At 67.4% G+C, this 107,602-nt stretch carries 123 protein-coding genes, 2 tRNA genes, 1 other RNA gene and 1 pseudogene; 75 read left to right on the top strand and 52 right to left on the bottom strand.

The features are described 5' to 3' along the window. Positions 1-46 precede the first annotated feature (46 nt). Positions 47-1,111, top strand: a complete 1,065-nt coding sequence (locus HWV07_RS04870; protein WP_178333218.1) for a glycosyltransferase family 4 protein — start codon at positions 47-49, stop codon at positions 1,109-1,111. A gap of 39 nt (positions 1,112-1,150) precedes the next feature. Then, the gene (locus HWV07_RS04865; protein WP_178333217.1) at positions 1,151-2,248 is read left to right on the top strand and encodes a glycosyltransferase; all 1,098 of its coding nucleotides are present in this window, start codon (positions 1,151-1,153) and stop codon (positions 2,246-2,248) included. Between the two features lie 12 nt (positions 2,249-2,260). Here the strand turns inward: HWV07_RS04865 and HWV07_RS04860 are convergent, their stop codons facing one another. Both HWV07_RS04860 and HWV07_RS04855 read right to left on the bottom strand, forming a co-directional pair. Beyond that, complete coding sequence (locus tag HWV07_RS04860; protein WP_178333216.1) at positions 2,261-2,689, bottom strand: FAD synthase family protein; 429 nt, start codon at positions 2,687-2,689, stop codon at positions 2,261-2,263. Continuing rightward, complete coding sequence (locus tag HWV07_RS04855) at positions 2,686-3,189, bottom strand: Mov34/MPN/PAD-1 family protein (RefSeq protein WP_178333215.1); 504 nt, start codon at positions 3,187-3,189, stop codon at positions 2,686-2,688. Before HWV07_RS04855 ends, HWV07_RS04860 begins: the two co-directional genes overlap by 4 nt. A 124-nt stretch (positions 3,190-3,313) precedes the next feature. On the opposite strand from HWV07_RS04855, the gene han reads away from it, so the two are divergent. Further along, the gene (gene han, locus HWV07_RS04850) at positions 3,314-5,230 is read left to right on the top strand and encodes a Hef-associated nuclease (protein WP_178333214.1); all 1,917 of its coding nucleotides are present in this window, start codon (positions 3,314-3,316) and stop codon (positions 5,228-5,230) included. Between the two features lies 1 nt (position 5,231). Here han and HWV07_RS04845 read toward each other — a convergent pair whose 3' ends face one another. The 3 genes from HWV07_RS04845 to HWV07_RS04835 are packed head-to-tail and all read right to left on the bottom strand — an operon-like array spanning position 5,232 to position 8,971. Next, positions 5,232-6,887 carry a phospholipase D-like domain-containing protein gene (locus HWV07_RS04845; protein ID WP_178333213.1) on the bottom strand — a complete coding sequence of 552 codons (1,656 nt, stop codon included), beginning with the start codon at positions 6,885-6,887 and terminating at the stop codon, positions 5,232-5,234. A gap of 34 nt (positions 6,888-6,921) precedes the next feature. Then, complete coding sequence (locus HWV07_RS04840; protein ID WP_178333212.1) at positions 6,922-8,238, bottom strand: HEAT repeat domain-containing protein; 1,317 nt, start codon at positions 8,236-8,238, stop codon at positions 6,922-6,924. A 49-nt stretch (positions 8,239-8,287) separates the two neighbouring features. Beyond that, positions 8,288-8,971, bottom strand: coding sequence for a protein sorting system archaetidylserine synthase (locus HWV07_RS04835; RefSeq protein WP_178333211.1), 684 nt, complete (start codon positions 8,969-8,971; stop codon positions 8,288-8,290). A gap of 93 nt (positions 8,972-9,064) precedes the next feature. Here HWV07_RS04835 and HWV07_RS04830 point away from each other — a divergent pair, with 93 nt between their 5' ends. Then, positions 9,065-9,496: a plastocyanin/azurin family copper-binding protein gene (locus tag HWV07_RS04830; protein ID WP_178333210.1), complete on the top strand. Its 432-nt coding sequence runs from the start codon at positions 9,065-9,067 to the stop codon at positions 9,494-9,496. 97 nt (positions 9,497-9,593) lie between these two features. Here the strand turns inward: HWV07_RS04830 and HWV07_RS04825 are convergent, their stop codons facing one another. From HWV07_RS04825 to HWV07_RS04810, 4 genes are read right to left on the bottom strand one after another with little or no spacing between them, the layout of a single operon-like run. Next, on the bottom strand, positions 9,594-10,241 hold the full coding sequence (locus HWV07_RS04825; RefSeq protein WP_178333209.1) for a 30S ribosomal protein S3ae: 648 nt from the start codon (positions 10,239-10,241) through the stop codon (positions 9,594-9,596). Further along, positions 10,238-10,495, bottom strand: coding sequence for a KEOPS complex subunit Pcc1 (locus HWV07_RS04820; RefSeq protein WP_178333208.1), 258 nt, complete (start codon positions 10,493-10,495; stop codon positions 10,238-10,240). The genes HWV07_RS04825 and HWV07_RS04820 overlap by 4 nt, the downstream gene beginning before the upstream one ends. Beyond that, the gene (locus HWV07_RS04815; protein ID WP_178333207.1) at positions 10,492-11,580 is read right to left on the bottom strand and encodes a hypothetical protein; all 1,089 of its coding nucleotides are present in this window, start codon (positions 11,578-11,580) and stop codon (positions 10,492-10,494) included. The genes HWV07_RS04820 and HWV07_RS04815 overlap by 4 nt, the downstream gene beginning before the upstream one ends. 6 nt (positions 11,581-11,586) lie before the next feature. Next, positions 11,587-12,051, bottom strand: coding sequence for a 30S ribosomal protein S15 (locus HWV07_RS04810; RefSeq protein WP_178333206.1), 465 nt, complete (start codon positions 12,049-12,051; stop codon positions 11,587-11,589). 311 nt (positions 12,052-12,362) lie between these two features. Between HWV07_RS04810 and HWV07_RS04805 the strand changes: the two genes are divergently transcribed. From HWV07_RS04805 to ffs, 4 genes are all read left to right on the top strand, one after another. Beyond that, positions 12,363-12,635, top strand: coding sequence for a ribonuclease P protein component 4 (locus HWV07_RS04805; RefSeq protein ID WP_178333205.1), 273 nt, complete (start codon positions 12,363-12,365; stop codon positions 12,633-12,635). Positions 12,636-12,688: 53 nt separating this feature from the next. Beyond that, a complete protein-coding gene (locus HWV07_RS04800; RefSeq protein ID WP_178333204.1) occupies positions 12,689-12,937 on the top strand; it encodes a YhbY family RNA-binding protein in 249 nt (82 codons plus the stop codon). After that, positions 12,934-13,839, top strand: coding sequence for a mechanosensitive ion channel family protein (locus HWV07_RS04795; RefSeq protein ID WP_178333203.1), 906 nt, complete (start codon positions 12,934-12,936; stop codon positions 13,837-13,839). The genes HWV07_RS04800 and HWV07_RS04795 overlap by 4 nt, the downstream gene beginning before the upstream one ends. 67 nt (positions 13,840-13,906) lie before the next feature. Then, an RNA gene (ffs, locus tag HWV07_RS04790) (signal recognition particle sRNA) lies at positions 13,907-14,221 on the top strand. A gap of 74 nt (positions 14,222-14,295) precedes the next feature. On the opposite strand, the gene HWV07_RS04785 is transcribed toward ffs, so the two are convergent. Beyond that, positions 14,296-14,739 carry a DUF7548 family protein gene (locus tag HWV07_RS04785; protein WP_178333202.1) on the bottom strand — a complete coding sequence of 148 codons (444 nt, stop codon included), beginning with the start codon at positions 14,737-14,739 and terminating at the stop codon, positions 14,296-14,298. 86 nt (positions 14,740-14,825) lie between these two features. On the opposite strand from HWV07_RS04785, the gene HWV07_RS19715 reads away from it, so the two are divergent. Continuing rightward, positions 14,826-15,194, top strand: a complete 369-nt coding sequence (locus HWV07_RS19715; RefSeq protein WP_178333201.1) for a DUF5798 family protein — start codon at positions 14,826-14,828, stop codon at positions 15,192-15,194. Positions 15,195-15,224: 30 nt separating this feature from the next. Here HWV07_RS19715 and HWV07_RS04775 read toward each other — a convergent pair whose 3' ends face one another. Together HWV07_RS04775 and HWV07_RS04770 are read right to left on the bottom strand one after the other, a co-directional pair. Next, positions 15,225-15,632, bottom strand: coding sequence for a CoA-binding protein (locus HWV07_RS04775; protein WP_178333200.1), 408 nt, complete (start codon positions 15,630-15,632; stop codon positions 15,225-15,227). A gap of 49 nt (positions 15,633-15,681) precedes the next feature. Next, positions 15,682-16,515 (bottom strand): geranylgeranylglycerol-phosphate geranylgeranyltransferase, encoded by an 834-nt coding sequence (locus HWV07_RS04770; protein ID WP_178333199.1) that lies wholly within the window; start codon positions 16,513-16,515, stop codon positions 15,682-15,684. Between the two features lie 92 nt (positions 16,516-16,607). On the opposite strand from HWV07_RS04770, the gene HWV07_RS04765 reads away from it, so the two are divergent. The 5 genes from HWV07_RS04765 (at position 16,608) to HWV07_RS04745 (ending at position 22,696) form a co-directional block, all read left to right on the top strand. After that, positions 16,608-16,682 (top strand) — tRNA-Arg (locus HWV07_RS04765). 798 nt (positions 16,683-17,480) lie between these two features. Beyond that, a complete protein-coding gene (locus HWV07_RS04760; RefSeq protein WP_178333198.1) occupies positions 17,481-18,227 on the top strand; it encodes a twin-arginine translocation signal domain-containing protein in 747 nt (248 codons plus the stop codon). A 542-nt stretch (positions 18,228-18,769) separates the two neighbouring features. Continuing rightward, the gene (locus HWV07_RS04755) at positions 18,770-19,201 is read left to right on the top strand and encodes a hypothetical protein (protein ID WP_178333197.1); all 432 of its coding nucleotides are present in this window, start codon (positions 18,770-18,772) and stop codon (positions 19,199-19,201) included. 475 nt (positions 19,202-19,676) lie between these two features. Further along, entirely contained in the window at positions 19,677-22,496 is a 2,820-nt protein-coding gene (locus tag HWV07_RS04750) for a DUF4350 domain-containing protein (RefSeq protein WP_178333196.1), read from the top strand. Positions 22,497-22,558: 62 nt separating this feature from the next. Continuing rightward, positions 22,559-22,696 (top strand): hypothetical protein, encoded by a 138-nt coding sequence (locus tag HWV07_RS04745; protein ID WP_178333195.1) that lies wholly within the window; start codon positions 22,559-22,561, stop codon positions 22,694-22,696. A 23-nt stretch (positions 22,697-22,719) separates the two neighbouring features. Here HWV07_RS04745 and HWV07_RS04740 read toward each other — a convergent pair whose 3' ends face one another. Further along, positions 22,720-23,712, bottom strand: coding sequence for a PGF-CTERM sorting domain-containing protein (locus HWV07_RS04740; RefSeq protein WP_178333194.1), 993 nt, complete (start codon positions 23,710-23,712; stop codon positions 22,720-22,722). 329 nt (positions 23,713-24,041) lie between these two features. Between HWV07_RS04740 and mbhE the strand changes: the two genes are divergently transcribed. The 15 genes from mbhE (at position 24,042) to HWV07_RS04665 (ending at position 36,339) form a co-directional block, all read left to right on the top strand. Then, entirely contained in the window at positions 24,042-26,390 is a 2,349-nt protein-coding gene (gene mbhE, locus HWV07_RS04735) for a hydrogen gas-evolving membrane-bound hydrogenase subunit E (protein ID WP_178333193.1), read from the top strand. Next, complete coding sequence (locus tag HWV07_RS04730) at positions 26,387-26,851, top strand: MnhB domain-containing protein (protein WP_178333192.1); 465 nt, start codon at positions 26,387-26,389, stop codon at positions 26,849-26,851. The genes mbhE and HWV07_RS04730 overlap by 4 nt, the downstream gene beginning before the upstream one ends. Continuing rightward, positions 26,848-27,198 (top strand): sodium:proton antiporter, encoded by a 351-nt coding sequence (locus HWV07_RS04725; protein WP_178333191.1) that lies wholly within the window; start codon positions 26,848-26,850, stop codon positions 27,196-27,198. The genes HWV07_RS04730 and HWV07_RS04725 overlap by 4 nt, the downstream gene beginning before the upstream one ends. Continuing rightward, on the top strand, positions 27,198-28,787 hold the full coding sequence (locus HWV07_RS04720; protein WP_178333190.1) for a complex I subunit 5 family protein: 1,590 nt from the start codon (positions 27,198-27,200) through the stop codon (positions 28,785-28,787). The genes HWV07_RS04725 and HWV07_RS04720 overlap by 1 nt, the downstream gene beginning before the upstream one ends. Continuing rightward, positions 28,784-29,356 (top strand): Na+/H+ antiporter subunit E, encoded by a 573-nt coding sequence (locus tag HWV07_RS04715; protein WP_178333189.1) that lies wholly within the window; start codon positions 28,784-28,786, stop codon positions 29,354-29,356. Before HWV07_RS04720 ends, HWV07_RS04715 begins: the two co-directional genes overlap by 4 nt. Beyond that, on the top strand, positions 29,346-29,639 hold the full coding sequence (locus tag HWV07_RS04710; RefSeq protein ID WP_178333188.1) for an MrpF/PhaF family protein: 294 nt from the start codon (positions 29,346-29,348) through the stop codon (positions 29,637-29,639). The genes HWV07_RS04715 and HWV07_RS04710 overlap by 11 nt, the downstream gene beginning before the upstream one ends. Next, positions 29,639-30,076, top strand: a complete 438-nt coding sequence (mnhG, locus tag HWV07_RS04705; protein ID WP_178333187.1) for a monovalent cation/H(+) antiporter subunit G — start codon at positions 29,639-29,641, stop codon at positions 30,074-30,076. Before HWV07_RS04710 ends, mnhG begins: the two co-directional genes overlap by 1 nt. Positions 30,077-30,140: 64 nt before the next feature. Beyond that, positions 30,141-30,410, top strand: a complete 270-nt coding sequence (locus tag HWV07_RS04700; protein ID WP_178333186.1) for a hypothetical protein — start codon at positions 30,141-30,143, stop codon at positions 30,408-30,410. 100 nt (positions 30,411-30,510) lie between these two features. Further along, the gene (locus HWV07_RS04695) at positions 30,511-31,416 is read left to right on the top strand and encodes an RAD55 family ATPase (protein ID WP_178333185.1); all 906 of its coding nucleotides are present in this window, start codon (positions 30,511-30,513) and stop codon (positions 31,414-31,416) included. Positions 31,417-31,632: 216 nt separating this feature from the next. After that, the gene (locus HWV07_RS04690; protein ID WP_211694226.1) at positions 31,633-32,382 is read left to right on the top strand and encodes a hypothetical protein; all 750 of its coding nucleotides are present in this window, start codon (positions 31,633-31,635) and stop codon (positions 32,380-32,382) included. 135 nt (positions 32,383-32,517) lie between these two features. Further along, entirely contained in the window at positions 32,518-33,633 is a 1,116-nt protein-coding gene (locus tag HWV07_RS04685) for a glutamate-cysteine ligase family protein (protein ID WP_178333184.1), read from the top strand. A 91-nt stretch (positions 33,634-33,724) separates the two neighbouring features. After that, a complete protein-coding gene (locus HWV07_RS04680) occupies positions 33,725-34,075 on the top strand; it encodes a hypothetical protein (protein WP_178333183.1) in 351 nt (116 codons plus the stop codon). A 65-nt stretch (positions 34,076-34,140) separates the two neighbouring features. Further along, the gene (locus tag HWV07_RS04675; protein WP_178333182.1) at positions 34,141-35,151 is read left to right on the top strand and encodes an AI-2E family transporter; all 1,011 of its coding nucleotides are present in this window, start codon (positions 34,141-34,143) and stop codon (positions 35,149-35,151) included. Between the two features lie 85 nt (positions 35,152-35,236). Further along, positions 35,237-35,767: an Ntn hydrolase family protein gene (locus HWV07_RS04670; RefSeq protein WP_178333181.1), complete on the top strand. Its 531-nt coding sequence runs from the start codon at positions 35,237-35,239 to the stop codon at positions 35,765-35,767. 230 nt (positions 35,768-35,997) lie between these two features. Then, positions 35,998-36,339, top strand: coding sequence for a HalOD1 output domain-containing protein (locus HWV07_RS04665; RefSeq protein WP_178333180.1), 342 nt, complete (start codon positions 35,998-36,000; stop codon positions 36,337-36,339). Between the two features lie 447 nt (positions 36,340-36,786). On the opposite strand, the gene HWV07_RS04660 is transcribed toward HWV07_RS04665, so the two are convergent. From HWV07_RS04660 to HWV07_RS04640, 5 genes are all read right to left on the bottom strand, one after another. Next, positions 36,787-36,933: a hypothetical protein gene (locus HWV07_RS04660; protein WP_178333179.1), complete on the bottom strand. Its 147-nt coding sequence runs from the start codon at positions 36,931-36,933 to the stop codon at positions 36,787-36,789. Further along, positions 36,934-37,239, bottom strand: coding sequence for a hypothetical protein (locus tag HWV07_RS04655; protein WP_178333178.1), 306 nt, complete (start codon positions 37,237-37,239; stop codon positions 36,934-36,936). Positions 37,240-37,599: 360 nt separating this feature from the next. Next, a complete protein-coding gene (locus tag HWV07_RS04650) occupies positions 37,600-37,908 on the bottom strand; it encodes a DUF5789 family protein (protein ID WP_178333177.1) in 309 nt (102 codons plus the stop codon). Between the two features lie 58 nt (positions 37,909-37,966). Further along, complete coding sequence (locus tag HWV07_RS04645) at positions 37,967-39,544, bottom strand: acetolactate synthase large subunit (protein ID WP_178333176.1); 1,578 nt, start codon at positions 39,542-39,544, stop codon at positions 37,967-37,969. Beyond that, positions 39,541-40,902 carry an NAD-dependent succinate-semialdehyde dehydrogenase gene (locus HWV07_RS04640; RefSeq protein WP_178333175.1) on the bottom strand — a complete coding sequence of 454 codons (1,362 nt, stop codon included), beginning with the start codon at positions 40,900-40,902 and terminating at the stop codon, positions 39,541-39,543. The genes HWV07_RS04645 and HWV07_RS04640 overlap by 4 nt, the downstream gene beginning before the upstream one ends. Before the next feature lie 285 nt (positions 40,903-41,187). Between HWV07_RS04640 and HWV07_RS04635 the strand changes: the two genes are divergently transcribed. After that, complete coding sequence (locus tag HWV07_RS04635) at positions 41,188-42,171, top strand: CBS domain-containing protein (RefSeq protein WP_178333174.1); 984 nt, start codon at positions 41,188-41,190, stop codon at positions 42,169-42,171. A 22-nt stretch (positions 42,172-42,193) separates the two neighbouring features. On the opposite strand, the gene HWV07_RS04630 is transcribed toward HWV07_RS04635, so the two are convergent. The 4 genes from HWV07_RS04630 to HWV07_RS04615 form a co-directional block, all read right to left on the bottom strand. Next, the gene (locus HWV07_RS04630) at positions 42,194-42,553 is read right to left on the bottom strand and encodes a hypothetical protein (RefSeq protein ID WP_178333173.1); all 360 of its coding nucleotides are present in this window, start codon (positions 42,551-42,553) and stop codon (positions 42,194-42,196) included. A gap of 296 nt (positions 42,554-42,849) precedes the next feature. Then, positions 42,850-43,542, bottom strand: a complete 693-nt coding sequence (psmB, locus tag HWV07_RS04625) for an archaeal proteasome endopeptidase complex subunit beta (protein WP_178335990.1) — start codon at positions 43,540-43,542, stop codon at positions 42,850-42,852. Further along, positions 43,535-44,275 carry an archaeal proteasome endopeptidase complex subunit alpha gene (gene psmA, locus HWV07_RS04620; RefSeq protein WP_178333172.1) on the bottom strand — a complete coding sequence of 247 codons (741 nt, stop codon included), beginning with the start codon at positions 44,273-44,275 and terminating at the stop codon, positions 43,535-43,537. Before psmA ends, psmB begins: the two co-directional genes overlap by 8 nt. 137 nt (positions 44,276-44,412) lie before the next feature. Then, the gene (locus tag HWV07_RS04615) at positions 44,413-45,336 is read right to left on the bottom strand and encodes a M48 family metallopeptidase (RefSeq protein ID WP_178333171.1); all 924 of its coding nucleotides are present in this window, start codon (positions 45,334-45,336) and stop codon (positions 44,413-44,415) included. 188 nt (positions 45,337-45,524) lie between these two features. On the opposite strand from HWV07_RS04615, the gene HWV07_RS04610 reads away from it, so the two are divergent. After that, positions 45,525-50,258: a S8 family serine peptidase gene (locus HWV07_RS04610; protein ID WP_178333170.1), complete on the top strand. Its 4,734-nt coding sequence runs from the start codon at positions 45,525-45,527 to the stop codon at positions 50,256-50,258. 72 nt (positions 50,259-50,330) lie between these two features. Next, entirely contained in the window at positions 50,331-50,684 is a 354-nt protein-coding gene (locus HWV07_RS04605) for a thioredoxin family protein (RefSeq protein ID WP_178333169.1), read from the top strand. A gap of 18 nt (positions 50,685-50,702) precedes the next feature. Here HWV07_RS04605 and HWV07_RS04600 read toward each other — a convergent pair whose 3' ends face one another. Both HWV07_RS04600 and HWV07_RS04595 read right to left on the bottom strand, forming a co-directional pair. Next, positions 50,703-51,896: a helix-turn-helix transcriptional regulator gene (locus tag HWV07_RS04600; protein ID WP_425487817.1), complete on the bottom strand. Its 1,194-nt coding sequence runs from the start codon at positions 51,894-51,896 to the stop codon at positions 50,703-50,705. An 82-nt stretch (positions 51,897-51,978) separates the two neighbouring features. Then, the gene (locus HWV07_RS04595; protein ID WP_178333167.1) at positions 51,979-55,056 is read right to left on the bottom strand and encodes an FAD-binding and (Fe-S)-binding domain-containing protein; all 3,078 of its coding nucleotides are present in this window, start codon (positions 55,054-55,056) and stop codon (positions 51,979-51,981) included. 85 nt (positions 55,057-55,141) lie between these two features. Here HWV07_RS04595 and HWV07_RS04590 point away from each other — a divergent pair, with 85 nt between their 5' ends. After that, a complete protein-coding gene (locus tag HWV07_RS04590) occupies positions 55,142-55,561 on the top strand; it encodes a DUF5518 domain-containing protein (protein WP_178333166.1) in 420 nt (139 codons plus the stop codon). A 112-nt stretch (positions 55,562-55,673) separates the two neighbouring features. Here HWV07_RS04590 and HWV07_RS04585 read toward each other — a convergent pair whose 3' ends face one another. Both HWV07_RS04585 and thyA read right to left on the bottom strand, forming a co-directional pair. Beyond that, the gene (locus HWV07_RS04585) at positions 55,674-56,177 is read right to left on the bottom strand and encodes a dihydrofolate reductase (RefSeq protein WP_178333165.1); all 504 of its coding nucleotides are present in this window, start codon (positions 56,175-56,177) and stop codon (positions 55,674-55,676) included. Next, on the bottom strand, positions 56,174-57,202 hold the full coding sequence (thyA, locus tag HWV07_RS04580; protein ID WP_178333164.1) for a thymidylate synthase: 1,029 nt from the start codon (positions 57,200-57,202) through the stop codon (positions 56,174-56,176). The genes HWV07_RS04585 and thyA overlap by 4 nt, the downstream gene beginning before the upstream one ends. Before the next feature lie 259 nt (positions 57,203-57,461). On the opposite strand from thyA, the gene HWV07_RS04575 reads away from it, so the two are divergent. Beyond that, positions 57,462-57,761, top strand: coding sequence for a hypothetical protein (locus tag HWV07_RS04575; RefSeq protein ID WP_178333163.1), 300 nt, complete (start codon positions 57,462-57,464; stop codon positions 57,759-57,761). A gap of 45 nt (positions 57,762-57,806) precedes the next feature. Here the strand turns inward: HWV07_RS04575 and HWV07_RS04570 are convergent, their stop codons facing one another. Next, positions 57,807-58,493, bottom strand: coding sequence for a Bax inhibitor-1 family protein (locus tag HWV07_RS04570; protein WP_178333162.1), 687 nt, complete (start codon positions 58,491-58,493; stop codon positions 57,807-57,809). A 78-nt stretch (positions 58,494-58,571) separates the two neighbouring features. Between HWV07_RS04570 and HWV07_RS04565 the strand changes: the two genes are divergently transcribed. Next, complete coding sequence (locus tag HWV07_RS04565) at positions 58,572-58,928, top strand: cupin domain-containing protein (RefSeq protein ID WP_178333161.1); 357 nt, start codon at positions 58,572-58,574, stop codon at positions 58,926-58,928. Positions 58,929-58,974: 46 nt separating this feature from the next. Here the strand turns inward: HWV07_RS04565 and HWV07_RS04560 are convergent, their stop codons facing one another. Next, complete coding sequence (locus HWV07_RS04560; RefSeq protein WP_178333160.1) at positions 58,975-59,745, bottom strand: creatininase family protein; 771 nt, start codon at positions 59,743-59,745, stop codon at positions 58,975-58,977. Between the two features lie 70 nt (positions 59,746-59,815). On the opposite strand from HWV07_RS04560, the gene HWV07_RS04555 reads away from it, so the two are divergent. Further along, positions 59,816-59,992 (top strand): DUF7550 family protein, encoded by a 177-nt coding sequence (locus tag HWV07_RS04555; protein WP_178333159.1) that lies wholly within the window; start codon positions 59,816-59,818, stop codon positions 59,990-59,992. Between the two features lie 78 nt (positions 59,993-60,070). Here HWV07_RS04555 and HWV07_RS04550 read toward each other — a convergent pair whose 3' ends face one another. Next, positions 60,071-60,655, bottom strand: coding sequence for a diacylglycerol/polyprenol kinase family protein (locus HWV07_RS04550; RefSeq protein ID WP_178333158.1), 585 nt, complete (start codon positions 60,653-60,655; stop codon positions 60,071-60,073). A gap of 119 nt (positions 60,656-60,774) precedes the next feature. On the opposite strand from HWV07_RS04550, the gene HWV07_RS04545 reads away from it, so the two are divergent. The 3 genes from HWV07_RS04545 (at position 60,775) to HWV07_RS04535 (ending at position 64,813) form a co-directional block, all read left to right on the top strand. After that, on the top strand, positions 60,775-62,058 hold the full coding sequence (locus tag HWV07_RS04545; RefSeq protein WP_178333157.1) for a hypothetical protein: 1,284 nt from the start codon (positions 60,775-60,777) through the stop codon (positions 62,056-62,058). Positions 62,059-62,135: 77 nt separating this feature from the next. Beyond that, positions 62,136-63,923, top strand: coding sequence for an ABC transporter substrate-binding protein (locus HWV07_RS04540; protein ID WP_178333156.1), 1,788 nt, complete (start codon positions 62,136-62,138; stop codon positions 63,921-63,923). Further along, positions 63,923-64,813, top strand: coding sequence for a phosphatase PAP2 family protein (locus HWV07_RS04535; protein ID WP_246279832.1), 891 nt, complete (start codon positions 63,923-63,925; stop codon positions 64,811-64,813). Before HWV07_RS04540 ends, HWV07_RS04535 begins: the two co-directional genes overlap by 1 nt. Here HWV07_RS04535 and purL read toward each other — a convergent pair. Then, complete coding sequence (gene purL, locus HWV07_RS04530; RefSeq protein ID WP_178333155.1) at positions 64,791-66,983, bottom strand: phosphoribosylformylglycinamidine synthase subunit PurL; 2,193 nt, start codon at positions 66,981-66,983, stop codon at positions 64,791-64,793. The two genes, HWV07_RS04535 and purL, sit on opposite strands and share 23 nt — an antisense overlap. A 97-nt stretch (positions 66,984-67,080) precedes the next feature. Here purL and HWV07_RS04525 point away from each other — a divergent pair, with 97 nt between their 5' ends. Genes HWV07_RS04525 through HWV07_RS04515 form a run of 3 tightly spaced genes read left to right on the top strand, consistent with a single transcriptional unit; the run spans position 67,081 to position 69,678 of the window. Then, complete coding sequence (locus HWV07_RS04525) at positions 67,081-67,881, top strand: hypothetical protein (RefSeq protein ID WP_178333154.1); 801 nt, start codon at positions 67,081-67,083, stop codon at positions 67,879-67,881. Between the two features lie 49 nt (positions 67,882-67,930). After that, positions 67,931-68,608, top strand: coding sequence for a PHP domain-containing protein (locus tag HWV07_RS04520; RefSeq protein ID WP_178333153.1), 678 nt, complete (start codon positions 67,931-67,933; stop codon positions 68,606-68,608). Between the two features lie 2 nt (positions 68,609-68,610). Next, positions 68,611-69,678 (top strand): asparagine synthase C-terminal domain-containing protein, encoded by a 1,068-nt coding sequence (locus HWV07_RS04515; protein WP_178335988.1) that lies wholly within the window; start codon positions 68,611-68,613, stop codon positions 69,676-69,678. Positions 69,679-69,697: 19 nt separating this feature from the next. Here the strand turns inward: HWV07_RS04515 and HWV07_RS04510 are convergent, their stop codons facing one another. Both HWV07_RS04510 and HWV07_RS04505 read right to left on the bottom strand, forming a co-directional pair. Then, entirely contained in the window at positions 69,698-70,090 is a 393-nt protein-coding gene (locus HWV07_RS04510) for a universal stress protein (RefSeq protein ID WP_178333152.1), read from the bottom strand. A 26-nt stretch (positions 70,091-70,116) separates the two neighbouring features. Further along, positions 70,117-70,608, bottom strand: coding sequence for an NUDIX hydrolase (locus tag HWV07_RS04505; RefSeq protein WP_178333151.1), 492 nt, complete (start codon positions 70,606-70,608; stop codon positions 70,117-70,119). Between the two features lie 100 nt (positions 70,609-70,708). Here HWV07_RS04505 and HWV07_RS04500 point away from each other — a divergent pair, with 100 nt between their 5' ends. Together HWV07_RS04500 and HWV07_RS04495 are read left to right on the top strand one after the other, a co-directional pair. After that, positions 70,709-71,221 (top strand): PH domain-containing protein, encoded by a 513-nt coding sequence (locus tag HWV07_RS04500; protein ID WP_178333150.1) that lies wholly within the window; start codon positions 70,709-70,711, stop codon positions 71,219-71,221. Then, complete coding sequence (locus HWV07_RS04495) at positions 71,218-71,757, top strand: PH domain-containing protein (RefSeq protein ID WP_178333149.1); 540 nt, start codon at positions 71,218-71,220, stop codon at positions 71,755-71,757. The genes HWV07_RS04500 and HWV07_RS04495 overlap by 4 nt, the downstream gene beginning before the upstream one ends. On the opposite strand, the gene HWV07_RS04490 is transcribed toward HWV07_RS04495, so the two are convergent. Then, positions 71,745-72,272: a redoxin domain-containing protein gene (locus tag HWV07_RS04490; RefSeq protein ID WP_178333148.1), complete on the bottom strand. Its 528-nt coding sequence runs from the start codon at positions 72,270-72,272 to the stop codon at positions 71,745-71,747. The two genes, HWV07_RS04495 and HWV07_RS04490, sit on opposite strands and share 13 nt — an antisense overlap. A 130-nt stretch (positions 72,273-72,402) precedes the next feature. Between HWV07_RS04490 and HWV07_RS04485 the strand changes: the two genes are divergently transcribed. Beyond that, positions 72,403-72,900, top strand: coding sequence for a VTT domain-containing protein (locus HWV07_RS04485; RefSeq protein WP_178333147.1), 498 nt, complete (start codon positions 72,403-72,405; stop codon positions 72,898-72,900). A gap of 196 nt (positions 72,901-73,096) precedes the next feature. On the opposite strand, the pseudogene HWV07_RS04480 reads toward HWV07_RS04485, so the two are convergent. The 3 genes and pseudogenes from HWV07_RS04480 to HWV07_RS04470 all read right to left on the bottom strand — a co-directional run bounded on the left by HWV07_RS04480 (position 73,097) and on the right by HWV07_RS04470 (position 76,513). Beyond that, a pseudogene (locus HWV07_RS04480) lies at positions 73,097-74,795 on the bottom strand (acyl-CoA carboxylase subunit beta). A gap of 68 nt (positions 74,796-74,863) precedes the next feature. Beyond that, the gene (locus HWV07_RS04475) at positions 74,864-75,718 is read right to left on the bottom strand and encodes a class 1 fructose-bisphosphatase (protein ID WP_178333146.1); all 855 of its coding nucleotides are present in this window, start codon (positions 75,716-75,718) and stop codon (positions 74,864-74,866) included. Then, positions 75,719-76,513, bottom strand: a complete 795-nt coding sequence (locus HWV07_RS04470; protein WP_178333145.1) for a class I fructose-bisphosphate aldolase — start codon at positions 76,511-76,513, stop codon at positions 75,719-75,721. 520 nt (positions 76,514-77,033) lie between these two features. On the opposite strand from HWV07_RS04470, the gene HWV07_RS04465 reads away from it, so the two are divergent. Together HWV07_RS04465 and HWV07_RS04460 are read left to right on the top strand one after the other, a co-directional pair. Further along, positions 77,034-78,560 carry a DUF4397 domain-containing protein gene (locus HWV07_RS04465; RefSeq protein ID WP_178333144.1) on the top strand — a complete coding sequence of 509 codons (1,527 nt, stop codon included), beginning with the start codon at positions 77,034-77,036 and terminating at the stop codon, positions 78,558-78,560. An 81-nt stretch (positions 78,561-78,641) separates the two neighbouring features. Next, complete coding sequence (locus HWV07_RS04460; protein ID WP_178333143.1) at positions 78,642-79,505, top strand: 3-hydroxyacyl-CoA dehydrogenase family protein; 864 nt, start codon at positions 78,642-78,644, stop codon at positions 79,503-79,505. A 59-nt stretch (positions 79,506-79,564) separates the two neighbouring features. On the opposite strand, the gene HWV07_RS04455 is transcribed toward HWV07_RS04460, so the two are convergent. Further along, complete coding sequence (locus tag HWV07_RS04455) at positions 79,565-79,858, bottom strand: hypothetical protein (protein WP_178333142.1); 294 nt, start codon at positions 79,856-79,858, stop codon at positions 79,565-79,567. 106 nt (positions 79,859-79,964) lie between these two features. Between HWV07_RS04455 and HWV07_RS04450 the strand changes: the two genes are divergently transcribed. The 3 genes from HWV07_RS04450 to HWV07_RS04440 are packed head-to-tail and all read left to right on the top strand — an operon-like array spanning position 79,965 to position 82,550. Then, positions 79,965-80,393 carry an ATP-binding cassette domain-containing protein gene (locus HWV07_RS04450; RefSeq protein ID WP_178333141.1) on the top strand — a complete coding sequence of 143 codons (429 nt, stop codon included), beginning with the start codon at positions 79,965-79,967 and terminating at the stop codon, positions 80,391-80,393. A gap of 60 nt (positions 80,394-80,453) precedes the next feature. Further along, complete coding sequence (locus HWV07_RS04445) at positions 80,454-81,389, top strand: alpha/beta hydrolase (protein WP_178333140.1); 936 nt, start codon at positions 80,454-80,456, stop codon at positions 81,387-81,389. Positions 81,390-81,407: 18 nt separating this feature from the next. Then, the gene (locus tag HWV07_RS04440; RefSeq protein ID WP_178333139.1) at positions 81,408-82,550 is read left to right on the top strand and encodes an acyl-CoA dehydrogenase; all 1,143 of its coding nucleotides are present in this window, start codon (positions 81,408-81,410) and stop codon (positions 82,548-82,550) included. A gap of 24 nt (positions 82,551-82,574) precedes the next feature. Here HWV07_RS04440 and HWV07_RS04435 read toward each other — a convergent pair whose 3' ends face one another. Further along, positions 82,575-82,847, bottom strand: coding sequence for a PadR family transcriptional regulator (locus tag HWV07_RS04435; protein ID WP_178333138.1), 273 nt, complete (start codon positions 82,845-82,847; stop codon positions 82,575-82,577). 101 nt (positions 82,848-82,948) lie between these two features. Between HWV07_RS04435 and HWV07_RS04430 the strand changes: the two genes are divergently transcribed. The 4 genes from HWV07_RS04430 to HWV07_RS04415 all read left to right on the top strand — a co-directional run bounded on the left by HWV07_RS04430 (position 82,949) and on the right by HWV07_RS04415 (position 86,017). Then, positions 82,949-83,218: a DUF7111 family protein gene (locus HWV07_RS04430; RefSeq protein WP_178333137.1), complete on the top strand. Its 270-nt coding sequence runs from the start codon at positions 82,949-82,951 to the stop codon at positions 83,216-83,218. A gap of 109 nt (positions 83,219-83,327) precedes the next feature. Further along, positions 83,328-84,509, top strand: coding sequence for a thiolase domain-containing protein (locus HWV07_RS04425; protein WP_178333136.1), 1,182 nt, complete (start codon positions 83,328-83,330; stop codon positions 84,507-84,509). An 8-nt stretch (positions 84,510-84,517) separates the two neighbouring features. Then, positions 84,518-84,889: a Zn-ribbon domain-containing OB-fold protein gene (locus tag HWV07_RS04420; RefSeq protein WP_178335987.1), complete on the top strand. Its 372-nt coding sequence runs from the start codon at positions 84,518-84,520 to the stop codon at positions 84,887-84,889. 81 nt (positions 84,890-84,970) lie between these two features. After that, positions 84,971-86,017 carry a response regulator gene (locus HWV07_RS04415; protein ID WP_178333135.1) on the top strand — a complete coding sequence of 349 codons (1,047 nt, stop codon included), beginning with the start codon at positions 84,971-84,973 and terminating at the stop codon, positions 86,015-86,017. 62 nt (positions 86,018-86,079) lie between these two features. Here HWV07_RS04415 and HWV07_RS04410 read toward each other — a convergent pair whose 3' ends face one another. From HWV07_RS04410 to HWV07_RS04400, 3 genes are read right to left on the bottom strand one after another with little or no spacing between them, the layout of a single operon-like run. Beyond that, positions 86,080-87,024, bottom strand: coding sequence for an alpha/beta fold hydrolase (locus HWV07_RS04410; protein WP_178333134.1), 945 nt, complete (start codon positions 87,022-87,024; stop codon positions 86,080-86,082). 52 nt (positions 87,025-87,076) lie between these two features. Next, a complete protein-coding gene (meaB, locus tag HWV07_RS04405; RefSeq protein ID WP_178333133.1) occupies positions 87,077-88,120 on the bottom strand; it encodes a methylmalonyl Co-A mutase-associated GTPase MeaB in 1,044 nt (347 codons plus the stop codon). Continuing rightward, positions 88,121-88,537, bottom strand: a complete 417-nt coding sequence (locus HWV07_RS04400; protein WP_178333132.1) for a cobalamin B12-binding domain-containing protein — start codon at positions 88,535-88,537, stop codon at positions 88,121-88,123. It lies immediately after the preceding gene. A gap of 191 nt (positions 88,538-88,728) precedes the next feature. Here HWV07_RS04400 and HWV07_RS04395 point away from each other — a divergent pair. After that, positions 88,729-88,800 (top strand) — tRNA-Ala (locus HWV07_RS04395). A gap of 277 nt (positions 88,801-89,077) precedes the next feature. Further along, positions 89,078-89,407: a hypothetical protein gene (locus tag HWV07_RS04390; RefSeq protein ID WP_178333131.1), complete on the top strand. Its 330-nt coding sequence runs from the start codon at positions 89,078-89,080 to the stop codon at positions 89,405-89,407. Between the two features lie 64 nt (positions 89,408-89,471). Here HWV07_RS04390 and HWV07_RS04385 read toward each other — a convergent pair whose 3' ends face one another. Continuing rightward, a complete protein-coding gene (locus HWV07_RS04385) occupies positions 89,472-90,470 on the bottom strand; it encodes a tyrosine-type recombinase/integrase (RefSeq protein WP_178333130.1) in 999 nt (332 codons plus the stop codon). Between the two features lie 766 nt (positions 90,471-91,236). Between HWV07_RS04385 and HWV07_RS04380 the strand changes: the two genes are divergently transcribed. The 13 genes from HWV07_RS04380 to HWV07_RS04320 all read left to right on the top strand — a co-directional run bounded on the left by HWV07_RS04380 (position 91,237) and on the right by HWV07_RS04320 (position 98,820). Next, the gene (locus HWV07_RS04380) at positions 91,237-92,751 is read left to right on the top strand and encodes a hypothetical protein (RefSeq protein WP_178333129.1); all 1,515 of its coding nucleotides are present in this window, start codon (positions 91,237-91,239) and stop codon (positions 92,749-92,751) included. A 153-nt stretch (positions 92,752-92,904) separates the two neighbouring features. Next, complete coding sequence (locus HWV07_RS04375) at positions 92,905-94,392, top strand: hypothetical protein (RefSeq protein WP_178333128.1); 1,488 nt, start codon at positions 92,905-92,907, stop codon at positions 94,390-94,392. 25 nt (positions 94,393-94,417) lie between these two features. Continuing rightward, positions 94,418-94,630 carry a hypothetical protein gene (locus HWV07_RS04370; RefSeq protein WP_178333127.1) on the top strand — a complete coding sequence of 71 codons (213 nt, stop codon included), beginning with the start codon at positions 94,418-94,420 and terminating at the stop codon, positions 94,628-94,630. 142 nt (positions 94,631-94,772) lie between these two features. Then, positions 94,773-95,054: a DUF8136 domain-containing protein gene (locus tag HWV07_RS04365; RefSeq protein ID WP_246279831.1), complete on the top strand. Its 282-nt coding sequence runs from the start codon at positions 94,773-94,775 to the stop codon at positions 95,052-95,054. Further along, positions 95,051-95,317 carry a hypothetical protein gene (locus HWV07_RS04360; RefSeq protein ID WP_178333126.1) on the top strand — a complete coding sequence of 89 codons (267 nt, stop codon included), beginning with the start codon at positions 95,051-95,053 and terminating at the stop codon, positions 95,315-95,317. The genes HWV07_RS04365 and HWV07_RS04360 overlap by 4 nt, the downstream gene beginning before the upstream one ends. After that, positions 95,314-95,625 (top strand): hypothetical protein, encoded by a 312-nt coding sequence (locus HWV07_RS04355; protein ID WP_178333125.1) that lies wholly within the window; start codon positions 95,314-95,316, stop codon positions 95,623-95,625. The genes HWV07_RS04360 and HWV07_RS04355 overlap by 4 nt, the downstream gene beginning before the upstream one ends. After that, entirely contained in the window at positions 95,622-95,867 is a 246-nt protein-coding gene (locus HWV07_RS04350; protein ID WP_178333124.1) for a hypothetical protein, read from the top strand. The genes HWV07_RS04355 and HWV07_RS04350 overlap by 4 nt, the downstream gene beginning before the upstream one ends. Then, positions 95,864-96,112, top strand: coding sequence for a hypothetical protein (locus HWV07_RS04345; RefSeq protein WP_178333123.1), 249 nt, complete (start codon positions 95,864-95,866; stop codon positions 96,110-96,112). Before HWV07_RS04350 ends, HWV07_RS04345 begins: the two co-directional genes overlap by 4 nt. After that, entirely contained in the window at positions 96,109-96,315 is a 207-nt protein-coding gene (locus tag HWV07_RS04340) for a hypothetical protein (protein WP_178333122.1), read from the top strand. The genes HWV07_RS04345 and HWV07_RS04340 overlap by 4 nt, the downstream gene beginning before the upstream one ends. A gap of 190 nt (positions 96,316-96,505) precedes the next feature. Next, on the top strand, positions 96,506-96,928 hold the full coding sequence (locus HWV07_RS04335; protein ID WP_178333121.1) for a hypothetical protein: 423 nt from the start codon (positions 96,506-96,508) through the stop codon (positions 96,926-96,928). Next, positions 96,925-97,416 carry a hypothetical protein gene (locus HWV07_RS04330; RefSeq protein ID WP_178333120.1) on the top strand — a complete coding sequence of 164 codons (492 nt, stop codon included), beginning with the start codon at positions 96,925-96,927 and terminating at the stop codon, positions 97,414-97,416. Before HWV07_RS04335 ends, HWV07_RS04330 begins: the two co-directional genes overlap by 4 nt. Then, a complete protein-coding gene (locus tag HWV07_RS04325; RefSeq protein ID WP_178333119.1) occupies positions 97,413-97,772 on the top strand; it encodes a hypothetical protein in 360 nt (119 codons plus the stop codon). Before HWV07_RS04330 ends, HWV07_RS04325 begins: the two co-directional genes overlap by 4 nt. Before the next feature lie 487 nt (positions 97,773-98,259). After that, the gene (locus HWV07_RS04320; protein ID WP_178333118.1) at positions 98,260-98,820 is read left to right on the top strand and encodes a hypothetical protein; all 561 of its coding nucleotides are present in this window, start codon (positions 98,260-98,262) and stop codon (positions 98,818-98,820) included. A gap of 58 nt (positions 98,821-98,878) precedes the next feature. Here the strand turns inward: HWV07_RS04320 and HWV07_RS04315 are convergent, their stop codons facing one another. Continuing rightward, positions 98,879-99,130, bottom strand: a complete 252-nt coding sequence (locus HWV07_RS04315; protein ID WP_178333117.1) for a hypothetical protein — start codon at positions 99,128-99,130, stop codon at positions 98,879-98,881. Positions 99,131-99,341: 211 nt separating this feature from the next. Here HWV07_RS04315 and HWV07_RS04310 point away from each other — a divergent pair, with 211 nt between their 5' ends. Then, complete coding sequence (locus tag HWV07_RS04310) at positions 99,342-99,743, top strand: hypothetical protein (protein WP_178333116.1); 402 nt, start codon at positions 99,342-99,344, stop codon at positions 99,741-99,743. Here the strand turns inward: HWV07_RS04310 and HWV07_RS04305 are convergent. Together HWV07_RS04305 and HWV07_RS04300 are read right to left on the bottom strand one after the other, a co-directional pair. Continuing rightward, positions 99,717-100,274, bottom strand: a complete 558-nt coding sequence (locus HWV07_RS04305) for a hypothetical protein (protein WP_178333115.1) — start codon at positions 100,272-100,274, stop codon at positions 99,717-99,719. The genes HWV07_RS04310 and HWV07_RS04305 overlap by 27 nt on opposite strands. A gap of 134 nt (positions 100,275-100,408) precedes the next feature. Next, positions 100,409-100,687, bottom strand: coding sequence for a hypothetical protein (locus HWV07_RS04300; protein ID WP_178333114.1), 279 nt, complete (start codon positions 100,685-100,687; stop codon positions 100,409-100,411). A 115-nt stretch (positions 100,688-100,802) separates the two neighbouring features. Here HWV07_RS04300 and HWV07_RS04295 point away from each other — a divergent pair, with 115 nt between their 5' ends. Continuing rightward, the gene (locus tag HWV07_RS04295; RefSeq protein WP_178333113.1) at positions 100,803-101,315 is read left to right on the top strand and encodes a winged helix-turn-helix domain-containing protein; all 513 of its coding nucleotides are present in this window, start codon (positions 100,803-100,805) and stop codon (positions 101,313-101,315) included. After that, positions 101,308-101,628, top strand: a complete 321-nt coding sequence (locus tag HWV07_RS04290) for a hypothetical protein (protein ID WP_178333112.1) — start codon at positions 101,308-101,310, stop codon at positions 101,626-101,628. The genes HWV07_RS04295 and HWV07_RS04290 overlap by 8 nt, the downstream gene beginning before the upstream one ends. A gap of 72 nt (positions 101,629-101,700) precedes the next feature. Here the strand turns inward: HWV07_RS04290 and HWV07_RS04285 are convergent, their stop codons facing one another. Genes HWV07_RS04285 through HWV07_RS04260 form a run of 6 tightly spaced genes read right to left on the bottom strand, consistent with a single transcriptional unit; the run spans position 101,701 to position 103,081 of the window. Then, positions 101,701-101,856, bottom strand: a complete 156-nt coding sequence (locus tag HWV07_RS04285; protein WP_178333111.1) for a hypothetical protein — start codon at positions 101,854-101,856, stop codon at positions 101,701-101,703. After that, complete coding sequence (locus HWV07_RS04280; RefSeq protein WP_178333110.1) at positions 101,853-102,074, bottom strand: hypothetical protein; 222 nt, start codon at positions 102,072-102,074, stop codon at positions 101,853-101,855. Before HWV07_RS04280 ends, HWV07_RS04285 begins: the two co-directional genes overlap by 4 nt. Beyond that, the gene (locus tag HWV07_RS04275) at positions 102,055-102,261 is read right to left on the bottom strand and encodes a DUF5805 domain-containing protein (protein ID WP_178333109.1); all 207 of its coding nucleotides are present in this window, start codon (positions 102,259-102,261) and stop codon (positions 102,055-102,057) included. The genes HWV07_RS04280 and HWV07_RS04275 overlap by 20 nt, the downstream gene beginning before the upstream one ends. Beyond that, complete coding sequence (locus HWV07_RS04270) at positions 102,258-102,605, bottom strand: hypothetical protein (RefSeq protein WP_178333108.1); 348 nt, start codon at positions 102,603-102,605, stop codon at positions 102,258-102,260. The genes HWV07_RS04275 and HWV07_RS04270 overlap by 4 nt, the downstream gene beginning before the upstream one ends. Further along, positions 102,602-102,742, bottom strand: coding sequence for a hypothetical protein (locus HWV07_RS04265; protein ID WP_178333107.1), 141 nt, complete (start codon positions 102,740-102,742; stop codon positions 102,602-102,604). The genes HWV07_RS04270 and HWV07_RS04265 overlap by 4 nt, the downstream gene beginning before the upstream one ends. After that, a complete protein-coding gene (locus HWV07_RS04260; RefSeq protein ID WP_178333106.1) occupies positions 102,743-103,081 on the bottom strand; it encodes a hypothetical protein in 339 nt (112 codons plus the stop codon). Positions 103,082-103,402: 321 nt separating this feature from the next. Here HWV07_RS04260 and HWV07_RS04255 point away from each other — a divergent pair, with 321 nt between their 5' ends. Both HWV07_RS04255 and HWV07_RS04250 read left to right on the top strand, forming a co-directional pair. Beyond that, complete coding sequence (locus HWV07_RS04255) at positions 103,403-103,645, top strand: hypothetical protein (RefSeq protein ID WP_246279830.1); 243 nt, start codon at positions 103,403-103,405, stop codon at positions 103,643-103,645. Position 103,646: 1 nt separating this feature from the next. After that, positions 103,647-103,793: a hypothetical protein gene (locus tag HWV07_RS04250; protein ID WP_178333105.1), complete on the top strand. Its 147-nt coding sequence runs from the start codon at positions 103,647-103,649 to the stop codon at positions 103,791-103,793. 3 nt (positions 103,794-103,796) lie between these two features. Here HWV07_RS04250 and HWV07_RS04245 read toward each other — a convergent pair whose 3' ends face one another. Then, positions 103,797-104,468 carry a DUF8102 family protein gene (locus HWV07_RS04245; protein ID WP_178333104.1) on the bottom strand — a complete coding sequence of 224 codons (672 nt, stop codon included), beginning with the start codon at positions 104,466-104,468 and terminating at the stop codon, positions 103,797-103,799. A gap of 665 nt (positions 104,469-105,133) precedes the next feature. Here HWV07_RS04245 and HWV07_RS04240 point away from each other — a divergent pair. Further along, the gene (locus HWV07_RS04240; RefSeq protein WP_178333103.1) at positions 105,134-106,141 is read left to right on the top strand and encodes a tyrosine-type recombinase/integrase; all 1,008 of its coding nucleotides are present in this window, start codon (positions 105,134-105,136) and stop codon (positions 106,139-106,141) included. The last annotated feature ends 1,461 nt before the right edge of the window (positions 106,142-107,602 follow it).

Raw genomic sequence — 107,602 nt, 5'->3', positions numbered from 1 at the left:
GCGGGACGGCCACCTATTTGTGCCGCACGCACCCAGCGTGAGTCGAGTGCGCGTCCTGAACTACCTCGAACTCGAAGGGCAGCTGCAGCGCAGTGGCATCGGCACCTCGGCCCGCCACCAGCGGATGGCCCTCGCGGACACGGAGGTCGAACTACTCACGTCGCCGTGGAACGGCGGGTCGCTGGCGAAGGCGGCCGCCAAGCGCGCGGTCGGCGACCCGCTGTTCGCGGACTGCGACGTCGCCCACTGCAACCTCGCGGGACCGGGGAGCCTCGCGGTCGCCCGCCACGCCCGACGGCACGACGTGCCGCTCGTGTTGCACGCCCACGTGACGCGGGAGGACTTCGCCGAGAGCTTCCGCGGGTCGACGACGGTCGCGCCGGCGCTCGGGCGCTACCTCCGGTGGTTCTACTCGCAGGCCGACCTCGTGCTCTGCCCCAGCGAGTACACGAAGGGGCTGCTGGAGTCCTACCCGGTCGAGGCGCCGATCCGGCCGGTGACGAACGGCGTCGACCTGGCGTCGCTGGAGGGGTTCGAGTCGTTCCGCGACGAGTACCGGGGACGGTACGACCTCGACGGGCTGGTCGTCTTCGCGGTCGGCAACGTCTTCGAGCGGAAGGGGTTGACCGACTTCTGCCGGCTCGCCGAACTGACCGACCACGACTTCGCGTGGTTCGGCCCCTACGACACCGGGCCGCACGCCTCGCCGACGGTCCGGCGGTGGGTGCGGGACCCGCCGGCGAACGTGACCTTCACCGGCTGGATCGAGGACGTCCGCGGCGCGTACGGCGCCGGCGACGTCTACTGCTTCCCGACGAAGAACGAGAACCAGGGCATCGCTGTGCTCGAGGCGATGGCCTGCGGGAAGGCGGTGCTGCTGCGGGACATCCCCGTCTTCGAGGAGTTCTTCACCGACGGCGAGGACTGCCTGAAGTGCGAGACCGTCGCGGAGTTCCACGAGGCCCTGGAGCGACTCGCCGACGACCCCGACCTCCGAGAGCGACTCGGCGAGAACGCCCGGGAGACCGCTCGCGAGCACGGCCTGGACCGCGTTGCCGACGAACTCAGGGACGCCTACGCGACGGCTCGTCGGCTTCATTCTGGCGAGTAAGTCACAACCCATTAGACCCCTGTGGTCGAATCCCCGGTCATGGAGACCGTCGCGGTATTCACGGATACGTACCTCCCGACGGTCAACGGCGTGACCTACACGGTCAGCACCTGGCGCGACGCCTGGACGGACCGCGGCGGTCGGATGCCGGTCGTCTACCCGGAGGACGGCGAGTACGCGCCGACCGCCGAGGAGCACCCCGTACCGAGCGTCCCATTCCCGTTCTACCAGGGGTTCCGCTTCGGCTGGCCGCGGGTCCCCGAGGCGGTCGCCGACGCGGACCTCGACGTCGTCCACACGCACACCCCCTTCACGCTCGGGCTGGCCGGTCGGCGGCTCGCCGCCGACCACGACGTGCCGCTGGTCGCCTCCTACCACACCCCCGCCCGCGAGTACGCCACCTACATCAGCGACGCCTTCGCCGGCGTCCTCCGCCGCGCGGCGGACAGCTACGAGCGGTGGTTCTTCGGTGCGGTCGACGCCGTCGTCGTGCCGACGGAGACCGCCGCGGAGCAGGTCTGCAGCGGCGGGACGGACGTCCACGTCGTCTCCAACGGCGTCGACACCGAGCACTTCGGGCCGGCCGACGACGAGGCCGTCGCCGCGTTCCGCCGCCACCACGACCTCCCGGACGGACCGCTGGTCGGCTACACCGGTCGTCACGGCTACGAGAAGCGGCTCGAGGACCTGCTGACCGCGACGGTCGGTCTCGACGCGGGTGTCGTCCTCGCCGGCGACGGGCCCGCAAGCCCGGAACTCCGGCGGCGGGCGGCGGCCCGCGACGACGTCGTCTTCCTCGGGTTCCTCGACCGGGCGGAACTGCCGACCTTCTACAGCGCGCTCGACGCGTTCGCCTTCCCCAGCCCGGTCGAGACCCAGGGGCTCGTCGCCCTGGAGGCCGTCGCCTGCGGGACGCCGGTCGTCGCCGTCGACAGCGGCGCCCTCTCGGAGACGGTGGACGACGGCGAGACGGGCTACCACTACCGGCCGGGCGACCTCGAGGACTTCCGGGCGGCGCTCCGCCGGGCGCTCGCCGAGTCGGACGCTCTGTCGGTGCAGTGTCTCGAGCGGCGCGAGGCGCTCGGCGTCGATCACTCTATCGAGCAACTACAGGGTGTCTACGAATCGGTGTCGTGACTGCCCGGAACGTCAGCAGCGGCGCTCGCAGACCCGGTCGATGATGCGGCCGGTCGAGAGGATTTCGTCGTCGTACCGCGGCTCGCGGGCGGAGGCGCGGGCGACCTCGCAGTCGATGCCCTCGTCGGCCAGCATCGCCGCGAGGGTGTCCTCGTCGTGGTGCTGGTCGTGGCCGAGCACGATGACGTCCGGGTCGATGTCGCGGATGGGGACGAAGAAGTCCTCGGTGTCCCCGAGGCGGGCCTCGTCGACCGGGTCGAGCGCCGCGATCATGTCGCGGCGCTGCCGGTCGCCGACCACGGGCTTCTCCTTGTGCGTGACGTTCTCGCTGCGGGAGACGATGACGTGGAGTTCGTCGCCCATCGACCGGGCCTCCGAGAGGTAGTGGAGGTGGCCGGGATGCAGGAGGTCGAAGGTACCCTGTGCGACGACGCGTCTCATCGCAGCTCCCGGTCGATGTCCCGCTGGGTGAAGTCGAAGAACTGGTCGTCCGGCAGGTCGACGTTCAGGACCTCAAGGTTCGTCTCCTTGCCTTCCGTGTCGAAGGCGCGCCAGTCGTCCTGGCCGTACGGCGCGCCGACGATGATGTGGACCTTCCCCCGCGAGAACGTCGCGAGGTCGGCGTCGCTGGGGCGGAGCACCCCGTTGGGGTGGGAGTGGACCGAGCCGACCCCCTTGAGGTCGTTCGGCATGTAGGAGGGGTTGAACTCCGCGCTGACGGGATTGGTCTTCGTCCCTGGCGCCAGCAGTACGTCGGTGATGACCGTCCCGTCGCGGTCCAGCCCCAGCTTGCGGGCGTCCTCGCCGCGGAGCTGGCCCATGTACTCGTTGGGGTGGGCGTCCTCGGAGGCCCTGAGGGCGAACTCCAGGGCGTCGTCCGCGATCCCGAGGATCTCGCTCGAGCGGAAGAGGTTCGGCGTCAGCGACCCCAGCAGTCCCATGCCGGGACGTCGGGTCGCCCGATAACTAAGGCTTCCGGCCTCCCGCTCCGGACTCGGAGCCGCGTCGCCACCGGGCCGAACGGCTAACAACACTCTTAAACCCGGCCGAACCGACCTTTCCACAATGACTTCGTCCGCTGCCGGCGACGCCGGCAACCGACCCCCCGAGGGGGTCGTCCACGATCTCGCGGCAGGCTGCACCGTCGAGGACGTCGAGGAGGGTGCGTCGTACCTGGCCACCGTCAACGGGGCCGTCGAGTACGGCGTCTTCGTCGACCTCTCCGAGCACGTCTCGGGGCTCGTCCACGAGTCGAACCTGCAGAACGACTACGACGTCGGCGACGACCTCGTCGTCAGGCTCGTCGAGGTCCGGGAGAACGGCGACCTCGGCTTCGAGGAGATTGACGTCGCCCCCGACGAGGTCGACGTCGAGGACGTCGTCCCCGGCGACGACGTCGGCGTCGAGGACCTGACCGACCGCGTCGGCGACGCCGTCCACCTGGAGGGCGACGTCGTCCAGATCAAGCAGACCGCCGGCCCGACCATCTTCTCCATCCGCGACGGTACCGGCGTCGTCCCCTGTGCGGCCTTCGAGGAGGCCGGCGTCCGCGCCTATCCCGACGTCGAACTCGACGACACCGTCCGCGTGACGGGCCGCGTCGAGACGCGGGAGGGTGCCCTCCAGATCGAGGTCGAGGGGCTCTCGAAGCTCCGCGGTGAGGCCCAGGAAGAGGTCCGCGAGCGCGTCGACGCCGCCCTCGAGGAGCGCGCCGAACCGGCCGACGTCGAGCCGCTCATCGACTGGCCGGCCTTCGAGAAGCTCCGCGACGACCTCGCGGACGTCGCCCGCCGGCTCCGGCTGTCCGTCCTCGAGTCCCGACCGATCCGCCTCCGCCACCACGCCGACGGCGACGGCATGTGCGCGTCCCTCCCGGTCCAGGTCGCCCTCGAGAACTTCGTCGCCGAGGTCCACGAGGACCCCGACGCCCCGCGGCACCTGTTCAAGCGGCTCCCGTCGAAGGCGCCCTTCTACGAGATGGAGGACGTCACCCGCGACCTCAACTTCGCGCTGGAGGACGAGGAGCGCCACGGCCAGCGGCTCCCGCTGCTGTTCATGGTCGACAACGGCTCGACCGAGGAGGACACCCCGGCCTACCGCGCGATGGCCCAGTACGACATCCCCATCCTCGTCGTCGACCACCACCACCCCGACCCCGACGACGTCGGCCCGCTCGTCGAGGAGCACGTCAACCCCTACCTCCACGACGAGGACTACCGCATCACCACCGGGATGATGTGCGTCGAACTGGCCCGGATGATCGACCCCTCGATCACCGACCAGCTCGAACACGTCCCCGCGGTCGCCGGGCTGTCGGACCGCTCGAAGGCCGACGCGATGGACGACTACCTCGAACTGGCCGAGCAGGCCGGGTACACCGAGGACGACCTCGAGGACATCGGCGAGGCGCTGGACTACGCCGCCCACTGGCTGCGCTACCAGTCCGGCCGCAACCTCATCAACGACGTCCTGAACCTGGAGTGCGACGACGACGAGCGCCACGAGGAGCTCGTCGAGTTCCTCTCCTCGCGGGCGCGCCGCGACGTCGAGGAGCAGATCGACGACGCCGAACCGCACGTCGAACACGAGTCCCTCGACAACGGCGCGCACCTCTACCGCCTCGACGTCGAGAACCACGCCCGCCGGTTCACCTACCCCGCGCCCGGGAAGACGACCGGCGAGCTCCACGACCGGAAGGTCACGGAGACGGGCGACCCAGTCATCACCATCGGCTACGGGCCGGACTTCGCGGTCCTGCGCTCCGACGGCGTCCGCCTGGACATCCCGAACATGGTCACGGAACTGCAGGACGAGGTCGAGGGCGCCGGGGTCTCCGGCGGCGGCCACCTCGTCGTCGGCTCCATCAAGTTCGTCTCGGGCATGCGCGAGACCGTCATCGACGCGCTCGTCGAGAAGATGGAGGACGCCGAGCTCGACGAGGACCTCCGGAGCACGCTCGTCCGCGACGGCGGCGACGAGTAGCTCACCACTGCCAGTCGGTCACCACCCCGTCGCGGCCCACGAACGTCACCTTCCTTGCGACCAGCAGTATCCCGCAGACGGCGACGGCCACGCCGCCGAGCAGCCCCGCCGGGAGCGATTCCTCCTCCGCGTCTCCCGTCGCCCAATCGGACTCGAAGACGCCGGCGTAGTAGTCGGCCGCCGACCCGCCGTCCAGCCTGACCAGCACCTCCCGGTTCTCCTCGCCCGCCGAGTTCGCCCAGTTGAGGCTGCCGAGGACCACGGCGTCGTCGACGACCACGCCCTTGGTGTGGACCTTCTCGTAACCGACGGACGTCTCGGCAGCGTCGTCGACTCTCGCTTCGAGGTCCCAGCCCTCGGCTCCCGCCCGGCGGTTCAGCCACTCGGCGAGGGCGGCGTTGTCCGCCTCGACGTACCAGCCGTCGGAGAGGTGGATCCGGACCGTGACGCCGCGGTCGGCGGCCCGGAGGACGGCGCGCAGTAGCCGGCCGTCGCGGCTGCCGATCTCGACCTGCTGGACGAGTATACGGTCGTCGGCGCCGTCGAGGTCGGCGACCAGGGCGTCCTCGGCGTTGTCCGGCGCGACCAGCACCGTCGCGGCGTCGTACGAGACGTTCCGCGCGGCGTGCCGGGACTCGAAGTTCCCGAGCGCCGGGTCGGCGTCGGCGAAGTCCCGGCCCGCTCGATAGCTGGTCCAGGGCGTCGCCGCACGCCACTCCCGGTCGGCGGCGTGGAGGTCGGCGAGTGCATCCGCGGCCGCGGCGTCGCGGAGGGCGACGCCCCACCCCCGGCTCGACATCCCGCCGGTGCCGGCGGGCTTGAAGTTCTCCGTCAGGACGAGCGCGCGGTCGTCCACGACGGCGTACTTGGGGTGGTGGTGGCGGTACCGGGTGTGGGGGCCGTCGAGGAGCCGAACCTCGACGCCCCCGTCGGCGAGGCGGTCGAGCAGCCTGGCCTGGCGTTCGGTGACGCCGCCGACCGGCGAGCCGTCGAGCAGGACGCGGACGTCGGCGCCGTTCCGGCGGGCCGCCAGCAGTGCGTCGGTCACGTCCTCCGAGGTGAGCGTGTAGCCCGCCAGCAGCAGTCGGTGGTCGGCGCGCGCCAGCGTCTGGGCGGTCCTGCCGTCTGCGTCGGGGAGGACGAACGCCGTCGCCTCGCCGCTGCCGGTGTGGACCGGTTCGAGGTCCGTCGCACCCACCGGCCGCCACTCCCCGGCGTCGAACTCGCGGACGCGCGACTCGGGGGCGTTCCGGTAGCGCGCGACGTGGACTGCCTCGCCGTTCCGTCGGAGCTCCAGTTCGTCGCCGCCGTCGGCGAGCAGGAGACGTCCGTCGAGACCGGCGACGCGGCGGTCGGTGTGGCGTCTCGCCTCCTCCGGTGCCGTCGAGAAGGCGACCGTCCCCTCGACCGTCCGGTTCGGGAGGTGCGCGACGGTGTTGCCGTCGGTGATCGTCCAGCCAGTCGCGTTCGTCGGCTCGCGGAACCGGACGGCGACGAACTCGCCGGGGTCGCCGTCGGCGACCGGGTTCGGGTACGCCTCGACGAGCGTCGCGTTCGGCACGGTCTCGGTGGCGGTGGGGGCCTGTGCGGTCGCGGCGGCGCAGCCGCTACAGGCCAGCAGGAGTGCGAGTACGAGGACGGCGCGGCGGAGCGTCACGCGCCGGGTTGGTCCCGGCTTCGTACAAGAAGGTTCAGGCGCCGGTGGCGTCGCGGGCCTTCTCGGCCTCGGCCTGGACCGTGTAGGCGCGGTCGTCGTCGTGCTCGGCGGCGGCCTCGAGGGCGTCCTCGGTGCCGATCTGGACGAGCGCCCACGCGCAGGCGGCGCGGAGCTGGTCGTCATCGGCGTTCTCGAGGCGGTCCCGGAGCGGGTCGATGGCGCGGGTGTCGCCGAGGAGGCCGAGCGACCGGGCGGCCTGGTAGCGGACCGTCGGCTCGTCGTCCTCGAGGGCGTCGGCGACCTCCTGGGTCGCCTCGGTGCTGCCGATCTCGCCGAGTGCGCGGATGGTCACCTTCTGCAGCGGCGGGTTGTCGCTGTTGACGAAGTCAAGGAGCGTGTCGACGGCGCGCTCGTCGCCGATCTTCCCGAGGACGCGGATCTCCTGGCGGCCGCGCTTCTTCGCTCGCTCGTGGACGACGTCGAAGGCCTCCGCGGCGCCGAGCCGCTCGAGCGCCTCGAGGGTGACCTCCTCCATGAAGTCGGACTCGAACTTCTCCAGCGCCATCACGATGCGCTCGGGGTCGTTCTCGTGCTCGGCGATGCGGACGACGTTCCGCTCCGGCGGGAAGTCCCTGTGGTTCGCCGGGTTCAGCCGGTCGTAGAAGCCCTGCTTCCGGAGCTGCTGGACGACCGTCAGGTCGCTCCACTCCTCGGCTGCTTCGAGTGCGGCCTCGAGTTCCTCGGCAGCTTCGAGGAGGGTCGCGATGGTGTCGGCGTCCTCGTCGGCGTCGAGTCCTGCTTCGGCGATCGTCGCGCCGGCTTCCTCGAGCGCGGCTGCGTGGGCGTCGAGGTCATCGCTCTCGGGGCCGAAGGTCCGACCCAGTTCGTCGCTCGCCGTCGCGAGGAAGTCCTCTGTCGCGGCGCGGACGTCGGGCTCGCCGTTCTCGGTCCAGCGGGTGTCCCGGACCGTCGCCGCGGAGTCGTCCACGGACTCCTGGACGTCGTCGGCGTAGGGGCCGCGCTGCTCCTCGACGTCGCTCCGGAGGTCGTCGACCCGCGACTGGATGGCTTCCGCGGGGTCCTCCTCGTCCTCGTCTTCGGGTTCGGGGAGGTCAGCGTCCTCGAGGTCGGCCTCGACGGCGTCCAGTTCGCTCTCGACCGCGTCGAGGTCGGCCTCGGTCTCCGCTTCCTCGAGGTCGGCTTCGGCCTCGTCGAGGCGGGCCTCGAGCGACTCGGCGGTCACCTTCGTCTCCATCTCCCCCTCCTCGGGTGCGGGCTCTGCGGCGTCCTCGGACGCATCCTCGGCGGCGTCCTCGGGGGTTTCGGCGTTCTCGTCGTCCCCGTTGCTCATGTACGGGTATCCGGAAGAACGGGGCAAAGGCGTTTCCCTTCGGGGTCGGTCAGGTGTCGCGCCAGTAGATGAACGGTGCGAGCACGAGGTAGGCGACGGCGAACAGCAGCAGCGCCCGGGGGAACACGCGCCTGAGCGCGGCCGGGAGCGCGACGGCGAGGGCCTGCAGCCCGCCGAGGACGATGGCGTCGCGGGCGTACAGCTCCGGGTAGGTGATCGAGGCGACCATCAGGTAGGTCAGCAGCGCCGTCGCGGCGAGGAGTACGGTCGGCTCCGCGACGCCGGCGAGGTACGCGACCGCGAGGATGGTGCCGGCGAGCGTCGTCTGGACGCCGTCGGTCTCCGGCGCCTCACGGTCGTACAGCATGTAGAAGCCGAGGCGGACGACGGCCATCGCGACGAACCCCGCCGGGATGACCGCGGCTGCGATGCCCAGCGAGGAGTCCAGCGGGATCGCTCCGCCGTCCGTGGCGACGGCGTGGACGAACACAGCGGGGGCGACGCCGAAGGAGGCGACGTCGGCCAGCGAGTCGAGGTGCTCCCCGACCGGGGTGCCGCCGCGGGCGCGGGCGACGACGCCGTCGAGACCGTCGGCGATGGCGGCCAGGAGGATGAGTCGCGCCCCCAGGGCGGGGTCGGCCGGGGCGACGGCCGCCGCGACGAAGCCCAGCGCCGCGTTGGCGACCGTCACCGCGTCCGCCAGGCCCAGTTCCCCGAGGAAGCGCGGCTGCATGGCTGTATGGTGGCGGTCGGGGAGTGCGGCCTTAGTACGTTCGCTTCGGGGTCAAACCGGGGCGCCTATGGCGATCCGGCCGGAACGGCCGGTATGGACCGACGGGCGTTCCTGGCGACCGCCGGCGGCGCGTTCGCGGGAGCCACTGCCGGATGCGTCGACGTCGGCCTCGGCGACGGCGGCCTGGCCGACGACGACTACGACGTCGGCATGTCAGCGAACGCCTTCGTCCCCGAACGCATCGAGGTCTCGGTCGGCGACGAGGTGGTCTGGGGGAACAACGGTACCCGCGGCCACACCGTCACCGCCTACGAGTCCGGCCTCCCCGACGGCGCCACGTTCTTCGCGAGCGGCGACTTCGAGAGCACGGACGCCGCCCGGGAGGCCTGGTCCGGCGGTCGAGAGGGGAACATCGCACCCGGCGAGACGTTCACCCACACCTTCGAGACGCCGGGCGAACACCGCTACTTCTGCATCCCCCACGAGCGCAAGGGGATGGCCGGCGTCGTCGTCGTCACCGAGTGACCCCTCGAGGTAGACGGCTGCTGGTGCTACAACTGCTGCCGCTGCGACTGCCGGCGCTTCCGCTCTGCGGCGTGAAGAAACGAGAAAGTCGGTCGGTTCAGTCGGCCTCTTCGACTTCGACGTCCTCTTCGTCGACGTCGACGCTGGCCTCCTCCTCGGCGGCGACCTCTTCGGGGTGGGCCTCCAGGCGCGTCTTCTGGATCTCGACGCGGCGGAGCGGGTAGATGGTCTTCGCCTCGTTGTAGATGGCCGAGGAGAGCCGTCCCTCGACGATGCTGTCGACGAGTCCTTCGAAGGTACGGTCGTCGGCGGCATCCTCGACGATGTCGACCATCGTCTTGCGGATCGCGTGCTCCTGGCTGTGGTCGGCGCTCTTCGTCGTGTAGGCGACGGGCTGGACCTGCACGCGGAAGTCGTCCGTCGTCAGGATGGTGACGAAGGCGTCGACCTTCGAGGTGCCGCGGCGCGTGAGGCTGCGCAGGTAGTCGCGGGTGAGTTCATGCTGGATGAACTCGGTGTAGGCGGCGTCGCTGCCGACGTCGTTGACCTGGAAGGTCAGCTTCGTGTTGTTCTCGCTGGGGTCGTCGTTCAGTTCGCCGAGCGTGGTCTCGATCGTCCGGTCGTAGACCTGCTCGGGCTCGTCTGCGGGGGTCTCACCGAGTTCGGCCCGGTCGAACATCTCGGGGGCCATGATGGTGTACCACCGCTTCTCCTGTTTCTGTCGGGATACGGATCGTTCGCTCATGATTGGGTTGTGGTGTCGATCAGGTGCTGTGCTACCGCGAGGTTCGTCACGTAGTCGTCCGCCGTCGTCCGCAGGCTGCCGGTCGTCTCGCGCTCGATGGTCGTCACGACCGCGCGCCCGCTGGCACGTTCGTCGCCGTCGTCGTCGGCCGTCGACTCGACGCGCGTCGTCATCTCGTCGGTGTTGTCCGGCTCGAGGGCGGCCGCCACCAGCTCGGGGCGGTCGTGCTCGGTGCGGATGGTCGCTCGCTTCATAGCGCCCTCCGGAACGCGTCGACGTACTCGTCGTCGGTGCCGTCGAACGTGGCCGCGCCGCGGCCGTCGCGGGCGGTCGCCCGGCCGTCCAGCGCCGTCGCCGCGTCGCGGAGCGCGTCCTCGACGGACGACGCCCCGAGGGCCGCCGCCTCGCCGTCCGAGACGGCGAGGGCGATCGGCTCCGGCGAGCGGTACTCGAACAGCAGGCGTGCGACGGTGCCGAGCGACGCGTCGGCGCCGACGCGCGCCGCGAGGACGCCGTCGTACCGACTCGTCTCGGTCTCCCGGATCGCGGTGTGCGCACGCTGGCCGTGCGCGCGCCACGTCTCCAGGGCCGCCGACTCGACCCCGTGGCCGAGCGCGAGCGCGATGCCCGTGCCGGGGCGGTCCCGGGCGACGGCGTCGAGGACGTCGGCGTAGCCGCCGAGCGTCTCGAAGCGGTCGCACTCGTGGGGGTGCAGCGCGCGCTCGACCGCCTCGGCGGCCCGCGGCGGCCCGTCTTCCACCGCCGACAGCGCCACGTAGGAGGCGAGCGTGCGGCCGTCGGCGTCGTCGCCGAGGTCCGCGAGCAGCGACTCGACCGCCTGGCCGTCGCCGGAGAAGCCCGCGTGGACGAGCGTCGAACCGGCGAGGCCGTCGACGCGGTCCTCCGTCGGAATCGCCACGCCGGGCCGCCGGTCGAGACCGGCCGCCTCCAGCAGCGACCCCGAGGGTTCCGCGCCGGCCGCCACCGCGCCTGCGAGTGCGAGCACGGGGTCGACGGCGTCGGGCGCGAGGTCGCGCGCCACGTCGGCGGCGGCGACAGCCAGCGGCGTCGACTCGAGCGTCACGTCTTCTGCTTGTCCGCTGGCACCGAACGAGTGGCCGACGGCGACCGTGCAGTCCGCGTCCGTAGCCGGCTCCCTGGGGACGGTCGCGAGGCTCGCCTGGTAGGGCGTCTCGACGGCGTCGAGCGCCCGGGCGAGCAGGCCCGTGGCTGCGAGCGCGTCGCCGTCGGCGGTCGCGACGAGCCGAACGAACTCGGCGTCGCGGAGCGCCGCGGCGGCGCGGTCGGGGGCGTCCTCGGGGGTTCCGGCGGCGGACATCGTGACTTACTCCAGCAGTTCCTTCGCTTCGTCGTACTCGTAGGTGAACGACTCGTCGAGTTCGTCGCCGCGGTAGTAGTCGACGAGTCGGCGAATCTTCGACTCCGTGTTCTGGAGCGCCCGCTTGTTCTGGGCGTCGCCCGGGTTCTCCTCCATGTGGGCGCGGAGGCGGACGGCCCGCTCCATCAGGTTCCGGAGGTCCTCGGGGAGGTCGAGGCCGGCGTCGTTGTCCTCGAGGATCTCGGTGACCTTCTTGCCGGTCGCCAGCTTCACGTCCGGCACCGGCGTGCCCTGGACGCCCTCGTCGCGGAGCTTCAGGCCGATCTGGCTGGGGTCGTGTCCCTCCTCGGCCAGCTCGACGACGCGCTCCTCGATTGCGTCCTCGTCTACGTCGCTCCACTCCGGCGGTTCGTCTGCCGCGGGGCGGTCCGAACCGGACGACCCTCGGCGGCGTGAGTGCATTCGTGCCATTGTCCTGTATTGGAACTGCACGGACCGCTCGTAGCTAGTGGCGCGGTTGCGCGACAGTGGCCAGGGTGGCCGTTGCCGTGGCGTTGCGCCAGCACTACCGCAATCCCGAGCCGACCAAGTGGCCGGCGAGTCAGATTTGCGGTCGTGCGGTTCCCGTCTGTGTCTGGACGACTCGGACACTAAACCGTTTCTACTCGGCGATCGCCGGCTCGACCGTGTCTGACTGCGTTCCGCTGACCGGTTCCCACGCCTTCTCCCATCCCGCCCCCGATTACAGAACGCCTATACACGCCCCGGGAAAATTCGACCCCGTGAGCGTCGCCGAGGAGCGAATCGAGCGCCTGCACGAGCTCGCGCGGGAGGCGGCCCGCGAGGGCGAGCAGCACCTCGCGAGGCGCTACGTCCGCCGGGCCCGACGGGTCGCCGAGCGGAACCGCCTACCGCTGCCCCGGCGCTTCAAGCGGTTCACCTGCGACGACTGCGACGCCTACCTCATCCCGGGACGGAACGCCCGGGTCCGGACGCGCGACGGCCACGTCGTCGTCACCTGCGATTGCGGCACACAGGCGCGGTACCCGTACTGACGCTGGCGTCCGCTTCTGCCACTCTTATACGTCCGGGATTCGAACGCGGCTCTATGACTGACGACGACCTCAAGGCGCGCGCCCACGACCTCGACGTGACGGTGTGGGTTGGCAAGTCGGGCCTCGACCCGGTGGTCGACGAGCTCGGCGACCAGCTGACCGACCGGGACCTCGTGAAGGTGAAGTTCCTGCGGGCGGCCCGCGGCGGCACGACGACCGACGAGCTGGCCGAGGAGCTGGCAGACCGCGTCTCTGCCGACCTCGTGGACACGCGCGGCCACACGGCAGTGTTCCATCGATGATTCCGGCGCAGAGCAACTTCATCGGCGAGTTCCTCGATCGGACGTTCGGGGTGCCAGCGGCGTACGGCGACCCGGTGGGCTACGCCGTCCTCGGTATCGTCGCCTTCGTCGTCGTCTACCTGATCGGTCGGGCGGTCGTGATGCCGCTGGCAGACCGGGCGATGGACCGGCGTGGTCTCGACCGACACGCCAAGATGCCGCTGCGGAAGGTACTGTTCTTCGTGGTCCTCTTCGTCGCGTTCGGCGCGGCCTTCGCGGCCTCGGGCCGCGGGAACGTCCTCACGTCGCTGGCGACCATCGCCGCGGCCGCGACGCTCGCCATCGGGTTCGCGATGCAGGACGTCCTGAAGAACTTCGTCGCCGGCGTCTTCATCTTCGTCGAGCGGCCGTTCCGCATCGGCGACTGGATCGAGTGGGACACGGGCGACTTCTCCGGCGTCGTCGAGGACATCAGCCTCCGGGTGACGCGCGTGCGCACGTTCGACAACGAACTGCTGACGGTGCCGAACTCCCACTTGACCGACAACGTCGTCAAGAACCCCGTCGACGCCGACAAGCTCCGCCTGAAGTTCGACTTCGGCATCGGCTACGACGACGACATCCAGCAGGCGACCGACATAATCCTCGAGGAGGCCGAGCGCCACGACGGCATCATGGACGACCCCGAGCCGTCGGTCCGGCTGACGGAACTCGGCGACTCCGACGTCGCGCTGCAGTCCCGCATCTGGATCGCCAACCCGTCGCGCTCGGACTTCGTGAAGGTCCGCGGCGAGTACGTCCGGCGCGTCAAGGAGCGCTTCGACGAGGCTGGCATCGACATCCCGTACCCGCACCGGCAGCTCACCGGCGGCATCGAGTTCGCCGACGGCCCCGTCGCCGAAGAGCAGGTCGCCGAGGACTGAGCGAGAACCCCCCAACGGCGGATCTCCTCGGTGACGAAAGGTTCTTACGTGCCTGCCGTCTACGGTGAGATGGACTCAGGTCGGGCGGTTAGGCCCCGCTCGATACCCCCACTATGGTCTTCAGGGGGGACCGAATCCGGGGTGCGTCTGGCCCAACCAGTACGGGCCCCGCAAGCCAACGTCGAAGCCTCGTCCTGCGAGGGCAGCGGTCCGCCGGCCGGCGTCTGCAGGGACGTTCGGTCGCGGTTAACCGTGGGTAATCCGTCAGGCACGGAAGTGAGCAGCGGACCCGCGGACAGCTGTCGCCCGCAGGGTCGCGGGGTGGAGGAGGCACGCGGGACTCCCCGTACTGGGCGGGCCAGGCAAACCCCGGCGTCCACCCAATCATCTCGATTTTCACCCGACGAGCGGACAGCTCGTCGATTCCACGCGACTCGAATCCCTATAGAAGAACGTTCAGAAGAGCCGCAGCGCCTTCGCGTACCAGGCGGCGGCCGCGGCGGGGAGCACCGAGACCACGGCCAGCGCCCAGCGATGGTACTCGAGCACCGTCGCGGACGTCAGCGGGCCGAGGATCGGTCGGTCGGTCGTCAACTGTAGCGGGACGTCGGCTGGGACGGTGACGGCCCAGACCACGGCCACTAGGGCGGTGACGACGCCGAGCCCGACCGCGGCGCCTGCTGCGGTGTCCGGGTCGGTACGCCCCTTGCGTCCCGCGGCGAAGACGATGACCGCCACGAGCGCCATCAGCGCGCTGGCCCACGGGGTCAGTGCGCCGGCGCCGTAGTAGGAGCCGACCAGCCGTGTCTCCTCGACGACGAAGTACGGGACGGCCACCAGGACGACGAGCAGCAGCGAGGCGACGATGCCGAGCGACGGGGCGGCGCGACGGCTGTCCATACCGGTGCTGCGGCGCCCCGCGTCTTAACCCGACTGGATTCCGGTCGACCGCAAGGCACTCGGCAGCCGCCGTCCAAGGCGGCGGCATGGGACTCGGAGGCGCGACCAAGAAACTTCAGAAGGTCGCCGACATGGGCGACGAGCTGTACAGCAAGATCAACGAGCTGCGCGACCAGGTACTCGAGATGCGCGCGACGGTCCAGCACACTCACGAGCGGGTCCAGACCCTCGAGAACAAGGTCGACCAGCAGGGTGCCGTCATCGAAGCGCTCGCCGAGCAGGAGGGTATCGACGTCGATACGATTCACACCCAGGTCGCCATCGAGGAGGCCGAATCGGCGGTCACCGAGGCCGAAGGCGACGGCGGCGCCAGCGAGGTGGGTGGCCCCGACGAGACCACCGAGACCGACGGACAAGCTGACGATACGATAGGGGACGCAGAAGACAGGGCGTAATTCGGGTTACTGCAGCCTTCGTCGGCCGGCTCACATCAGTCGCTGGTACTCGACCTTGAGACAGCGGTCCTCGACGTACTGCCGACCCGATTCCTCGACGCGCTCGCTGGCCTCGCGGTCGCGGATGCCGAGCTGCGTCCAGACCACGTCCACGTCGTCGCGCTCCAGGACCTCGTCGACGATACCCGCGACCTCGTCGCTCGGCCGGAAGACGTCCACCATCTCGATCTCCTCGTCGACCTCGGCCAGCGAGTCGTAGGGTTCCTCGCCGAAGATCTCGTCGGCGTAGGGGTTGACCGGGATGATCTCGTAGCCGCGCTTGCGCATGTACTTCGGGATCTGGTGGGCCTCCTTCGCCGGCGTCGCCGAACAGCCGACGACGGCGATGGGATCGGCCTCGAGTACCTCGCGGAGCTCGTCGTCGCTCTCGACTGGCATACCCGAACGTGGGTGGCCGCGGGGGAAAACGTCTGGGCCAGCGTGCGGTTCACAGCACGACCGCCGCCCGCCCGACGACGAACGCGATCGCGGCGGCGAACATCGACGCCTTGAGCCACGACTGCCCCGTCGTCGGGCTCTCGAAGGATCGGTAGGTCGCGACCAGCATCACGACGAGCGCGGGTGCGAGCGCGACGAGGTACGGGAGGCCGAAGGTCCCGAGCAGGTACGGCGCGGGACTGGCGAGAACTGCGGCGACGACGAACGCCGCGGCGACGAGGAGCGACTGGCGCTCGCCGATGGCGATAGGGAGGGTCCGCAGCCCCTCCTCGCGGTCGCCGGCGACGTCCTCGACGTCCTTGACGATCTCGCGGGCCATCGTCGCGGCGGCGGCGAGGCCGAACAGGGTCAGCACCGGACCCAGCTGTCCGTCGACGGCCGCGCCGCCGAAGAGGAACGTGCTCCCGGTCAGGTACGCGACCAGTGCGTTGCCGACGCCCGGCAGGCCCTTGAACACCTCCGTGTAGGCGACGAGTGCGACGAGATTGACCACAGCGATGGCGATGGCAAGCCACGGCAACAGCAGCGTCAGCGCAACGGCGACGGCGAACAGGGTGATACTGTAGACGAGTGCGCCTCGGGGCGAGACGGCGCCGCGGGGGATCGGCCGGTCGGGCTGGTTGATGGCGTCGATCTCTCGGTCGAAGTAGTCGTTGATCGCGTTGCCGCCGCCGGTCGCCAGCACCGTCGCCAGGACGGCGAAGGCGGTCGGCAGCGGCGCCCCGAGTCCGCCGGCGACGAACGCCCCGATGAACGTCAGTCCGCCCGCCGCCACCGCGTTGCCCGGCCGCAGCAGCTCGAGTAGCCCGCGCACCTGCTCCATACCTGCCGGCTTCCGCGCCGCGCGCTTGAACCCTCCGGAACCGTCGGCGAATGGACAATGTTAAAACCGCGAATCGAGTTAGGTACGCCCGAGGGCGCTTAGCTCAGTCTGGACAGAGTACTTGGCTTCGGACCAAGCTGTCGCGGGTTCAAATCCTGCAGCGCCCATCACGCCGCATAACGATTAGGAGTCAACAGACGGCGTAGGAGTGTGTATAAACCCTGCCTCATTGGCATGTGCGAGTTCATTATGCTGCATCATGCGGGTCGCCTCCGTCACGTGATTCGTCAGTGCTAACGATTCACTGAAATAGCATAAATGTGTTCTTCAGGTCTTCTCTGGGGCAGGTAATTGGTGTCCCCCGGTAGCGACTCATCCACCTGATTAAGGAATCCGAGACCGAACTCGTCGCTGAGGGAACGACCACACCCGCCCTTGTAAGCTAGAGTAGTCCCTGCACACGCAGAGTAGGTTTTTACCATCACCTACCAATACTTACCAAATGGAAATTACACAGCTTCGAATGATTATAGATGACCTCGAAGATGAGGTGCCGGTGGAGGACGTCCCCATCGACTCTATCGCGGCTGACTTTCGGCGAACGTCTCGATGGCGGGGTGGGTTCGACTGCTCCCGAGCCCCCGACTCCTCAGAGGAGTTTCCTCCTAATGATAGAATGACGGGAACAAAATGTCTATAGTAATATGCCACTTTAACTATTCTCTATAAATCGAAAATAGGAAATAGCCTTAATATGTAGGTTCACTAACTCTTCAACAATATAAGTTCATCATTCTTGTTAGTTCGGTGACTAACTCAATTAGATAATCGGGTTAGATAATTCATTCCGGTAGAAACTACCCCCATTGTTTATACAAACTACTCACTTTCGCATTCACGTCCTCGGAAGAGGGCATTAGAGCGCCTCTCCGGCGTGATGAGAGAAATGTGGGGATGGTCAGACTATGGAACGTAGAGATGTACTCAAGACGGCAGGTGGAATCGGAGCTGGCACCGCCGTTGGCGGTCTCGGCGTCATCGCGCTAACCGGTAACGCCACGGCAGCCAACGCAAACCTTGATGGAATCAGTCCAAGTGCGGTCACTACTGACGACGGTGAAATCACGTACGTGTCCTACGGTGGGCGCCTCCGCTTCGAATGGGATGGTCTCGATTCGGACGCGACGTACGGCGAATACCAAGTCTACACCCGACACCAGCGAGGCGATAACTCGTGGACGAGCTGGGCCGACCAAGGTAGCCGATATGGGCAGCTTGGCGACGGCAGCGGCGGTGAGTACGAGGAAGGTGAAACTGGCGGCTGGGGTGGCGATAATGATTCGAACTCTGGTTCCGGAACGGACGGGTTCTTCCAGTTCAAGTTCGGCAGCCCCTACAGCCAGAAGGACTACGCCATCGCCTACGATGACTCAAGTGACCTCGATACGGACGGTGACGGTACTAATGATGCACACCCGGTATCGAGTCCATATAGTACCGACCCGTTCACCGCAGACGAGGACGGCGGTACGAACCGGACGAAGGTCGATGTCCGGAAGGTCTGTCGTGTCTACGATGGCGAACCCGGCAGCGGCACTCAGCTCATCGAGGCCGAAGACACCGCGCGGTTCGAGGTCACCGTGAACAACCGGGAGGCGACCGCCACTACCGGCGGTGAAGTCAACGGCAACGTTGAAGCTGATCAGTCATAGGGAAAAGCGCACTACTGTCCATTAGCATCGCAACCGGGCGGATACCTCCGCCCGTGAATTCTCGTATATTTCTCGGTTAGATCAAGAACCAAGAAACTTTGAGCCGTCCTCTTTCATTTATCCTCTATATCACTGATTTGCTTTCGTCGAGAAGACGACGAGAGAGAGTATCTCGAGGAGGTGGAGTACAGCGAGGAACATCTGGAAGACGATCTTCACGAAGTTCTATCGCTTACCCGACGCTCTCTTCTACAAATACTTAAGGGTTCAGGTTCAAATTTCCTGGGCCTCAATCCTTCTTGTCCGCTCCTGCAGCGCCCATCTTGTTACAACTCTCTCAGCGACACCAGACGTAACAGCGACGCTTAAGTCAGCCGCTATCACCATCTCCCGTTCTCCGATTTCCCACAACGAGTGACTGGTCGATACATCGTCTGTATCGACCGGATGTGGCCTGGACCCAGGGACTGCCCTGGTCTCTGACGCTCACAGATTCCGAAAAGGCGGAATGCTTATCTTCGGACACGAAGCATTCCACCTACGTGAAACGACGGTCGGTGTTGAAGGGGGTTGGTGCGGTCAGTGTCCTCGGGACAGGGATTGGTGCCTGGTTCGTCCGGTCCCACGTGAACAGCCGAGAGGGACGGGTGTTCTGGCGGCAGATAGCAGTTGATACGACTGAGGTGCAGGGATCGTTAATCGTCATGACCGAATCCATCGAGAACGATGGCGAGGACACTCGGACGGTCCACCCTGACTACGAAGGTGCGTTCGGACCCGAAGCAGAGGCTCCAAAATCGCTCCACGAAGACCTCCAGCAGGAATACGGAGCCGATGAACCGTACTATCTCGTTCGCTACGAGAGTCATGACTGTAACGATATCCCGGGCGATGAAGGTGGCGGCACTATCGAGGTGTCACGGTCCGAATTCAATCGCCTCAAAATCCGTTCCTGCGTGAGACGGGGTCCGTGACGTCGACCACAGCTACTCGGCGAGGAATCTTCTACCCCCCGGTCTCTGTTCAATCGGTATCCCGGACAGATCGAGCAGAGCCGTCAGGACGCCAGCACTCTCGGCAACCCAGGCCGATACGGATCGTATCTTCTAAACCGACGATCGGTCCTCCTGAGGTGGTATCGAATCCTGCCAACTGCCCTTCTGATTCAGTGGCGATCAGGCTACCCTCACACATGTCGTCGATCCGTCGTGGCCTGCAAGACCCATCTCGATCTCTCTCTCTCTACGTATTTGTACCGATGAAGGTATCTGGAAATTAGGATTTTTCATTCTGGGACTTCCGTGGCACCCTGTGATGCGTCGACGTCGATTCATGAGTACAGTGGCGGGTGTAGCGGCTGCCGGAACCGTTGGAACAGCGAGCACAGAGTCACTTCCAGCGGGACTGGCGACGAGGGTCGCGGCTACCCAGGAGGGACAGATCGGGCAGATGTTGTTCTCGTCGACGAGCGGGTTACTGGCGGCGGATGGCGAACCGCTGACGGATAGCTCGCTCGTCGCCGTCTACGCCGAACCGACCGCGACGGTCAGGGACCGTGACGATGACGGCGACGCGGTGAACTACCCCGACGACGTTGACGTACCGCTCGTCGGCGTGGAGGAACGCGGGGACGGCGCCGTCGTCGGCGTCGGAGCGATGCTGGTCAACGATGGCGATCTCGTCCCGGAGCTCGAGGGCGAGGACCCCCTCGGTGACCTCGGCAACGAGGAATTCCTCCTGAACCTGTACGACGAGTACACGGCTGGCGGAACCGTCCTGTGGGATGAGGGCCACGGGCAGTTCTACACGCTCGACAGCTTCCGGAACTTCGAGGCGTACGCCGAGGACAACGGCTACACAGTCGAGTCGACATCTGACCTGACGACGGAGCTGTCTGCGGCAGATGCGGTCGTGATCACCGCTCCGGGCGATGCGTTCACGACCGACGAACTCGACGCGCTCGACAGCTTCGTCGCCGACGGCGGGCTCGTGGTCCTGCACGACCAGTCGGACTTCAGCAATTACGACGAGACGGCGAACCTGAACGCGGTCGCTGACGGTCTGGGACTCGGATTCCGGTTCAATGACGGCGAAGTCGGGGACACGGAGAACAACGTCGGTATCGATTATCTCCCGCTGACGTCGAACTTCAACGACGACTTCCCGCTGTTCGAGGACCGGCCGGGAATCACGATCGATCTGCGGCGCGGCCGGGAGTACGACGTTGCGATCGACAGCGTGGCCGACGGGGACACGTTCGACGTGGTGTTCGACGCTGCGGATGTCGGGCTGGAGACGGACTACACGGCGACCGTTCGGGTCCTCGGAGTCGACACACCGGAGAGTGCGAGCGTCGCCGCCTCGGCGGAGCGTCCCGAAGAGTGGGAGGGCCTGGCCTACGATATCGGCGAGCCGGACGCGGTGGACGAGTTGGTGTTCGACTCGACCGCCAGCCTACTCAGCGCTGAGATGGACCCGCTGACGGATGACTCGCTCGTCGCCGTCTACGCCGAACCGACCGCGACCAACACCGATACGGACGATGGCGATGACGCGGTCACCTACCCTGACGACACCGATATCCCGCTGGTGGCGATCGACGGGACAGTCGCCGGGATCGGCGCGCCGTTCGTCGACGCCGATTTCGACACGACCGCGGACAACGAGGAGTTCCTGCTGAACCTCTACGATCACCTCGTCGACGGCGACACGGTCCTGTGGGACGAGGGCCACGGGCAGTATTACACGCTCGACGAGTTCAGTACCTTCGAGACGTACGCTGAGGACAACGGCTACACGCTCGAGCCTACGACCAACCTGGCTGGCGATCTCTCGTCGGCGGACGCGGTGGTCATCACCTCGCCAACCGACACGTTCACGACTGACGAACTTGACGCGCTCGACGGCTTCGTCGCCGACGGCGGCGCCGTCATCCTGCACGACCAGGCGGACTTCAGCAATTACGACGAGACGGCGAACCTGAACGCGGTCGCCGACGGCCTCGACCTCGGGTTCCGGTTCAACGACGATCAAGTCGAGGACGAGGAGAACAACGCCGGCAGCGACTTCGTTCCCACGACGGCGAACTTCGCCGGTCCGGATTCGCTGTTCGAGATGCGCGATGGAATCGACGACGACCCGGACGCTCGCACGACGGACTATCTCGTCGAGTGGGCCGACCGCGGAACGGAGTTCGCCCGTAACCGCCTCGAGGGTGAGCGTGTCACGGTGTACTTCGACGAGAACGAGCCGCTCCGTGATCCGACGCGGCTTCTCGCCTACGCCGAGTACGACGTCGACGGCGACGGGCAGCGCGAGACACTGTACAATCGTGAGTTAATCGAATCGGGGTACGGTCGCGTCTACGGCTCGACGTTGGCCAGACACGACGAGTTCTGGGCTGTGGAGTGGGCGGCCCGGCAGGACGGGACGGGGATCTGGACAGAGAGCGATATCAGTGCGGCCTCGCCGTACCGTGAGGGGGCGCTGGATGAGGTGTTCTTCCCGGACGCGGCCGTCCTCGACCATGCCCAGGGTCGCCCACGCCCCCAGACGGTCGCTGTGTACTCCGAGCCCGAGGCGGCCCGTGACGGGCGGTCGTCACGGAAGCAGCTCCCGTTGTTCGGTGTGGACTCGGAGGCGGGCGTCGCCGTCGGCGGGTCGCTACTCATCGACGAGTCCTACGAACGGCTCGAAGGATTCGAGGCCGACACGTCCGGGTTCGCTAACTTCCCCTTCCTGAGCGATGTGATCGAGGACCTAGCTGACGATGACCGTGAGGACATCGTCTTCATCGACGGCGGCCACGGACAGGCCGGCGTCGAGTACGCACTCTCCAACGAGGACGCCGCGTACTACCAGCGGCACCTCGAAGGGCGCGGCACGACCTTCGAGCAGATCAACGACGTCACGCTCGATCGGCTCTCCGGGGCCCGAGCCCTGATCGTTACGACGCCGGTTAGCGAGTTCACCGCCGAAGAGGCGGCGGCCGTCCGTTCGTTCCGTGACGACGGCGGGGCCGTCGTCCTCCTCGGGTCCGGGTCGGCCCCGTCGGCGGCGACGGGATATCTCAACGAGCTGGCCGCGACTCTCGAGACGGGTCTGCGCGTTGGCGACAGCCGCGTGACCGACGCCGTGAACAACGTCGCCGACGACCCAGCCATCCCTACGACTACCGATATCGATGTGTCCCCGGATGCGTCCCGAAATCGCGGCCGCAACAACGGGAACGGACAGGGCCCCAGTAGCCGGGGCCAGTCGGACGACTGATGCATTGAACTGTGCCCCGAGCGGAATCCGTGAATGATCGATGGACGAATAACGATTCGCGGGTGTCCTCCAGGGGGATCGGCAGTCCGACCGGGATGCTGGTCCTGCTCGGCCTGAGCTTCGGTATCGTCGGGATCTGGCTAGCTCTCGACGAGGAACAACCCGAGTACGACGCCGAATCCCAGTCCGGCGAACGATGACCAGAAAATCCGGGCTGTAGCGGTTACGCGCCTCGCTCTCGGTAGAGCGCAGCGAGCGACGCGATCAGCGCGACGAGCACTGCACCGGCACCGGGCGCCGTCTGGTCCATCGGTCCCGACGATCCGTCGTCGTCTGTCGCCCGGTCGTCGGATGTCTCGGTCCCGTTCGTCTCGGTCGGCGATGTGTCGGTCGCGTTCGTCTGGTTCTGTTCGTCACCGCCGGTCTCGGACTGTTGGCCGATGCCGTCCAGCTGCAGCACGACGGTCACCTGCCCGTGGGACTGCCCCGTCTCCATCGTCCACTCGCCGCCGGCCTCCTCGTAGGAGACGGCGTCCTCGATGGCGTCGACGTCGCTGTCCCAGGCCTCGTGGGCCTGCTGGATGTAGCCGACGACCTCGACCCGGTCGGCGTGCTCGCCGTCGACGATGGCCTCGCCGTACTCGATGGTCTTGTTGTCCGGCGGGCCGTGGTACTCGATGCAGTGGGCGTCCATGTAGCCGTCGCCCTGCGGGAGGTCGTCGCTGGTGCCGAACTGGTCGGAGTCCAGCGGCCGGTCGTAGTGGTCGGTCATGGGGAACTCGACGACCATCGGGTCCGCGTAGGAGTGCCACGGCAGCGACGGCGTCGGGATGGTGACGGACGTGTCGGGGACGCTTTCGCCGACCACGACCTCGCCCGCTTCGTTGCGCAGCGTCACGCAGATCTTCCCGGAGGCGTTCCCGATCATCGGGTCGCGGTAGCGGTCCCGGGGGTTGTCGTAGCTGATCCAGCTGCCGTCTTCGGCCTTTGCCTCGAAGTACTCGTCGCCCTCTTCGGGGGCCTCCTCGACGTACCGCTGTTCGGAGACGGCCGAGGAGTTGACCGAACTGCCGTGCTCCGAATCGTTGTGGCCCTCGTGGGCACTCGCGATGCTCGACCCTGATCCCCCACCGCCGAAGGCGATCGCCGCTCCAGCCACGAGAAGGCAGAGCCCGACGATGAGGAGGGCGTGTCGGAAGTATACTGAACGTGTCATCGTATTTCACGACGATGTCCGCCCGAGCGCGACGCCGACGAGTCGCGGACGGTCGTCGACCGGTCCACCCGGGCCGGACCTCGTCCCGTTCTCGGCGAGCGGGGAGAACCCGATAAGTATTCACAGGCTATGGCAGTTATCGGGCTTCTAGCGAGGGGCTACCGGCCGATTCCGTCGGACGGGCCACAACACGGCCGGTCCTCGAAGTCACCGACCACTCGTCGACTCGTCGCCACTCCATTAGAGTTTTGTCGGCGTGCGACGCAGATTCAGGTCACTTCGATGGTCGCTGGAGCCGATAGCCACGCGCCGACCGCCGCAGGGGACCGATGACCGGAGCGCCGGACCTCCCGGTCGTCCTCCTCGCGGTGCTGCTCCCGTTCGCTGCCACGCTGTTCGTCCCGCTCTGCTACCGGGCTCTCGGCGAGCGTACCGGCTACGTCGGCGCCGCGGTCGCCCTCGCCTGTTTCGGCCTCCTCGCCACCCAGCACGGCACGAGCGGCACCGTCGGCGTCCCCTGGGTGCCGCAACTCGACGCCGCCTTCCGGTTCCACGTCGACGCCTGGGGCCTCCTGTTCGCGCTGCTGGCAAGCGGCATCGGCGTCCTCGTCTTCGTCTACTCCGCGGGCTACATGCACGGGGAGTCCTCCCTTCCGCGGTACTACGCCGCGCTGCTCGCGTTCATGGGGTCGATCCTCGGCATCGCGCTCGCCGGCGACCTCGTCGTCCTGTTCCTGTTCTGGGAGCTGACGAGCGTCTGCTCGTTCGTGCTCATCGGCCACCACGACGCCGACCCCGAGTCGAAGTACGCCGCCCGGATGGCGATGTTCGTCACCGTGGGCGGCGGGCTGTTCCTGCTGCTCGGCGTCCTCGCGATGCGGTACGCCTCGGCGACGGCCCTCGGCACGGCCACGTTCGACCTCGTCGCGATGCTGGAGAACCCCGAGGCGATGCAGACTGCCCTCCGGGAGACCGGCCTCTTCGTTCCGGTGTTGCTGTTCGTCGCGGTCGGCGCCGGCGCGAAGTCGGCGCAGGTGCCGCTGCACTTCTGGCTGCCGAACGCGATGGCCGCGCCGACGCCCGTCTCGGCGTTCCTCCACTCCGCGACGATGGTGAAGGTCGGCGTCTACCTCGTCGGCCGGTTCCGCCCGATCCTGGCGAGTCCCGAGTGGCTCGTCCTCTTCGCGTCGGTCGGTATCCTGACGATGACCGTCACGGCCGTCCTGGCGGTCGCGGCGACCGACGTCAAGGAGCTGCTCGCGTACTCGACGGCCAGCCACCTCGGGCTGATGGTCGCGGGCTTCGGCTTCACCTCCTACTACGGCGCCGGCGCCGGCGTCTTCCACCTGCTGAACCACGCGACGTTCAAGGCGGCGCTGTTCCTCGTCGCCGGCATCGTCGCCCACCAAGCCGGCACCCGCCGCATCGCCGACCTCGGCGGGCTCCGCGGCGATCTCCCGATCACCGCGCTCGTCACCGCCGTCGCGGCACTCGGGATGGCGGGCGTCCCACCGTTCAACGGCTTCTACTCCAAGGAGATGCTCTTCGAGGCCGCCTACGAGGCCGGCCACGAACTGGGCGGGCTCGGCTGGCTCTTCCCCGCCGCGGCGACCCTCGCTAGCGTGTTCACGTTCCTCTATTCAATCCGCTTCTTGTCGATGTTCTTCGGCGAGAAGCCGGCCGCCCTCGGCGAGGTGGATCGGCCGCCGCTGACGTTGCTCGCGCCGCCGGCCGTCCTCGCGGTCGTCGCGGGCGCCGTCGGCGTCGCGCCGTCCCTCGCCGAGGAGGTCATCGTCGGCTCCGCGGTGACGGCGACGGGCGGCAACCCCGAGAACGTCCACTTCGGGCTGCCGACGCACGTCTCGCCGGCGCTGGGGATGACCGCGGTCGCGCTCGGCGGCGGCGCCCTCCTCTATCCGTTCTACGACCGACTGCACGACGGCATCCGGTCCGGCCTGGCGCGGGCTCCGGCGGTCCGGGCGAACTGGTGGTACGACCTCTCGCTCGACGGCCTCGACCGCGCCAGCGTCGCGCTCGTCCCGCGCGTCCAGAACGGACTGCTCCGGACCTACGTCGCCTGGCTCGTCGGTACGGCGGCCGCCCTTGCCCTCGGCGGCTACCTCGCGGCCGGCGTCGACGTCCCGCCGGTCGACCTCCTGGGAACCTCTGGGGTCATCCTGCTGGTACTGCTCGTCGGCGTCGTCGCCGCGGGCTTCATGACGACCGACCCCTCGCAGGTCCTCGGCGTCCTCCTGCTGTCCGTGGTCGGGTTCATGATCGCTATCGTCTACATCCTCGCGAGCGCGCCCGACCTCGCGCTGACCCAGCTGGTCGTCGAGACGCTCACGCTCGTCATCTTCCTGCTCGTCATCGAGGAGCTGCCGGCGTTCTACGGTGAGATAGAGGGCTGGACGGCCGCCAGGGACGCCATCCTCTCGCTGGCAGTCGGTGCTGCGGTCTTCGTGACGGTCCTCGTCACGTCGAACGGCCCGGAGTCGGAACTTGCGCGGTTCTTCACCGAGAACGCCGTCGAAGAGGGCGGCGGCACGAACGTCGTCAACGTCATCCTCACCGACTTCCGGGGCTTCGACACGCTCGGCGAGAGCGTCGTCATCGTCATCGCCGCCGTCGCGGTGCTGACCGTCGTCCTGATGCGAACCCGGGGTGAGTCGCCGTGAGCACGGTCATCATGCGCACGACGACCCGCGTCGTCGTCCCGTTCATCGTCATGGTCTCCATCTCGCTGTTCGTCCAGGGGCACAACCTCCCCGGGGGCGGCTTCATCGGCGGCGTCCTCACGACCGTCGGGTTCGTCCTCATCTACATCACCTTCGGCCTCGACGACCTGGAGCGCGTCCTCCTCGGCGAGGTGGCCACGACGGGCGGGAACCCCTTCGAGGACCGCATCGTCGACGCCTACCGCCGCCTGTTCGTCTTCGGGCTGGCGCTGGCCGTCACCAGCGGCCTGGCGGCGATAGCCCTCGGCTACCCGTTCCTGACCCAGGACTACGTCATCCTCCACGATGTCCCGATCTACCACGAACTGGAGTTCGCCAGCGCGCTCGCCTTCGACCTCGGCATCTACTGCGTGGTCGTCGGCGGTCTCCTCACGGTGCTCTCGGTGGTGGGATCGGAATGACGGTCGTCCTCGCGGCGCTGCTCGGCTCGCTGTTCGCCTTCGGGACGTTCCTGCTGCTCCGTCGGGACCTCGTCGCCGTCATCTGGGGGACCGCCATCGTCAGCCAGGGGGCGAACCTCTACCTCCTGACGATGGGCGGGTTCGTCGAGGCCAGCTTCGACGCCGTCCCCGTCCTCGCGACCCACGGCGGCGAGGCGCCCCAGACGACCGACCCGGTCGTCCAGGCGCTCGTCCTCACGGCGATCGTCATCAGCTTCGGTATGACCGCCTTCGCGCTCGTGATGACCTACCGGGTGTACGAGGAGCACAACACCCTGGACGTCTTCGAACTCGGGGGTGACCGCTGATGGTCGCAGACCACCTCGTCATCGCGCCGCTACTCGTCCCGCTCGTCACGGCGACCGTCGCGCTGCTGACGCGTCGCTGGCCCGCGGTCCGCACCGGAACCGCGCTCTTCGGCGGCGTCGTCTACGCCGCCACGGTCGCCGCCGTCGTCTGGAGCGTCGTCCTCGCACCCGACGCGCCCGGCGCCGTCGCCTACCAGCTCGGCGGCCACGCCGCACCGTTCGGCATCACGCTCGTCGTCGACGCTCTCTCCGCGTTCATGCTCGTCCTGACCGCGGCCATCGCCGTTCCCGCGCTCGTCTTCTCCCAGCGGTACCTCAGGCGGGAGGACCAGGACGTCTTCTACTACCCCCTCTATCACTTCCTGCTGCTCGGGATCACCGGCTCGTTCCTCACCGGCGACCTGTTCAACCTCTTCGTCTGGTTCGAGGTCATGCTGATGGCCAGCTACGTCCTCATCTCCTTCTACGGCGGGCCGAAGCACACCCGCGCGACGCTGTGGTTCCTCGTGCTCAACATCGTCGGCAGCGCCGTCATGCTGGTGGCCATCGGCGGGCTGTACGCGACGACGGGGACGCTGAACATGGCCGACATGGCCCAGCAGCTCGCGGACCCGGCGGCTTCCGGCGTCCCGGTCGCGCCGGTCGTCGGCCTCTCGGGACTGCTCTTCGCGGTCTTCGCCCTCAAGGCCGGACTCGTCCCCTTCCACTTCTGGGTGCCGAGCGCCTACACCGCGGCGCCGATGCCCGCGACCGCACTGCTGGCCGGCGGCTCCAAGAAGGTCGGCGTCTACGCCATCGTCCGGCTGTACTTCACGGTCTTCTCGGAGGCGACCGTCCCGGTGAGCCTCCCGGGCGCAAGCGGGGACTCGCCGCTGGCGTTCCTCGGGCCCGTCCTCCTGGTGATGGCCATCGCCAGCATCGCCGTCGGCGGCGCCGGGGCGATACAGGCCGGCTCCCTCGAGGGGGTGTTCGCCTACTCCAGCATCGGCCAGGTCGGATTCATCGGGGTCGCCGTCGCGGTCGCCGCCGTGGCGCCCGACGCCGCCGCCCGGAACCTCGCGCTGCTGGCGGCCCTCGTGTTCGCCTTGCACCACACGCTGACCAAGGGGATGCTGTTCCTGGTGGCCGGCACCGTCCGCAGCGCGACGGGCACCAGCCGGCTGGCCGACCTCGGCGGGCTGGCGGGGCGGTATCCAGTCGTCTCGGGGACGTTCTTCGTCGGCGCGCTGTCGCTGGTCGGCATTCCGCCGCTCTCGGGCTTCGTCGGCAAGTTCCTGGTCTTCGACACGGCGCTGCGCGGCGAGGCGCTCGCCGGCGGCGTCGCGCTCCTGGTCGGCTCCGTGCTGACGATCGCGTACGCGACGCGAGCGTGGACGGTCGCCTTCTGGGGCGACCGGTCGACGGCCGTCCACCACGGCGGTCGCGACAGCGTCCAGGTCGCGATCCTCGTCGTGCTGGCGCTGGCCGTCGTCGGCGTCGGCGTCGGCTTCGAGGGCGTCTACCGGTTCGCCGACGCGGCGGCGACGGCCGCGACCGACACCGACGCCTACGTCGAGGTCGTCCTGCCGGACGGAGGTGGTTCGTCGTGAAGACCCGGACCTGGCCCGTCTTCGGGCTCGTGCTCGTGGCGCTGTGGCTGTTCGTCCGCGGCCCCGACCCGACCCTCGACGCCGTCGTGGGCGAACTGCTGTTCGGCGTCCTGATCGGCTTCCCCGTCGCGTTCCTCTTCCGGCGGTTCTACGCCGACACCTACCACCTGGACCGGGGAATCCGCGCGGTCCCGTACGCGGTCCTCTACGTGCTCGTGTTCCTCCAGGAGGTTGTGGTCGCCAACCTCGACGTCGCCTACCGCGCCGTGGCGCCCGGCCCGCCGATCGAGCCGGAGGTCATCTACGTCCCGCTGCGGGTGGAGACCGACCTCGGGGTCACCACCATCGCCAACAGCATCACCATCACGCCGGGGACGGTGACGCTCGACTACGACGAGGAGTTCAACGGGCTGTACGTCCACGTCATCGACGGCCGGAACGTCGAGGAGGTCGTCGAGCCCATCCGGACCTGGGAGGACTACGCCCTCGTCATCTTCGACGAGGAGCTCGACCCGGGCGACCGGCCGCAGCGGGTCACCATCACGGGAGGTGATCGCGGTGGCCGCTGAGGCGACGCCGGCGTTCTTCGAGGTGGCCGTCGAGGCGGCGCTGCTGCTCGTCGCCGGGCTCTGCGTGCTCTGTACGTACCGCGTCGTCGCCGGCCCGACCATCCCCGACAGGGTGGTCGCCGTCGACGCCATAGCGACGAACGTCGTCGCCATCGCCGTGCTGTTCGCGCTGTTGACCGGCCGCGGACTGTTCGTCAACGTCGGGCTCGTGCTAGCGATCATCGGGTTCATCGCGACCGTCACGGTCGCGAAGTTCGTCATCGAGGGGGACATCATCGAATAATGGTCGAAGCTATCGGAACCGTCGAGGCGGCCGTGATGACCGCACTGATAGCCGTCGGCGTGCTGTTCCTGGCCATCGGGACGATCGGGCTGCTCCGGTTCCCGAACGTCTACAACCGGATGCACGCGACGAGCAAGCCGACGACCCTGGGAACGGCCGCCATCTTCACGGCCGCGTTCGTCCGGTTCGGCCCCGGCGGCGACGGGCTGCCGTCGCTGCTCGGCATCGCCTTCCTCTTCCTGACGGTGCCGACCGGCGCCCACATGATCGCCCGCTCGGCCGAGCGGATGGGCGTGCCCTTCGAAGAGGGGGTGACCTGGCCGGCACCGCCCGAGGTGGAGGCGGAAGTCGACGACGCGGCGACAGAGGGTGAGACGTCGACCGACGGGGACGGTACACGACCGGCCGACGAGTCCGATGAATCGTCCGGGGACTGAGCCCCTTGCCCGCTTGTTGTCGGCTAGCTGAACTTTCACCGCCTCTTTCCCCCTGTGCGACGTAGTGGCGAGCATGCCCGACGTCAACGAGGTCGAGACCGAGGACGATTACGTCCACGTACGGTTCAACGACCCCGACCAGTACGACGAGATCCGGACGCCGGACTGGGCCGAAGAGCCGGCCCAGTCGGTCTCCGAGGGCGCCGAGGTCCGGACGGGCCAACAGGAGGGCAGCGACGACTGGGAGGTCCAGAGCGTGCTGATCGACAAGCACGTCGGCGAGGACAAGGCCGAGGAGCAGGCGAAGGAGATCGTCGACAAGATCCAGTCGTGACGGGGACGGCAGGCGTCGTCGACCGATGAACGACCACCCGCCGCCGGCCCGTTCCACTCCGCCGGCGTGTTCGTTCTGTGGATACGACGTTCCGGCTGGCGTGACCCCCGTCGAGTCCGACGGGCGGCTGTTCTGTTCGGCGTCCTGTGCGGCCGGCGCCGAGCGCGGGGAGGCTCCCTTCGCCGGCGCGGTGGACTACAAGCGGACCGCCCTCGGTGTCGACGCGCTGTCGGCGGGGCTGCCGAGCGGCATCCCCGGTAACGCCGCGGTGCTGCTCGCCGGCGAGGAGGGGACCCGCCTCCAGGGGTTGCTGCAGGAGTGCGTCTGGCGGACGCTCCAGCGCGGCCAGCCTGCGGTCGTCGTCTCGATGGACCGGCCGCCGTCCTCACTGGTCGACAGTTTCCTCACACACGACTGGAACGTCCTGCCGTACCTCGACGACGGGAGCCTCGTCGTCGTGGACCTCTTCACGAAGCGACTGCACGACGAGTCGGCGGTGACCCGCCGGGCGAACCGCTGGAACCGCCACCTCCAGGGGGTCCTCCAGGATGCGGTCGCGGTCGTCGACGAACCCAGCGACGTCCTCGAGATCGCCAACGAGGTCGACGGCGCGGTGGCCGACGCGGGCCTGACCGAGTCGGGGCTCGTCGCCGTCGACTACCTCACCGAACTGGCCGCCTTCGCCCAGGAGGCGCGCGCGACGAACCTCCTGCGGGAGCTCCGCGCGCTGGTCTGCAAGAGCCGGTACGTCCCGATGGTCGCGGGCGCCAGCGTCGGCCGCTTCGACGATCTCTATCCGACGGACTTCCCGCACGACCACGAGTACCTCTTCGACGGCATCGTCGACCTGGAACTGGACGAGGACGACGACGGTACCCGACGGAAGCGCCTCTCGGTCCGCAAGATGGACGACGCGCCCGTCGACCCGCTGTGGTTCGAGTACGAGTTCCGGCCGGACGCCGGCTTCGTGGCCTCCGGGTCGGCGATTCCCATCGATTACCAGTGATGTCGTGAGGAGGGATGCTGTTGCGGGCTCGCAACAGAAGTCATCTAGCTATCCGTCCGCCGACGTAGGGGATCGCCAGATCGGTCTATACTGACCAGTAGCTCGCTCTTTCCTTCTCGAACGCGGCCGCGTCGGACGGTGCTTCAGGACCTGACCGACCGGGAAAACTTATGCCACGGTAGCCAATCGTGGCGGGTAAGGAGTTCTTACCGCCCGATGGACAGTCTTACCGAGCACGGAATCGACGTGGCCGACCCCCGGATGAACGACGCCTACATCCGCGTCTGTTCCGGCGGGAACGGGGCCGCCGACGTCTTCCTCGTCGGCGTCGTCCACGACCACCCGGCCAGCGAGTACCGCGCCCAGCGGATCGTCGAGGCGGTCGCGCCGGAGACGCTGGCGCTCGAACTGCCGCCGCTGGCGCTGCCGCTGTTCGAGGAGTACGCGACGGAGGCGACGACCCCGCCGAGCTACGGCGGCGAGATGAGCGCGGCCATCCAGGTCGACGCCGCCGACCGGACGGTGGGCATCGACGGACCGACGCTCGGCTTCACCGGGCGACTGGCGCGGACGCTCCTCCAGGAGCGCGCCGGGCTCCCGACGATCTGCTCGTCCGCGCGTGCGCTGGCGTCCGTCACGAAACACGCCGCGGTCTGCCGGGCGGCGGCGGCGCTCTCCCGGACGCTGTCCGTGCAGATCGAGGTCGACGCCTCGGAGGCCGCCTACGGGACCGAGTGGGGCGACGCCCCCGAATCGCAGGCCGAGAACGAGCGGCGGCAGGTCCGGAAAGCCCAGTTCATCCTCCAGGCCTTCGGGTCCTCGAGGGTCGGCAACCTCAGGGACGCCACCCGCGAGGAGCACATGGCTGCCCGATTGTCGCGGCTCCGGCGGGACGGCGACGTGGTCGCCGTGGTCGGCATCGACCACCTCGACCCGCTCGTCGAGCTCCTCGACCAGGACGACTGAATCGAGAGACGGCGCCCAGACGTTCCTTGCCGGAGACGCCGTTCTTTTATCCCGGGCAGGCACCTGCAAGTCTTCAGTTTAGATGGACAGGCCGGCTACCCTTAGTACGGGTTGCGACCGTGCATCCCGGCTAACATGAACGCAGACATCACAACGGGCGTAGAGATGGAGTTGTGGGTCGTGGACGAGCACGGTCAGCTCTGCGACGGCGAGGGGCTCGCCGACGCCCACGACCGAATCAAACCGGAGTTCATCGACCCGTTGCTGGAAGTGCAGACCGAACCCCACGACAGCGTGGCCGGTCTGCGTCGCGACCTGCAGGAGGTTCTCACGGCGGCCATCGACGCCGCCGAGGCCGACGACAAGCAGCTCGTCCCGCTGGGAACGCCGCTGACCGACGCCGACGCGCCGGTCAACTGCGACCGCGGGCGGCTCTACGAGCGGATCTACGGCGACGGCGTCGCGAGCGCCAAGAACTGCGCCGGGACGCACGTCCACTTCGAGAAGACCGACGTGGTCCGACAGCTCAACCTGCTGACGGCGCTCGACCCCGCGCTCGCGCTCGTCAGCTCCTCTCCCTACTACCGCGGCGAGAAGCGATACAGTTCCTCGCGCGCGGACGGCTACCGGACCGAGTGCGGGCCGGCGTTCCGCCAGTTCTGCGACCTCTGGAGCTACGTCGACAGCGTCGACGAGTGGCAGTCCCGCGTCGAGGGCGCCTACGACGACTTCGTGGCCATCGCGGCCGATCGGGGCGTCGATCCCGACCTGGTCGAAGAGGAGTTCGACGCCGAGAACACCGTGTTGAACCCGGTGCGGCTCCGCCGCTGTCAGCCGACCGTCGAGTGGCGCGCGCCCGACGCCGCGCTGCCGAGCCAGATCCTCCGGCTGGCCGGCGACGTCCGGGAGTTGGTCGCCCAGGTCGACTCGACGCCAGTCGAGATCGGCGGCCGGGGCGTGTCGACTGACCGCATCGACGTCCCCGAGTTCTCGGACCTCTGGGAGCTCAGCCGGACCGCCATCGAGGACGGGCTCGACTCAGGGCGCGTCCGGAGCTACCTCCGGTCGTTCGGGCTGGACCCCGACGCCTACCGGCCGATCACCCGGAAGATCTACGGCCCGCAGTCGCTCTCGGAGCCGACTGCGTGCGAGCTCAGACTCGAGTACGCGCGCCGGCTCCGCGAGGACGTCGAGTCGCTGACGCCGGTCGCACGGACCGCGACCGTCGACCGGGAGCCGCAGTCGATCTGACGCCCGTCCGGCCCGATTTTCTCGCCGTCCGTCGTCGAGCGTGCACTTGCGGGCTCGCCGTTTATCCGCCGGGAAGCCGAACCTGTGGGTGATGGAAGACCGATCTCCCTTCGACGTGTCGCCAGATGGCGGTGCGGAGTCGTCGCTCGACCGACTGGACACGGGGCTCGAACTCGTGATGGCCGCGGAGGTCCTCGGCGAGGCCCTCGAGGCGATCGACATCGAGGCGCTCCGCGCGGGCGCCTCGCTCGAAGAGGCCGTCGACGCCGAGCGACTCGGCGCCGCGATCGGCCGACCGGCCGGGCACCTGCTCGCCCGCCGGATGGTCGGCGACGCCGCCGGCGACGGGCTCGCGGGGACCGTCGCGCGCGAAGCCGCGGGACGAGCCGGCGCCCGGGCCGTCACCGTCGCGGTGGAACGCTTCGAGTACACCTCCTCGTGATCGCCTCCGTCTCCGACGGACGTTCGCGTCCCCGACCGAACTGCAGTCACCGCGGGTAACCCGGCATGGACACCGACGAAGGACTGCTGATCGCACTCGTCGCAGTCCTCTTCGCCCTGTCTGTCGCGCTGGTCCTCCCCTACCTGCAGTTCCTGCTCGCGGCCGTCGTCCTCGCCTTCGTGCTCCGGCCGCTGCAGGTCGAACTCGAGCCGCATCTCGGGCGGTCGGCGTCGGCCGGGCTCCTGCTCGTGCTCAGCCTCGTCGCTCTCATCCTGCCGTTCTTCCTCGTCACGGTGTTCGTCGCCAGCGACGTCATGGCGTTCGTGAGCGGCCTCGAGGAGCAGGACCTGAACTTCGGGATGATCGAACGGCCCATCCAGAACTACACCGGCGTCGAGGTCGACGTGGGTTCGGCGGTGCGGTCGTCGCTCTCCGGATTCGGCAGCTTCGACAGCGCCCTCTCGGTGTTCGGGACGCTGACGCACGTCCTCATCGGGCTCGGGTTGCTCCTGTTCCTGCTGTTCTTCTTCGTCCGCGACGCCGACCGCTTCGTCGAGTGGTTGCAGGCGATGTCGCCGCTGCCAGCGACGGTTACCGACGAGCTCATCGACCGGACGGTCAGCATCACCAACGCCGTCCTCGCCGGCCACGTCCTCGTCGCCATCGTCCAGGGCGTCCTGGCCGGCGTCGGGCTCGCGGTGTTCGGCGTCCCGAACTTCGTCTTCTGGACGCTGGTGATGATCATCCTCGGGCTGATCCCGATCATCGGCTCCTTCGCCATCTGGGCGCCGGCCTGCGTCTACCTCTTCGTGATGGGCGAGACCGTCTCCGCCGTCGCGCTGTTCGTCTACGGGTCGACAGTCGTCGCCATCTCCGACGACTACCTCCGACCGGTCATCGTCGACCGCTACGCGCACGTCAGCCCGAGCGTCATCATCATCGGCGTCCTCGGGGGGCTCTCGGTGCTCGGCTTCATGGGCCTGTTCGTCGGGCCGATAATCGTCGCCGCGCTCAAGGAGTCCATCGAGGTCTACGACGCCCACTACGGCTACCCGACGCGGGAACTGGAGCGCTGACCCCGGGGTCGGGGGCCGGCCACCGCCCCTCGCTCGTCGTCCACCTGGACACAACCGCTTTTGCCGTAATCGACGAAGGGGGACTATGAGCACGATAGTCGGCGTCGAGTCCGACGGCGCCGTCGCCCTGGCTGCCGACCGCGGGAACGTGACGGACGGAACGAAGACCGGATCGGTCGACCGACTGTTCGAGTTCGGCACCGCGGCCGCCGTCGCGGTCGGCGACCAGGGGAGCGTCGACTCCTTCGGACGCCGACTGGAGGCGGAGCTCGACCGCGAACGCCTCGAACGCGACGTCGACGTCGGTCGACTGGTACGGATGGCCGCCGACATCGCCTCGGAGGAGAACGTCGAGGCGATCGTCGCCGCCCGCGACGACGACGACGGAGCGGCCGCCCTCCGCTCCGTCGATTCACACGGCGCCGTCCTCGACGACACCGTCGCGGCGTTCGGGTCTGGGACGCAGGTCGCGCTCGGAATCCTCGAGTCGGAGACGTTCGACGACGAGCCAAGCGGGCTGGAGGACCACGTCCGCGAGGTCCTGGCGACGGTGGCGGAACGGGACGCCGATACTGGGGACGATATCGCCTCCTGGTCGCTCTCGGCCGATTCCTGAACCCCATCTCCGGCGGTAGAACTGTCCTACTCACGGCGTCGTCCTATTGCTGTTGCCCGAGTGTCCACGTGAGAATCCAACTTTCGCTGGGCTATAGTGTCGGGTGGAACAAAAGCGGAAGCCGCTCGATTAAGTCCGTAACCGGAATACGACGGCCGACTCCCGCCCGGGTCACGGATGTCACCTCAACACAAGATTAATGGTCACCTACCGGCAGGTTCCGGGTAGCGATGCACGGCAACCGACAGAACACCGCCCCCGCCGCCCCTCAGAACCAGCCGCAGCCCCCGCAGCCGTACTTCGTCCAGCACGACTTCGGCGGTCCCAGCGACCTGACGACGACGCTCGTCCACGCGCTCTCCGACGTCACGGGCGCGGACGTCACCCAGGCCGAGAGTAGCCTGTGCAACTACGTCGACCCCGCGTCGCTCGACCGGCTGTTCGAACCGGCACCGGACGGCACCCAGCGGCCCAACGGCCACGTCAGCTTCACCATCTGGGACCACCAGGTCACGGTCTACCACAACGGCCAGATCGCGATCACGCCGCCCGCGAACACCCAGCCTGCGTAGGCGTGTCAGTATCACACATGCTCTGGAAGGGGTCTGAGGGGTTCGATTCGTCGGTTCTCGGTGTAAGAACTTACTAGCCGAACGGCCTCATCTTACTCTGCTGAACGGTATCGTCGGTTTATCTACGGATTCCGCGTCGGTGCACACGTTGGCGGGGGACCGGCGTCTCCGACCGAACAGCGGCGCGACCAGTCGAACGGAGTCGCCGGCGCCAGCCAGCAGGTGACCAACCATGAACCCGAATCAGCAGAACCCGAATCAACAGCAGACGAATCAACAGCAACCGACCCAGGACAGTCAGCAGGCACTCCAGCAGGCTATCAAGGCGCCCCTGGAGCAGTCCCTCCAGATCCAGAAGAGCGTCGCGGAGTCGTTCATGAACGGCCTGGAGATGGGCTATCAGGCCCAGAACCAGGGGATCGACATGACGCGGGACTTCCTCCAGAATTACATCGACACCGTCGACGACGCGGTCCGGAGCACCGAACAGATGGCCGAACAGGGGATCCACCAGGGATTCGAGCTCCAGCGGGAGAGACACAGCAGCAGGCCCAGCAGGCGTTCCAGCAGCCCCAGCAGCAACAGTACCAGCAATCACGAGGGCAGCAGTACCAGCAGCCACAGGGCCAGCAACACCAGCAGCCGCAGAGTTCGCAGTCCCAGCAGTATCAACAGCCTCAGTCTCAACAGTACCAGCAACAGCCGCAACAGCATCGACAACAGACACAGCAGTCTCAGCAGCACGATCAGTCGCAGCAACGCCAGCCGCAGTCCCAGCAGTTCCAGCAGCCGCAGGGTCAGCAACACCAGCAGCCCCAGCAGCAACGGTACCAGCAGCCACAGGGCCAGCAGTATCAACAGCCCCAGCAGCAACAGTACCAGCAGCCGCAGGGCCAGCAATACTCGCGGCAATCACAGATACCGCAGTATGCGTCCCAGCAGGGTCAGCAGCAGCCACAGGAGAGCCAGCAGCAACGGCAGACCGGACGGTCGCAGGACTTCGGTGACGAATCTGGCCCGGAGCAGCAGCCAAGCGAGGGGCGCTCCGAGAGTGTTCCATCGGACGAGACGAGCGGTGAGATGCCAGAAGAACCGACGGACGAGACAGAGCCGTCCACCCAGGAGACCCAGTAATCGGCGCGACTGCGCGAACGTCGGGAGCACTTCTTTCCTGGAGGAAGTCCGACGCGGTCGTCGTGGTCGGAACTTTCAGTACGGCCGAGTCGAGACGACGCAGTATCCGACGAGCGGCGGTACCGGTTAGAAGGACTCGTCCTCGTCGCCGTTCTGCTCGGCGGTCCCGGCGCCGCGGTCGCTGTAGCCCTGGCGGCCGACGGCCTCGACGCCGACCATGTTCAGCATCGTCTCGTGGACCTCGTCGGCGTTCTCGAACTGTCGGTCGCCCAGATCCTCGAGGAGTTCCGCCAGCCTGACGCTGCCGCTGGAGTGCTCCAGTTCCCGGTCGCCGTACTCCTCGAGGATCTCGGCCTTCGACAGGGGGTAGCTCTCGGACTCCAGGTCGTCGGTCAGGTCGCCGAACTCGATCCCCCGGTCTCTGTTGTCGCTCATGGGACGGAATTCGGCGCGCACCCGTAAAGTAGTTCGCCGGGTCGTCACGCCGCCGGCGTCACGAGACGGGGACCTCGACGAGGGTGATCTCGTCGTCGTCGACCGTCGCGAGCGCCTCGCGGAGTTCCGCCCGGGTCCTCGGGCGGTACGCTTCGATGCCGAAGCTCCGCGCGAACGCCTCGAAGTCGGGGTTCGTCAGCTCCGTCCCGAAGTGCTCGCCGCGGCTCGCCTCCTGCTTCTCGGAGATGAGGCCGTAGTCGTCGTCGGTGAAGACCACGACGCTGTAGCCGCAGTCCAGCCGGGTGGCGGTCTCGAGTTCGGCGGCGTTCATCAGGAACCCGCAGTCGCCCGTCGCGGCGACGACGTTCCCGTCGACGGCGAGGTCGGCGGCGATGCCGCCCGGGACGGCGATTCCCATGCTCGCGAAGCCGTTCGAGACGATGCAGGTGTTCGGCTCGTGGGTCGGGAAGTTCTCCGCGATGGTCATCTTGTGGCTGCCGACGTCGGAGACGAGGACGTCCTCGGGGGCCATCGCCTCCCGGAGCAGCGGGAGGACGCCCTCGACCGAGAAGGGCGCCTCCGCCGCGGCGTCGACGTCCACGGACGCCTGGATCTCCGCCCTGAGGTCGGCGTACCACCCGTCGTCGAAGGAGAAGTCCTCGACGCGGTCGGTCAACTCCCGCGTCGTCCGCTCGACGTCCGCGACGATCTCCACCTCCGGCTGGTAGTCCTCGTACACCTCCGCGCCCTCGCTGTCGACGTGGACGATCGGCGTCTCCGGGTCGGCGAGCCACTCGTCGGGGTCGTGCTCGGCGATGTCGTAGCCGACCGCCACGACGAGGTCCGCCCGCTCGACCGCGGTCCTGGCCTGGCCGTCGTCGCCGGACTTCACGGTCATCAACGACCGCGGGTCGCTGTCGTCGACGGCGCCCTTCCCCATGTAGGTGGAGACCACCGGGAGGTCGGTCGCCTCGACCAGCCGGCGGAGTTCGGCGTAGGCCTCGGTCCGGACGGCGCCGTTGCCGACGAGGACCAGCGGCCGTTCGGCCTCCGCGAGCAGCGACTCGCAGGTCGCCAGCGCCTCGGGACTGGGTCTGGACCCCGGCGTGCGCTCGGCGTCGTCGAGCGGTTCGCGGTCCGTCTCCTCGGCGGCGACGTCCTCGGGCAACTCGAGGTGTGTGGCGCCGGGCTTCTCGCGCTGGGACAGCTTGAACGCCTTCCGGACGGCCTCGTGGACGATGTCCGGGTCGTTGAGCTGGACGTTCCACTTCGTCACCGACTCGAAGGTGTCGACGACGTCGATGGCCTGGTGGCTCTCGTGGTGGAGCCGCTCGAGGCCGCCCTGGCCGGTGACGGCGACCAGCGGGCTCTTGTCGAGGTGGGCGTCGGCGACGCCGGTCAGGAGGTTCGTCGCCCCCGGGCCGAGCGTCGAGAGGCAGACCCCCGCCTCGCCGGTCACCCGGCCCCAGACGTCGGCCATGAACGCGCCGCCCTGCTCGTGGCGCACCTGGACGAACTCCACCTCGGAGTCCCGCAGCGAGAACAGCAGGTCCTCGTTCTCCTCGCCTGGGACGCCGAAGACGTACTCGACGCCCTCGCGCTCGAGGCAGGCGGCGAGCAGGTCGGCCGCGGTCATTCGACCCAGACCGTCTTCCGGTTGACGAACTCCTTGATCCCGGGTTCGGAGAGTTCGCGGCCGTACCCCGACTCCTTGACGCCGCCGAAGGGGACCCGCGGGTCGGACTTCGTCAGCTGGTTGACGAACGTCATCCCGGCGTCGATCTCCCGGGCGACGCGCTCCCCGCGGTCGCGGTCCTCGGTCCAGACGCTCGCGCCCAACCCGAAGCGGGTGTCGTTGGCCACCTCCACGGCCTCGGTCTCGTCGGCGACCTCGGTGACGGCTGCCACGGGGCCGAACACCTCCTCGTCGTCGATCGGGCACCCCTCGGGGATGTCCTCGAGGACGGTCGGCCGGTAGAACGCCCCGTCGCGGTCCAGCCGCTCGCCGCCGGTGAGCACCGTCGCGCCGGCGTCGACGCTCTCATCGACCTGCTCGGTGAGCTCCTCCAGCTGGTCGTCGCCGACGAGCGGCCCGACCTCGGTGTCCTCGTCCATCGGGTCGCCGACGGAGAGGTCCTCGACCGCCTCGACGAAGCGGTCGACGAACTCGTCGTAGACGGACTCGTGGACGACGAACCGCTTGGCGGCGATGCAGGACTGCCCGGCGTTGAGGTTCCGCGCCCACGCGCCGGTCTCCGCGGCTTCGTCGAGGTCGGCGTCCTCGAGGACGACGAACGGGTCGCTGCCGCCGAGTTCCAGGACGGTCTTCTTGAGGTTCTCGCCGGCCGCGGCGGCGACGGCCCGGCCCGCCCCGCCGCTGCCGGTCACCGTCGCCGCCGTCACGCGGTCGTCCTCGAGCATGTCGTCGACGAGGTCCGAGGGGATCAGCAGCGACTGGAAGACCCCCTCCGGGAAGCCGGCCTCCTCGAAGACCTCCTCGATGGCGACGGCACACCCCGGGACGTTCGAGGCGTGTTTCAGCAGCCCGACGTTGCCGGCCGCGAGGTTCGGCGCCGCGAACCGGAACACCTGCCAGAACGGGAAGTTCCAGGGCATCACCGCAAGCACGGGGCCGAGCGGCTGGTAGGTCGTCTTCACGGTCGCGCCCGCGGGACTGGAGTGGGGCTCGTCGTCGAGGTACGCGTCGGCGTGTTCTGCGTAGTGCTCGCAGACCCACGCGCACTTCTCGATCTCCGACTCGGCCTGCTCGATCGGCTTGCCCATCTCGCGGGTCATCAGTTCCGCGAACTCCCGCTTCCGGTCCCGCAGGACCTCGCCGGCCGACTCGAGCAGCTCCTCGCGTTCGCGGATCGGCCGGTCGCGCCACTCCTCGAAGGCGTCGGCGGCGCGTCCGAGCGCGTCGTCGACCTCCGATTCCCCGGCCTCGTCGTACGACTCGAGGCGCTCGCCGGTCGCTGGATTGACGCTCTCCATGTCCGGGGGTTGCGGCGCGGCGTAGTTCAATCCCCCAGACGGGGGGCGCGAGTTCGCTCTCCGTACCCGCCGCCCCGGCCTCTAGTAAGCCCGCGTTACGAGACGCGGTGGCATGCCTGCCTCTCGTACGACGGGCGTAACGAACGCGGTAAAATGTCCGTTGTTGTGTGGAATAACTGGACGAACATCTGGTAACTGCCTGTATCGCCCGCCCATTTTATCACCGCGTCCGGAGAATCTCCACTCGTCGAACCGGTGGGTGCGCTACCGGCGACAGCTTCAACCATGACACGGAACCCAGGAGACAACCAGCCGAACCAGCAGGATCGCCAGCCACAGAACCAGCCGCCGCGCCAGCAGCCACCACAGCAGCCGCCCCAACAGTCCCACCAGCAACCCCGGCAGGGCCAGCAAGGGCAGGGCCAGCCCGGAATGGGCCAGCGAGGGCAGCACTCGCAGGGGCAGTCCCACCAGGGTCAGGGCGGACAGCCCCACCAGCAACAGTCCCAGCAGCCGCCCCAGCAGTCACAGCAGCCGCCCACGAGCCAGCAGGGGATGGGTCGGCAGGGAACGGGACAGCAGAGTCAGCCGCCGATGGGCCAGCAGAGCCAGCCACCGATGGGACAGCAGCCCACCCAGCAGTTCTCCCCCGGCCCGTCGCAGGGCGGCCAGAGTCAGGTGCCACGGGGCGGCCAGCCCCAGGGGATGCAGCAGGGGCAGTCCCAGCAGTCCTCGTGGGGTCAGCCGCCGTCGGCGCCGCCGACGACCCAGCAGGGTCCGGGCGGCCCCGGCGGTCAATCGAGCGGGCGGCCCGGAGCGACCCAGTTCGGGCCGGCCCCGCTGGAGCCGGTGAGCATCGAGGACATCGCCAGGACGGAGGTCGTCACGGCCGAGCGCGATGACACCGTCGAGTCCATCGTCGAGGACATGGCCGAGAACAACGTCGGGAGCGTCGTCGTGGTCGAGGAGGACCGACCGGTGGGTATCGTCACCGACCGGACGATCACGCTCGCGCTTCGCGAGACTCCCGACGTCGTCGAGCAGACGGCCGAGGAGCTGATGGCCGAGGACCTCACGACGGCCGACCTCGAGTCGGACGCCTTCGAGGTGCTCGACCGGATGAGCGAGACCGGCGTCCGTCGCATCCCCATCGTCGACGAGGACGGCGAACTGAAGGGGATCGTCACGCTGGACGACGTGCTCCTGTTCCTCGAGGACAACCTCCACACGGTCGCCGAGACGGTCCGGGCGCAGTTCCCGGACATCTAGGCGGAGAACCGAGTTCGTTCTTTCAGACGCCGGGGACGCCGATGGCGTCGAACGTCGTGATTCCGACAGCGGCGAGGACGTACAGCACCACGAGCGAGGCGGCCCACGCGATGAGCGCGATGCCGGTCGCGCGCAGCCAGCCGCCCGGGTACCGCCAGTTGAGCACGCCGATGTAGACGAGCAGCGCGATCACGGGGCCGATCAGGGGGATCCAGCCGAGGAACAGGCCGACGATGGCCCACAGCACCGACGCGATCAGCGCCGTCACGATCGCGTAGGTGTAGTCCTCGACGTCGACGATGAGCCTGGCACCGACGTAGATGCCGAAGGCCCCGACGAGCAAGCCGACCACGAACACGATGAGGGAGTCGATTACTGCCACGTGTGAACCGACGCCCCGACGGGGGATTGTTAGCCGTCGGTTAGGCAGATCTGGCGGATTCCGGCCGGGTCGGACCGCCGGATGGGTTCGGAAATCCCCGTGCAGGTCGTCCCGACACCACCTCGTCTGGGGCCGACCGCCGGCGTTCGCCCAGCTTACGTGACGTCAGCCGGCCGAAACTGAGCTCACGTGGTGCCTACAACAGAATACTCACCGGCCGCGCGTACTCGCGAGTAGCGGGCAGCGAAACCGACGAAAAGAATCGTGGCCGGTCGGAGCGGCTGGTCCCGGGGCGCTTACCGGACTTCGTCGAAGTCCTTGTGACCGCGGATGTCGACGCCGTCGCCGGTGATCGTCGCGAGGTAGACGCCGTTCCCGGAGCCGGTGTCGCGCTCGACGGCGGATTCGACGGCGCGGGCGGCCAGCGAGGACGCCTCCTCGATGGAGAGGCCCTCCTCGTACTCGCTCTCGAGGGTCCCGTAGGCGACCTGCATGCCGCTGCCGGTGACGGTGTAGTCGTCCTTGACGACGCCGCCGGCGGGGTCGATCGAGTAGACGTGGCTGCCCTCCTCGTCGACGCCGCCGAGGATCGGGTGGATGGCGCGGAACGGGCCGCCGCGGGCGAAGTTCCCTGCCAGCGTCGCGAGCGCGTCGATGTCCATCGGCTCGCCGCGGCGCGTCTCGTAGAGGGACGCCTCCGCGCGGAGCGTGCGGATGAACGACTGGGCGCCGCCGACGCTGCCGACCAGCGTCAGGGCGGCGGTGGGGTGGATCTGTTCGACCTTCTGGACGTCCTTGTTGGAGACGAACCGGCCGCCCAGCGAGGCGCGCATGTCGGTGGCGATGACGACGCCGTCGTCGGTCGCGATGCCGATCGTGGTCGTCCCCGTCTTGTTGACCGACGCCTCGTCGTTGTCGGACGACTCGAAGGCGCCCAGTTCGGGCTCGTACGGCGAGAGGTCCTCGCGGTCGAGGGCGGGGTTATTCATCGGACTCACCCGTCTCGATCTCCGCGAGGTGCGATTCGACTTCCTCGGTCTCGATGGTGCGGAACGACCGCGACTCGGCGTCGATGACCGCGAGTTCGACGGCCTTCGCCTCGAGCTCCTCGTCGGTGGTGGCGAGACCCTGCAGGGCGAGGTCGATACCGGCGTCGAGGTCGAGGTCCTCGCGGTAGCCGTCCTCGAGGACCGACTGGATCTCGTCGCGGTCGCCGCCGACCGCCGTCGCCTGCCACTCGTAGGGCGTCCCCGAGGGGTCCGTCTCGAAGAGTCGGGGCTCGCCGTTCTCGTCGACGCCGCCGACCAGCAGCGCCACGCCGAACGGGCGTGCGCCGCCGGTTTGGGTGTACTCCTGGATGTGGTCGGTGACGGCCTTCGTCAGCGTCTCGACCGGGATGGCCTCGCCGTAGCGGAGCCGCTCGGTCTGGGCCCGCCGTCGGGCGAAGTCGATGAGTTTGCGCGCGTCGGCCACGTGGCCGGCGCTCGCGACGCCGACGTGGTCGTCGATCTTGTGGAGCTTCTCGACGGAGTCGCGTTCCATCAGCGGCGACCGGATCCGCCGGTGGGCGCCGAGGACGACGCCGTCGGGGGTCCGGACACCGACGCTCGCGGTGCCTCGTGCGACGGCCTCGCGGGCGTACTCGACCTGGTAGAGGCGCCCGTCGGGGGAGAAGATCGTGATCCCCCGGTCGTACGCCTGCTGCTGTGATTGTCCTTGCATTGTGTGTAGAGGGCCGCTCTGGCCTTCACCTCGGGTTATGGGGTCCCCCATATATACCTTGCTTATAAGAGGATAACCTTGCCACGACTTTGACGAACGCTAACAAGCCTTTCGGATGGGACACCTCGTGAACCCGTTCACGGCGTCGCGAGGCGCTGCAGACGGGCGACGCGCTTCTCGACGTCGGGGTGCGTCGACAGCAGTCGGTAGAGGACGTCCGGCGCGTACTCGTCGTCGAACGGGAGGGCGCCCTCCAGCCGGAACTCCTCGGGGACCGAGTCGTCGACCGTCCGGAGCGCGCCGGCCAGCGCCAGCGGCTTGCCGGTGACGTCCGCGGCCCGCCGGTCGGCGGCGAACTCTCGCCGGCGCGACCGCTCGAGCACCAGGAACGCACAGACCGCCGGGACGACCATGACGACCGAGAGGACGGTCTTCCGGACGCGCCAGGCGAGGCTCCGCGGCCAGGTCGACGGTGCGCCCCGGACCCACCCTGATGCCTTCGCGAGCCCCGTCAGGAGGATGATCGCCGGCGACAGCACGAGCGTGACCACGCCCACCGCGGTCTGCAGGCCGGTGAAGGCGAGCATCCGCGAGAGGCCGTCGCCGTTTTCCAGGTGGGCGAGCTCGTGGGCGAGCATGGCCTCCATCTGTTCGTCGTCGAGGAACTCGAACAGCGACACGTCGACGACGACCACCCCGCCCGCCGGGCCGTCCAGCGCGAACCCGTTCGGCGCCTCCAGGTCGGTGAACAGGACCGACGGTTCGGCGACGTCCATCCGGGCGCAGAGTTCGTCGACGCGGTCGGCGAACCTCGCGGCCCGGTCGGTGGGCGCCTCGACGGTCGGGACGCGCCGGAGGAGCCGCCGGGCGCCGTACCGATAGTTCAGGTACGCGAGGCCGAGCGCGCCGGCCATCAGCACGGGGACGAGCGTCAGCGTCGAGGGCCGGTCGACGACGGCGAACCGCAGCAGCCGGTAGGCGAGGTACGCCACCCCCGCGTAGCACGCGAAGGAGAACGCTCCCGCGGCGGCCATCAGGAGTCGGCCCAGGACGCGTCCCATATAGCTCCACCTGAGTGATTCACGCGCCTAAGCCTGGCGGTCGGGTTAGTCCGTGTAACCGGTCGCCGGCTCGACCGTTCCGAACCTCCTTCCGCCACCGTGGACGCCGGCGTTCGGGCGGCTGCCGACCCGCTCATATTCTGTGTCGCGGAGAGCCCTTATCGCGCTGATAGGTCGATGGTAAGCCAATGCTACCAGGCGGTCCCGACTGTCGGCACGTCGCTTCGGTCCTCCTCGCCGCCGTCCTGATGGTGAGTTGTTTCGGGACGGGCATCGGGTTCGCTGCGGCCGGCGGGACTGCCGACCGGCCCACCCCGACGCACGGCGGGACCGCTCCGGAATCCGACGCCGTCCACCCCGACCTCCACGACGCGACGGGCGAGGTCACCGTCGTCGTCCGGTTCCCCGAACTGGGGAACGACCGTGCACAGACCCGGTCGAACCGGGAGACGGGCATGCGGATGCGGAGCCACGCCACGAACTCGCAGGCGGCCTTCGACGAGTTCGTCGCCGACCACGACGGCGTGACCGTGGTCCGCTCCTTCTGGGTCGCCAACGCCAAGCTGGTGACTGTCGACACTGACGCCGTCCAGCTCGCGGAACTGGCGGCCGTCGAGGACGTCCGGGAGATTCACCCGAACTACCGGATGGAGGCGACGTCGACGGTCGCTCCCGCTCCGTCAACTGGTTCGCTCTCTTCCTCTCTCTCGGCTTCCGACTCCACCGACCACGACTACGCGACCACGTACGGCGTCGAGCAGATCCGCGCTCCGGACGTCTGGGAGCGCTTCGGCACGAAGGGCGGGAACGTCTCTGTCGCGGTCCTCGACACCGGCGTCGAGCCGAGCCATCCCGACGTCGACGTGCCGCCGGAGCGCTGGGCGGAGTTCGACGAGGACGGCAACCGTGTCGATTCGAAACCCTACGACTCCGCGGAGCACGGCACCCACACGAGCGGGACCGTTGCGGGCGGCAACGCCAGCGGGGAGTACATCGGCGTCGCCCCCGAGGCGACGCTGTACCACGGGAAGGTGCTCCACGAGGGGTCCGGGACCTGGGCGGGCGCCACCGCGGGCATCGAGTGGGCCGCGACGGAGGCTGGCGTGGACATCATCTCGATGAGCCTCAGCGGACCGAACAACCCGTCGCTCGTCGAACCCATCAGACAGGCGAACGACCTCGGTGTCATCGTTGTCGCCTCCGCCGGCAACGACGGTGCGGGGACGAGCGGCTCTCCGGGGAACCTCTACGACAGCATCGCGGTCGGGGCCGTCGACTCGAACCGCGAGGTCGCGGGGTTCTCGGGTGGCGAGCGGATCGACACCTCCGAGACCTGGACGGACCCGCCGGAGGACTGGCCGGCCGAGTACGTCGTCCCGAACGTCGCGGCGCCCGGCCGGAGCGTGACGAGCGCCGCCCCCGACGGCGGCTACCGGGACATGAGCGGGACGAGCATGGCCGCCCCGCACGTCGCCGGGACCGTCGCGCTCGTCCGGGCGGCCGGCGGCGACCACCTCACGCAGGCGGAGATGCGCGACCTGCTGGAGCGTTCCGCGGACCACCCGGCCGGGGGTGGCGACGAACTCGACACCCGATACGGCGCCGGCGTCGTCGACGCCTACGAGGCGACCGCCCGCGGCGCGTCCGACAGCACGGTGACCGGGCAGGTCGTCGACGGGAGCGGGACGCCGGTCTCGGAGAGCCGCGTCGACACGGAGTTCGACTACGGGACCGCGACCGACGTGGATGGTACCTACGGCCTCGACGTCCCGTCGCTCGACCAGACGCTGACGGTGGACGCTTTCGGGTTCGCCCCCCAGACGTTCACCGTCGCTCCGAACTCCGAGACGCTCGAGAAGGATCTCGAACTCACGCAGCCAGTTCTCGCCGCGCGCGCGGAGACGGCGCCGCCCGAACGGGTCGACCCGGGTGAGACCGTCACCCACGAGTTCGCCGTCTCGAACGTGTCCGCGGTGACCGTCGACCGGGTCGGCGACTCCACGATAGAGCAGGGGAACGTGACGCTCCGGATCGAGGGGGAGACGGTCGCCTTCGGCGAGCGGCTGAACTTCACCGAACCGCAGATCAACACGCCGCTCACGGTCGAGGTCGAGACGACCGCGGAGACGGTCGCCGCACTCGAACTGGCGTACACCTTCGAGGACGGCACCGATTCGCTCACCCGTTCGACCCCTCCGACGTACGTCCACCACGATCCGATGGAGATTCCGACTCACTACGACCCGGACGACCTCCAGTCCGCCCTCGACGTCGCCGCGCCGAACACGACCGTCGCGGTCGACGGGGCGTCGTCGGGGCCGTACGTCCTGCCGGTCGACGGGACGGACTCGACCGCCAGCGGTCTCTCGATACCGCGGCCGGTCACGCTCCGTTCGGCCGGCGAGGCGCCCCTGGAACTCGCGGTCGCCGACTTCGACGGCGCCGAGACCTCCGTCGTCGGCATCGACGTCCTGGCCCCCGGCGTGGACCTCCGCGGGATCGACCTCGACGCCAGCGGCGCGGGCGTCGGCCTCGGGACCGTCGACGGCACCACGGTCGCCGACACGTCGGTCTCGAACGCCACCCTCGCCTACGAGTTCCGCGGTGACGCGCACGCCCGGAACGTCAGCCTCGGGGACGGACGCCGCCTGGACGTCGACGCGACGGACGTCGCCCTCTCGCCGACGGCCGCCCCCGCGCCGGCCCCGGAACACCACGAGCGAATCGGCCCGGCCGTGGCGGCCGAGCCCCTCGGGAGCGACGCGGCCGCGTCCCTCTCGGTCGACTACGCGGCCGGGGACGGGACGCGACTCCAGAACGAGACGCTGGGGCTGTGGCGCTACGACGAGTCCAGCGGGGAGTGGTCGCCTGTAGACGGTTCGAGCGTCGACGCCGCGACCGGCCGCATCGCGGGGACGCTCGACCCCTTCGGGACGGTCGCGCCAATGGGCGAACAGCACCCGGCGGAGTTCGTCCTCGAGGACGTCCGGACCCAGACTGACGTCGTCGCCGGCCAGGAGCTGACGGTCGAAGCAACGGTCGCCAACCGCGGCGTCAAAATCGCGACGCAGGACGTCGACCTGACGTTCGACGGCGACGTCGTGGCCTCGAGGACCGTGACGCTCGAAGAGGGCGAAACCCGGCAGGTCGCGTTCGCCCACGCCGTCGACGAGACCCGCTCCGGCGGCGTCGTCTCACACGGGGTCGGGACGGCGGACGATTCGTACGTGACCGACGTCCGGGTGGACGAGCCGGCCCGGTTCGACGTCTCGGGGCTCGATGCACCCAGCGCGGTCGAGCGGGCCGACCCGCTCCTCGTGTCCGCGACGGTCGCGAACACCGGTGACCTGTCGGAGGAGCAGCGGCTCGAACTACGCCTCGGGGCCGACCTCGACGGCGACGCGGCCGTCGGCGACTACGCCGTCCTGGCGAGCACGAACCGAACGCTGGCAGCCGGGAACGCTACGGTGGTCTCCTTCTCCGCCGACGTCCCCAGGGACGCCGACACCGGCGTGCTCGAGATCGGCGTGTTCAGCGAGGACGCCGACGCGCGGGCCTCGATCGACGTCTCCCGAATCAACGGGACCCTCGAAGGCAGCGTCGCGGACGCAACCACAGACGAACCGTTGGCCGGCGTGACCGTGACCGCGACCGACCGGGAGACGGGCGAACCGTTCACCACGACGACCGACGCCGACGGGACCTACGGACTGCGACTCCCGGTCGGTGACTACTCGGTCGGGGCCACCGCGGACGGCTACGATGCGGTCCGAGAGACTGACGTCGCCGTCGCAGACGGCGAGGCTACGGCGGTCGATCTCGACCTCGAGCAGTCCGCCCGGTTCTTCGCCGTCGGCGGCCTCGGGGTCCCCCCGAGCGCGGCGGTCGGCGACTCCTTCGAGGTCACCGCGACGGTCGAGAACCTGGGGAACTCCGCGGGCGAGCGGACGGTCGAACTCGTCGTCGACGGCCGGACGATCGACCAGCGGACGGTTCGGCTGGACGCCGGCGCCAACGGGACGGTCGTCTTCGCACACGCCGCGGACGCGAGCGGGCCTCTCGAGGTCGTCGTGCGGTCGCCCGACGCGAGCACCGCCGCGACGGTCGATATCGCGGCAGCGGAGGACGGAGAGGACGCCGATTCGGGGGGTTCGACCGGCGGCGGGGGAAGCAGTGGTGGCGGGAGTAGCGGCGGAGGCGGCGGTGCTGCTCCTGCCCCGCCCGCTCCTCCGGCGCCGCCTGCAGAAGAGGAAACGACGCCGGAAGAGCCGATCGACGACGGAGTGAACGAGTCGGACGCGACCCCGGCCGGTCTCGCGGAGTCGGCGGACATCGTCGACTCGGACCCCGACCGCGCCGGCGTCAGCGTCCCGGTGCGGAACACGTCCGTCTCAGAGATCACGTTCCAGGACGACGACGCGGCCGGGAGGGTGACCGTGAGCGAGGGCGTCGTCGACGACCTGCCGGCCACGCCGGGGAGATCGGTCGTACAGCTCTCGATCGAGGTCCCCGCGGCCCTGGCCGACCGGCCGGCGACGGTCCGATCGACCGTCGATCCCGCGACCGTCGGCGACGGCGGGGTGACGATGTACCGGTACGCGGACGGAGAGTGGCAGCCCCTGGAGACGACCGTCACGACCGCTGACGACGGGCGGGTGCTCGTCACGGCCGAGACCCCCGGCTTCTCGCGGTTCGCGCTCGTCGAGAACGAAGCGCGGTCGACGCCCGCCGAGTCGCGGTCGGTGCCGGACGACACGCCGTCGCCCACCCCGACAGCCACGGGGACGCAGGCACCGACTGATACCTCGACCGTCTCGGGAACCGCGTCGCCGACCGAGGACGACGGCGCCGGCTTCGGCGTCGTCGCCGCGCTCCTCGCGGTGCTGGCCGGGCTGTTCGCGGCGCGGCGGTCGGCGCGCTGACCAAGTCACGCTGTTCTCACCCTCGCTCTCCGCCGCCGTCAGCGGTTTCCCGGTGAGCGGCGTACCGCCCGTATGGACCCAGACGTCAGACCGGAACGGCTCGAGGACGGCGCCGCAGTCGACGGGTTCGTCGCCGACCACGACGTGGCGCTCGTGGAGTTCTACACGAAGGGCTGTTCGATGTGTCAGGCGATGGAGCCCGTCCTGGGGAACGTCGCGCGGGCCACCGACGTGGCCGTCGGCCTGGTGAACCCCGGGGACGACATCACGCTCGTAGAGCGGTTCGACGTCCGTTCGGTACCGACGCTCGTCCTGTTCCGCGACGGCGAGGAGATCGCGAGGAAAGCGGAGGGGTTCCAGGGCGCCCAGGCGGTCGTCGACTTCCTGGAGGCCCACGCCCCCGAGGCCGCCGGCCAGGTCCGGTAACTCGACCGGACCGGTTCGTCACCGGCCGTCGTCCTCGAACGGCGACCCGGCGGCGTCGGGCTCGTGGCCGGCCAGCGAGACGATGTTCTCGCGGCCGACGCGAAGCTTCGAGATGGTGCCCTCGTCCTCCATATCCGACAGCAGCATCGACACCTTCGACTTCGACCAGCCGGTCTCGTCGACGATGTTGACCTGTTTCATCCGGCCGCCGTTCTCCTCGAGGAGCGTGACGACGCGCTCCTCGTCGGAGATGAGTTCCTCGTCGGGGACGCCGCCGGCGCCCGCCGCCGCCCCGGCTGCGGCCTCGCCACCGCCGGTCGCGGCGCTGGCGCCGCCGTCTCCCGCGTTCGAGCGGACGTCCGAACCGTCGCCGACGTAGGGGAACGCCTCCGAGCGGTAGGCGACGGCCGCGCCGACGCCGAGCAGGAGGACGAGGACGAGCCCGGCGGCGGGGAGCAGCCACCCGAAGCCGCCCGCGGCGGGCGCGGTGTCGTCGGTGGACACCGCGTTCGGGTCGACGAACTCCACGCGTGGGCGGCTGGGGTTGAACGACTTCTCGCCGCCCCAGGTCACGGTGTCGCTCTCCGCCATCGTCCCCTCGTCGAACTCGCCGTCGTCGGGCTGGACGTCGCCGAAGGCGAGGTTCGGCCCGGCCTGGACGATCAGCTGCTGGTCCGACGAGATGAACAGGCCGCCCTCGAAGACGTCGCCCATCACGACGTTGTCGCCCTCGTCGTCGACGCGCGCGAACCCGTCCCAGCGGAACGACATCTCGACGACGCCGCGGGTCGACTGCGAGGGGTCGAGTCCCTCCGTCCTGGCGCTCCGCTGGAAGTTCTCGGCGCTCATCTCGCGGCCCGTCACCTCCGAGCCGTTGGTGGTCAGCCGCTCGGCGCCGTTCCGGAACGTGGTGTAGAGTTCCGTCTCGTTGTTCTCGAAGTCCTCCGCGTAGGCCTCGAAGTTCTGGCGGTCCTCGTCGGTCTCGAGGCCCTGGATGTAGCGGAACGTCCACGTCGCGGAGCCGTTCTCGTAGACGGTGATCTCGAAGTCGACGCGGTCGGCCTCGAACTCCTGGGTCGTCACGGCGAGGCCGGCGCTCGCGTCGTCCTGGGCCGCGACCGGGGCGGCGGCCAGCGCGGGCGCGAGAAGCGTACAGACGAGCAGGCTCGCGACGACTGGCGCGATCCACGCCCGGGACGACCGTCTCATCAGTATCGAATCCACACTCGCCGAATTATAAAACCCCTATGTCTCGGGTCAGATTGTGACCGACGGCGAAGTGGCCGGCCGTCGCTCAGTCGTCGGCCACGAGCGCGGCCTCGATCCGCTCGATCGGGTGGTCGGGGGCCGGCGCGTCCTCGCGGTCGCCGAGTTGCGTCCGGCAGGAGGCGCCGGGCGCGACGGGGCTCCCGCGGGCGGCGTCGACCTGCTCGAACAGCAGCTCGCCGATGGCCCGGCTCATCGAGTAGTGCTCGGCCTCGTAGCCGAACGACCCGGCCATCCCACAGCAGGTCGAGTCCACGGGCTCGACGTCGTAGCCGGCCCGCCGGAGCACGCCGACCGCGTGGTGGTCGCGCTTGGTCGCCTTCTGGTGGCAGTGGCCGTGGTAGACCAGCGGGTCGTCGGCCGCCGCGTCGAACTCGAGGCTGCCGTCGAGGTGATGGACGTCGAGGTACTCGCAGACGCTGTAGGTGTTGCCGGCGACGGTCTCGACGGCCTCGCCCGACAGCAGGTCGGCGTAGTCCGACTGGATCATGACTGCGTCCGACGGCTCGCAGACCACGACGTCCCACCCGTCGACGACGCGGGGTTCGAGTTCCGTGACGACGTCCTCGGCCCGGTCGGCCGCCACCTCTAGGAACCCCTTCGAGAACGCCGCCCGCCCGCTGGGGCCGACGTGGGGGACCTCGACGCGGACGCCGGCGGCCTCGAGCACCCGGACCGCCGCCTTCGCCACCCCGGGCTCGGTGTAGTTGGTGAACGTGTCCGGCAGCAGGAGGACCCGTTCCTCGGCCGCCCGTTCGGCGACCCGTGGGCCGCGCGCCTCGAACCACTCCTCGAAGGACTCCCGGCGGAAGGTCGGGAGCGTCCGCTCGCGGGCGATGCCGAGGGTCTTCTCCAGCAGCGCGCGCATCCCGGGCAGCTCCGGCAGCCGGTTCGAGACGGGGGCCAGCCGGCTCCCCCACTTGGCGGCGCGGTCGACGTCGCCGAACAGCCGGTCGCGGAGGCTCGAGCCGTGCTCGCGGTGGTGCTGGTACTCCAGTTCGGCCTTCAGCTTCGCGAGGTCGACCTCGCTGGGGCAGTCGTTCGAGCAGCCCTTGCAGCCGACACAGAGGTCCAGGACCTCCCGGACGAACTCGGGGTCGGTCGCCTCGGCGTCGAGCTCCCCGGTCATCGCCCGCCGGAGGCTGTTCGCGCGGCCGCGCGTGGTGAGGATTTCCTCGTCCTCGGCGCGGTAGGTCGGACACATCACGCCGCCGGTGGTCTCCTGGGGGCCGCGACAGCCGCCACAGCCGTGGCACAGCTCCGCCATCCCCTGGAAGCCGTTGTCGTTCTGCCAGTCGAGTTCGGGCTCGAACCCGGGGTCGAACTCGTAGTCCGGGTCGAACCGGAGGTGCTCGGTCATGTCGACGTCGCCGCAGACCTGCTCGGGGTTGAGGAGGCCGTCGGGGTCGAACGCCAGCTTGAGGTCGCGGAACAGCTCGAACACCGCGTCGCCGTACAGTTTCCGGTTCCACTGGCTGCGCGCGCGGCCGTCGCCGTGCTCGCCGGAGACGCTGCCCTCGTACTCCAGGACGAGGTCGGTCGCGCCGTCGGCGATGTTCCGCATCTGCTCGATGCCCTCGGTGGTCTTCAGGTTCACCAGCGGGCGGATGTGCAGACAGCCCGGCCCCGCGTGGGCGTAGAAGCTGGCGAACGTCCCGTTCTCGTCGAGGAGGTCCTGGAAGTCCGCGACGTACTCGGGGAGGTGCTCCGGGGGGACCGCGGTGTCCTCGATGAAGGAGACGTGCTTGGCGTCGCTCGTCCGCCCGAGCAGGATCGGGAGGCCGGACTTCCGGAGCTTCCAGAAGCGGTCGCGGGCCTCGTCGGTGTGGGCCTCGGCGGCGTAGAAGGCTCGCACCGGCGCGTCGGTCCCGGAGCGGTCGGGGTCGGGTTCGCCCGTCGGCTGCATCCCGGGCTGGCGGTCGGCCAGCAGCGTCGCCACCTGGTCGCGGCCGTGGTCGTCCGAGTCGGCGTAGAACTCCACGAGCAGGACGCTCCCGGTTTCCTCGGGGAGCGTCTCCTCGACCAGCTTGCCGAACTCGGAGGTGTCGCGGGCGAGGTCCAGGAGCACGTCGTCGAGGACCTCCACGGCGGCGGGGCCGAACGACAGCATCGCCTCGACGTCCTCCAGGGCCGAGAGCAGGTCCTCGTAGGCGAACAGCGCCATCGCCTTCGTCTCCGGGATCGGTTCGAGCGAGACGGTCGCCTCGGTGACGACGCCGAGGGTCCCCTCGCTGCCGACCAGCACCCGCGCGAGGTTGACGGTCTCGCGGTCGCCGGCCTCCAGGTCGCGGTACTCCTCGACCAGGCGGTCGATGTTGTACCCCGAGACGTTCCGCTTCAGTTCGGGGAAGGCGTCCTCGACGGCGTCGGCCTCCTCCTTCGCGATCCGGAGCAGTTCGGCGTAGATCCGGCCGACCGTCGAGTCCTCGTCGGCTCGCGCCCCCCACTCCTCCGGGGTCACCTCGCCGAAGCGGTGGACCGTTCCGTCGGCGAGGACGACCTCCAGTTCCTCGACGTACGCGTCGGTCTTGCCGTAGACCAGCGAGTGGCTCCCCGTCGAGTTGTTCCCGACGGCGCCGCCGAGGGCGCTCTTGTCTCCCCAGGCGGGGTCCGGCGCGAACTTCAGGTCCTCCGGCTCGAGTTCCGCGTTCAGGTCCCCGAGCCGGATGCCGGGCTGGGCGGTCGCCCGCCGCGCTCCGGCGTCGATGTCGACCAGCGAGTCCATCTCCTTCGTGAAGTCGAGGACGACGGCCTCGTTGACGCTCTGGCCGGCCAGCGACGTGCCGCCGCCGCGGGGTAACACCGGGATGGACCGATCCGCGCAGTACTCGACGACCGCCGCCACGTCGTCGGTGTCGGTCGGGAAGACGACGCCGATGGGGGTCACCTCGTATGCCGAGGCGTCCGTCGCGTACAGCGTCCGGGTGTACTCGTCGAAGCGGACCTCGCAGTCCACCACCCGCTCGAGGTCCTCGACGAGCCCCGGCCGGTCGACGTCGCCGCCCGCGTAGTCGTACCCCGCCCGGTCGTCGTCGGCCGGGTCGGGCCGGTCCGCCGTCGCGTCGAGCGGCCCCGCCGTCTCGTCGTTTTCCCCCTCGATTGCCATGTCTCCCGTTGGTCCCCGCGCGGCCATAAGTCCGGCCCTCCACCGCCGGTGGGTTTTATCCGCCCTGCCCCCCGAGCGGTCGGGTATGTCGCCCGACAGCCCCTCCACCGGTGACACGGCAGCGGAAACCCACCACGTCTCGGCGCCACCCGTCGAGGAACCTGGCGACTCGCGGAGCACCCTCGTCAACGCGCTCATCGGCGCCGCTGTCGGCATCGTCCTGTCCTTCGTCCCGCTCTCGCCCGTGCTCGGCGGCGGAGTCGCCGGCTACCTCGAGGGCGGCGACTCCGACGACGGGCTGCGGGTGGGCGCCATCGCCGGAGTCGTCATGTCCCTCCCGCTGGCGTTCCTCGGGCTGGTCGTCTCGACGTTCTTCTTCGGCGTCGGAGCGCCCGTCGGCGTCGGCGTCCTGTTCCTGCTCGCCTTGGTGTTCCTCGCGCTCTACACCGTCGGCCTGGGTGCCCTCGGCGGGCTCATCGGCGCCTCGCTGGAAGACGAGTTCTGAGGACCCCGGGTTACCGCCGGACGCGGCGTGGTGTCACGGAATCGACGACGGAACGGTCGAGAAGTAGTTGCGGACCTTGTTCCGGCAGCGCCGAGAGCCGTTCGGGATGACGCTACCGACGATAGGTGACGAACGAGAGCTCGCCGTCGGTCGTCCGGTCGACCTCGGTCCACTCGTCGCCGATCTCGGGGAATTTCGTGTCGCCGTCGGGCGCTTCGGGGATCTCTGTGATCTGCAGTTCGTCGGCGTCGTCGACGAACGCCTCGTAGACCGTCGCCCCGCCGACGACGTAGACGGTCTCCTGGCCGTCGTCCAGCGCCGCCTCGGCCAGCTCCCAGGCCTCCTCGACGGTGTGCGCGTGGACGGCCCCGTCGGGTAGCTCCAGGGAGTCCCGCCGCGAGAGGACGACGTTGGTCCGGCCCGGGAGCGGCCCGTCCAGCTGTCGCTCGATGGACTCGTAGGTCAGCCGCCCCAGTATCACGGGGTGGCCCATCGTGGTCTCCTTGAAGTGCGCGAGGTCCGCGGGGTAGTGCCACGGCATCTCGCCGTCGGCGCCGATGACGCCGTTCTCCGCGACCGCGGCGACGAGGGAGATCCGCGGGCGTCGCTCGCTCATTCAGCGACCGCGAACTCCAGGCCCGGCGCGGGGTCGTAGTCGCGGAGCCGGATGTCGTCGTACTCGAGTTCGTCGAGCGGTCGGTCGGCGACCTCGATCCGGGGGCGCCGTCGGGGCTGTCGCGACAGCTGCGTCAGCAGTCCGGGGACGTGGTCGTACCCGGTCTCGGCCTCGGGTTCGGTCGGCGCCTCGGCCTCGAGCCACTCGCGGACGTCGGTGTACTCCTCGCGGTCGTCCACGTCGGCGAGTCGCTGCTGCAGCGCGGTCAGGTTGTCGGCGTACCACTCGCCGCGGTCGCCCTGCCCGCAGTACACGTGGGCGTCGACGATGGTGTGTCCGAACGACCCGACCTCGTATTCGGTGCGGTTGGCGACGGCGTGGGCCAGCAGGGAGTACGCTGCGAGGTTGAACGGCACCCCGAGCGCGATGTCGCCGGAGCGCTGCGTGAGGTGGACGTTCAGTCGGTCGCCCTGGACGTTGAAGACGAAGGTGTAGTGACAGGGCGGCAGCGTCGAGACCGCCGCGTTGGCCGGGTGCCAGGCGTTGACGACCATCCGCCGGGAGTGGGGGTTCTCCTCCAGGGTATCGAGGACGTACTGCAGCTGGTCGAACACTTGGCGTTCGCCGCCGTCGGGGGTCTCCTCGGTCTTCGTCCAGCGGTGCGTCTCGTCCGGCCAGCTCTCGCCCGGTAGCCGCCCGGCGTCGTCCGGAATCGGGAAGCGGCGCCAGAACCGGCCGTAGGCCGTGTCCAGCATCCCGTCGTCGTCGGCCCACGCGTCCCAGATCTTCGTCTCCTCCCGGAGGTTGCGGATGTGCTCCTCGCCGGAGAGGTACCACAGCAGCTCGTGGATCAGGGAGTTCCAGCGGTAGCCGTCCATCTTCTTCGTCGTCAGCAGCGGGAACCCCTCCCCGAGGTCCACCTCGTAGTGGTGGCTGAACGACGCGACGGTGTCGACGCCGGTCCGGTTCGGCTTGTACGTCCCGCCGGCGAGGACGTCGGAGACGAGGTCGAGATACTGGCGCATCTACTGTGAATCGGTGGGGCACCGACGGGGTAAAGAGTTACTGGTGAGGGTCTGGTTTGCTCCGTCCGCCGCGAGAAGTTGGCCGCGATTCCCGAGGGTGAATCCTGCCAACAGTTGTGAACCCCGCGACGTCGAGGCGTGCGAATTATTCGCAGTAGTAATCAAATCGCGAACCCTTATATCTCGGCGAATCCTCCCTCCGGACGATGTCTCTCTTCGCTCGAACTCGATCTACGCTGAATTACTGGGGACACCGTTGATGTGGCAGGACGCGATTTTCCTCTGCGGGAGCGTGCTGACTGCGCTCGCACTCGGCCCCGTCCTCCGCGACTCGAGGGCGTGCATCCCGCTCGGGACCAGCCTCACGTCGGCCGGATTGCGGACCGCGTACGTCGCCGCGTTCCTCTCGCTGGGGATGGTCTGGTCCGCTGCAGGGGTCGCCCTGGTCAGTACACTCTGGGTGCTCGTGGCGCTGTACCGGCGACCGTCGCTGGTCGATGCCGGCCTGCCGGTCGACGTCGAGGACCCGGTCCACTCCGGTTTCGCCGGCTCCGATTGACGACGGACTCGCCTCCGCTGTTCGCCCTCACGAGGAGCCCGCCGCTCACCTGTCGGCCATCATCCGCGCGACGATCTGCAGCACGTGGACGAACACGCCGGTGAACGCCACGTAGATGCCGAGGGCGTGGATCAGCGAGCGGTCGGGGTCGTAGGAGGCTCGGACCCGCCAGATCTCGTAGCCGAGCCGGAACATGAAGCCGAGGAAGATGAACAGGAAGCCGCCGAGGAGTGCAAGGTCGGTGACGAAGGAGCCCACGAGCACGAGGACGGCGCCGATCACGAACGCGCCGAGGGCCCACTTGTTCCAGTGGTCGAAGTCCCGGTCGCGGACGTAGACGTACCCCGCGACGGCGATCGTCATCGCGACGGTCACCACGAGCGTCACCCCGAGGGCGACGCCCTGGGAGGCCTGCGGGACGCGCGCGAGGATGCCGCCGCCGAAGACGGCGTAGGCGCCCTGCAGCAGGACGATCCCGACGCCGGCGACCGCCACCTGGCCGCGCTCGAGGCCGCGCTCGGCGAGGACGTTGCCGCCGGTCAGGGCCGCGCCGAAGACGATCAGCCCCAGGATCGGCGTCGAGAACAGCAGGTCGTTGACCGCCGCCAGCGGCGTCTGCGCGACGAGGAACATGAGCGCCACGTTGACGGCGATGAGGATCGCGGCCGGGACGGCCACGTTCCGGAACTTGGGGTGGGCCGTTCGGGTCCGCGACGAGTACGTCTGTGCCATACCCGGAACTCCGGCCTCGAGTCGATTATATGCTCTGGCTGGCCGGTCTATATAAGGGTCCCGGCCGAACGCCCGAGTATGGATTACGACACCGCGAGCACCGACGACGTCGACAGCGTGGTCCCCGAGGAGTACGGCGGCATGTGGTTCTTCCGCGACCCGCTGGACTGCGAGAACCTCGGGATGACGCTGCTGGAACTGGAACCGGACGGCAAGGGGAAGGCCCACGACCACGCCGACGACGGCCAGGAGGAGGTCTACCTGGTCGTCGAGGGTGAGCTGACCGTCCAGCTCGGCGGGAGCGAGGACGAACCGGCCGACGACGAGGTGGTCCTGACCGAGGGCGAGGCGATCCGCGTCGGCCCGGAGACCCGCCGACAGCTCCACAGCCACGGCGACGGGCGGGTCCGGGTGGCCATCGCCGGGGCGCCCTGAGCCTGGCCGAACTGTCGCCGTCTCCGGCTCGGTCGGCCGGGGCGGCTCAGACGTGTTCGTTCGGCATGAGGTCCGCGAAGCGCTGCTCGTCGAGCCACTCGCAGAGCCGGACGAGCTGTTCGCTCGCGGCCTCGAACAGCTCCTCTCCCTTCTCGGCCGTCGCGTCGGTCTGGTCACCCAAGACCCCGTTGTCGGTGTTGTCCGCGGCGTCGTAGAACGTCCGCGAGCCGAACTTCTGGGTCCCGGCGTCCTCGACGCTCGGGACGCCCCCGTCGCGGGCCGTCGCCAGCCGGTCGTCGTGGACCAGCTCGGGGTGGAGGTACTGGATCATCGCGGTCTCCTTGGGGCCGCCGTGCGGGCCGTTCTGGTCGAACAGTTCGTCGACGAGGTCGGGGATGCTCTCGTTCCACATCCACTCGATGGCGTAGGCGACCTCGTCCTGGCGGAGGCGCGCGCCGACCTCCCGGAGGTGCGGGACGTTGCCGCCGTGGGCGTTGACGTAGACGACGCGGTCGATGCCGTGATAGGTGAGGTTCCGGGTGAGCGACGCCACGTACTCGCGGAACGCCGGCGGCTCGACCCACATCGTCCCGTGGAACTGGCGGTGGTGGCCGCTGACGCCGACGTTGACGGTGGGCGTACAGAGGTAGCCCGTCCGGTCGGCGACCTCGCGGGCGAACGCCTCCGCGATGAGGTGGTCGGTCGCCTCCGGCAGGTGCGGGCCGTGCTGTTCGGTCGATCCGAGCGGGACGATAGCCAGCGACTCCTCCTCGAAGTACGTCTCGAGATCCGGCCAGGCTTCGTTGCCGAGGTACATCCTGTCGGCGCTTCGGGGCCGAGCGACAAAGAACGACAGGCCAAAGTACCGGCCGTCCGCACGAGCGACCATGGCCGACCACGACGCGGACGACCACGACGAGTCCGAGGAGCCCCAGAAGGAGTGGGAAGCGCGGCACACCGCACCCCAGAGCCCCTACTCCGGCCGGGACGTCGGCATCGGCGCCGTCGTCGCGCTCGTCGGGCTGCTGATCACCTTCGGCGTACCGCTGCTGCTCACGCTCTGAACCGCCGAGCGCTCTTCTCCGATCGCTGCACGTTCGAGACTCCCGAGACCGATCGCTGGCGATCCGCCGATGGTGGGCTCAGAGGAGCGTCACGACGGCCCACATCGGCACCGCGGCGGCGATGGGGATGGTGAGGTTGTCGTCGACGACGAAGCCCCAGACGACCGGCTTGATCCCGTCGGCGAGCATCGCGCCCACGGCGCCCGCGACGGCCGCCGCCGCCGGGACGAACGGGAGCGCGATCAGGAGACTGGCCACGAACATCCCGACGAGGACTCGCGGCCGCTTGACGGTGCGGAGTTCGCCGGTCGAGAGGTAGCCGCTGATCGGGTCGGCCAGCGCGAGCATGAACACCGCGGGGACGGCGATCTGGGGCTCGAACAGCAGGACGACGACGGTCGCGCTGACGACGTAGAGGGCGTAGCCCGCGACGGTGTCCTGCTCGTACTCGCGGGTGAGGTGCTCGTAGATGAACAGCTCGAGGCCGCCGTAGAGCCGGGCGGCCTCCAGGACGGCCACCAGCGCGAGTCCGAAGAGGGTGAGTCCCTGGACGACCTCCCACGTCACGACGCCGTACTCGAGGACGTGTTCGTCGAGGAGGTACGCCCCGGGGACCAGGGCGCCGGAGGCGTGGACCAGTCGACGGCCGGGCTCGAAGGCCATATCGGGGGCGTCGACTGCCGGGGTCTTAGCTTCCGCGTTTACCGCCGACGGAGGCCAGCCTCCGGGGGCGATCAGTCGACACGCTAGGTATTTGTAGCGATGCGCCACACAAGCAGGGTATGGCCGACCAGGACGGCGAGATCGAGATCGACATCGAGATCGGCGAGGACGCGGCGTGGGTCGCGGCCGCGCTGGTCCTCGTCGCCGTCCTCGGTGGCGCCGTCGTCCTCTCGGAGTGGCCCCTCTGGGGGGTCGACGTCCAGCAGTCCGACGCCCCCGGCGAGCCCAACCTGGTCGAACCCGCCGAGAACGGGACGGTGCTGTGGCCGTACACGTCCAAGCGGACGACCTACGGCAGCAAGACCCTCGGCATCAACATGGTGTTCTTCGGCGACCCCGCCGACGTCAGGACGGCGCTGACCCGGCGGTCGGAACTCGAGTGGGAGGAAGAGCAGCTCCACGAGGGCGACGCCGAGAGCCAGACCATCTCCTACGAGCGCGTGACGCTCAACCCGAACGCCTCGAACCTCACGGACGTCGTCGCGTGGGACAGCGCCGAGGGGTCGACCCGCTACACGTACGTCGAGGTCGGCGACCAGGGGCGGTGGATCGACGAGTCCTACCAGCTGCACGCCGGGACGTACTTCGGCTCGCGGCAGCACATCCGGGCGTACGACGACCCGCGCGGGGAGTGGACGGCCGTCCAGATCCACGGCGAGTACTGGGACTGGTTCCGGCTCAGACACACCGTCATGGGCGTCAGCGACGCCCAGCGCCAGCTCGAACGCGAGTTCATGGGCGAGCGGTACGTCGACCGGGTCGTGCGGATGCCGTTCGAGAACGGCCGGTCCGACAGCGACGGCTGGGCGACCGGCATCCACCTCGTCGGGACGGTCCTCCCGCTGGTGCTCGTCGGCATCACGATCCGGACGCGCCGCGCCCAGCGGGAGGTGCGGCGGTTCCTCGACCGCCGCAGCCGGGAACTGACCCTCGGCGCCGGGCTGTTCGCGCTGTTCACCACGATCAGACACCTGGGCATCGCCGGCGAACAGCTGTTCCCGGGGCTGAACCCGAAGATCATCGCCGCGTTCCTCTACTTCGTGCTGGTCGTGGGTACCCCGTCGATCGCGTACGTCCTGGGGCGGGGCTCCGACCGGTCCTGGGCGTTCGCGTTCGCCGCGCTGGGCCTGGGGGCGGCCTTCGTCGTCGACTACGCCGTGATGGGCGTCTCGGTCGTCCCGCTGCGGGTCGCCCTCCACCGGGGCGCCGTGCTGCTGGCCGTCGGGCTCGTGGCCCTCGGCGGCGCCGCGACCGCGGAGTCCGAGTCGATTGCCCCGCCGCTGTACGTCGGCCTCGCGGGCTGGGCGCTCGCGCTGCTCGCGCCGCTGTTCGGCTACCTCTGACCGCGCGTCGGGGGAACCGCCGACGTGGTGGGCCTATGAAGAAGTTTATAGCTATTCGCCTGTCAGGTACCTACAGCATGTCCCCCGGACCCTCCCTCCGGCGCCGAGCGCTGCTCGCGGGAGCCGCCGGGACGCTCACGGCCACGAGCGGCTGCGTCGGCGAACTCAGGAACCTCCTGGGTCGGGAGTCGACCAGCCAGCTGGAGCTGTCCATCGCGACGACGCCGGCGTCGTACGACCCCTACGCGGTCCGGGTGGCCAATCGGCTGTCCGACCACCTCGAACAGGCCGGCATCGCCACGTTCGTCGACCTGCTGAGCCCCGACGTCCTCCTCCGGAACGTCCTGATCAACCAGGACTTCGACATCTACATCTCCCGCTACCCCAGCGAGGGTAGCCCCGACGAACTCCGGACGCTCCTGCACTCGAGTTACGGCGAGGAGAGCGGCTGGCAGAACCCGTTCGGCTACAGCAACCTCCGCGTCGACGAGCTCCTGGCCGAGCAGCGGTCCCAGGCCGGCGAGACCCGCCGGGAGACGATCTACGAGATCCAGCGGGAGGTCGTCCGCGAGCAGCCGTTCACGACGCTCGCGTTTCCGGACCGCATCGCCAGCTACCGGACCGACCGGTTCGAACGCTGGCCGGCCGGCGGGCCCGAGCGGCTCACCGACTACCTGCGGCTGGAGCGCGTCGGCGACGCCGACACCCTCGAGATGCTGCTCGGGGACGGCCGCATCACGAAGAACCGGAACCCGATCGCCCCCGAGCACCGCACGCGGGGGCACGTGACCGACCTGCTGTACGAACCGCTCGTGCGGACGGTGAGCGACGGCAGCGACCCCGTCCCGTGGCTCGCCCGCGCGATCGAGTGGGACGAGGGCGGCGGGTCCCTGACGGCGGCAGTCGAACTGCGGGAGACGCCGTGGCACGACGGCGAAGCGCTCACGGCCGAGGACGTCGCCTTCACGTACGACTTCCTGAACGACACGTCGCTCGGCGAGTTCGACTCGCCCGTGCCGACGCCGTGGCGCCGCGGCCGCGTCTCGCTGGTGGAGGCCGCCGAGGCGACGGCGGACGACGTCGTCCGACTCGACTTCGGCGCGGCCTCGAAGGAGGTGGCCGGTCGGGCGTTTGAGGTGCCGATCCTCCCGAAGCACGTCTGGCAGGACCTGACCAGCAGCGCCGACCTCGCCGGCATCGACATCGGCGGGCAGACGACGGAGGCGGTCGTGTTCACGAACGAGGAGCCGGTCGGCAGCGGACCGCTGCAGTTCGAGTCCGCGGCGGCCGACCAGGAGATCGTCCTCACCACCTTCGAGGACCACTTCCTCAACTCGGCCGGCGGGGACGGCCTGGAGGAGATCCCCGAGTCGTACGCCCAGGGACTGCCGTTCCAGGAGGTCCGCTTCCAGGTGATGCCGTCGCCGGACGCGGCCGTCCAGGTCCTGGAGTCCGACGACGCGGACGCGACCGCCGACAGCCTGGGCGCGTCGGTCGTCCCCCGGATCGGTCGCGACGAGACGATATCGCTGAGTATCAGCCGGTCGAGCCAGTTCTACCACGTCGGCTACGACTGCCGGAACGCGCCGCTGTCGGACCCCCGGTTCCGCCGCGTCGTGGCGCGGCTCCTCGACCGCGAGTGGCTGGTCTCGGAGTCCTTCGCGGGGTACGCCACGCCGACGGAGACGCCGCTGAAGGACCCGTGGACCCCCGAGGAACTCCGGTGGGACGACCCCGAGCACGCCCCGGAGCTGGCCTTCTTCGGCGAGGACGGCGAACTCGACGCCGAAGCGGCGCGGGAGGCCTTCCGTGAGGCGGGCTACACCTACCAGGACGACCGGATCGTCAGGCGAGGTGGGTCCTGATGCTCGCGGTCGTCCTGGGGCAACTGCTCGTCGTCGTGGTCGCGCTACTCGCGGTCGCGAGCCTCTCTCTGGTCGGCCGCGATCGGCTCATCCGGACGCGCTACGAGTACCGCGAGCGGTTCGCCTCGGTCGCGCCGTACGTCGGCCTGCTGGCGATCGTCCTCGTCGCGAACAAGGTCGCCCGCGACGTAGGCCCGGACATCTCGTGGCTCATCGGCATCAGCATCACGGGCCATCTGCGGCAGGCCGACGGGATGATCCTGTGGCCGCTGTACCCCGGGAACACCCCGCAGGTCGTCACGTGGCTGCAGTCGATGGCGACCCCGGAGCTGACCGCCTACTTCTCCTTTACCTACATCTACGGCTACGTCTTCCTCCTGGTCTTCCCCCTCATCGCGTACTTCGCGCTCCCGCAGCCGGAGCCGCTGCGCCGCACCATCGTCGCCTACGGCGCGAACTACCTCCTCGGCGTGACCTGTTATATCGTCTTCATCGCCTACGGCCCCCGGAACTTCATCGTCGAGTCGGCGGAGGCTCTCCTGTACACCCAGTACTCCCAGTACCAGTTCGTGACGACCGCCGTCAACGACCAGACCAACGTCTTCCCGTCGCTGCACACGTCGATGGCGGTCACCGCCGCCCTGCTCGCGTGGACGACCCGCCACGAGTACCCGCTGTGGGTACCCGTCTCGGCGGTCCTGGCGGTCAGCGTCGTCATCTCGACGGTCTACCTCGGCATCCACTGGGCGACCGACGCCGCCTTCGGCATCGTGCTGGGCTGGATCAGCGTCCGGCTCGGCCAGCACATGGAGGACACGCCGCCGCGGTTCGACCGTCTGCGGGCGGGTCTCCGCACGCTCCGCGAGGCTATTCCAGTTCGGACGCGATGACGTCGCGGAGCGCCGCGAGCTCGTCGGCCGCGTAGTCCAGTTCCACGCCGTCGACGGCGAGTTCGAGCCGACCGCTCTCGTCGGCTTCGCCGATCCGTTCGACGGGAGCGACGCCCTCGAAGCGGTCGCGGACCGCGTCCGGGTCGGTCGTCTCGACCACCACGCGACCGGCCGCCTCGGAGAACAGCCGCTCGGCGGCGGTCCCGGCGCCGGCGAGTTTCACGTCGGCGCCGTTCTCGCCGACCATCTCGGCCAGCGCGACCGCGAGGCCGCCGTGGCTGACGTCGTGGGTGGACAGCGTGCTCTCGAGGCCTGCGACGTCGGCGACGGCCGCGACCAGTTCCCCGGCGTCGTCGGGGACCGCCGGGAAGCGGTCGGCCCCGCCGAACTGCGCGAGGAACTCCGACCCGCCGAGGGCGCGGTCGTCGGCCCCGCCAACGACGAGCAGGTCGCCCTCGCCGTCGAGTGCGGCTGTCGGCGCGTCGTAGCCCGGTTTCGTCCCCGTCATCGCCAGCGTCGGGGTCGGCGGGATGGGGCCGGACGGCGAGTCGTTGTACAGCGAGACGTTGCCGCCGACGACGGGGACGTCGAGTTCGCTGCACATGTCGGCGAGGCCGTCGACGATGCCGCGGAAGCCGCCGTAGACGCCCGGCTTCTCGGGGTTGCCGCCGTTAAGGCAGTCGACCGCGGCCAGCGGCGTCAGCCCCTTCGCCGCGAGGTTGGTGGCGTTCTCGAGGGCGACCGCCCGGGCGCCGTCGTACGGCGCCGCGTCGGTCCAGTTGGGGTCGGCGCCCGAGGAGAAGCCAAGTCCTACGCCCGTCTCGCGGCTGTCGCCGCTCGACGTGTCCGTGCCGCTTCCCGGCACGCTTGCTTCCCGGATCGCCATCACCGCGGCGTCGTCGCCGGGTTTCATCGCGGTCCGGGTGCCGACCTCGTGGTCGTACTGGCGGTAGACCCAGGACTTGGAGGCCGTGTTCGGCGAGGCGACGACCGCCTCGAACGCCTCCCGGAGGTCGACGTCGGGGAGGTCGCGGTCGGGCTGGGCGGGCTCCTCGTGTGCGAGGTCGTTCATCGGCGCGCCCTCCGCGAGGTAGTCGGCGTCGACGTCGACGACCGTCTCGCCGTCGAAGGTGCAGACGTAGTTGCCCTCGGTCACCTCGCCGATGACCGAGCAGCCGAGGTCGTACTTCTCGGCGATCGCCTCGACGGCGTCGACGTCCTCCGGGCGGACCTCGTAGCACATCCGCTCCTGGGACTCCGCGAGCAGGATCTCCAGGGCGTTCATGTTCGGCTCGCGCTGGTGGACCCGTTCGAGATCGATGTCGGCGCCGAGGCCGCCCTTCGCGACCAGTTCGGAGGAGGCGCCGCCGAGGCCGGCCGCGCCGAGGTCGCGGGCCGCCCGGATCAGGTCGGCGTCGACGAGCTCCTCGTTGGCCTCGATCAGGCGCTTCTCGGCGTAGGGGTCGCCGACCTGGACGGCCGGCCGGTCCTCGGTCTCGGCGTCCTCCGAGAGGTCCTCGCTGGCGAAGGACGCGCCGCCGAGGCCGTCCCGGCCCGTCGCGTTCCCGACGAGGACCAGCTTGTTCCCGGGGGTCTTCGCCTCCGCCGTCACGAGGCGCTCCGCGTCGGTCAGGCCGACGCAGGCGACGTTCACGAGCGGGTTGCCCTCGTAGTCCTCGTGGAAGGCGACGCTGCCGGTCACCGTCGGGACGCCGATGCAGTTGCCGTAGTGGGAGATGCCCTCGACGACGCCCTCGAAGAGGTACTTCGAGTGCTCGCGGTCGAAGTCGCCGAAGTAGAGGCTGTCGGCGAGCGCGATGGGGTAGGCGCCCATGCTCATGGTGTCGCGGACGATGCCGCCGACGCCCGTCGCGGCGCCGTCGAAGGGGTCGACGAAGGAGGGGTGGTTGTGGCTCTCGACGCCCATCGTGATATAGACGTCCGAGTTCTCGCCGGTCTCGGGGTCGGGGAGGGCGACGACGGCGGCGTCGTCGCCGGGGCCGACGACCACCTGCGGGCCCTCGCTGTCGAAGGCCGACAGCAGCGGCCGCGAGGAGCGGTACGCGCAGTGCTCGCTCCAGAGGTTCTCGAACAGCGCTGCTTCGGCGGGGGTGGGGTCCCGCCCGAGTTCGTCCTCGACGAGTTCCCGGTCGGACGGCGAGAGGCTCATTCACCTGTATGCTACCTTCCGCCGGATAAATCGCTTTTCATGTGCACGTTCGTGCGGTATCCGAAACCGTTAGGATGTCACGGACTAACACGGACATATGTACGGGCGCGTCGTTGGCGTCGTGCTCGTATTGGTCGTCGCCGGCTGTAGCGGGACGGTCCCGACCGGGTCGACCGAGGACGCCGAGACGCTCACGGCGGCACCCGTTCCGGAGGGCGCCGAGTCCGGAAGCGACGTCCCGGGCGTCGAGGGCGACCGAGTCGACGGAGCCGGTCTCGGAGCTGCCCACGCCGATTCCCTCGAGGGCGGCTACACGAGGGTCGTCCACGTCCACGTCTCGGGTCCCGACGGCATCTACCTCGACTACCGCGAGACGACGATCGTCGGCGTCTCGAACGCGTCGCTCCGGACCCGGATCTACGAGGGGCCCGGAACGGCGCGGTTCGTGCCCGACGACCCGGACGCGACGTCTGCCCGGTCCGAGCGGTACGCCAGCGACCAGGGGGTCGGCCATCGGCGGACCGTCGACGGACGGACGGATCGCGTCGGGGGATCCGTGCCACCGCTCGTCCCGGCCGTCCCGGAGCTCGACGACGCGGCGCTCGTGGCCGCGCTCCTCGAGAACGCGTCGGTCGAGGAACGGACGGAGGGGTCCGTCCGGCTCGTCGGACCGACCGTCGCACCGGCCGCCGTGCCCGACTATCTGTCGGACCCGCGGCGGGCGACCGTGCGTGCGTCCGTTCGTGCCGACGGGCACGTCCCACACGTCTCCGCGCGGTACGGTGCGTCCCTGGACGGGGAGAACGTCTCGGTGACCCAGGACGTCTACTGGCTGTCGCGGCCGGACCCGGTCGTCGCGCCCGGCTGGTACGAGCGGGAGACGGGCGGAGAACGGTAGCGCCGCCGCAACCGGGGCGCTTTTCTCGGGGGCGGTCGAAGCCGCGGCCGTGCTGTCGGTCGAGCTCCACGCGCACTCGGAACTGTCGTACGACGGGCGCGACCCCGTCGAGTTGCTGCTCGAGCAGGCGGAAGCCGTGGGTCTCGACGCGCTCGCGGTCACGGACCACGACGAGATCGAGGCCTCCCTCGAGGCCGCCGCGAAGGCCCAGGACTACGGGCTGGTCGGCATCCCGGGGATGGAGGTCTCCAGCGCTGCGGGCCACGTCCTCGCGCTGGGCGTCGAGGAGCTCGTCCCCGCCGGGCTGGGCTTCGACGAGACCCTCGAGCGCATCCGCGAACTGGGCGGCATCGCCGTCGTCCCCCACCCCTTCCAGAAGTCCCGCCACGGCGTCGCGCCGCACGTCACCACCGAGCAGCTCGCGAGCGCCGACGCCATCGAGGTGTACAACTCCCGGCTGTTCACCGGCCGGTCGAACCGGCAGGCCGAGGCGTTCGCCGAGGAACACGGCGTCCCGATGACGGCGGGCAGCGACGCCCACATCGCGGAGATGATCGGGCAGGCGACCACCGAGGTCGACGCCTACCACCCCAGCGCCGAGGCCGTCCTCGACGCGATCAGGGAGGGCCGGACCACTGTCGTCGGCAAGCGGACGCCGTGGTTCATCAGCATCCAGCAGTTCGGCGGCGGCGTGACCCGCCGGGTCGCCTCGATGCTGCCGTGGTGACGATGCAGGGCGCCGACCCCGGGACGGTCCGAAGTGCCATCGACGACCGCGACCCGCTGCCCGGGACGGGCGGCTTCGCCGGCGAACGGGACGGGGCCCTCGTCCGCGACGTCCTTGGGCGGTACCCGCTGTTCTCCGAGGCGGGCGACCGCTCGACGTGGAGCGCCGACCCGACGGACCTCGACGAACCCGACGCCGTGCCGGCCGGCCATCGACGCGACGCCGACGGCGAGTCCCGGATCTGGACGCTCCCGAACCCGGACCCGTACGTCGACGACGAGCGGGCCGTCAGCGAGGTCCGAGGAGCCGTCCTCGACTCGGTCGACGGCGTCGACGGATCGCCGGCGATCGCCTTCTCGGGCGGCGTCGATTCATCGATCCTCGCCGCTCGCCTGGACGGGCCGCTGTACGTCGGCGGGTTCGAGGGCAGCCACGACGTCGAGGCCGCTCGGTCGGCCGCCGAGGCGCTCGGACGGGAGGTGCGCGTCGTGGAGTTCTCTCACGCCGACCTCGAGCGCGCGGTCCCGGAGATCGTCCGCGCGACCGGTCGCTCGAACCCGATGGACGTCCAGATAGCCCTGCCGCTGTACCTGGTCGCCGAGCGGGCGGCCGCGGACGGCCACGACCGCCTGGCTGTCGGACAGGGCGCCGACGAGCTGTTCGGCGGCTACGCGAAGGTGGCGAAGGCCCCCGACGACCCGCGGGTCGAGGCTGACACCGTCCGCGGCGCGACGCGGGAGGTCGTCACCTCGCTGCCCGCACAGCTCGAGCGGGACGTGCTGACGCTGCGGGCGGCCGGCGTCGAGCCGGTGGCGCCGCTGCTCCACGACCGCGTCGTCGCGGCGGCGCTCCGGTTGCCGGGGCGCCTCCTGATCGACGGCGAGGAACGGAAGGTCGCGCTCAGGCGGGCCGCCGACTTCCTGCCCCCAGAGGTGCGCGACCGCGACAAGAAGGCCGTCCAGTACGGGAGCTACGTCGCCCGCGAACTCGACCGGCTGGCCCGCCAGGCGGGGTTCAAGCGCCGGATGGACGACCACGTCGGGAAGTACGTCGACTCGCTGCTCGATTGAGCCGCGACCGCGGGTCAGCTCACTCGTCGAACGGGCAGAACAGCACCGGCAGGTCGGTGTCCAGCATGATCGACTGCGAGACGCTGCCGAACATCGCCTTCCCGGCCGGCGAGCGCTTGCGGCCGGCGACGCAGACGAGGTCCGCGTCCCGCTCGGCGTACCGGACGATCTCGACCTCTGGTTCGCCGCTCCGCTCGTCGAGGGTCACCTCGATCCCGGCGTCCTCGAGGACGTCCCGGGCCTCCCTGGCGGGGCCGAACTGACTGACCGACGCGCCCTCACGGTTCTCCGTGAAGACGTGCAGGACGGTCACCCGGATTTCGTCCGGCGCCCAGTCGAGGTCCCGGATCCGCTCGGCCTGTAGAATCGCCCGGTCTTCGTCGTCGTCCACCGCGAGCACCACGTGCGTCATGGCCGGGGCTACGGCGGGGATCCCTATTATACTCCCGCCGAGTTCCGCTCGACGAGATCGACCGCCCGCTTCCCCACGTCGCGAACGTCGTCGGCGAATCGGTCGGCCTCGGCGTCGAGCTCCGCCGGGGTTACCCACCGCCAGGCGTCCGCCGGGGCCTCGTCGCGGCCGGCGGGGTCGACGGTTCGGGTGTCCACGCGCCCGACGTAGACGAAGTCGACGTGCTGGTGGGCGACGGTGCCGTCCTCGCGGACGTCGATGTCCTCGAGCAGGAACGCGGTCGGGCGGGGCAGCGACTCGACCTGGCCGGTGTCGTAGGGGCCGGCGTCGGCGACCAGGTCCGGTTCGAGGCCGGTCTCCTCGTAGGTCTCGCGGAGCGCGGTCTCGTGGGGGAGTTCGTCGCGGTCGACGTGGCCGCCGGGCGGCAGCCACATGTCCAGCGTATCGTGTTCGTGCAGGAGCGTCGCGCCGTCGTTGACGACGTAGCAGGTCGCGACGAAGTGGCGGGTCGTCTCCATACCCCCCGTCCGGAACCGACGGATTTCGGCGTTCCGCTTCCGATTTCCCGATTCCGAACGGGCCTCTCATTTATACCAGCCCTCCGTGAAAGCCCGTGACATGTCCGAGGACCCTCCGACGTTCGACTGGCTGACCCTCGACGGCGACGAGGAACTCCTGTGGTCGAGCCGACCGCACCGGAGCAGTCTCGTCCCGGCCCTCGTCGTCGGCATCCCGCTGTCGTTCGTCCTGATCGGCATCCCGCTGGTGGTCGGCGCCTACCTCACGTACACGAACACCCACTACGTCGTCACCGACCAGGGCCTGTACAAGAAGACCGGGATCCTCTCGCGGGACGTCCAGAAGATCGGCTTCGACAAGGTCCAGAACACCTCCTACAGTCAGAGCGCCGTCGGCTCGTACTTCGGCTACGGCAACGTCGACGTCTCGACGGCCGGCAGCGGCGGCGTCGAGATGCGGTTCCGGTCGGTGCCCGACCCCGCCGGCGTCCAGCAGCGGATCAACCGGCAGATCAAGACCGCCGACCCCTCGCGCGACGAGAAGACGGACGTCCTCGACGAGGTCCTCGAGGAACTCCGCGCGATCCGGGCCGCCCTCGAGGACGACCGATGACGGACGACTGGCTCGTCCTCGATCCGGGCGAGGCGGTCGAGTGGGCGGCCCGGCCGCGGCTCATGCGCGCCGCGCCGGCGGTCGTCGCGAGCCTCGTTATCGCTGCGGTCGCTCTCGGGGATGCCGCCGCCCTGGACCCGCTCGCGCTCGTCGCCCTCCTCGTCGCACCGGCACCGGGACTCTACGGCTACCTCCGCGTCGTCAATACGCGGTTCGTCGTTACCGACCGGAGCGTCCACCGGAAGCGGGGCATCGTCGGCGTCGACATCCGAACCGTCGAACTCGACCGGGTCCAGAACACCCGTTCCGCGCGCGGCGTCCTCGGGAACGCCTTCGGCTACGGGACCGTCGAGATCGAGGTGGCAGGCGGCAGCGACCTCCGGTTCTACGACGTCTACGATCCCGACGACGTGCGGCGGCTCGTCGAGCGCCTGAGCGGCGCGCGGGAGTCGATCCCGGGAACCGTCGAGCAGTGGCGGGCGGTCCGGGACGAACTGCGGGCGATCCGGCGTCTCGTCGACGCTCAGCCGAAGTAGGCGTCGTAGTCGACGGAGACGTCGGTGTCGGCTTCGGGGAACGACTCGCCGACGCTGTCGGCGACGGCCTCGACCGGCGAGGGGTCAGACCGCTCGAAGGCGTCGTCGCTCGCCCAGGCCGTGTCGACGGTCCAGTCGTCGCCGACCAGGAACGCCGCCCGCTTCGGCGCGCCGTAGTGGCCCTCCCACTCCTCGTACCGGACGCCGTAGTACTCGGCGGCGCTGCCGCCGTCGCCGAGGAGCACGAACGGCAGGTCGAAGTCGTCGGCGTAGGCCGACGCCGCGTAGATGCTGTCCATCGAGACGCCCCACACCGCCAGCCCGTCGAGGTCGTGCCAGCCCGCGTCGCGGATGGCACACAGCTCCGCCGTCGCCGTCGGGAGGAACGTCGCCGGGAAGAACCACAGCAGGACGGCGTCGTCGCCGATGGCGCGGTGGAGGTCGTAGACGTCCGGCCGGCCGCGCTCGACGCCCGGTAGCGCGAAGTCGGGGGCCTTCTGGCCCGTCTGGATCATAGCCTCGATTGCGCCGCGACGGGCCTTGTCTCTGCCGGCTGCCTGACCAGCCGTGCAGTTCCTCCGGTCACGAGTCGCGCTAGCACGGCTGCCTCAAGACGTAAGTACGGGGACCGGCCTAAGAGGGGTCATGTACGGTGCACTGACCGAGACGGGAGCGGGGCTCATCGTCCAGTACGGACTCGTCCTCCTGCTCGTCGTCTTCGTCCTGGAGGGCGCCCTCGTCGGGAAGCTGATCCCGACCCGCGCGCTCTTCGTGGCCGCGGTGCTGGCCGTCGGCAGCGACGGCGTCGTCGCGGTCGTCGCGGCCGCGGTCGTCGGCGCCACGCTCGGCCAGCTGGTGCTCTTCGGCCTCGTGCGGTACACGGCCGCCGGTCCAGCGACGCTCCCCGGCCCGGACGGCCTGGAGGGAGGCCGCCTCGACGAGTGGTTCGACCGGTGGGGGCTGTCGGCCGTCGCCGTCTCGAACACGCTGCCGGTCGCCCGCGGCTCGCTGACCGTCCCGGCGGCGTTGTCCGAGACGACGCCGGCCCGCTTCTCGGCGTCCTCGCTGGCCGGTTCCGCCGTCTACGCCTGTGGCCTGCTGGTGGTGGCGTTGGGCCTCGAGGCACTGCTCGCGGGCTTCTGAGCCACCTCGTAGAAATCCGGGCGCGGCACCTGTGTACGGTTCGTGCCAGACCGCTGAATCGTTTAGGCCGTCCAGTCCTTCTGTTCTGACGCCGCCGGACTCTTCCCCCATCGATCGGCGGCAGGTCCCCGTTCTTCGGAACCGACTGCTCAGCGTTGTGCAGCGCGAAATCCAACGGCTTCAGCCGTGGGTTAGCTTACAGGACGGTCCCGTGTTTCTTCGACGGCCGGTCCTTCTCGACGTCCTCGTAGAACTCGAAGCGGTTGACGAGTTCCTCGCGCAGCGACGACGGCGGGACGATCTCGTCGATGACGACCTCGCTGGCCATCCGCCGGACGTCGATGTCCTCGCGGTACTCCTCGCGGAGCTTCTGCTCCATCTCGGCGCGTTCCTCGGGGTCGTCGACCTCGGCGAGCTTCCGGGCGTAGACCGCGTTGATGGCCGCCTCGGGGCCCATGATGCCGATCTCGCCGGAGGGCAACGCGATCACGGATTCGGGGTCGTAGGCGGGGCCGGACATGGCGTAGATGCCGGCGCCGTAGGCCTTTCGGACGACGACGCACTGCTTGGGCACGGTCGCCTCCGAGGTAGCGTAGATCATCTTCTTGCCCTTCTCGAGGATGCCCTCCTTCTCGACCTGCGAGCCGGCCATGAAGCCCGGCGTGTCGCAGAGGTACAGCAGCGGGACGTTGTAGGCGTCGCACTTCCAGACGAACTGGGCGGCCTTCTCGGCGGCGTCCGGGAAGATGGCGCCGGCCCGCTGGTCGGGCTGGTTGGCGACGATGCCGACCGGCCGGCCGTCGACGTGGGCGAAGCCCGTGAGGATCTCGCCGCCGTAGTCGGGCTGGAGCTCGAAGAACGAGTCCCGGTCGACGATCCGCTCGATGACGTCGTTCATGTCGTAGCCCTTGTTCGGCTCCTGGGGGACGATGGAGTCGATGCCCTCCGGGGAGCGCTTCGGCGGCTTCGAGGCGGTCTCGGGGGGGCTGCTCGTCGCTGTTGTTCGGGAGGTACGTCACCAGCTGTTCGACGAGCGCGCGGGCGTGCTCCTCGTCTTGGGCGACGAGGTCGGCGCTGCCGGACTCCTTGGTGTGGACCTCGGGGCCGCCGAGGGTGTCGAGGTCGATGTCCTCGCCCATCTTCACCATCCGCGGGGAGGCAATCGCCATCGAAGCCATCCCCTCGACCATGATGGTGAAGTCCGCGAAGACGGGCGTGTAGGCGGCCCCGGCGATGCAGGGGCCGTAGAGGACGCAGATCTGGGGGACGCGCCCCGACAGCCGCGAATGGTTGTAGTAGTACTTCCCGATGCCCTCGCGGTTGGCGAAGAAGCCGGTCTGCTGGTCGATGCGGCCGCCCGAGGAGTCCATCAGGTACAGTACCGGCTTGCCGGTCTTGAGGGCGCGCTGCTGCATGCGGAGGAACTTCTCGACGCCTTTGGCGGCCATGCTGCCGCGCTTGACCGTGTAGTCGTTGGCCATGAAGTGGACGTCGCGGCCCTCGAACTCCGCGGCGCCGGTGATGAGGCCGTCGGCAGGGAGCTCGTCGTCGGCGTCGAACTCCGCGAACTTCCCGTCCTCGAAGAGGAAGCCGTCCTCGCCGAACCACAGGTCCAGGCGGTCCCGGACGAAGTGCTTGCCCTGCTCGGGCAGCTGTTCCTTGTACTTCTCGGGGCCGCCGAGTTCGATCTCCTCGATCTGTTCGATCAGTTGCTCCTCCCGTTCCGTCGGGCCGAGGTCGTCCTCGATGGGCGAGAGGTCCGCCTCGCCGGTGGCGGCCGGCTCCTCCGCGTCGCCGACGTAGACCTCCACGTCGGTCTCGGCGTGGTTCGCCATCGCCCGGGCGATGGCCTCGGCCTCCTCGACGCTGGCGTCGCCCCCGATACGGACTTTCATACCACCATCGTCAAGCGTTGCCACTAAACCGTTTTCCATCCGGGATGAACGAACTGGGGGTTGTTCGTTTATTCGCCGAGGGCGTCCTCGAGCCGGTCGATGTAGCCGTCGTCGCCGACGAACAGCGGCGTCCGCTGGTGGAGGCCGTCGGGTTCGCAGTCCAGCAGCGACCGCTCGCCGTTCGAGGAGGCCCCGCCGGCGGACTCGACGACGTAGGCGATTGGATGCCCCTCGAACAGCAGACGGAGCTTGCCCTCCGGGCGGCCCTCCAGCCCGGGGTAGCCGAAGATGCCGCCGTACGTGAGCACCTGGTTGACGTCGCCGATCATGGCGCCGCCGTAGCGGAGCTTGAGTTCGTCCTCGACCTCGTCGACGTAGCCGGCGAAGTCGTCGGTCCACTGCGGGACGCGACCGCCGAAGCCGTAGACCGTCGGTTCCTCGGGCAACGAGAGGTCCTCGTCGACGACCTGCCTGGTCCCATCGTCCTCGAGCACCGCCTCGGTGACCCCGCCGTCGCGGGCGACCACCATCGTCGTGATCGGGCCGTAGAGGACGAACCCGGAGGCGACGAGGTCGCGGCCCGAGGCGGGCAGCGGCGACTCGTAGACGCCGAACAGCGTCCCCATCGTGTTGTTCGACTTCAGGTTCGAGGAGCCGTCGAGCGGGTCGGCGGCGACGTGGTACTCGGCGTCGGGGTCGTCCTCTACCACGTCGTCTCGTTCCTCGCTGGCGTAGCTGCCGACCGCGTCGATGTCGAGCAGCCGCTCCTCGAGCAGCTCGTCGGCGTAGACGTCGGCCTCGAGCTGCTGTTCGCCCGAGGGGTTCTCCCCGGACTCGTAGACGCGGCGCCCGGCGAGGCCGTCCCGGACCTCCGGGGCGGTCGCGGCGACCGCGTCGAGTATCTCGTCGATGGCGTCGGACATCTATTCGGCCGCCGAGAGCGCCTCGTCGACGCTGGCCTCCTCGAAGATGACCTGCTCGAGGGCGTCGAGGATCTTCGTCGGGTCCTCGCGCTGCCAGACGTTCCGGCCGACCGCGAGGCCCTTCCCGCCGGCGTCGATGGTCTCCTTGACGCTCTCGAGGAAGTCGCGGTCGGTCGTCTTCGAGCCGCCGGACATGACGACCTTCGTCGGGCCGGCCATCCGGACGGCGTCCTCCATCGCCGACTGGCTGCCGGGGTGCTTGACCTTCGCGACGTCGGCACCGAGCTCGAGGGCGAGGCGCGCGGCGTAGGAGATGGTCGACGGCTTCGTGTCGTTCTTGAGGCCCTGCCCGCGCGGGTAGGACCACATGACGACCGGGAGGTCGTGTTCGCGGGCCTGCTCCTGGGCGTCGCGGAACTCCTCGGCCATCTCGATCTCGTGGTTGGAGCCGCCGTAGAGCGTGAAGCCGACGGCCGACGCGCCGACCTCGGCCGCGTAGTCGACGGTGCAGTTGACCGCCGAATCGGGTTCGCCCATCCAGAGGTTCGACGTGCCGTTGAGCTTCATCAGCAGGTCGACCTCGTCCTGGTAGCTCGGGTAGTAGGCCTCGGCGAGGCCCTTCTGGACCGCGACGGACGTGACCGCGGGGTGGGTCGCCGCCTCGAAGGTCCGCTCGGGATCGGCGCTCTCCGGTACCGCGTCGAAGTCGACCGGGCCGTGTTCGAGGCCGTGGTCGTACGCGAGGATGAGAACCTTCCCGTCCCGGCACAGCGGGGTGTCGTCGATGGGAATCATACGGGTGGACGTGCGGCGAGACGAACAAAGAAGATTCTGGTATGGGGGACTCGAACGAGGTGAGAGTCCCCGGACTGGCGAGCGGGGAGCGAAGCGACCCGATGAACCGGGACCCTCCGCAGCCAGCGCCGTGAGAGCCTGCGACCGAGGAACCGAAATGTATACGTGCGATACTAACTCCCGCTACGTATCAGATTGAAACGATAACCACTCGGTCCGAAGCTTACAATCACCCGGTGACCTGTAAGACAAGTAGTCGGTGAGTCGCTGGTATATTTACAATACGATGCGGACATGTTTCTCAACTACTACTTAGTGTCGGGCCTGTTACCGGGGATACCTCGCGTTCCGTGCCGTTCCGATAGTGGTAAGGTTACCGAACAGAAAGTACGGCGCCGAGCGGGCGGTCCTCGCGGGTGTGAATCGTTAGAGCCGCCCGAGGAAATCATATCGTATATATTATACTTCGGCTGAACTATTGGACCCTCTTTATTGTCGTCGTCTCGTCCCCACGGACGCAATGTCACCCACAAGACGAGACACACTGAAAGCGGCAGGTGCGGCGAGCGGGCTCGCGATGCTCGGCGGTCACGCGGTCGCCCAGCAGGGCTCGCCCGGCAGCGACGACGACAACCCCGGAGCCCAGCAGCTCGAGGATGGAGAGGCCGGTGTCCGAGTCGGACACTTCGTCACGGGCGCGCCTGCGGTGAACGTCCGACTTGTCCCCGCCGACGGGAGTGACGGTGGAGAGGATACCGAGACGGAGGCCGGGGGGAACGAGACGAACGGTAATACGACGGAAGACCTCCAGGTCGCCAACGACTCCAACGAGACGAACGACACGGCGGCCAACGAGACTGACGAGGGGCTCGTCGGCGACAACGAGACCGACGATTCGACCGACGGCGGGACGACGGACGGCGAAGGCGAGCTGATCGCCGAGAACGTCTCCTTCGGCGACGTCTCGGAGTACGCCGGCGTCGAGGCTGGCGACTACACGGTACAGCTCGTCGAGTACACCGAGGAGACGGCGGATACCGAGGACCCGACCGACACCGACAACACGACCGGTAACACGACGGACGACAACACGTCCGACGTCGGCACCGACGATGACCCGATCATCTCGCTCCCCGACGACGTCACGGGCGGGAACGACAGCGAGGACAACGAGACCGGCGGCAACACCTCCGACGACAACACGACGGAGGACCTGCAGTTCGCCAACGACTCCAACGAGACGAACGACACGGCGGGCAACGAGACCGGCGGCGGTCTGGGCGGCGACGACCCGGCCTCCGGCGGCGAGGTCCTCTACGAGGAGGACGTCACCGTCGGCGAGTCCTACTACACGGTCGCCGCGACCGGGACGGCCGACGACATCCAGACGCTGTTGCTGCAGGACTACGACGCGGCCCAGGTCCGACTCGTCCACGCCTCCCCCGACGCGCCGGCCGTCGACGTGGTCGCCCCCGAAGCGAGCATGACGCTGTTCGACGGCGTCACGTTCGGGCAGGGCACCGAGTACGTCGGCGTCCCGCCGGGCACCTACTCGCTGTCGGTCCGCGAGGCGGCCGACATGAACGACGGCGACGAGGTCGGAACCGCCGACGTCGAACTCGAGGCCGGCGAGGCCTACTCCGTGTACGCCGTCGGCTCGCCCGAGGGCGGCGAGGAGGCGTTCCAGCTCGTCCTCGAGCAGGACGGCCAGGGCGCCGACGCCGGCCTCGGCAGCGACGACGCGCCGGGCCAGCAGGGTGGCGGCCCCGGGCAGGGCAATCAATCCGGCAGCCGGGGCAACGAGTCCGGCGGTCCCGGCGGCGACGGCCCGCCAGGTCAGGACAACGACAGCGACAGTCCCGGCCAGAGTGGCAACGCCGGCGGTGGCCCCTCGGCCGACGAGAGCGACGAGGCAGACGACGAGCCGGGCGGTCCCGGCGGCGCCGCAGGCCCGAACAACCCCGGCGGCAACGAGAGCGGGAACGCGTCGGGCAACGGCTCAGGCACGGAGACCGAGGAGGACGACGGCGGCCTCTTCGCCTACTGACGGTCTCTCGGACTTCGAATCCGGCTATTTTCTTCGCGGCCGTACGGTACGCTTACGACGGTTCCGCCGCCACGGTGAGCCATGCGCGAACTCGAAGCGGTCGAGACAGTCGGCGTCGTCGGCGCGGGGACGATGGGCAGTGGCATCGCACAGGTGGCCGCGGTCGCGGGCTACGACGTCGTGATGCGGGACGTGAAGTCCGAATTCGTCGATCGTGGCTTCGATACGATCCGGTCGAGCCTTGACCGGAAGGTGAACAGCGGCGACCTGTCCGACGACGACGACGCCGACGCGGCGGTCGAACGGATCGAAGGCACTACCGAACTAGCCGAACTCGGCGAGGCGGACCTCGTCGTCGAGGCGGCCGTCGAGGAGATGGAGATCAAACAGGACGTCTTCGCCGACCTGGACGACGTCACCGACGACGACGTCGTGCTGGCGACGAACACCTCGACGCTCTCCATTACGACCATCGCCTCGGCGACGGAGCGGCCGGAACTGGTCGTCGGCGTCCACTTCATGAACCCCGTCCCGGTGATGAAGGGCGTCGAGGTCGTCGTCGGCGAGAAGACCGACTCCGAGGTGGTCGAGCTGGCCCACGGGTTCTCCGAGGCGCTCGGCAAGGAGACCTGGGAGTCCGACGACAAACCGGGGTTCGTCTCCAACCGCATCCTGATGCCGTGGATCAACGAGGGCGTCCGCGCCTACGACGAGGGCGTCGCCACGAAGGAGGACATCGACCGCGGGATGAAGCTCGGGACGAACGTCCCGATGGGGCCGCTGGAGCTGGCCGACCACATCGGACTGGACGTCTGTCTCGACGCGACCGAAACGCTCCACGAGGAGCTGGGCGACCGCTACACGCCGGCGTACCTGCTCAAGCGGAAGGTGGATGCCGGCGACCTCGGGAAGAAGACGGGACGGGGGTTCTACGAGTACGACTAGCCCGCGGCTCACCTCGTTCACCGCTCGATCTACCCGAGGGCGAGCGGAGCGAGCCCTCGTTAGCTCTCGAACGGCGGCTCGTCGCGGTGGTTGTCGGGGTTGGCGACTTCGGCGGCGTTCTCCTCGCGCTGGTCGGCCTCCTCCATCTCCTCCTCGACGCGCTCCTCGTCCGCCTCCTCGCGGGCCTCCATGTGCTCCTCGACGACCTCGTCCTTCTCGTCGTCGGGGACGTTCTCGGCGCCCTCGGGGAGGTCCTCCGCCTCGCGGTCCTCCTCGCGCTCGGTCTCCACGCGCTCGACCGCCGCTCGAACGTCCTCGGGGTCGGCCTCGCCCTCGGCGGAATTGTCACTCATGGGTCTACCTTGACGTAGCGCTCCGGGCCGGTTATATCTGATGCCTAGAGGAAGTCAGTAAATCGGAGAGGTGAGCGTCGTCCGAGGTAGTTCCACCGTCGTCGTGATGAACGACGGGCACGTTGTCCAGACCGGTACCCACGTGGACGTCTTCGAGCGCCCGGCCTCGCCCCTGGTCGCGCGCTTCACCGGGAGCAACTGCGTTCCGCTTGCAGCACTCGGGGACCGCGCCGACCGATTCGAGTCGATCGACGGGATCACCGGGGAGACCCACCTCGCGATCCGCCCGGAGAACGTCGAACTGGGCGCGACCGACCCCGACCTCATCGGGACCGTCGACCGCGTGACGCGCGAGGACGCAAGCCACCGCGTGACCGTCGCGGTCGACGGCCTGAACGACCCCGTCACCGTCTACACCACGGACCCGCCGGCCCCCAGGACCGCCGTCGCGCTCGCGTGTCAACCTGTCGGGCGTGACAGGCGGTCGGTCGAAGCAGTCGTCGCATCGGACGGAACCGGACGCGAGGGCCATTAGGTATAAAACACCACCCACAGGAGGCTGTATCACCTTCAGGCAGCGGTGAGCCGACGTCGTATGGATTACGAGCGACGAGACGCCGACTTCGAGAGCAACGACACTCGGTGTGCAGCGTGGCTGTACGAACCGGCGGACGTCGAAGACCCGCCAGTGATCGTGATGGCCCACGGGTTCGGCGGGGAACGCGAGGCGCGCCTCCCGGCCTTCGCCGAGCGGTTCGCCGAGGCCGGTATGGCGGCCCTCCTCTTCGACTACCGCGGGTTCGGCGACAGCGACGGCGATCCGGCGCACGTCGTCTCGGGGCGGCGCCACGTGGCGGATTACCTGGCTGCCCTCGACCACGTCCGCTCGCTGGACGCCGTGGACGGCGAGCGCGTGGGCCTGTGGGGCACCTCCTTCAGCGGCGGCCACGTGATCCGGACGGCCGCGCGCGACGGGGACGTCGACGCCGTCGTCGCGCAGGTGCCGTTCACCGACGGTCTGCGGAACGCCGTCCACCTGCTCCGACAGGGCGGTCTGGACTACCTGGTCGGCGCCACGACGAGCATCCTCCAGGAGAGCGTCCGGGTTTTGACGGCTCGGGACCCCCATTACGTACCAATCGTCGCCGACCCCGACGAGTTCGGGGTTCTAAACACGCCCGACGCGAAGCCAGGCTACTACTCCCTGATCCCCGACGGTCGGGCCGAGGATTTCGACAACGAGTGTGCCGCCCGCATCCTCGCGACCGTCGCGTTCTACCGGCCGGTGACCGCCGCCGGAGACGTGGACTGTCCGGTCTATGTGGCCGAGGCCACCGAGGACAGCATCATCCCCTCGTCGACGGTCGACGCGCTGGTCCAGCGACTCGACCACGTCGAGCGGGAGCGGTTCCCGGCCGGTCATTTCGATCCCTACACCGGCGCTCTCTTCGAGACGGTCGTCACGAGCGAGCGGACCTTCTTCGAGCGTGAGCTGGGGCAGGTGAGAGCGATAAGAAAAGTAAAGGACTGACTGACCGAACGACGGGGTATGGACTTCAGTCTCACGGCGGAGCAGAAGCAGATCAAGGACATGGTCGCCCAGTTCGTCGACGAGGAGGTCGTCCCCGTCGCCGCCGACATCGACAAGGAAGACGAGTTCCCGTGGGAGATCGTCGAGGAGCTCGCGGACCTCGACCTGATGGGGATGCCGTTCCCGGAGGAGTACGGCGGCGCCGGCCTCGACTACCACGCCTACCCCGCGGCACTGGAGGAGATCTCGCGGGGCTCCGGCGGCCTCGGCACCATCGTCGCCGCCCACATCTCGCTGGCCGGCAACATGCTCTACGCGTTCGGCGACGAGGAGCAGAAGGAGGAGTACCTGACGCCGCTGGCCGAGGGCGAGGACATCGGCGCCTTCGCGCTCTCGGAACCCGGCGCCGGCAGCGACGTCCCCGCGATGGAGACCACCGCCGAGAAGGACGGCGACGAGTACGTCGTCAACGGCGGGAAGCTCTGGATCTCGAACGGCTCCGTCGCCGAGACGGTCACGCTGTTCGCGAAGACCGACCCCGAGGCCGGCAACAAGGGCATCTCCTCGTTCATCGTCCGCCCCGAGGAGGACGACGGCTTCATCGTCGAGGGGACTGAGGACAAGCTCGGCGACAAGGGCTGCCCCACCGCCGAACTCCGCTTCGACGACATGCGCATCCCGGAGTCCCGCCGGCTCGGCGAGGAGGGCCGCGGCTTCGTCCACGCGCTGAAGACGCTCAACGGCGGCCGCATCACCATCGCCGCCCGGTCGATCGGCATCGCGCAGGCCGCCCTCGACGCCGCCCTCGAGTACAGCCAGGACCGCGAGCAGTTCGACCAGCCCATCTCGGACTTCCAGTCCATCCAGCACAAGCTCGCCGACATGGACACCAAGATCCGCGCCGCGCGACTGCTGATGCACGACGCGGCTGACAAGAAGATCCGCGGCGAGGACTTCGCGAAGGAGGCCGCACAGGCGAAGCTCTACGCCTCCGAGATCTCCCGGGAGGTCGCCAACGAGGGCATCCAGATCCACGGCGGCTACGGCTACACGAAGGACTTCCCGGCAGAGCGCTACTACCGCGACGCGAAGCTCAACGAGATCTACGAGGGGACCAGCGAGATCCTGCGGAACACGATCGCGAACGACCTGCTGAACTGACCTGACGGGTCCCGGCGCACGTTCCTACGCGTCGACCTGCTCTCGCATCCACTCGAACTGCGCCTCGACGGACGACCGCCCCGGATCGGTCAGCGAGTAGACGTCCTCGAGGCCTTCGACGCGCTGCTGGACGTAGTTGTTCTTCTCCAGGGAGTCCAGGGCGCCGTAGAACCGGTCGGGCTTCACGCGCCGGCCGTACCTGGATTCGAGACTGGACTTCAGCTTCTGGGCGCGGCGCTCCTCGCCGTACAGCAGGACGCAGACGTCGCGGCGCAGGCCGCTGGTGAGCCACTCCATGTCAACTCCTCCGCCCGGCGTCGGCAAAGGGGCTCCGACTCGACCCGCGCGGCCGCGCCCGGACCGGTAGATTGGCGTAGGCCGACGGCCAACGGTTGCGCATGTCCACGGTCGAGTCCGACGGTATCACAGCCAGTTACCGGGAGACCGAGGAGGAACGGATCCTGGAGTTCGAGGCCGACGGCCGGACGGCCGCCGTCGCCCAGAACGTCGAGGGCTACGCGATGCTGAAGGTCCGGCCCACGGCGACCGGCGACGAACTGGAGCGCTACTACGGCTTCGACATGGCGCTGGACCACGCCGCCGAACTCCTCGGCGTGGACGCCGCGGCCCTCCCGGTCCCCGAGGACGCGGCAGACATGGGGATGTGACTGGATTCGGGGACGGCGACGTTACTTCAAGAATAAACTTTCAGAAAGTTTCCTGTTCAGATTGCCGGCTTCGACAGTTCGTTACGTAGTCATCACCGAACCGGCCTGTATGACGAACGTGCGAATCGCCGGCACGGGGCTAACCCCGTTCGGGGAGCACTCCGGGCGGACCGGGCGGGACCTCTTCGCCGAGGCCGGCCTCGACGCCGTCGACGGCGCCGGGGTCGACCCCGCCGACGTCGACCGACTGTACTACGGGAACTTCATGGGCGAACTGGCCGAACACCAGGGCCACCAGGGCCCGCTCGTCGCCGAGGCGGTCGGAACGACCGCTCCCGCGACGCGCGTCGAGGCCGCCTGCGCCTCCGGCGGCGTGGCGGTCCGCGAGGGCGTCGAGGCGATCAGAAGCGGGACCGCGGACGTCGTCCTGGTCGGCGGCGCCGAGCGGATGACCGACATGGGCACCGAGGGCGCCACCGACGGCCTCTCCATCGCCGCGGACGACCTCTACGAGATCGGCGCCGGCATCACGTTCCCCGGCGCGTACGCGCTGATGGCGTCGGCGTACGTCGAGGCCAACGACGTCGACGCCGACGACCTCGCCCACGTCGCGGTGAAGAACCACGGGAACGCGCTGCCGAACGAGAAGGCGCACTTCCGCTCGGAGATCACGATCGAGGACGCCGTCGAGGCGCCGCGCGTCGCGACGCCGCTCGGCCTCTACGACGCCTGCCCCATCTCCGACGGGGCGGCGGCGGTCGTCCTCGTCAGCGAGGATTACGCCGAGGCGAACGACGTCGAAGCGCCCGTCTCGGTCACCGGTACCGGCCAGGGCGGCGACCGCCTCGCCCTGCAGGACCGCGACTCGCTGTGGCGGACGCCCGCCGCCGAGGACGCCGCTGCGGAGGCCTACGCCGACGCCGGCATCGAGTCCTCCGACGTCGACTGTGCGGAGGTCCACGACTGCTTCACCATCGCGGAGGTGCTGGCGACGGAGGCGCTGGGCTTCTTCGAACCGGGCGAGGGCCTCGCCGCGGCTCGCGACGGCCGCACGGCCCGCGACGGCGACCTCCCGGTCAACCTCTCGGGCGGCCTGAAGGCGAAGGGCCACCCCGTCGGCGCGACGGGCGTCGCACAGATCGCCGAACTGACCGAACTGCTCGCCGGGGAACATGCGCGTTCTGACGCCGTCGAGAACGCCTCCGTCGGCGTCGCCCACAACGCCGGCGGGACGGTGGCGACCGCGACGGTGCACGTCCTCCAGGCCGAGGACGCGGAGGTGGACGCATGAACTTCGAAATGCGCCACGACGGCTACGACGACCTGTTGGACGCCATCGAGGAGGGGAACGGGTTCTACCTCGCCTGTCCCGAGGACCACGGCTCGCTGCCGCCGCGGCGGGTCTGTCCCGAGTGCGGCAGCCGGGAACTCGCGGAGGCGCCGCTGCCGGACAGCGGCGAGGTGGTCGCGGCGACGACCGTCTCCGTGGCCGGCCCGCAGTTCGCCGACGACGCCCCCTACGTGACCGCCATCATCGACTTCGGACCGGTCCGACTCACCGGGCTCGTCCGCGACGTCGACGGGGAGCCCGACCCGGGGACGGTCGTCGGCGTCGGCGTCGCCGAAACCGTCACGACCGGCGACCGGGTCGTGGCGTTCCGACCGCGGTAACCGGCCGAGAACCCGTCTCTCCGTGTTTCTCGAGTGAGTCGGGCGGAAGGATTAACCCGCACTAACTCCACCTCTCCGGCAATGGCCGGTCCTATTCGCGTCCTTCTCGTCGACGACGACCCCTCTCTCGCCGACCTCATGGCGAACCAGCTCGGGGGGCTGCGCGAGGAGTTCGCAATCCAGGTCGAGACCGACCCGAACGACGCCCTCGAGGTCGTCGACGCGGGCGGCATCGACTGCGTCGTCAGCGACTACCACATGCCCGAGATGAACGGGCTGGAGCTCCTCCGGTACGTCCGGGAGATGGAGCCGAACATCCCGTTCATCCTGTTCACCGCCCGCGGCAGCGAGGAGATCGCCAGCGACGCGGTCTCCCAGGGCGTCACCGACTACTTCCGGAAGCGCCGCGGTTCCGACCAGTGGCGCGTCCTCGCCAACCGCATCGAGAACGTCGCCGCCCGCTACCGCGCCGAGGCGGCCGTCCAGCGCCGCGAGTCGGCCCTCCGTCGGCTCGCCCGGACCGTCATCGACAGCGTCTCGACGCCCGTCGACGAACTGCTCGAACTCGGCCGCGAGACCCTCGAGGTCGAGTACGCGGCCCTCGTCCAGGGCGACGGGCCCGAGGCCGAGGTGCTCGTCGAGAGCGTCGACGGGGAGGTCCCGTTCGCGACCGGCCAGGGCGTCCCCCTGGCCGACGACCTCGACGACCTGACGGTCGAGGGTGGCATCGTCGCAGTCACCGCCGGCGACGGCGATACGGACGTGGCTGTCGACGGTGTCGACGGCGACGAAGAGGGTTTCCGGGCCTACATCGGGACGCCGGTCTACGTCGGGGACCGACGCTACGGCACGATCTGCTTCTGCGACCGCGGCGACCGCACGGAGTTCACCGCCTGGGAGCGGGCGTTCGTCGAACTGCTCGGCGACTGGCTGGGCCACGAGCTCACCAGCGAGTGGGCGCGCGACCAAAGCGAGAACGTCCGGGCGGCGAAGAGCCGGCTCGACCGGGTTCGCGAGGCGCTCGACGAGGGCGACGAGGACGCCGTCCGCGAGGAGATCGACGGCATCGAGAACCTGCTCGACCAGGACCCGCCGTCGGCGATGGCCGTCTCTATCGAGCTCTCGTAGCCGACCCTCCCCACCCCTCCTTATCGGTCATCTCGAATGGGGTTGCTCACAGCCCCAAACGATCACTCCTCGAGACCGTGGGCGTCACTCCGTAGTCGCCTGAACTCCTCGACGAACGCCTTCGGGTGTTCGGCGTGGGGCAGCAGGTCGGCGTTGTCGAAGACGACCAGCCGCGCGTCGGCGGCCTCCGCGAGCTCCTGGCCGTTCTCGAGCGGCGATATCTCCGCGTTCCGGCCCCAGACGATCGTCACGGGGACGTCGAGCCCGGCGAGCACCTCGCCGAGGTCCACGTCCAGGTCGAGGAAGCCGCCGAGGAACGACGCGGGCGCGAACCGGGCCCCGGGCTGGTGGGCGGTCTGCCAGTCGTACTCGACCCACTCGTCGCTGATGGCGGCGGGCTGCTCGAAGCCGTGGTCCTGCAGGAAGTAGCGGATGGCCGCCCGCGAGACGAGCAGGTTGTAGACCCCCTCGCCGACGACCGGCGCCCGGAGCAGCGAGCGGACCCAGGCCCGCCGTCCGGGGACGGTGGTGGTCGTCGGGCAGACGAGGACGAGTTCGCCGACGTCCGCTTCCTCCGCGGCGACGGCGGCGTAGGCGGCACCCAGCGAGGAGGCCAGCACGGTCGGCTCGTCGGTCAGGTCGCGGACGAAGTCGCGGACGAAGGTGACGTAGAGCGAGCCGGAGTACATGAGCGGCGGGCGGTCCGAGCAGCCGAAGCCGGGGAGGTCCGGCGCGAGGACGTGGTGGTTCTCCGCGAGCGCGTCGACGATGTACCGGAACTCGTGGCTCGACGCCGCGGCGTTGACGCCGTGTACCAGCAGGAGGTCCGGGTCCGACGGATCGCCCGCCTCCGTATAGGACACCTCGAACCCCCGCCAGCCGTAGGTCTCCGTCGGTCGCCCCAGCGGCGGTTCGAGGTCCCCGGGGTCGCCCCGGAGCGCCCGATTGGTGACGGCAACCGTCCCGAGTCCGACCGCGGCACCGCTCGCGAGTCGCCTGAAGTTCATGGTGGGAGTTCGGCCGTAACGCGTTTAGAACTACCGCCGACAGCGGTGCCGGCTACGAGTCGCGCCGCTCGCGGAGACACTCGGCGATCGGTTCGACGACCTCGTCGGCGACGCCATAGGGGTCGGTCTCGCGGTCCAAGACCGCCTGGACCTTCGCCTCGAGGCCGCCTCGGGCCTCGAGTTCCTCCTCGACGAGCGCCGCTGTGTCCTCCCGGAGCAGCGTCCGGATCTCCGCGGCGTAACGCTGGCTGGCCTGCTCCTCGAGTTCGCCGGTCTCGGTCAGCCACGCGACGTGGTCGTCGAGGACGTCGAGGAACTCGTCGACGCCGTCGCCGGTCTTCGCGACCGTCTCGACGATCGGCGGCGTCCACTCCTCGTCGTCCTCGTCGGGAACCCGCTCCTCCCCGAGGTCGATGGCGTCGGCGCCGTGGTGGCCCGCCATCGGCGACGCGTCGCGCATGTGGACCATCTCCTGGAGTTCCGTGACGGTGCGGTCGGCGCCGTCCATGTCGGCCTTGTTGACGACGAAGACGTCGGCGATCTCCAGGATGCCGGCCTTCAGCATCTGGACGTCGTCGCCGGAGCCCGGCGGCACGAGCACGGCCACCGTGTCGGCGGTCTTGACGATCTCGACCTCGTTCTGGCCGGCGCCGACGGTCTCGACGATGATCTTGTCCTTGCCGAAGGCGTCCAGTGCCTTCACGGCGTCCGTCGTCGCCGTCGACAGCCCGCCGAGCGAGCCACGGGCGGACATCGACCGGAAGAAGACGTCCATGTCGCCGACGTTGGAGGCCATCCGGATGCGGTCGCCGAGGACGGCGCCGCCGCTGAACGGCGACGACGGGTCGATGGCGATGACGCCGACCGTCTGGCCGCGCTCGCGGTACGTCGCGGCCATCTTGTCGACGAGCGTCGACTTCCCGGCGCCCGGCGAGCCCGTGATGCCCACGACCTCGGCGTGGCCGGTGTGCTCGTGCAACGCCGAGACGAGGTCGCGGTAGCCGGGCGAGCGGTTCTCGATCTTCGTGATGACGCGTGCGAGCGCGCGGTGCTCGCCGGCCAGCAGGTCGTCGATGAGCGACTCGTCGACCGACATCTATCGCTCTGGGGCGTTCTCGCGGACGAAGTCGATGGTCTCCTGCATGGAGGCGCCGGGCCCGAAGATCTCGGAGACGCCCAGCTCGTAGAGCTCCTCGCGGTCCTCCTCTGGGATGATGCCCCCCACGAGGATGAGCGTGTCCTCGAAGGCGCCGTACTCTTTCAGACCATCCATGACCTTCGGGACGAGCGTGTCGTGGGCGCCAGAAAGGATGGAGATCCCGAGGACGTCGACGTCCTCCTGAACGGCTGCCTGGACGATCTCGTCGGGTGCTTTGTGCAGCCCCGAGTAGATGACTTCGAAGCCAGCGTCGCGGAACGCCCGGGCGATGACGTGGGCGCCGCGGTCGTGGCCGTCGAGGCCGACCTTCGCGACTAGACACCGGATCGTCCGCTGCTCCTGCTCTGTACTCATGTGACACACCTTCGTGCGCCCGGTGTTTGACTCTAACGGAGGAGGGCACCGCTCTCGGCGGAATTGTGCGAGTACAAGCAGAGTTGCAATCGACCGTCCGGGACGACCGTCGACCGTGTGTTCTCGAGGCACGGAGCCGGCCGCTTCGATGGGTTTATGAATCGCCTCCGGATACTATCTCCTGCGTTCGAGGGCTCGTAGATCAGCGGTAGATCACTCCCTTGGCATGGGAGAGGCCCCGGGTTCAAATCCCGGCGAGTCCATCCGAGCGGAGCGAGGATGGACGAGCCGCCTTCCGGCGGTTTCCTCGCTCCTTTTTACACAGTCTCTTGGGATTTCAACTGGGTTTCCGGTAGTGCCCGCGCTGTGATTTGAAGCGGGGACCACTCCCGGTCACCGTCTGCTGGTGGTCTGAGCGATTCTTTGGTACGATAAGAATCTATCGCCACTGACTGCGATGTATTATTGAATCAGACATCTGGTAACACTATCGTACACAACCGACGACAAACTAATAGGTATGGAAATACAACAAGAAGTATGGACGCGGAAGAAGCGGTGAAGTTGGGTGCTCTATTCGCGCTATTCGTTTTTGCTACTCTTTGGCTCTCTACGTTTGATTTCTCAATCAATTCTAACCCTGATACAGTCGAGAACACAAAGAAAGCGACACGGTTTCTTTATGCCGGCGTCATGACAGTTGCTCCAACGTCAAAGGTTGCAGTGGCGATAGATATTGGTGCAGCAATTGTAGCATCAATAGGACTCGTGAAAGGCGCTAAAGAGTCAGTCAAAGCCGGTATCGTCGGTGCCGCTTTTCTCTACTTCTTCACCGGCTTCGTAGTCCATTACGTGACAGCTCCAATCTAAACCGAAGCTATCGCTACTCGGCTTGTCAGCCTATCGTGAAATCATGTCAAAAAGGAGTAGGAGACTACAACCTATCGAGGAACTCTGTCCGCCTTTCGCGCTTCTCGGTGATTGACGCCTTGTCGTAGTGTTTGTCCAGTACCTCCTTACTCACATCCGCTCTATCACTGACCGCCTCGACCGGCCAGCCTTTGTTTCGATGGTAAGTTATCGACCCTTTGCGAATCGCGTGGGGACTTACGGAGGATGGACACCGGCTGGCCTTCCCGTTGTTTACCGCTTCACACTCTGCCATATCGCGGCTGTGAGGACATTTGTTCGTGTAATAGCAGGGGCGCGTAACCTTGTAGACGTGAGAGCGGATGGTCGTCTCGTGAGCACGGCCATGGGGCGTGCAGATGAGTGGCATCCGTCCATGCTCATCCTCGACGTGAGGGTGCTGGTCGTGAACCCAGTCGTCAATGACCTCCACAAGGTCTGCCCCAAGGTTGATTTCACGCTCGCCGCGTTCACGGTTCTTCAGCGGCGTTCCCGTGGATTCCCGATTTATCGCCTTGATGTAGCCCTCACTGGGGTGGAAGTCAGTCACGTCGAACGCTCGGAGCGTACTGGTTCGGATGCCAGTATGCCAGAGCGTGTAGAAGATGACGTGCCGAAGTGTTGCGTACTCGTACTTGTCGAGGTAGTCCAGAATCGCGTCGGCTTCCTCGGGTGAGATGGCCGCGTCGCTCACGTCCTCGTTCATCCCGAGTTGAGGGAGTTCGACCTTCCCGCTTAATCCACTCGGCACCGCGTCGATTCTCTCGCAGAAATCGAGGAACTGTCGGACGGTCCCGAGCTGGTTTTGGAGCGTGACGTTGTTCACGTCCTGCGCTCGCCAGACCTTGAACTCGTGGAGATTCCGTCCACTGAGGTCGTTGAGATTGTCGAGGTCGTTCTCCTCGCACCACTCCACGAACCGTTCTACGCGATATCCGTGGTTTTGCTTCGATGTCGCACTGAGGTCAGTGCGGTCTTCGAGGTACAGTTCCTTCGCCCGTCGTGGTGAGATTGGTTCGAGCATCTTTCTCTCTGAGCCACCAACAGACGGACGACCAGAGCCAACCTCGGCCCCCGCGGAGCGCAGCGGAGCGGGACTCGCCGGGATGCGACCCCCATTGGGGTAACCGAGGCCGATTAGGCAGTATCACCGGCTGTGCATCAGCCTGCTCACGGAGCGCCTCCAGGCGCGGAGTGAGGCCCCGGGTCTCAAATCCCGGCGAGTCCACTTGAAATAAAGTACCGTGGAGAGGGTTCTCTATCGCAAGATAGAACCCTCAACACGGTCGGATTCGCCACTTCTGGGCTGGAGGTTCCTCCCACGAAAAAGGGAGTTCAACAGTCCGCCAAGCGCGGGTCACCGCCCGCTGGCGATTTTTTCAGGGAACAGAGGTGGTCAGCGTGAGTCTCGTCGACCCCGAGCGCCCAATCTGCGAATACTGCGGGTGCGAGATCGACGAGGCCGAGAAGCGCTGCCCGGCGCTCGATGACGGGAGGTGTCGAGCATGACGGGCGACTGCTTCCGGTGCGGATCGCCCGGCTTCGAGCCCTTCGGGAACGGGTATCTCTGCGAGGACTGCATTCCCAGAGGCTCGAAAAATGTCAGTCCGCCCGACGAGTCCCCATCCGAGAACCCCTCCGATGGAATAGATAACGAGACTGAAACGCAAGAGGGCGACGGGGCGACAACTCCGGAGAACGACGACGATGCTGTCACATCGGACGATAATAGTCGTAATCGCGCAGGGTGCATCTGGCGCGACGCCGACTTTAGCAACCCCACCCCGGGAGTGTGGCCGACGGAACTCCTCGAGCGCGAGCAATGGATGGGTCACGTCGACAAGAAGCCGTTCGCGCCGTGGGGCGACCGCGATCACCCCGACGCCGACTCCGACGAGGACGCCCGCTGGAAGTGGGGCATCACCGACCTCTACCGTGACGGCGAGACCGTCGCACTCGCTGAGGACGATCACCGGCTGGACGGCCGCGCGTTCCTCCAGCAGGAGAGCGACCCCTACGCCTACGTCGACGGCGACGACGTCCGGTGTCCCGAGACCGGCGCCGTCCATCCCGCGTTCATCGACGCCCTCGAGCAGCTCGGCGCCACGTATGCCGACGTCTCCCAGAGCGGCGCCGGCGTTCACGCTCAGTACCGCGGTGAACTCCCCGACGGCGTCAAGCAAGCTGCCTGGGAGCTCGACGACGAGCCCTGGGGCGCGAACGACGACGACCTACCCTCGATCGAGATCTACGCCGGTAAGCGGGTGTGCGTCGCGACCGGCGAGCACGTCCCCGGGACGCCGACCGAGATTCGGGAGTGGGACGCCGACGCCCTGGAGTCCCTTCTCGACGAGCAGGGACAGCTCCCCGACTCTCGCCCGGACGTCGAAGCCGCCCGCGAGCGCTTTGACCTCGAGAACTACGAGCCGTCGACGACGACCAGCAGCGAGACAACCGACGACATCCGCGACGTCTTCGCCGCGCTCGATCGGCTCGATGCCCGCCGCGTCGCCGACCGCACGATCGTCGGGTCCTGGAACGACGACGCCTCGACGAGCCGCGGGAAACGCGCGTTCATCCCCACCTGGGGGAGTCCCAGCGACAACGGAACGGCGAACGTCGTCGACGACCAGATCTGGCAGGACACCGGGAGCCGCGGCGGTTACGGTGGCCCCGTCGTCATGGCGCTCATCCACGCCGGCGAACTCTCCGACCGCGGCGCCGCACCCTCGGATGCCCGCGGCTCGCTGTGGTGGGAGGGCGTCGAGCACCTCCGCGGCCTCGGCTTCGACATCCCCGAGTACGTCGACGACGGCGACGACGTCGAGCACGTCGCCATCCTCCCCGACACGCCCCGGGAGCGGGCCGAGCGGAACGTCTGGGACTGGGAGGCCGGCCCGACCGACGACGAGCAGGAGGACCCCCTCACGGCCGCGAGAGCACGGACACAGGACGTTCTCGAGCACGCCCTCGACACGTACGACGAGCGCGTCCTCGTTGAGGCGCTCCCGACGCTCGGAAAGAGCAGCGGCACGATCCGCGCGGCCGCCGCGACCGACGAGCCGATCAGCGTCCTCACCGGCCGCGGCCGCAAAGAGCAATACGAGCAATTCGAGCAGTGGTGCGACGAGCAGGGCCTCACCCATAAGACGCTCCCCGCGTTCACCCACGACTGCCCGACCGCGAGAGGCGACCACGGCGACGACTGGCAAGAGCGCGTCCTCGACTGGTACCGCCGCGGCGCCACCCCTCAGGACATCCACAAGTACGCCGAACAGGAACTCGGCCGCCCACTCCCCTGTTAGGCCACGGAGGACGGCCAGCCCCACGATTGCGAGTACGCCCACAAATGGGACTTCGACCCGGATAGCGACGGCGAGGACGGCGAGCGGATCGACGTCCTCATCGGACACTACGCGCACGCTCACAAACCGAAAGTCAGCGAGGGCCGAACGATCGTGTTCGACGAGTTCCCCGCGAGCGCCTACGAGACCGAACTCGGCGGGCGACTCCAGGGCGCCGTCACCCAGTTCCTCCAGCGCCACGACGAGCTCCCATACAGCGACTACACCGACCTGATCGAGCGCCGGCGAGACGACGCCGACCGCGCCGACGCGCTCGCCTGGTTCCTCGACGAGGGCGCGCTCCGACGCGATCCCGACGAGGTGTTCGCCGGACAGGCCGGCCACGCCGCCGCGCCAATCGCGACGTTCGCACTGCTCGCCAGCGACGACCTCGGGAACGGCTGGGAGCACACCGACCTCTCCAGCGCCGACGTCGACGACCTCGAGAACGCGAGCGCCGTCTACAACCGCGAGCAAGGCACCCTCCGACTCCTCGATCCCCCGGCGCTGGAGTACACGCGCGGTGTCGTCGGGCTCGACGGCACCCCCACGCTCCGCATGTGGCGACGGGCACTCGGCGCCCCCCGGCTCCATCACCGCCCGGTGCTCTCCGAGAGCGAGCGCCGCGAGTACATCCAAGACGGCCTCGGCCTCCAGCTCGTCCCAACGACGGACGCCGTCAAACCCTACAACAACCCCGATTACGTCAGCATCGAGCAGGACGCCGCGCTCCTCGAAGCCATCCAAGAGGACCACGGCGAAGCCCCCGGGCTGATCACGTCGAGCACCGCGCTCCACGAATACGACGCCAGCGACGCCGTCGACGTCAACGCGCTCACCGACGGCACCGCCTACCACGGGAACGTCCTCGGGAGCAACGAGTTCGGATCGAAGCGCGTCGGCGCGATCATCGGCTCCACGCACTACGGCGACGGCTTCATCAAGAAATGGGCCGCCTACGACGGCGAGTCCGTCGAGCGGAACGACGAGAAAGGCGCCGACCTCTCCTACGGCGACGTCGGCGACGAGATCCTCACCCATATGCGCGAGCATCAGACCCTCCAGGCAGCGATGCGCTTCGGGCGCGACGGCAACGGTGCCGCCGTCTACATCCACACCAACACGCTGCCCGACTGGGTGCCCACCGCCGGCGAAGGCCGCGTGCTCTCCACCTGGAGCGACGGCCTCCGACAGGTGATCGACGCCCTCAGCGACCTCGGCGCCGCCACGTCCGCTGAGATCGCCGCCCACCCTGGGGTCGACGTCGGGAAACGACAGGTGTTCGACCACCTCGAGACACTCCGCGCGGATCTCGGCGTGCTCGAGCGCCACCAAGACGACACCGACGGTCGACGCGTCGTCTGGCGGGACGGTGGCGTCGCCCGGCTCAACGAACACGGCGACGTCGAGCTTGAGGGCGTCTCTCTCGACGATCTCGGCGCTGACGAGGTTCGTGAACTGGCACGTAGTAGTCTCTATACGTGGGAGTTCATGAACTTCGGCGCGAACGACGGCGACGACACGGACGAACCCCCGATCGAGGAGGTCGCGACCGATGGCGGCCAGCCGCCGGGGGATAGATCACCCCCGCATGGCGGGTAAGCACTCGGACTCGGGGGCCGTCGACGTGGCCGCCGAGGAGCGACAGCTCCCGCTCGACGAGTTCACCACGTCGACAAGCACCGACGAGAATCGGTGCGAGGCATACGCGGACTCTACCGGCGACCGCTGCCAACACGACGCGATCCCTGGCATCCCGTACTGCGGGACGCACAAACACCTCCTGGACGACGTCGACGTCCTCCGAATGGGGCTGAAATCCCTGAAATCGGACGGCTGAGTGAAAACGCCCCGACCCCGAAGGTAGCCCCTCCCGTAGCCGTTGACAAGCCGCGAGTAAAATCGCACCAACCTATCCAAATCATGTACGAGAAACCTCAGAACCGTCGAATCACAGCGAGACCCCCCGGGGTGTCCGCTCCGTGAGCGGCAACGCGAGCGCAGGCGCGGGAGGCGACGAGGAGCCGCGTCGGTTGGAGGACTACGAGGCGATGCTGGATGACCTGGACGTCGCGATCGAGGAGGCGCGACGGAAGGTGGAGAGCGGGCGGGTGTACGATCCGGAGAACGAGAAGGTGCGGATCAAGTGGATTCGGGCGCTCGCCTACTCGGTCAACGTGCGTCGGCAGGTGACGACGGACCGCGACCTGGAGGAGCTCGGCGAGAAGGTGGATCAACTGCTAGAGGAGGACGAGGAGCCATGACGCAGGTCTCGGACGTCGATGCGGAGACGGTGCTCGAGTCGATCGACAAGGAGGCGTCGGACGCGCGGCGCTGGGTGCGACGGTACCTGGAGGATGCGCTCGCGAACGGGTTCGAGGGCGGGCTCGGTGACTTCGAGGAGGAGCGCGAGTCGGACGTCTGCGTGTTGCGGACGGAGGTCTTCGAGTTCTTCGTGCCGCGAGCGGACGTGCCGCCGTGGATCGATGCTGACCGGGAGTTACCCGTGGAGTGTGATCCGTCGTGACCCGGAAGTCGAAGCGGGAAATCGAACGGGCACTGAACGATCTGGAGGGCGACCGCCACTCGCCGCCCGCGATCGTCTATGAAGATCCGAGGACCGGGGAGTGGTACGACGGAGAGGGCGACGACGCTGACCGCGTCTCTGAGGACGAGTTCGAGGGCGCTGACCCGCTGATCGTGATGCAACGCGACCCGGTCGTTGTGATGGAGCGCGAGCAGGCGCTGGAGGAGGACCGCGAGATCCTCGGTCCAGCGGAGGACGCTCCAGCCGCGGATGATCCGGTTCGGGTTCTATGGGGTGATTCGTCGTGACGCGGAAGTCGAAGCGGGAAATCGAGCGCGCTCTCGAGGCGCTCGCCGAGGACGACGATCCCGGCGAGTTCAGCGATGCTCGCGAGAGCGTGACCGCCGAGTTCGTGACGTACGAGTCGGATCGAGAGCCATGGTCGGGCGTGGACATCCCGGACGGCTGGACGGTGTCGGCGACGTCGCTGTCCGGTGGCGCCGAGGTGCTGACGCTGGAGCGAGACGGCGAGCGAGGTGAGGGTCGGTGACTCGGCGGTCGAAGCGGGAGCTCGAGAGTGCGCTCGACGAGTTGGATGACGACGAGGACGACGAGGACGGGTTCCACTACTTCGTGATTGGTGGTGATCCCGACCCGGACGTCGGCGGGTACTACACGTGGAGCAGCGAGCGCGGCGTCTACGTGAACGACGACGGTCACGAACTCGATGCGGACGCGGAGCCGGATAGCGAGTTCTCGTACAACGTCCGGATGACAGGAGGGTTGGAGTCGTGACTCGTCCGTCGAAGCGGGAGATCGAGGAGGCGCTCGACGAGGTGGAGGAGGAGGCGAGCCTCGAGTGGGTCGATTTCATCAAGCTCGAGGACGGCGATGCGGAGCCGGAGGACTACGGGTTGACGGAGGACGACGCCCGTCGGGAGTGGCGGGAGTTCGTGGAGGCGAGCGGCATGGAGCCGGCGCCGGAGGAGCGGCGATGACCCCGGGAGTCGCGACCCGTGGCGAGCCCAGCGATCGCTGGTCGTCTACGTTGTCTCCCATGAGGCCGCCTCGCGCGGCCTTTTTCAAGCGAATGAATGCGGATTTCACAGACATGAATACGAACACACAGACCGACGATGGAACCGAGCGGAGATACGAATCGCGGGACATGGAGGCGGTTCGATGACGGTGATTGATCCCGACGACGTCGAGATCAACTCGGATGCGATCTACTTCCGAGCCAAGCGACACGTGGGGACTCTCGTCCATCCGGACGACCGGGATCTCCCGAACACTGAGGCGCGGAAGCTCTCGTTCGACACGGCGACGCGCGGATCATACCGCGTCTGGTTCTACGAGGTGGCTCCGGGTGACGACCAGGAGGAGCTGGCGACGGCGCTGGAGCGCGCCGAGGGCGGCCTGTACGATAGCATCGAGCGCATCGAGCCGTCGGAACTCGAGGCGCTCCTGGAGAAGCGTCCGGATTTCGAGTACCTCCGCGTGGGGAATCCGAAGACGGCGGAGAAGATGGCGCGACAGAAAGACTCGGTTGAGCGCGTTTCCGACGAGGAGCTCGCTGCTCTCCCGACTGATTCAACGAGCGACCAATGAGCACTGAGAACGACGACAGACCGGAACCGAAGACGACGGATCGAACGGAGCGGATGAGCACGCTCCGGAAGAAACTCACGTTCACCGCGAAGGCGGGGGACAGCGAGCCGCGCCTCGAGTGGCAGTCGGAACTCGAGCGTCTCGAGAGCGCTGACTGGGAGCATGCCAGCGAGCGCGTGGAGACGATCCATGCGAAGCTCTCGGGGTGGAGTGGTCCGATGCCGGACGACCTCGAGGCGACGCTGAGAGAGGAGGCGTGCGACCTCGCGGGCGTCGATGAGTACGAGGCGGCGCTCGCGGCGTACGGCATTGATGTGGATGTTGATGATTCGGTCGGCGAGATCCATGCTCGGCTCGCGTCGTCGGGGAGTGCGATGCCGGCGGATCACGTGGCGGAGCTGAAGGCGGAGGCGTGCGAGGCCGCGGGGACGGAGACGTTCGGGGCGGCGTGTGAGGAGCGCGGACTGGAGAGGCTCGATCATCTATGAGTGGAACCAACAACACCGACCAGGAGAACAGTGGCGAGACCGACGACGACGGGTTTGATCCGGCGAGCGTGGCGGCGCGGATGGACGAGAGGCGGGATCGGCGGAACGCGCCGCTGGATCTGGAGGACTCTGGCGCGAGACGGACGGCGGGCGAGATGCGGGTTGTGGAGGCGTACGAGGAGTGCCTGGAGCACGGGCTAACGGAGCACGCCGAGGCGCTCCGGGACGCGGAGACGAGGAGCCAGCAGCGGAAGTACGCGAGCATCATCCGGGGCACGGGTTACGAGGCGAGCGTCGGTGAGCTCGACGAGAACGCCTCGGAGGTACGAGCGAGATATCGGGACGATATCGAGTGACGCAGAGCGATCGACAGCGCAGTCCTGCCCTGTCGATGAGGTGGTGCGTGCTGGCGCGATACCTGCGGCGGTCGGCGGTGTCTGTGGGCGCTGGCGAGAGGGGTGACGACCGCTCTCCAAAATTGGGTCCCAGTCGTCGCCGGTCGGTGCAGATCCGACCGGCAGTCTACAAGTGTCGTCCTCGAGACGACCGCCAACCCACTCCCGGAAGTGTTCGTTCCGATCCGTCGCAGGCGCGACCCCAGCACGCACGACAGTCTTTCACCAGAATCCCCAAATCTGAATCTACCCCAGAAGCCATGACCTCAATTTCGGAGGATTACGCTGTCAGTATAGAGGACATGACTGGTGGCGCGGATCGAAAAGTGCTCGACGAATTCGGCGAGAGAGTAACGTCGCCTCCTTTTATTGTATGGACCCCTATAAACAAATAACTCCGTTCGTTCCTGACCCCTACAAAGTCAGTGCGGGATGTCCGTCGAAACGGATGCCAATCAGAGATTTACCATCCATTGAGCGGCGAGCAGACCGGCTCGCGTTTAAGGCATCTTCTCACAGGATTGGGGGGCAAACGGTTCTCGACTTCTTACTTTTCCAACCAAAAATCTCACGATCACTGAAAAGCCATACAAATGCAGCCAATGTAGCATATCGGAATGCAGGGACGCCCTACAGTGTTGCCGCCCTTGAACAATCGAAGAACGGCTGGCGCGTGACTCAATTTTGTGTCAGACTCCCACCGGCGCCGGTAGGAGAGGGGACGAAAGAGGAGTACAAAGATGCATATGAAACAGTAGTTAAAGCCGTTGACGAGATTGAGCCACCTGCTGAGGTGATAGTTTACTTCAACCACTACTGGTTCCCGACCCGGGTTAGGAACTCTCCGTTAAGCGGCAAAACACCCCCAACCATCCGGGGGGTGAGAGGCTCAAATCCGCATATTTCGGCAGGGGGAGCAGATGCGCACCCTATGGTGTTCTTCGATTTTGTCGCGGAACTACTAGATGTGTATACTGACCACTTTTCAATAGATTCAGCAAGCGTCTGAGGGACGTCCTGGATTCCAGAGTAGGTCGCAGTAACCTTGTTCAACAAAAACGGTGAACTCACTCCCCGACGCCGACAAGTTTCAAAAGTCCTCTGAGGACCTCCCTAACCCATCCCTTCCACCGATCGGTTGCTGCACCAATTTCTTTGCCAGCACCTTCACCGAAGAGTCCCCCGACAACCATCCGATATGGGAGATAGAGAATCAGATCCAGCATGATTAGGATTGGTGCGAGGAATATCATCACAAGAACGCGAAGAGTCTGTTTGATGTAGCGAAATGGCCAGGTGATAATTCTCTTCAATGCCATATTCATCTAAAAATGATTATCAGTGTTAAATATTCTCCTGGTGCATGTTGTAAAGCGGGATGTTGAATCCATGTGACTGGGAGGCTTTCAGCGAGAATGAACACATTGAGTAGCACTCCGACGACGACATTCTCTAATCGCCGACGACATCGATAAGCGTCAGTTGTCATCTAACCCTTATATTTAATATCAATTAAGTCGTTCCTTGGATATGGGAGAATTAGATATAAACCAATATTGGATGCTCGTTGAGTTGATACCGTTATATTTCCTCATCGGTATTGGTTTGACCCTTCTATTCAAGCACTCCACAGATGAAGATCTGAGTCTCTTCATGTCAAGGGAAGAAGCAATGGCCCCTTTCAGCACGTTCGGCGGATACTGGCCATCTCTCCCGGCTGCAATCGCGGGCATCCTATTCGGCATAACTATCGAGCTCATTGCGATTGCATACCTCTACATCGGTATTCTCCTGATTCCCAATTTTGGGCCAATGCAATTCCGAGTTACAGCAACGCTGGCTGTGATGATTGGCGCCTCTTTCGCTTACTGGGGGTACCTCGTTTCTCAAACATTCATCCGGGAATCACTCGTCTACCGAGGTTGGATTTGATAACCGGACAGTAGCCCGCCCTGTGACCCTGTAATCTCTCTTCCCTTCTGTCACCGAGATGGTCCACGGGATCTCCGCTCGCTCATAGTCGTAGATGAGTTCGCGCATTCGACCTTCTTTCTGAAACGACAAGCGGAGTACCAGCGAACAGCCGTGTGAAGGGGGCAGGAGACCCTCATTCGGGGAGTTAAACTGTAGCTCTCCGCTCGTATGATCGAGTTCCGATGACTCCACATTCTTCTCCTCAATTGGACCGTGGAACGTCACCTCACCCTCCACCCCTCCATACGCCAGCTTTGCGTTCAGATCGCCTCTATTCTCTGCATAGAGGAATAGATCGATATCCAACCGTTTTTCCTGCATAATGACGGCTCCCGTTTGGAATCGCTGGCGGATGCGGACGTCAGAGCGTTTCTTTTGAAAATGGCTCATATAGAGATTAGTTGCAGATACTATCAATACCGTGAGCGACAGAAGAATAGACACGGCGATATACCACGGGATTCGCAGAAGAGCATCGTAGATTGCCATACGTGAGGTCACGGACCGAGGTGCGAAAAAGCGTTACGTGGGTCTTGCTCGATGCGGAGCCGATTGTCCTAATCTTAGACTCCTCTTGGCTACTTTGCTGGGGCTATCTCTACTGTCGGGAATAGGAGTGTAGATTAACTTGATGAGAAGGACTCTTCTCTTAGCTCCTTCAATTTCTCTTTGGCCTTATTTTTATTTGATATATTTATGTGGCCTGCTTTATAATTTACCCAATTGTAGGAGCCATTCAATTCCTCTGCCATATTTTCAATATTGTTCAGTGAGTATCCATCCACTACATTATCAATATCGGATATATAGTGGCCCGCCTTGAACATCCCGCTGTTAAAAACAACAAGCTCGATGATAATGGCCTTCAGAGCCAATTTTTCATCGTCCCGCAGCGAAGCCATGTACTCTCTTCACCCCCTGCAAAACACTTATAGATTCGCTGCTCGCTTTGCATGGATGGAAGGGACGATTGCATGGATAGAATTATAGGACGTGGTCCCGAAGGCCTACACCGTTATGAGATACAACTCAACCACGGCAGAAGATAGCCTCACGCCTGATGGGGGAGACGAAAAGCCGGGTATGAGTTGGAGATTCTCGGAATCCTCCCCATTCGTCCAATTACTTGAGAATCCAGGGAGGGCGAAAATCTTGGACACGTTAATTCGCCGAAACGCAAGTAGACTTACAGCTGAACAGATTGCAACTCAGGCGAATATCTCAAGATCTACCTTCAGCCGTAACAAAGATTTCCTGCTCGACTTGGAGATCATGACCGAGTACGATGAGGCGGGAACAACTCGGTATCAGGTCAACAAGCAAAATGAGGTCGTTCAGCTCTTAGCCGAATTCCATAGGGAGCTATCCGATCATGCGGACGAAATCCTGGAAAGAGCAGGTGAATCTCGTTTGAACACTGTGGAGAAGGCATTGAAGCTTAGTCAGGAGACCAAAGAGAAATCTGCTACACAAAAAACGCAGGATGAAGAGCAGATAAGCAAGTTCCTTGCAGGTGAGCAAAATGGCTGACGACGAAGTATTCGAAATTTCTGGCACCAATCGAATTGGGATTGAGTTCCTGTCTGAGGAAACAGGTGATTTGTTGGCTATCCTAGTCTCTGATCAATTTCCTATCCCTGATGAGGGTGACAGAGTTGAGCTCTCTTCAATCAACTCAGAGCAGGGCGAATTGGTGGATGAGACTAAAGAGAGTGATTATATCGTCCAAAACAGGAAGTTCACATATGTGAAAGTAACCGATACTGATGAAGAGGGGGAGGAAACTGAGGAGTGGATAATTTCAAGAGTTCGGATGAAAGTACGAGAACTAAATGATGGATGAAGATCATTAGTACTCACTTCACTCCGAAGCCTTGGCATCCTTTTTTGAGAAATATTACCGAGGACTGAGCGCTCAGTAGCCGCGCACGTCCTTGAGAGCTCTCAGCCAGCGCCGGGCGAGCTTGGTGTACGCGCAATCGGTGTCCGCGACGAGTCGAAGTTCGTCCTCGATTTCCTCGAGCTTGCGAATCCGCTCTTCGATTGTGGCGTCGGTAATGTTGCGTCTCATGGATTCCTCCTGTTGTTGATTGTGAGCGTCACAGTAACCTCGATCTCGCCGGCGTCACGGGGGACGCGGATCGTCTCGTCGACGTCGCCGCCGTCACCTCGAGGCGCGTCGTTCTCCGCGCCGCAGCTGGGGCAGCGCGAGGGGTCGGCGCCTCGGGTGGCGGGCTCGCGACTCGTATCGAACGTGGTCCCGCAGCGCCTACACGTCGTCGTTGTCACGCTTTCCCTCGTCAGTCAGGTAGAAGCCGTGGGGTTCACGGCCCCGCACCCGGACGGTGCCCTCGAACTGGAGCTCCCCGATCTTGGTGTCGAGGGTGTCCTCGTCGAGACCGGTCGCGTCCACGAGTTCATCCCAGGTGATCGGGTCGTCGGTATCGAGCGCGTTAATGATTGTGTCGGTCGTCATAGACGGTCACGTTCCTTTTCGCTCCGCTCCTCGAAGTAGTATTCGGGGTCATACCCGTGGATCGTGAGCTGGACGTCGGTCGCCGCGTAGTTGTTGATGAGATCGAGGAGATCCTCGCTGGGGTCGTTGACTGCTTGCTCGAAGGCGGGACGGAAGCGCTCGGCAGTCTCGGTGTCGATTTCGACGAGTGTTGTGACGTTCCACGCGGGCTGCTCGCGCTTCGCGATTGCAACCCGGAGCTCGTTCAGTGGGTCGGCGGCGTTCTCGAGGTCAACCCCGAGGCCGTCGGCAGGGATGGTTTCGGCGTTACTCTCGATCGTGATCTCGGTGGGTTCGTGCGTCATGGGCGGTCTCCAGTAGCGTCAGGTGTTTCGTCGCTCGCGGCTTTGGCGCGCTTAAGGGCGGCCTCGACGTTCAACGAGAGGTCGTAGATAGCCTCGATGATCGTGTCTCCCTCTCCGCTCATGGTAACCTTCGGCATCTACTCGTCCTCCTGCACGTCGTTGACGTGCATGCCGAGCTGGGGATCGACGTGATGATCCTCGGCCCACTCGGGGAACTCGCGGCGCCCGGTCGCGAACTGGACGCGGCGGATGTGCTTGCAGATCCGGTCGCGGTGTTCGTGATCCGGGCACTCGCAGGCGGGGAGTGTGGCATCGACGAGGTACTCGCGACCGCTCTGGGTCGTCACGGTGTAGAGGTCGGGCGCCGAGCGGGCGCGGACGTCGCCGTCATCGAGGACGGTCATGTACTCGCCGAGGGCGCGAGCGTCGAGCTCGTCGTCCTCGGTGCCATCGACCGTATTGGTCGTCACCGCCATCAGTTGATCCTCCGGATTGCGGGGCGGCCGCGTTCCGTGAGGTAGTGATCAAAGCACGACATCAGTGCCGTGCATCCGCAGTTGTCGGTTAGTTCATCGCTGGGTTCATCTTTCGCCGTATGTTGGGTCTGCATGGGTGGTCTCTCCAGAGACACCCGGCCTGGGTGGTGCAACACCCGGGCGTTTCTCGCGAGGATCGACGCCCTGAGTGACCGGTCTGTCTCTATTACTCCATAGAGTAGCTAGTCATATAACTCTTACTCCACTGAGTAGCCTACTCCTCAGAGTAATCTATTTAGGCATGCTACCACAAGGAGTAATATGGCAGCTACAGACTTCCCAAATGTGCCGGACAAGGATTACCGGGCGATCCTCACCGACCGAGAGCGAGAAATCCTCGCAGGCGACGACGAGGTCTCAGAGAGTTACTATTACCGCGTGATCACGCGCGTCAGAGACAAAATCGAGAAACTGGAGGACGACCTCGAAGTTCTCGACGAACATCACGACACCCTCGGCGATGAGCTCCGCGACGTCGTCTGTGAGGACGAACGCGAGGAGTGAGATGCTATCCGATACCGAGGCCGCGGCCGCCGCGTTCTGCGGGGCTTGCTCGAAAGCATTCTACGTCGTCGACACCCCGACCGCGTGCCCGTACTGCGGGGGTGATGATGTCTCCCCTGAGTATCCCGTCGCGGTCCGACCCGAGTGACTGCTACTCCTCGTCGGTGTCGGGATTCTGTTCACTCCGTTTCTGCTCAAGTGCTGGAAACGTCATTTCTATCTCGTCGCGACGCTCCCTGATTCGATCGGACAAATCGTCCCAGTCGCCATGAATCCCTCTTGCTGGGTCAAATCCATGGAGGAGGCTTTGCATTTCCTTCTCCGTGAGTTCGTTGTCCCGGAGCCGGGCAATTTTATCGATTGCTCGCTCTGCATCGATCATCTCCATATTACTCACGTCAACGTCGAAATCGACGGCGATCCTGATTCGGAGGGTTTCGCCAGGTTGCCGATCGGCTTCGCCCTTCTTCACACCCTGCTTAAGGATTGTATCGAATGGCACTCGGAACGATCGGTGATAGATCGCGTCCGAATCGCTTTCCCCCTCCAAAGACAAGTACATGAAAGCAATCGTATCGACGAGTCCGTCCTGGAATTCGTTCAGCGCCTCTTGGTCGGTTACACTTTCCCCAACGTCGAATATCTTGTTTCGTTCTTCCTCGCTGAGCGACCCGTAAAGCACGGCGAAATCCTTGAACGCCTCTCTGGTGCGTTCTCGAATCGCTCGTCTGCGCTCATATCGCTGTTGTTTAGAGTCATATGCCTTCCCGCCTTGGAGAAACAACTTGTCGACATCCGTGAGAAAGCCTCGGTGTTCTGTCATGGTAATGGGTATTACTCATTACTTCTCAACGGGGTAATGACGCTTATAACCTATGGCTCCTATGAAGCAACCATGGCGGCGAACGAATACACAACGATCTCTGTCACGCCCGATGTGAGGGACCGAGTCAGATCCCTCAAACGCGGACAGGAAAGCTATTCGGACGTATTAGACCGCCTAATGCAAGAAACTCCCCAAACACACAGATGACTCTCACCGATTGTAGAATCAACGGCGCTGTGACGGGACCGGACCAACGGCCCCTGAGCGCCGCGACTGACCAAATGGAAGACAACCCTAACGACGGGTGTCACCCGACCCTACGGGCTGGGTGCATTTCGCTTTTTCGGCTCACTCGTCGTCGGGGGCTTCTCTCCCGACCCAATGAGCGCACACACCACTGAAAACGCGACCAGTCCCGAAGACGGAGAACCGGACGCCAGCGCCGGCTGGCGAGCTGAATACGCCCTCCAGGGCGTCGATCAATCCATCGAAGATGATATCACGGCCTCGCAGCTCGACCGGCTCAACGCCGCGATGCGGAGCGATCGCCCCGACCGCTACCGGAGGAAGCACCTTCAGGGGAGGTCGTCATAATGAGCAGTGAGAGCGACGAGCGGCGAAGTACCTTTCCCAGCGCGGCGAGAGACGGGCATCGGGGTTCTATGAGCGATGGACTCGAACCCACGACGCCTGCCGAGGCCGTGGAGTGGTACCTCGCCGAACGCGACCCCGAACTCTCAGAGAAATCTCTCCAGAACCAGCGCTACCGACTCGATCAATTCCTCGAGTTCTGTAGTCGCCACGATCTCGACGACATGAACGCGCTCACCGGTCGCGACATCCACCGGTACCGCGTCTGGCGGAGCAAAGAAGTGAAGACCGTGACGCTCCGCGGCGAGCTCCAGACGTTCCGTGTGTTTCTCGAGTTCTGCGCGGCGATCGACGCCGTCGAGCCCGGGATGCGCGAGCGCGTCCAGCTCCCCGATATCGAGCCCGAGGACGAGGCGCGTGACGAGCACCTCGACGCCGCGCGCGCCGACGAGATCCTCGAGCACCTCGAGCAATTCTCGTACGCCAGCCGCGACCACGTTGTCGTCGCGGTCCTCTGGCATACCGGCATCCGGCTCGGGACGCTCCGCGCGCTCGACGTCGACGACTTCGATTCCGACGCGCGGTGTCTCGACCTCCGGCACCGGCCGGAGAGCGGGACACCTCTAAAGAACAAGGCCGCGGCGGAGCGGTCGATCGCCGTCGGCTCGTACTACTGTAGCGTCCTGGAGGACTACCTCCAGCACAACCGCGATTCGGTCACCGACGACCACGGGCGACGCCCACTGATCACGAGCTCACAGGGCCGACTCAGCGACGGGTCGATCCGCGAGACGATCTACCGCGTTACCCAGCCGTGCGAGGTCGGCGGCTGCCCGCACAACAAAGATCCCGAGACGTGCTCCTATCGGAGCCACGGGAAGCGCGCCGGCTGCCCGTCGTCTCGCTCGCCGCACGGTATCCGCCGTGGGGCGATCACGGACCACCTTCGGAATGGGACGCCCCAGGAGGTGGTGTCGGACCGCTCGAACGTCTCGAGCGACGTGCTCGATCAGCACTACGACGAGCGGACAGAGCGCGAGAAGATGGAGATCCGACGAGAGTTTCTCGAGGAGGAATAGAGACTGATGAATTCCACTCCACGACAGCGACGACACGATTCTACCCTAGCCTCGGCAGGCCACCGTCTTGACGAAGCCCCGGCGAGTCCATCTTTCTTCCACTCGATTACCATGGAGCCGACAGCGGCCGATTTGTAGCCGTGCATCGTCCAAGTACATCGAGTGTCGGAGTGGGGTATAGGCTCGGGTGTCTGTTTGGGGAGACGCCGGACGACTTGAAGCAGGAGATCTTCGAGTGGTGTGTGGCCAAGCAGTCCGAAGACCAGTAACGCTCCTCGGAGCCAAGAACGGAAACCAACAGCAGGACTGGTGCGCCACTGTTTGATTCCTAGTCATGCCCTGCACGGGTCACACGCCCGGTCTGGAGAATCCGTTCCCATAGTGTTGGCAGGTAGTTATCCAGTCCGGGCCAGTCCCGTCGATTCCCTGAACGTCATCGAGATCGTGCAACTCTGCTGTAACCGTATTCAATTATGTATCTCTATCGGGTGTAGGGCTTTCAGCAACCCTCGGTCTGCTATCGAGGATGGATCGTATCGCCCGTGGTCGGATTCATCCCACGCCTGACGTCGTGGGCCTTCTCCTCGAATCTCTGTAATCCAGACGCTTTCTTCAACCGGAAGCAGGAGTGACCGCTATCCCCTCAGATAGGTCATTCCCAGGGTACGGGGAGAGGCTGGGGTTAATATGGAGACAGTGGGGGACCACCGAGTCCTAAATCGAGCTCGGGTGGGCACTACGTCACCGACCCGAACTACAGAGACCGGATTATCCGCAAGAAAGGCTGTACAGAGCAATCTGTAGTAAATGGTCGGCTGGATTCAAGGTCAACCGGGGAACCCAACGATATCGATGCTGGCGATTATCGGATAGAGGGCCGCTATCGCGCGGTCTCAGCGATGGGATGTACTATTATCAGGTAACGGAGTGTTTGGTCTCGTTCTCGGAAATCGATAGAAAGCGAGTCCCTGTAGTTGTCAGTATCGCGGATAACATGGGCCATTATATCATATATCTTTTAAATCAAGATGGCTGGCCGATAACCCTCAAACGGCCGAACCCGGGCTTGAGAGATGTCGAAACCCGCAAAACACTGATAGAGTGTATTCCTTGATCGCGGCGTTACGCATCTCCTGAAACCCGGTGACGGCGGGGCGCTGTAGTTGATGTTGCCGGGGTGTTCGAGGTCACGGCTCGAACGTGATTCATACCTCTAACCTGACGCAGATGACTGCGGCACCCAGATCCGACGGAAGAGGTCGAAAACCCTACGTTTCGGAGGTATTGAGGAATCTGCATCCACTCACCAGGTTGCTTCGTCGAAGTTGGATTCTGCGGCTAGAAACGACACTCAGAGTGTGAACTACAGGGCTCTCGCCGGGGTATACTTGCGGATGAGCGGCTCTCTGTAGTTGGCAGTAGATCGCAGGGATCGCTGCTCGGTTATGAATATCGAGAATC

Source organism: Natronomonas salina (genome assembly GCF_013391105.1).
Classification (GTDB): Archaea; Halobacteriota; Halobacteria; order Halobacteriales; family Haloarculaceae; genus Natronomonas; species Natronomonas salina.
This window is presented reverse-complemented; position numbering and strand designations above follow the sequence as displayed.

Excerpts from the sequence above, each read along its gene's own strand:
- HWV07_RS04560 (WP_178333160.1), bottom strand. The coding sequence starts at position 59,745 with ATGTACCTCGGCAACGAAGCCTGGCCGGATCTCGAGACGTACTTCGAG.
- HWV07_RS04770 (WP_178333199.1), bottom strand. The coding sequence starts at position 16,515 with ATGGAGCAGGTGCGCGGGCTACTCGAGCTGCTGCGGCCGGGCAACGCG.
- HWV07_RS04445 (WP_178333140.1), top strand. The coding sequence starts at position 80,454 with ATGGATTACGAGCGACGAGACGCCGACTTCGAGAGCAACGACACTCGG.
- HWV07_RS04610 (WP_178333170.1), top strand. The coding sequence starts at position 45,525 with ATGCTACCAGGCGGTCCCGACTGTCGGCACGTCGCTTCGGTCCTCCTC.
- HWV07_RS04295 (WP_178333113.1), top strand. The coding sequence starts at position 100,803 with ATGAGATACAACTCAACCACGGCAGAAGATAGCCTCACGCCTGATGGG.
- HWV07_RS04565 (WP_178333161.1), top strand. The coding sequence starts at position 58,572 with ATGGATTACGACACCGCGAGCACCGACGACGTCGACAGCGTGGTCCCC.
- HWV07_RS04605 (WP_178333169.1), top strand. The coding sequence starts at position 50,331 with ATGGACCCAGACGTCAGACCGGAACGGCTCGAGGACGGCGCCGCAGTC.
- meaB (WP_178333133.1), bottom strand. The coding sequence starts at position 88,120 with ATGTCGGTCGACGAGTCGCTCATCGACGACCTGCTGGCCGGCGAGCAC.
- HWV07_RS04840 (WP_178333212.1), bottom strand. The coding sequence starts at position 8,238 with ATGAGCAACGGGGACGACGAGAACGCCGAAACCCCCGAGGACGCCGCC.
- HWV07_RS04325 (WP_178333119.1), top strand. The coding sequence starts at position 97,413 with ATGAGTGGAACCAACAACACCGACCAGGAGAACAGTGGCGAGACCGAC.
- HWV07_RS04685 (WP_178333184.1), top strand. The coding sequence starts at position 32,518 with ATGAACGCAGACATCACAACGGGCGTAGAGATGGAGTTGTGGGTCGTG.
- HWV07_RS04810 (WP_178333206.1), bottom strand. The coding sequence starts at position 12,051 with ATGGCACGAATGCACTCACGCCGCCGAGGGTCGTCCGGTTCGGACCGC.
- HWV07_RS04645 (WP_178333176.1), bottom strand. The coding sequence starts at position 39,544 with ATGACCGCGGCCGACCTGCTCGCCGCCTGCCTCGAGCGCGAGGGCGTC.
- HWV07_RS04435 (WP_178333138.1), bottom strand. The coding sequence starts at position 82,847 with ATGGAGTGGCTCACCAGCGGCCTGCGCCGCGACGTCTGCGTCCTGCTG.
- HWV07_RS04265 (WP_178333107.1), bottom strand. The coding sequence starts at position 102,742 with ATGCCGAAGGTTACCATGAGCGGAGAGGGAGACACGATCATCGAGGCT.
- HWV07_RS04260 (WP_178333106.1), bottom strand. The coding sequence starts at position 103,081 with ATGGCGGTGACGACCAATACGGTCGATGGCACCGAGGACGACGAGCTC.
- HWV07_RS04570 (WP_178333162.1), bottom strand. The coding sequence starts at position 58,493 with ATGGCACAGACGTACTCGTCGCGGACCCGAACGGCCCACCCCAAGTTC.
- HWV07_RS04360 (WP_178333126.1), top strand. The coding sequence starts at position 95,051 with ATGACGCAGGTCTCGGACGTCGATGCGGAGACGGTGCTCGAGTCGATC.
- HWV07_RS04270 (WP_178333108.1), bottom strand. The coding sequence starts at position 102,605 with ATGACGCACGAACCCACCGAGATCACGATCGAGAGTAACGCCGAAACC.
- HWV07_RS04475 (WP_178333146.1), bottom strand. The coding sequence starts at position 75,718 with ATGTCCGACGCCATCGACGAGATACTCGACGCGGTCGCCGCGACCGCC.
- HWV07_RS04320 (WP_178333118.1), top strand. The coding sequence starts at position 98,260 with ATGCCAATCAGAGATTTACCATCCATTGAGCGGCGAGCAGACCGGCTC.
- han (WP_178333214.1), top strand. The coding sequence starts at position 3,314 with ATGACTTCGTCCGCTGCCGGCGACGCCGGCAACCGACCCCCCGAGGGG.
- HWV07_RS04420 (WP_178335987.1), top strand. The coding sequence starts at position 84,518 with ATGCGCCACGACGGCTACGACGACCTGTTGGACGCCATCGAGGAGGGG.
- thyA (WP_178333164.1), bottom strand. The coding sequence starts at position 57,202 with ATGCGCCAGTATCTCGACCTCGTCTCCGACGTCCTCGCCGGCGGGACG.
- HWV07_RS04500 (WP_178333150.1), top strand. The coding sequence starts at position 70,709 with ATGTCCGAGGACCCTCCGACGTTCGACTGGCTGACCCTCGACGGCGAC.
- HWV07_RS04400 (WP_178333132.1), bottom strand. The coding sequence starts at position 88,537 with ATGAGTACAGAGCAGGAGCAGCGGACGATCCGGTGTCTAGTCGCGAAG.
- HWV07_RS04240 (WP_178333103.1), top strand. The coding sequence starts at position 105,134 with ATGAGCGATGGACTCGAACCCACGACGCCTGCCGAGGCCGTGGAGTGG.
- HWV07_RS04485 (WP_178333147.1), top strand. The coding sequence starts at position 72,403 with ATGTACGGTGCACTGACCGAGACGGGAGCGGGGCTCATCGTCCAGTAC.
- mnhG (WP_178333187.1), top strand. The coding sequence starts at position 29,639 with ATGGTCGAAGCTATCGGAACCGTCGAGGCGGCCGTGATGACCGCACTG.
- HWV07_RS04310 (WP_178333116.1), top strand. The coding sequence starts at position 99,342 with ATGGGAGAATTAGATATAAACCAATATTGGATGCTCGTTGAGTTGATA.
- HWV07_RS04455 (WP_178333142.1), bottom strand. The coding sequence starts at position 79,858 with ATGAGTGACAATTCCGCCGAGGGCGAGGCCGACCCCGAGGACGTTCGA.
- HWV07_RS04535 (WP_246279832.1), top strand. The coding sequence starts at position 63,923 with ATGCTCGCGGTCGTCCTGGGGCAACTGCTCGTCGTCGTGGTCGCGCTA.
- HWV07_RS04720 (WP_178333190.1), top strand. The coding sequence starts at position 27,198 with ATGGTCGCAGACCACCTCGTCATCGCGCCGCTACTCGTCCCGCTCGTC.
- HWV07_RS04855 (WP_178333215.1), bottom strand. The coding sequence starts at position 3,189 with ATGGGACTGCTGGGGTCGCTGACGCCGAACCTCTTCCGCTCGAGCGAG.
- HWV07_RS04385 (WP_178333130.1), bottom strand. The coding sequence starts at position 90,470 with ATGCTCGAACCAATCTCACCACGACGGGCGAAGGAACTGTACCTCGAA.
- HWV07_RS04425 (WP_178333136.1), top strand. The coding sequence starts at position 83,328 with ATGACGAACGTGCGAATCGCCGGCACGGGGCTAACCCCGTTCGGGGAG.
- HWV07_RS04665 (WP_178333180.1), top strand. The coding sequence starts at position 35,998 with ATGCACGGCAACCGACAGAACACCGCCCCCGCCGCCCCTCAGAACCAG.
- HWV07_RS04590 (WP_178333166.1), top strand. The coding sequence starts at position 55,142 with ATGTCGCCCGACAGCCCCTCCACCGGTGACACGGCAGCGGAAACCCAC.
- HWV07_RS04450 (WP_178333141.1), top strand. The coding sequence starts at position 79,965 with ATGAACGACGGGCACGTTGTCCAGACCGGTACCCACGTGGACGTCTTC.
- HWV07_RS04830 (WP_178333210.1), top strand. The coding sequence starts at position 9,065 with ATGGACCGACGGGCGTTCCTGGCGACCGCCGGCGGCGCGTTCGCGGGA.
- HWV07_RS04835 (WP_178333211.1), bottom strand. The coding sequence starts at position 8,971 with ATGCAGCCGCGCTTCCTCGGGGAACTGGGCCTGGCGGACGCGGTGACG.
- HWV07_RS04680 (WP_178333183.1), top strand. The coding sequence starts at position 33,725 with ATGGAAGACCGATCTCCCTTCGACGTGTCGCCAGATGGCGGTGCGGAG.
- HWV07_RS04865 (WP_178333217.1), top strand. The coding sequence starts at position 1,151 with ATGGAGACCGTCGCGGTATTCACGGATACGTACCTCCCGACGGTCAAC.
- HWV07_RS04550 (WP_178333158.1), bottom strand. The coding sequence starts at position 60,655 with ATGGCCTTCGAGCCCGGCCGTCGACTGGTCCACGCCTCCGGCGCCCTG.
- HWV07_RS04245 (WP_178333104.1), bottom strand. The coding sequence starts at position 104,468 with ATGACAGAACACCGAGGCTTTCTCACGGATGTCGACAAGTTGTTTCTC.
- HWV07_RS04820 (WP_178333208.1), bottom strand. The coding sequence starts at position 10,495 with ATGAAGCGAGCGACCATCCGCACCGAGCACGACCGCCCCGAGCTGGTG.
- HWV07_RS04555 (WP_178333159.1), top strand. The coding sequence starts at position 59,816 with ATGGCCGACCACGACGCGGACGACCACGACGAGTCCGAGGAGCCCCAG.
- HWV07_RS04615 (WP_178333171.1), bottom strand. The coding sequence starts at position 45,336 with ATGGGACGCGTCCTGGGCCGACTCCTGATGGCCGCCGCGGGAGCGTTC.
- HWV07_RS04515 (WP_178335988.1), top strand. The coding sequence starts at position 68,611 with ATGCAGGGCGCCGACCCCGGGACGGTCCGAAGTGCCATCGACGACCGC.
- psmA (WP_178333172.1), bottom strand. The coding sequence starts at position 44,275 with ATGCAAGGACAATCACAGCAGCAGGCGTACGACCGGGGGATCACGATC.
- HWV07_RS04510 (WP_178333152.1), bottom strand. The coding sequence starts at position 70,090 with ATGACGCACGTGGTGCTCGCGGTGGACGACGACGAAGACCGGGCGATT.
- HWV07_RS04285 (WP_178333111.1), bottom strand. The coding sequence starts at position 101,856 with ATGAGACGCAACATTACCGACGCCACAATCGAAGAGCGGATTCGCAAG.
- HWV07_RS04670 (WP_178333181.1), top strand. The coding sequence starts at position 35,237 with ATGAGCACGATAGTCGGCGTCGAGTCCGACGGCGCCGTCGCCCTGGCT.
- HWV07_RS04815 (WP_178333207.1), bottom strand. The coding sequence starts at position 11,580 with ATGTCCGCCGCCGGAACCCCCGAGGACGCCCCCGACCGCGCCGCCGCG.
- HWV07_RS04825 (WP_178333209.1), bottom strand. The coding sequence starts at position 10,241 with ATGAGCGAACGATCCGTATCCCGACAGAAACAGGAGAAGCGGTGGTAC.
- HWV07_RS04490 (WP_178333148.1), bottom strand. The coding sequence starts at position 72,272 with ATGATCCAGACGGGCCAGAAGGCCCCCGACTTCGCGCTACCGGGCGTC.
- psmB (WP_178335990.1), bottom strand. The coding sequence starts at position 43,542 with ATGAATAACCCCGCCCTCGACCGCGAGGACCTCTCGCCGTACGAGCCC.
- HWV07_RS04675 (WP_178333182.1), top strand. The coding sequence starts at position 34,141 with ATGGACACCGACGAAGGACTGCTGATCGCACTCGTCGCAGTCCTCTTC.
- HWV07_RS04650 (WP_178333177.1), bottom strand. The coding sequence starts at position 37,908 with ATGAGCGACAACAGAGACCGGGGGATCGAGTTCGGCGACCTGACCGAC.
- HWV07_RS19715 (WP_178333201.1), top strand. The coding sequence starts at position 14,826 with ATGGGACTCGGAGGCGCGACCAAGAAACTTCAGAAGGTCGCCGACATG.
- mbhE (WP_178333193.1), top strand. The coding sequence starts at position 24,042 with ATGACCGGAGCGCCGGACCTCCCGGTCGTCCTCCTCGCGGTGCTGCTC.
- HWV07_RS04525 (WP_178333154.1), top strand. The coding sequence starts at position 67,081 with ATGTACGGGCGCGTCGTTGGCGTCGTGCTCGTATTGGTCGTCGCCGGC.
- HWV07_RS04430 (WP_178333137.1), top strand. The coding sequence starts at position 82,949 with ATGTCCACGGTCGAGTCCGACGGTATCACAGCCAGTTACCGGGAGACC.
- HWV07_RS04640 (WP_178333175.1), bottom strand. The coding sequence starts at position 40,902 with ATGGAGAGCGTCAATCCAGCGACCGGCGAGCGCCTCGAGTCGTACGAC.
- HWV07_RS04330 (WP_178333120.1), top strand. The coding sequence starts at position 96,925 with ATGAGCACTGAGAACGACGACAGACCGGAACCGAAGACGACGGATCGA.
- HWV07_RS04775 (WP_178333200.1), bottom strand. The coding sequence starts at position 15,632 with ATGCCAGTCGAGAGCGACGACGAGCTCCGCGAGGTACTCGAGGCCGAT.
- HWV07_RS04635 (WP_178333174.1), top strand. The coding sequence starts at position 41,188 with ATGACACGGAACCCAGGAGACAACCAGCCGAACCAGCAGGATCGCCAG.
- HWV07_RS04725 (WP_178333191.1), top strand. The coding sequence starts at position 26,848 with ATGACGGTCGTCCTCGCGGCGCTGCTCGGCTCGCTGTTCGCCTTCGGG.
- HWV07_RS04410 (WP_178333134.1), bottom strand. The coding sequence starts at position 87,024 with ATGAACTTCAGGCGACTCGCGAGCGGTGCCGCGGTCGGACTCGGGACG.
- HWV07_RS04760 (WP_178333198.1), top strand. The coding sequence starts at position 17,481 with ATGGAACGTAGAGATGTACTCAAGACGGCAGGTGGAATCGGAGCTGGC.
- HWV07_RS04290 (WP_178333112.1), top strand. The coding sequence starts at position 101,308 with ATGGCTGACGACGAAGTATTCGAAATTTCTGGCACCAATCGAATTGGG.
- HWV07_RS04470 (WP_178333145.1), bottom strand. The coding sequence starts at position 76,513 with ATGATTCCCATCGACGACACCCCGCTGTGCCGGGACGGGAAGGTTCTC.
- HWV07_RS04415 (WP_178333135.1), top strand. The coding sequence starts at position 84,971 with ATGGCCGGTCCTATTCGCGTCCTTCTCGTCGACGACGACCCCTCTCTC.
- purL (WP_178333155.1), bottom strand. The coding sequence starts at position 66,983 with ATGAGCCTCTCGCCGTCCGACCGGGAACTCGTCGAGGACGAACTCGGG.
- HWV07_RS04465 (WP_178333144.1), top strand. The coding sequence starts at position 77,034 with ATGTCACCCACAAGACGAGACACACTGAAAGCGGCAGGTGCGGCGAGC.
- HWV07_RS04540 (WP_178333156.1), top strand. The coding sequence starts at position 62,136 with ATGTCCCCCGGACCCTCCCTCCGGCGCCGAGCGCTGCTCGCGGGAGCC.
- HWV07_RS04250 (WP_178333105.1), top strand. The coding sequence starts at position 103,647 with ATGCTATCCGATACCGAGGCCGCGGCCGCCGCGTTCTGCGGGGCTTGC.
- HWV07_RS04690 (WP_211694226.1), top strand. The coding sequence starts at position 31,633 with ATGGACAGTCTTACCGAGCACGGAATCGACGTGGCCGACCCCCGGATG.
- HWV07_RS04440 (WP_178333139.1), top strand. The coding sequence starts at position 81,408 with ATGGACTTCAGTCTCACGGCGGAGCAGAAGCAGATCAAGGACATGGTC.
- HWV07_RS04575 (WP_178333163.1), top strand. The coding sequence starts at position 57,462 with ATGTGGCAGGACGCGATTTTCCTCTGCGGGAGCGTGCTGACTGCGCTC.
- HWV07_RS04495 (WP_178333149.1), top strand. The coding sequence starts at position 71,218 with ATGACGGACGACTGGCTCGTCCTCGATCCGGGCGAGGCGGTCGAGTGG.
- HWV07_RS04750 (WP_178333196.1), top strand. The coding sequence starts at position 19,677 with ATGTTGTTCTCGTCGACGAGCGGGTTACTGGCGGCGGATGGCGAACCG.
- HWV07_RS04300 (WP_178333114.1), bottom strand. The coding sequence starts at position 100,687 with ATGGCTTCGCTGCGGGACGATGAAAAATTGGCTCTGAAGGCCATTATC.
- HWV07_RS04785 (WP_178333202.1), bottom strand. The coding sequence starts at position 14,739 with ATGGACAGCCGTCGCGCCGCCCCGTCGCTCGGCATCGTCGCCTCGCTG.
- HWV07_RS04795 (WP_178333203.1), top strand. The coding sequence starts at position 12,934 with ATGATTCCGGCGCAGAGCAACTTCATCGGCGAGTTCCTCGATCGGACG.
- HWV07_RS04595 (WP_178333167.1), bottom strand. The coding sequence starts at position 55,056 with ATGGCAATCGAGGGGGAAAACGACGAGACGGCGGGGCCGCTCGACGCG.
- HWV07_RS04305 (WP_178333115.1), bottom strand. The coding sequence starts at position 100,274 with ATGGCAATCTACGATGCTCTTCTGCGAATCCCGTGGTATATCGCCGTG.
- HWV07_RS04390 (WP_178333131.1), top strand. The coding sequence starts at position 89,078 with ATGGACGCGGAAGAAGCGGTGAAGTTGGGTGCTCTATTCGCGCTATTC.
- HWV07_RS04860 (WP_178333216.1), bottom strand. The coding sequence starts at position 2,689 with ATGAGACGCGTCGTCGCACAGGGTACCTTCGACCTCCTGCATCCCGGC.
- HWV07_RS04585 (WP_178333165.1), bottom strand. The coding sequence starts at position 56,177 with ATGAGCGAGCGACGCCCGCGGATCTCCCTCGTCGCCGCGGTCGCGGAG.
- HWV07_RS04275 (WP_178333109.1), bottom strand. The coding sequence starts at position 102,261 with ATGACGACCGACACAATCATTAACGCGCTCGATACCGACGACCCGATC.
- HWV07_RS04740 (WP_178333194.1), bottom strand. The coding sequence starts at position 23,712 with ATGACACGTTCAGTATACTTCCGACACGCCCTCCTCATCGTCGGGCTC.
- HWV07_RS04505 (WP_178333151.1), bottom strand. The coding sequence starts at position 70,608 with ATGGAGACGACCCGCCACTTCGTCGCGACCTGCTACGTCGTCAACGAC.
- HWV07_RS04315 (WP_178333117.1), bottom strand. The coding sequence starts at position 99,130 with ATGGCATTGAAGAGAATTATCACCTGGCCATTTCGCTACATCAAACAG.
- HWV07_RS04545 (WP_178333157.1), top strand. The coding sequence starts at position 60,775 with ATGGCCGACCAGGACGGCGAGATCGAGATCGACATCGAGATCGGCGAG.
- HWV07_RS04800 (WP_178333204.1), top strand. The coding sequence starts at position 12,689 with ATGACTGACGACGACCTCAAGGCGCGCGCCCACGACCTCGACGTGACG.
- HWV07_RS04255 (WP_246279830.1), top strand. The coding sequence starts at position 103,403 with ATGGCAGCTACAGACTTCCCAAATGTGCCGGACAAGGATTACCGGGCG.
- HWV07_RS04460 (WP_178333143.1), top strand. The coding sequence starts at position 78,642 with ATGCGCGAACTCGAAGCGGTCGAGACAGTCGGCGTCGTCGGCGCGGGG.